Source organism: uncultured Allobosea sp. (genome assembly GCF_945956895.1).
Taxonomy (GTDB): domain Bacteria; phylum Pseudomonadota; class Alphaproteobacteria; order Rhizobiales; family Beijerinckiaceae; genus Allobosea.
Genome location: NZ_CAMFJF010000005.1, coordinates 1 through 111,941 on the forward strand (window position 1 = coordinate 1; position 111,941 = coordinate 111,941).

106 protein-coding genes, 1 tRNA gene and 1 other RNA gene (1 of these 108 running past the window's edge) are annotated in these 111,941 nt (G+C 66.8%); 72 read left to right on the top strand and 36 right to left on the bottom strand.

The window, feature by feature from the left end:
* From Q0Q02_RS04625 to murB, 5 genes are all read left to right on the top strand, one after another.
* Positions 1–827 (top strand): putative peptidoglycan glycosyltransferase FtsW (locus tag Q0Q02_RS04625; RefSeq protein ID WP_293807348.1); only part of this gene is annotated, 827 nt, incomplete at its 5' end.
* A 4-nt stretch (positions 828–831) separates the two neighbouring features.
* Positions 832–1,935, top strand: coding sequence for an undecaprenyldiphospho-muramoylpentapeptide beta-N-acetylglucosaminyltransferase (murG, locus tag Q0Q02_RS04630; RefSeq protein ID WP_293807350.1), 1,104 nt, complete (start codon positions 832–834; stop codon positions 1,933–1,935).
* 15 nt (positions 1,936–1,950) lie between these two features.
* The gene (gene murC / locus Q0Q02_RS04635) at positions 1,951–3,357 is read left to right on the top strand and encodes a UDP-N-acetylmuramate--L-alanine ligase (RefSeq protein WP_293807352.1); all 1,407 of its coding nucleotides are present in this window, start codon (positions 1,951–1,953) and stop codon (positions 3,355–3,357) included.
* Between the two features lie 154 nt (positions 3,358–3,511).
* Entirely contained in the window at positions 3,512–3,937 is a 426-nt protein-coding gene (locus Q0Q02_RS04640; protein ID WP_293807354.1) for an endonuclease domain-containing protein, read from the top strand.
* 10 nt (positions 3,938–3,947) lie between these two features.
* On the top strand, positions 3,948–4,874 hold the full coding sequence (gene murB, locus Q0Q02_RS04645) for a UDP-N-acetylmuramate dehydrogenase (RefSeq protein ID WP_293807356.1): 927 nt from the start codon (positions 3,948–3,950) through the stop codon (positions 4,872–4,874).
* Here murB and Q0Q02_RS04650 read toward each other — a convergent pair.
* Complete coding sequence (locus tag Q0Q02_RS04650; protein ID WP_293807357.1) at positions 4,849–5,736, bottom strand: EamA family transporter; 888 nt, start codon at positions 5,734–5,736, stop codon at positions 4,849–4,851. The two genes, murB and Q0Q02_RS04650, sit on opposite strands and share 26 nt — an antisense overlap.
* A gap of 118 nt (positions 5,737–5,854) precedes the next feature.
* Here Q0Q02_RS04650 and Q0Q02_RS04655 point away from each other — a divergent pair, with 118 nt between their 5' ends.
* The 8 genes from Q0Q02_RS04655 to recN all read left to right on the top strand — a co-directional run bounded on the left by Q0Q02_RS04655 (position 5,855) and on the right by recN (position 16,042).
* Positions 5,855–6,352, top strand: coding sequence for a MarR family transcriptional regulator (locus Q0Q02_RS04655; protein WP_293807359.1), 498 nt, complete (start codon positions 5,855–5,857; stop codon positions 6,350–6,352).
* Between the two features lie 289 nt (positions 6,353–6,641).
* Positions 6,642–7,556: a D-alanine--D-alanine ligase gene (locus Q0Q02_RS04660; protein WP_265060244.1), complete on the top strand. Its 915-nt coding sequence runs from the start codon at positions 6,642–6,644 to the stop codon at positions 7,554–7,556.
* 5 nt (positions 7,557–7,561) lie between these two features.
* A complete protein-coding gene (locus Q0Q02_RS04665) occupies positions 7,562–8,521 on the top strand; it encodes a cell division protein FtsQ/DivIB (RefSeq protein ID WP_293807362.1) in 960 nt (319 codons plus the stop codon).
* 32 nt (positions 8,522–8,553) lie between these two features.
* Positions 8,554–9,849: a cell division protein FtsA gene (gene ftsA / locus Q0Q02_RS04670; RefSeq protein ID WP_293807549.1), complete on the top strand. Its 1,296-nt coding sequence runs from the start codon at positions 8,554–8,556 to the stop codon at positions 9,847–9,849.
* Between the two features lie 126 nt (positions 9,850–9,975).
* Complete coding sequence (gene ftsZ / locus Q0Q02_RS04675; protein ID WP_293807364.1) at positions 9,976–11,682, top strand: cell division protein FtsZ; 1,707 nt, start codon at positions 9,976–9,978, stop codon at positions 11,680–11,682.
* Positions 11,683–11,984: 302 nt separating this feature from the next.
* Positions 11,985–12,932, top strand: coding sequence for a UDP-3-O-acyl-N-acetylglucosamine deacetylase (gene lpxC / locus Q0Q02_RS04680; protein WP_293807366.1), 948 nt, complete (start codon positions 11,985–11,987; stop codon positions 12,930–12,932).
* Positions 12,933–13,424: 492 nt separating this feature from the next.
* Positions 13,425–14,288: an outer membrane protein assembly factor BamD gene (locus tag Q0Q02_RS04685; protein WP_293807550.1), complete on the top strand. Its 864-nt coding sequence runs from the start codon at positions 13,425–13,427 to the stop codon at positions 14,286–14,288.
* Positions 14,289–14,359: 71 nt separating this feature from the next.
* Positions 14,360–16,042: a DNA repair protein RecN gene (recN, locus tag Q0Q02_RS04690; RefSeq protein ID WP_293807368.1), complete on the top strand. Its 1,683-nt coding sequence runs from the start codon at positions 14,360–14,362 to the stop codon at positions 16,040–16,042.
* A 5-nt stretch (positions 16,043–16,047) separates the two neighbouring features.
* Here the strand turns inward: recN and Q0Q02_RS04695 are convergent, their stop codons facing one another.
* Entirely contained in the window at positions 16,048–16,869 is an 822-nt protein-coding gene (locus Q0Q02_RS04695; RefSeq protein WP_293807369.1) for an MBL fold metallo-hydrolase, read from the bottom strand.
* 438 nt (positions 16,870–17,307) lie between these two features.
* Here Q0Q02_RS04695 and Q0Q02_RS04700 point away from each other — a divergent pair, with 438 nt between their 5' ends.
* Positions 17,308–19,341: a DEAD/DEAH box helicase gene (locus Q0Q02_RS04700; protein WP_293807370.1), complete on the top strand. Its 2,034-nt coding sequence runs from the start codon at positions 17,308–17,310 to the stop codon at positions 19,339–19,341.
* Positions 19,342–19,808: 467 nt separating this feature from the next.
* On the opposite strand, the gene Q0Q02_RS04705 is transcribed toward Q0Q02_RS04700, so the two are convergent.
* Positions 19,809–20,600 carry a DUF2189 domain-containing protein gene (locus Q0Q02_RS04705; protein WP_293807371.1) on the bottom strand — a complete coding sequence of 264 codons (792 nt, stop codon included), beginning with the start codon at positions 20,598–20,600 and terminating at the stop codon, positions 19,809–19,811.
* A gap of 241 nt (positions 20,601–20,841) precedes the next feature.
* Here Q0Q02_RS04705 and ligA point away from each other — a divergent pair, with 241 nt between their 5' ends.
* Complete coding sequence (gene ligA, locus Q0Q02_RS04710) at positions 20,842–23,022, top strand: NAD-dependent DNA ligase LigA (RefSeq protein WP_293807373.1); 2,181 nt, start codon at positions 20,842–20,844, stop codon at positions 23,020–23,022.
* 43 nt (positions 23,023–23,065) lie between these two features.
* Here the strand turns inward: ligA and Q0Q02_RS04715 are convergent, their stop codons facing one another.
* The 5 genes from Q0Q02_RS04715 to Q0Q02_RS04735 form a co-directional block, all read right to left on the bottom strand.
* The gene (locus Q0Q02_RS04715; protein ID WP_293807375.1) at positions 23,066–24,571 is read right to left on the bottom strand and encodes a tripartite tricarboxylate transporter permease; all 1,506 of its coding nucleotides are present in this window, start codon (positions 24,569–24,571) and stop codon (positions 23,066–23,068) included.
* A 13-nt stretch (positions 24,572–24,584) separates the two neighbouring features.
* Positions 24,585–25,076 carry a tripartite tricarboxylate transporter TctB family protein gene (locus Q0Q02_RS04720; RefSeq protein ID WP_293807377.1) on the bottom strand — a complete coding sequence of 164 codons (492 nt, stop codon included), beginning with the start codon at positions 25,074–25,076 and terminating at the stop codon, positions 24,585–24,587.
* Between the two features lie 100 nt (positions 25,077–25,176).
* Positions 25,177–26,172, bottom strand: coding sequence for a tripartite tricarboxylate transporter substrate binding protein (locus tag Q0Q02_RS04725; RefSeq protein WP_293807379.1), 996 nt, complete (start codon positions 26,170–26,172; stop codon positions 25,177–25,179).
* 128 nt (positions 26,173–26,300) lie between these two features.
* Positions 26,301–27,620: a serine protease gene (locus Q0Q02_RS04730; RefSeq protein ID WP_293807381.1), complete on the bottom strand. Its 1,320-nt coding sequence runs from the start codon at positions 27,618–27,620 to the stop codon at positions 26,301–26,303.
* 299 nt (positions 27,621–27,919) lie between these two features.
* Positions 27,920–28,894, bottom strand: coding sequence for an AraC family transcriptional regulator (locus Q0Q02_RS04735; RefSeq protein WP_293807383.1), 975 nt, complete (start codon positions 28,892–28,894; stop codon positions 27,920–27,922).
* 95 nt (positions 28,895–28,989) lie between these two features.
* On the opposite strand from Q0Q02_RS04735, the gene Q0Q02_RS04740 reads away from it, so the two are divergent.
* From Q0Q02_RS04740 to Q0Q02_RS04755, 4 genes are all read left to right on the top strand, one after another.
* Positions 28,990–30,234, top strand: a complete 1,245-nt coding sequence (locus Q0Q02_RS04740; RefSeq protein WP_293807385.1) for an MFS transporter — start codon at positions 28,990–28,992, stop codon at positions 30,232–30,234.
* Positions 30,235–30,464: 230 nt separating this feature from the next.
* On the top strand, positions 30,465–31,328 hold the full coding sequence (locus Q0Q02_RS04745) for an AraC family transcriptional regulator (protein ID WP_293807386.1): 864 nt from the start codon (positions 30,465–30,467) through the stop codon (positions 31,326–31,328).
* Positions 31,329–31,357: 29 nt separating this feature from the next.
* On the top strand, positions 31,358–32,071 hold the full coding sequence (locus tag Q0Q02_RS04750) for an AzlC family ABC transporter permease (RefSeq protein ID WP_293807388.1): 714 nt from the start codon (positions 31,358–31,360) through the stop codon (positions 32,069–32,071).
* Positions 32,068–32,367 (top strand): AzlD family protein, encoded by a 300-nt coding sequence (locus tag Q0Q02_RS04755; RefSeq protein WP_061966795.1) that lies wholly within the window; start codon positions 32,068–32,070, stop codon positions 32,365–32,367. Before Q0Q02_RS04750 ends, Q0Q02_RS04755 begins: the two co-directional genes overlap by 4 nt.
* Before the next feature lie 251 nt (positions 32,368–32,618).
* Here Q0Q02_RS04755 and Q0Q02_RS04760 read toward each other — a convergent pair whose 3' ends face one another.
* Positions 32,619–34,454, bottom strand: coding sequence for an aminopeptidase P family protein (locus Q0Q02_RS04760; protein ID WP_293807392.1), 1,836 nt, complete (start codon positions 34,452–34,454; stop codon positions 32,619–32,621).
* 442 nt (positions 34,455–34,896) lie between these two features.
* On the opposite strand from Q0Q02_RS04760, the gene Q0Q02_RS04765 reads away from it, so the two are divergent.
* Positions 34,897–35,139 carry a hypothetical protein gene (locus Q0Q02_RS04765; protein ID WP_293807394.1) on the top strand — a complete coding sequence of 81 codons (243 nt, stop codon included), beginning with the start codon at positions 34,897–34,899 and terminating at the stop codon, positions 35,137–35,139.
* A gap of 56 nt (positions 35,140–35,195) precedes the next feature.
* Positions 35,196–35,324 carry a hypothetical protein gene (locus tag Q0Q02_RS04770; RefSeq protein WP_293807396.1) on the top strand — a complete coding sequence of 43 codons (129 nt, stop codon included), beginning with the start codon at positions 35,196–35,198 and terminating at the stop codon, positions 35,322–35,324.
* Positions 35,325–35,368: 44 nt separating this feature from the next.
* On the opposite strand, the gene Q0Q02_RS04775 is transcribed toward Q0Q02_RS04770, so the two are convergent.
* Positions 35,369–36,316: a 50S ribosomal protein L11 methyltransferase gene (locus Q0Q02_RS04775; protein ID WP_293807397.1), complete on the bottom strand. Its 948-nt coding sequence runs from the start codon at positions 36,314–36,316 to the stop codon at positions 35,369–35,371.
* 98 nt (positions 36,317–36,414) lie between these two features.
* Between Q0Q02_RS04775 and Q0Q02_RS04780 the strand changes: the two genes are divergently transcribed.
* A complete protein-coding gene (locus Q0Q02_RS04780; RefSeq protein ID WP_293807398.1) occupies positions 36,415–37,188 on the top strand; it encodes a GGDEF domain-containing protein in 774 nt (257 codons plus the stop codon).
* Between the two features lie 56 nt (positions 37,189–37,244).
* On the opposite strand, the gene Q0Q02_RS04785 is transcribed toward Q0Q02_RS04780, so the two are convergent.
* The 4 genes from Q0Q02_RS04785 to Q0Q02_RS04800 form a co-directional block, all read right to left on the bottom strand.
* Entirely contained in the window at positions 37,245–37,667 is a 423-nt protein-coding gene (locus tag Q0Q02_RS04785; protein ID WP_293807400.1) for a GNAT family N-acetyltransferase, read from the bottom strand.
* Between the two features lie 17 nt (positions 37,668–37,684).
* Positions 37,685–37,981, bottom strand: a complete 297-nt coding sequence (locus tag Q0Q02_RS04790) for a type II toxin-antitoxin system HicB family antitoxin (RefSeq protein ID WP_293807402.1) — start codon at positions 37,979–37,981, stop codon at positions 37,685–37,687.
* 12 nt (positions 37,982–37,993) lie between these two features.
* Positions 37,994–38,188, bottom strand: a complete 195-nt coding sequence (locus Q0Q02_RS04795) for a type II toxin-antitoxin system HicA family toxin (RefSeq protein ID WP_293807403.1) — start codon at positions 38,186–38,188, stop codon at positions 37,994–37,996.
* A gap of 257 nt (positions 38,189–38,445) precedes the next feature.
* The gene (locus Q0Q02_RS04800; RefSeq protein ID WP_293807405.1) at positions 38,446–40,827 is read right to left on the bottom strand and encodes a UvrD-helicase domain-containing protein; all 2,382 of its coding nucleotides are present in this window, start codon (positions 40,825–40,827) and stop codon (positions 38,446–38,448) included.
* 227 nt (positions 40,828–41,054) lie between these two features.
* On the opposite strand from Q0Q02_RS04800, the gene Q0Q02_RS04805 reads away from it, so the two are divergent.
* Positions 41,055–42,704 carry an acyl-CoA dehydrogenase family protein gene (locus tag Q0Q02_RS04805; RefSeq protein ID WP_293807407.1) on the top strand — a complete coding sequence of 550 codons (1,650 nt, stop codon included), beginning with the start codon at positions 41,055–41,057 and terminating at the stop codon, positions 42,702–42,704.
* Between the two features lie 198 nt (positions 42,705–42,902).
* Here the strand turns inward: Q0Q02_RS04805 and msrB are convergent, their stop codons facing one another.
* Positions 42,903–43,334, bottom strand: coding sequence for a peptide-methionine (R)-S-oxide reductase MsrB (gene msrB / locus Q0Q02_RS04810; protein ID WP_293807551.1), 432 nt, complete (start codon positions 43,332–43,334; stop codon positions 42,903–42,905).
* 226 nt (positions 43,335–43,560) lie between these two features.
* Here msrB and Q0Q02_RS04815 point away from each other — a divergent pair, with 226 nt between their 5' ends.
* Genes Q0Q02_RS04815 through Q0Q02_RS04825 form a run of 3 tightly spaced genes read left to right on the top strand, consistent with a single transcriptional unit; the run spans position 43,561 to position 46,289 of the window.
* Positions 43,561–44,784, top strand: a complete 1,224-nt coding sequence (locus Q0Q02_RS04815; protein WP_293807409.1) for a DUF3419 family protein — start codon at positions 43,561–43,563, stop codon at positions 44,782–44,784.
* A gap of 38 nt (positions 44,785–44,822) precedes the next feature.
* Positions 44,823–45,458, top strand: a complete 636-nt coding sequence (locus Q0Q02_RS04820; protein ID WP_293807552.1) for a class I SAM-dependent methyltransferase — start codon at positions 44,823–44,825, stop codon at positions 45,456–45,458.
* A 33-nt stretch (positions 45,459–45,491) separates the two neighbouring features.
* Positions 45,492–46,289 carry a potassium channel family protein gene (locus Q0Q02_RS04825; protein WP_293807553.1) on the top strand — a complete coding sequence of 266 codons (798 nt, stop codon included), beginning with the start codon at positions 45,492–45,494 and terminating at the stop codon, positions 46,287–46,289.
* Positions 46,290–46,301: 12 nt separating this feature from the next.
* On the opposite strand, the gene Q0Q02_RS04830 is transcribed toward Q0Q02_RS04825, so the two are convergent.
* Entirely contained in the window at positions 46,302–46,874 is a 573-nt protein-coding gene (locus tag Q0Q02_RS04830) for a thioesterase family protein (protein WP_293807411.1), read from the bottom strand.
* 202 nt (positions 46,875–47,076) lie between these two features.
* Between Q0Q02_RS04830 and Q0Q02_RS04835 the strand changes: the two genes are divergently transcribed.
* The 3 genes from Q0Q02_RS04835 to Q0Q02_RS04845 all read left to right on the top strand — a co-directional run bounded on the left by Q0Q02_RS04835 (position 47,077) and on the right by Q0Q02_RS04845 (position 52,414).
* Complete coding sequence (locus Q0Q02_RS04835; protein WP_293807413.1) at positions 47,077–48,516, top strand: FAD-linked oxidase C-terminal domain-containing protein; 1,440 nt, start codon at positions 47,077–47,079, stop codon at positions 48,514–48,516.
* Positions 48,517–48,594: 78 nt separating this feature from the next.
* Positions 48,595–48,816 carry a hypothetical protein gene (locus tag Q0Q02_RS04840; RefSeq protein ID WP_293807415.1) on the top strand — a complete coding sequence of 74 codons (222 nt, stop codon included), beginning with the start codon at positions 48,595–48,597 and terminating at the stop codon, positions 48,814–48,816.
* Positions 48,809–52,414, top strand: a complete 3,606-nt coding sequence (locus Q0Q02_RS04845) for an AsmA family protein (RefSeq protein WP_293807417.1) — start codon at positions 48,809–48,811, stop codon at positions 52,412–52,414. Before Q0Q02_RS04840 ends, Q0Q02_RS04845 begins: the two co-directional genes overlap by 8 nt.
* Positions 52,415–52,518: 104 nt before the next feature.
* Here the strand turns inward: Q0Q02_RS04845 and Q0Q02_RS04850 are convergent, their stop codons facing one another.
* The 6 genes from Q0Q02_RS04850 to Q0Q02_RS04875 form a co-directional block, all read right to left on the bottom strand.
* Positions 52,519–52,743, bottom strand: coding sequence for a ribbon-helix-helix domain-containing protein (locus Q0Q02_RS04850; RefSeq protein WP_293807419.1), 225 nt, complete (start codon positions 52,741–52,743; stop codon positions 52,519–52,521).
* Complete coding sequence (locus tag Q0Q02_RS04855) at positions 52,740–52,934, bottom strand: DUF4169 family protein (protein WP_293807421.1); 195 nt, start codon at positions 52,932–52,934, stop codon at positions 52,740–52,742. Before Q0Q02_RS04855 ends, Q0Q02_RS04850 begins: the two co-directional genes overlap by 4 nt.
* Positions 52,935–52,948: 14 nt before the next feature.
* Positions 52,949–54,343, bottom strand: coding sequence for a class II fumarate hydratase (fumC, locus tag Q0Q02_RS04860; protein WP_293807422.1), 1,395 nt, complete (start codon positions 54,341–54,343; stop codon positions 52,949–52,951).
* Positions 54,344–54,354: 11 nt separating this feature from the next.
* On the bottom strand, positions 54,355–54,930 hold the full coding sequence (locus tag Q0Q02_RS04865; protein ID WP_293807423.1) for a ClpXP protease specificity-enhancing factor SspB: 576 nt from the start codon (positions 54,928–54,930) through the stop codon (positions 54,355–54,357).
* A gap of 62 nt (positions 54,931–54,992) precedes the next feature.
* Positions 54,993–55,347: a transfer-messenger RNA gene (ssrA, locus tag Q0Q02_RS04870) on the bottom strand.
* Between the two features lie 38 nt (positions 55,348–55,385).
* A complete protein-coding gene (locus tag Q0Q02_RS04875) occupies positions 55,386–55,649 on the bottom strand; it encodes a hypothetical protein (RefSeq protein WP_293807425.1) in 264 nt (87 codons plus the stop codon).
* A gap of 214 nt (positions 55,650–55,863) precedes the next feature.
* Between Q0Q02_RS04875 and Q0Q02_RS04880 the strand changes: the two genes are divergently transcribed.
* The 9 genes from Q0Q02_RS04880 (at position 55,864) to Q0Q02_RS04920 (ending at position 63,143) form a co-directional block, all read left to right on the top strand.
* Positions 55,864–56,658, top strand: coding sequence for a thymidylate synthase (locus tag Q0Q02_RS04880; RefSeq protein ID WP_293807427.1), 795 nt, complete (start codon positions 55,864–55,866; stop codon positions 56,656–56,658).
* Positions 56,655–57,308: a CPBP family intramembrane metalloprotease gene (locus Q0Q02_RS04885; protein ID WP_293807429.1), complete on the top strand. Its 654-nt coding sequence runs from the start codon at positions 56,655–56,657 to the stop codon at positions 57,306–57,308. Before Q0Q02_RS04880 ends, Q0Q02_RS04885 begins: the two co-directional genes overlap by 4 nt.
* Positions 57,305–57,787 carry a GNAT family N-acetyltransferase gene (locus Q0Q02_RS04890; protein WP_293807431.1) on the top strand — a complete coding sequence of 161 codons (483 nt, stop codon included), beginning with the start codon at positions 57,305–57,307 and terminating at the stop codon, positions 57,785–57,787. Before Q0Q02_RS04885 ends, Q0Q02_RS04890 begins: the two co-directional genes overlap by 4 nt.
* 3 nt (positions 57,788–57,790) lie before the next feature.
* Positions 57,791–58,306, top strand: coding sequence for a dihydrofolate reductase (locus Q0Q02_RS04895; protein ID WP_293807433.1), 516 nt, complete (start codon positions 57,791–57,793; stop codon positions 58,304–58,306).
* A 285-nt stretch (positions 58,307–58,591) separates the two neighbouring features.
* Complete coding sequence (gene hflK / locus Q0Q02_RS04900) at positions 58,592–59,749, top strand: FtsH protease activity modulator HflK (RefSeq protein WP_293807435.1); 1,158 nt, start codon at positions 58,592–58,594, stop codon at positions 59,747–59,749.
* Entirely contained in the window at positions 59,746–60,681 is a 936-nt protein-coding gene (hflC, locus tag Q0Q02_RS04905; protein ID WP_293807437.1) for a protease modulator HflC, read from the top strand. The genes hflK and hflC overlap by 4 nt, the downstream gene beginning before the upstream one ends.
* Before the next feature lie 18 nt (positions 60,682–60,699).
* Positions 60,700–60,888, top strand: coding sequence for a DUF2065 domain-containing protein (locus Q0Q02_RS04910; protein ID WP_293807438.1), 189 nt, complete (start codon positions 60,700–60,702; stop codon positions 60,886–60,888).
* Between the two features lie 163 nt (positions 60,889–61,051).
* Complete coding sequence (locus tag Q0Q02_RS04915) at positions 61,052–62,569, top strand: DegQ family serine endoprotease (RefSeq protein WP_293807440.1); 1,518 nt, start codon at positions 61,052–61,054, stop codon at positions 62,567–62,569.
* A 232-nt stretch (positions 62,570–62,801) separates the two neighbouring features.
* The gene (locus tag Q0Q02_RS04920) at positions 62,802–63,143 is read left to right on the top strand and encodes a DHCW motif cupin fold protein (RefSeq protein ID WP_293807442.1); all 342 of its coding nucleotides are present in this window, start codon (positions 62,802–62,804) and stop codon (positions 63,141–63,143) included.
* 84 nt (positions 63,144–63,227) lie between these two features.
* Here Q0Q02_RS04920 and serB read toward each other — a convergent pair whose 3' ends face one another.
* On the bottom strand, positions 63,228–64,115 hold the full coding sequence (gene serB, locus Q0Q02_RS04925) for a phosphoserine phosphatase SerB (RefSeq protein ID WP_293807444.1): 888 nt from the start codon (positions 64,113–64,115) through the stop codon (positions 63,228–63,230).
* Positions 64,116–64,127: 12 nt separating this feature from the next.
* On the opposite strand from serB, the gene miaA reads away from it, so the two are divergent.
* The gene (miaA, locus tag Q0Q02_RS04930; protein ID WP_293807554.1) at positions 64,128–65,054 is read left to right on the top strand and encodes a tRNA (adenosine(37)-N6)-dimethylallyltransferase MiaA; all 927 of its coding nucleotides are present in this window, start codon (positions 64,128–64,130) and stop codon (positions 65,052–65,054) included.
* A gap of 163 nt (positions 65,055–65,217) precedes the next feature.
* Here the strand turns inward: miaA and Q0Q02_RS04935 are convergent, their stop codons facing one another.
* Positions 65,218–66,681 (bottom strand): GGDEF domain-containing protein, encoded by a 1,464-nt coding sequence (locus Q0Q02_RS04935; RefSeq protein ID WP_293807445.1) that lies wholly within the window; start codon positions 66,679–66,681, stop codon positions 65,218–65,220.
* A 335-nt stretch (positions 66,682–67,016) separates the two neighbouring features.
* Between Q0Q02_RS04935 and Q0Q02_RS04940 the strand changes: the two genes are divergently transcribed.
* From Q0Q02_RS04940 to Q0Q02_RS04970, 7 genes are all read left to right on the top strand, one after another.
* Entirely contained in the window at positions 67,017–68,780 is a 1,764-nt protein-coding gene (locus Q0Q02_RS04940) for an acetolactate synthase 3 large subunit (RefSeq protein ID WP_293807447.1), read from the top strand.
* 158 nt (positions 68,781–68,938) lie between these two features.
* Positions 68,939–69,649 (top strand): aspartate/glutamate racemase family protein, encoded by a 711-nt coding sequence (locus Q0Q02_RS04945; RefSeq protein WP_293807449.1) that lies wholly within the window; start codon positions 68,939–68,941, stop codon positions 69,647–69,649.
* Positions 69,646–70,329: a glutathione S-transferase family protein gene (locus tag Q0Q02_RS04950; protein WP_293807451.1), complete on the top strand. Its 684-nt coding sequence runs from the start codon at positions 69,646–69,648 to the stop codon at positions 70,327–70,329. Before Q0Q02_RS04945 ends, Q0Q02_RS04950 begins: the two co-directional genes overlap by 4 nt.
* Before the next feature lie 51 nt (positions 70,330–70,380).
* Positions 70,381–70,923 carry an acetolactate synthase small subunit gene (ilvN, locus tag Q0Q02_RS04955; protein WP_113586768.1) on the top strand — a complete coding sequence of 181 codons (543 nt, stop codon included), beginning with the start codon at positions 70,381–70,383 and terminating at the stop codon, positions 70,921–70,923.
* A 2-nt stretch (positions 70,924–70,925) separates the two neighbouring features.
* Positions 70,926–71,153, top strand: coding sequence for a hypothetical protein (locus Q0Q02_RS04960; protein WP_293807454.1), 228 nt, complete (start codon positions 70,926–70,928; stop codon positions 71,151–71,153).
* Positions 71,154–71,225: 72 nt separating this feature from the next.
* Positions 71,226–71,972 carry an AraC family transcriptional regulator gene (locus Q0Q02_RS04965; RefSeq protein WP_293807456.1) on the top strand — a complete coding sequence of 249 codons (747 nt, stop codon included), beginning with the start codon at positions 71,226–71,228 and terminating at the stop codon, positions 71,970–71,972.
* A 109-nt stretch (positions 71,973–72,081) separates the two neighbouring features.
* Positions 72,082–72,804: a haloacid dehalogenase type II gene (locus tag Q0Q02_RS04970; protein WP_293807458.1), complete on the top strand. Its 723-nt coding sequence runs from the start codon at positions 72,082–72,084 to the stop codon at positions 72,802–72,804.
* Between the two features lie 31 nt (positions 72,805–72,835).
* Here the strand turns inward: Q0Q02_RS04970 and Q0Q02_RS04975 are convergent, their stop codons facing one another.
* Positions 72,836–73,381, bottom strand: coding sequence for a DUF924 family protein (locus Q0Q02_RS04975; RefSeq protein ID WP_293807459.1), 546 nt, complete (start codon positions 73,379–73,381; stop codon positions 72,836–72,838).
* A gap of 142 nt (positions 73,382–73,523) precedes the next feature.
* Here Q0Q02_RS04975 and Q0Q02_RS04980 point away from each other — a divergent pair, with 142 nt between their 5' ends.
* Positions 73,524–74,189: a TetR/AcrR family transcriptional regulator C-terminal domain-containing protein gene (locus tag Q0Q02_RS04980; protein WP_293807461.1), complete on the top strand. Its 666-nt coding sequence runs from the start codon at positions 73,524–73,526 to the stop codon at positions 74,187–74,189.
* 14 nt (positions 74,190–74,203) lie between these two features.
* Positions 74,204–75,223, top strand: coding sequence for a ketol-acid reductoisomerase (ilvC, locus tag Q0Q02_RS04985; protein ID WP_293807463.1), 1,020 nt, complete (start codon positions 74,204–74,206; stop codon positions 75,221–75,223).
* A 495-nt stretch (positions 75,224–75,718) separates the two neighbouring features.
* Here ilvC and Q0Q02_RS04990 read toward each other — a convergent pair whose 3' ends face one another.
* On the bottom strand, positions 75,719–76,105 hold the full coding sequence (locus tag Q0Q02_RS04990; RefSeq protein ID WP_293807465.1) for a helix-hairpin-helix domain-containing protein: 387 nt from the start codon (positions 76,103–76,105) through the stop codon (positions 75,719–75,721).
* 213 nt (positions 76,106–76,318) lie between these two features.
* On the bottom strand, positions 76,319–76,843 hold the full coding sequence (locus Q0Q02_RS04995) for a DedA family protein (protein ID WP_293807467.1): 525 nt from the start codon (positions 76,841–76,843) through the stop codon (positions 76,319–76,321).
* A gap of 186 nt (positions 76,844–77,029) precedes the next feature.
* Here Q0Q02_RS04995 and Q0Q02_RS05000 point away from each other — a divergent pair, with 186 nt between their 5' ends.
* Together Q0Q02_RS05000 and Q0Q02_RS05005 are read left to right on the top strand one after the other, a co-directional pair.
* Positions 77,030–77,908, top strand: coding sequence for an ABC transporter ATP-binding protein (locus tag Q0Q02_RS05000; protein WP_293807469.1), 879 nt, complete (start codon positions 77,030–77,032; stop codon positions 77,906–77,908).
* The gene (locus Q0Q02_RS05005; RefSeq protein ID WP_293807471.1) at positions 77,905–78,696 is read left to right on the top strand and encodes an ABC transporter permease; all 792 of its coding nucleotides are present in this window, start codon (positions 77,905–77,907) and stop codon (positions 78,694–78,696) included. The genes Q0Q02_RS05000 and Q0Q02_RS05005 overlap by 4 nt, the downstream gene beginning before the upstream one ends.
* A gap of 25 nt (positions 78,697–78,721) precedes the next feature.
* On the opposite strand, the gene Q0Q02_RS05010 is transcribed toward Q0Q02_RS05005, so the two are convergent.
* A complete protein-coding gene (locus Q0Q02_RS05010; RefSeq protein WP_293807472.1) occupies positions 78,722–79,471 on the bottom strand; it encodes a hypothetical protein in 750 nt (249 codons plus the stop codon).
* Between the two features lie 171 nt (positions 79,472–79,642).
* Between Q0Q02_RS05010 and Q0Q02_RS05015 the strand changes: the two genes are divergently transcribed.
* The 9 genes from Q0Q02_RS05015 (at position 79,643) to Q0Q02_RS05055 (ending at position 89,671) form a co-directional block, all read left to right on the top strand.
* Positions 79,643–80,671, top strand: a complete 1,029-nt coding sequence (locus Q0Q02_RS05015; RefSeq protein ID WP_293807473.1) for an ABC transporter substrate-binding protein — start codon at positions 79,643–79,645, stop codon at positions 80,669–80,671.
* A gap of 129 nt (positions 80,672–80,800) precedes the next feature.
* Positions 80,801–81,208, top strand: coding sequence for a nuclear transport factor 2 family protein (locus Q0Q02_RS05020; protein ID WP_293807474.1), 408 nt, complete (start codon positions 80,801–80,803; stop codon positions 81,206–81,208).
* 257 nt (positions 81,209–81,465) lie between these two features.
* Positions 81,466–82,314, top strand: coding sequence for a pyridoxal kinase PdxY (pdxY, locus tag Q0Q02_RS05025; RefSeq protein WP_293807475.1), 849 nt, complete (start codon positions 81,466–81,468; stop codon positions 82,312–82,314).
* A gap of 10 nt (positions 82,315–82,324) precedes the next feature.
* A complete protein-coding gene (locus Q0Q02_RS05030) occupies positions 82,325–83,440 on the top strand; it encodes an endonuclease (RefSeq protein ID WP_293807476.1) in 1,116 nt (371 codons plus the stop codon).
* Positions 83,441–83,444: 4 nt separating this feature from the next.
* On the top strand, positions 83,445–84,344 hold the full coding sequence (locus tag Q0Q02_RS05035) for a PhzF family phenazine biosynthesis protein (protein WP_293807477.1): 900 nt from the start codon (positions 83,445–83,447) through the stop codon (positions 84,342–84,344).
* Positions 84,341–85,063, top strand: a complete 723-nt coding sequence (locus Q0Q02_RS05040) for an NUDIX hydrolase (RefSeq protein WP_293807478.1) — start codon at positions 84,341–84,343, stop codon at positions 85,061–85,063. The genes Q0Q02_RS05035 and Q0Q02_RS05040 overlap by 4 nt, the downstream gene beginning before the upstream one ends.
* 27 nt (positions 85,064–85,090) lie before the next feature.
* The gene (locus Q0Q02_RS05045) at positions 85,091–87,193 is read left to right on the top strand and encodes a M3 family metallopeptidase (protein WP_367275018.1); all 2,103 of its coding nucleotides are present in this window, start codon (positions 85,091–85,093) and stop codon (positions 87,191–87,193) included.
* 402 nt (positions 87,194–87,595) lie between these two features.
* Positions 87,596–87,847: a helix-turn-helix transcriptional regulator gene (locus Q0Q02_RS05050; RefSeq protein ID WP_293807479.1), complete on the top strand. Its 252-nt coding sequence runs from the start codon at positions 87,596–87,598 to the stop codon at positions 87,845–87,847.
* An 87-nt stretch (positions 87,848–87,934) separates the two neighbouring features.
* Positions 87,935–89,671, top strand: coding sequence for a SulP family inorganic anion transporter (locus Q0Q02_RS05055; RefSeq protein WP_293807480.1), 1,737 nt, complete (start codon positions 87,935–87,937; stop codon positions 89,669–89,671).
* On the opposite strand, the gene Q0Q02_RS05060 is transcribed toward Q0Q02_RS05055, so the two are convergent.
* The gene (locus Q0Q02_RS05060; RefSeq protein WP_293807481.1) at positions 89,659–89,991 is read right to left on the bottom strand and encodes a hypothetical protein; all 333 of its coding nucleotides are present in this window, start codon (positions 89,989–89,991) and stop codon (positions 89,659–89,661) included. The two genes, Q0Q02_RS05055 and Q0Q02_RS05060, sit on opposite strands and share 13 nt — an antisense overlap.
* A 69-nt stretch (positions 89,992–90,060) precedes the next feature.
* Complete coding sequence (locus Q0Q02_RS05065; RefSeq protein WP_293807482.1) at positions 90,061–90,702, bottom strand: YoaK family protein; 642 nt, start codon at positions 90,700–90,702, stop codon at positions 90,061–90,063.
* Positions 90,703–91,119: 417 nt separating this feature from the next.
* Here Q0Q02_RS05065 and Q0Q02_RS05070 point away from each other — a divergent pair, with 417 nt between their 5' ends.
* From Q0Q02_RS05070 to Q0Q02_RS05090, 5 genes are all read left to right on the top strand, one after another.
* Positions 91,120–92,697: a 2-isopropylmalate synthase gene (locus Q0Q02_RS05070; protein WP_293807483.1), complete on the top strand. Its 1,578-nt coding sequence runs from the start codon at positions 91,120–91,122 to the stop codon at positions 92,695–92,697.
* Positions 92,698–93,020: 323 nt separating this feature from the next.
* The gene (locus Q0Q02_RS05075; RefSeq protein WP_293807484.1) at positions 93,021–94,292 is read left to right on the top strand and encodes a solute carrier family 23 protein; all 1,272 of its coding nucleotides are present in this window, start codon (positions 93,021–93,023) and stop codon (positions 94,290–94,292) included.
* A gap of 139 nt (positions 94,293–94,431) precedes the next feature.
* A tRNA-Lys gene (locus Q0Q02_RS05080) sits at positions 94,432–94,507 on the top strand.
* 113 nt (positions 94,508–94,620) lie between these two features.
* Positions 94,621–95,079, top strand: coding sequence for an MgtC/SapB family protein (locus Q0Q02_RS05085; protein WP_293807485.1), 459 nt, complete (start codon positions 94,621–94,623; stop codon positions 95,077–95,079).
* 74 nt (positions 95,080–95,153) lie between these two features.
* On the top strand, positions 95,154–95,411 hold the full coding sequence (locus Q0Q02_RS05090; protein ID WP_293807486.1) for a hypothetical protein: 258 nt from the start codon (positions 95,154–95,156) through the stop codon (positions 95,409–95,411).
* Between the two features lie 6 nt (positions 95,412–95,417).
* Here Q0Q02_RS05090 and Q0Q02_RS05095 read toward each other — a convergent pair whose 3' ends face one another.
* Positions 95,418–96,806 carry a M20 family metallopeptidase gene (locus Q0Q02_RS05095; protein WP_293807487.1) on the bottom strand — a complete coding sequence of 463 codons (1,389 nt, stop codon included), beginning with the start codon at positions 96,804–96,806 and terminating at the stop codon, positions 95,418–95,420.
* 239 nt (positions 96,807–97,045) lie between these two features.
* Between Q0Q02_RS05095 and Q0Q02_RS05100 the strand changes: the two genes are divergently transcribed.
* Positions 97,046–98,449, top strand: a complete 1,404-nt coding sequence (locus Q0Q02_RS05100) for an SNF2-related protein (protein ID WP_293807488.1) — start codon at positions 97,046–97,048, stop codon at positions 98,447–98,449.
* Positions 98,450–98,599: 150 nt separating this feature from the next.
* Here the strand turns inward: Q0Q02_RS05100 and Q0Q02_RS05105 are convergent, their stop codons facing one another.
* The 3 genes from Q0Q02_RS05105 to uraH form a co-directional block, all read right to left on the bottom strand.
* Positions 98,600–98,758, bottom strand: a complete 159-nt coding sequence (locus Q0Q02_RS05105; RefSeq protein WP_293807489.1) for a hypothetical protein — start codon at positions 98,756–98,758, stop codon at positions 98,600–98,602.
* Between the two features lie 172 nt (positions 98,759–98,930).
* Positions 98,931–100,355: an allantoinase PuuE gene (gene puuE, locus Q0Q02_RS05110; protein WP_293807490.1), complete on the bottom strand. Its 1,425-nt coding sequence runs from the start codon at positions 100,353–100,355 to the stop codon at positions 98,931–98,933.
* 3 nt (positions 100,356–100,358) lie between these two features.
* A complete protein-coding gene (gene uraH / locus Q0Q02_RS05115; protein ID WP_293807491.1) occupies positions 100,359–100,712 on the bottom strand; it encodes a hydroxyisourate hydrolase in 354 nt (117 codons plus the stop codon).
* 227 nt (positions 100,713–100,939) lie between these two features.
* On the opposite strand from uraH, the gene Q0Q02_RS05120 reads away from it, so the two are divergent.
* Both Q0Q02_RS05120 and Q0Q02_RS05125 read left to right on the top strand, forming a co-directional pair.
* Positions 100,940–102,175 (top strand): urate hydroxylase PuuD, encoded by a 1,236-nt coding sequence (locus Q0Q02_RS05120; RefSeq protein WP_293807492.1) that lies wholly within the window; start codon positions 100,940–100,942, stop codon positions 102,173–102,175.
* A 411-nt stretch (positions 102,176–102,586) separates the two neighbouring features.
* Positions 102,587–105,082 (top strand): hypothetical protein, encoded by a 2,496-nt coding sequence (locus tag Q0Q02_RS05125; protein ID WP_293807493.1) that lies wholly within the window; start codon positions 102,587–102,589, stop codon positions 105,080–105,082.
* Positions 105,083–105,218: 136 nt separating this feature from the next.
* Here Q0Q02_RS05125 and Q0Q02_RS05130 read toward each other — a convergent pair whose 3' ends face one another.
* Positions 105,219–106,280, bottom strand: a complete 1,062-nt coding sequence (locus Q0Q02_RS05130; protein WP_293807494.1) for an NAD(P)/FAD-dependent oxidoreductase — start codon at positions 106,278–106,280, stop codon at positions 105,219–105,221.
* 158 nt (positions 106,281–106,438) lie between these two features.
* On the bottom strand, positions 106,439–106,867 hold the full coding sequence (locus Q0Q02_RS05135) for a heme-binding protein (RefSeq protein ID WP_293807495.1): 429 nt from the start codon (positions 106,865–106,867) through the stop codon (positions 106,439–106,441).
* A gap of 179 nt (positions 106,868–107,046) precedes the next feature.
* Here Q0Q02_RS05135 and lysM point away from each other — a divergent pair, with 179 nt between their 5' ends.
* From lysM to Q0Q02_RS05160, 5 genes are all read left to right on the top strand, one after another.
* Complete coding sequence (lysM, locus tag Q0Q02_RS05140; RefSeq protein WP_199091732.1) at positions 107,047–107,487, top strand: peptidoglycan-binding protein LysM; 441 nt, start codon at positions 107,047–107,049, stop codon at positions 107,485–107,487.
* 147 nt (positions 107,488–107,634) lie between these two features.
* Positions 107,635–107,952: a rhodanese-like domain-containing protein gene (locus Q0Q02_RS05145; protein WP_293807496.1), complete on the top strand. Its 318-nt coding sequence runs from the start codon at positions 107,635–107,637 to the stop codon at positions 107,950–107,952.
* Positions 107,953–108,001: 49 nt separating this feature from the next.
* Positions 108,002–108,961 carry a YiiG family protein gene (locus Q0Q02_RS05150; protein WP_293807497.1) on the top strand — a complete coding sequence of 320 codons (960 nt, stop codon included), beginning with the start codon at positions 108,002–108,004 and terminating at the stop codon, positions 108,959–108,961.
* A 236-nt stretch (positions 108,962–109,197) separates the two neighbouring features.
* Positions 109,198–111,507: a xanthine dehydrogenase family protein molybdopterin-binding subunit gene (locus Q0Q02_RS05155; protein WP_293807498.1), complete on the top strand. Its 2,310-nt coding sequence runs from the start codon at positions 109,198–109,200 to the stop codon at positions 111,505–111,507.
* 132 nt (positions 111,508–111,639) lie between these two features.
* Positions 111,640–111,941, top strand: partial view of a cytochrome c gene (locus tag Q0Q02_RS05160; protein WP_293807499.1) — the 5' portion only. It continues 130 nt past the right edge of the window; the window shows 302 of its 432 coding nt (coding positions 1–302); it begins with the start codon at positions 111,640–111,642; its stop codon lies off the right edge, out of view.

The window sequence follows — 111,941 nt, forward strand, 5'->3', positions numbered from 1 at the left end:
ATTTCGGCGTCGAGGTGAAGGGCGCGCGGCGCTGGCTGACGCTCGGGCCGCTCGGGTCCGTCCAGCCGTCCGAATTCCTCAAGCCCGCCTTCGTGGTGATGGCGGCCTGGGCCTTCGCCGAGGGCACGCGCCGGCCTGACCTACCGGGTACGATCCTGGCGCTACTCCTGCTGCCCTTCACCATCGTGCCGCTCGTCCTCCAGCCCGATTTCGGGCAGACCATGCTGGTCAGCCTCGTCTGGGCCGGGCTTTTCTTCGTCGCCGGCCTGCACTGGTTCTGGGTGATCGGGTTAGGGGGCATCGGCGCCGTCGGCATCGTCGTCGCCTATGAGTTCGTGCCGCACGTCCGCGCCCGTATCGAGCGCTTCATGGACAAGGGCTCGGGCGATTCCTTCCAGGTCGACACGGCGCTGGAGAGCTTCGCGCAGGGCGGGTGGCTCGGCAAAGGCCCAGGCGAGGGCACGGTGAAGCGCATCCTGCCCGACGCCCATACCGATTTCATCTTCGCGGTCACGGCGGAGGAATTCGGCATCGTGGTCTGCATGCTACTAGTCGCGCTTTTCGCGGTGATCGTGATTAGAGCCTTGTTCGTGGCGCAGAAGGCGGAGGACCCGTTCATCCGCCTCGCCGTCACCGGCCTTGCCCTGCTCTTCGGCATCCAGGCGGCGATCAACATGATGGTCAACCTGCACATGATGCCGGCCAAGGGCATGACGCTGCCCTTCATCTCCTATGGCGGCTCCTCGCTGCTTTCGCTCGCGGTCGGCACCGGCTTCCTGCTGGCGCTGACGCGGCGGCGCCCGCGCGCCGTCGATTTCGGGCGCTGATCCGATGGCCACGAACAAGCTGATCATGCTGGCGGCCGGGGGAACCGGCGGCCATCTCTTCCCGGCGGAAGCGCTGAGCCACGCGCTGCACGCCAAGGGCATGCGCGTCGTGCTGATGACCGATACGCGCGCCGCCGAGTTCGCCGGCAGTTTCCCGGCCGAGGCGGTGCATGCCGTGCCGGCCGCGACGCCGTCCGGCCGCTCGCCATTGCAGAAGGCGGCAGCGCTCTTCCACATCGCCAAAGGCACGTTCGCGGCGCGGCGGATCATCCGGCAGGTGAAGCCGGACGTGGTCGTCGGCTTCGGTGGCTATCCGACGGTGCCGCCTGTGCTCGGCGCCTCGCTCGCAGGCGTGCGAACGCTGATCCACGAGCAGAACGCGGTGATCGGCCGCGCCAACCGTTTCCTCGCCGGCCGGGCCGACGTGATCGCGACCGGCTTCGCAGAGGTCAGCGGACTCACCGAGGCGCAGCAGGCCAAGTGCCGGCATGTCGGCAACCCCGTGCGCCCGGCCGTGATCGAGGCGGCCGGCCGCGACTATGACTGGCCGGGCGCGGGCAAGATCAGGCTCCTCGTCTTCGGCGGCAGCCAGGGTGCGCGCATCATGGCCGATATCGTGCCGCCGGCGGTCCAGCTCCTCACCGATGCCGAGCGGGCGCGCCTGACCATCGTCCAGCAGGCGCGCGCCGAGGATGACGAGCGCGTGCGCGGCATCTACGAGACGCTCGGCGTCCAGGCGACGATCGCGCCCTTCTTCAAGGACCTGCCGGCGCAGATGGCGGCGGCGCAGCTCGTCATCGCCCGTTCCGGCGCCTCGACCGTGGCGGAGCTCACCGTGATCGGCCGGCCGGCGCTGCTGGTGCCGCTGCCGGGCTCGCTCGACCAGGATCAGGCGGCGAACGCGGCCTTCCTCGAAGGGGTGGGCGGCGCGACCTGCATCCTCCAGCCGGACTTCACGCCGCGCCATCTTGCTGCCGAATTGTCCAAGCTGATCGCGCAGCCAGCGCACTTGACGACGATGGCGGCAAACGCGAAGAGCGCCGGCATCCCCGACGCCGCCGAACGCCTTGCCGATCTCGTGATCGCCACGGCCCGTACTACGAACTGACAGGATTCCAGGACCATGAAGCTGCCGCCGAAGCTCGGCTCCATCCATTTCGTCGGCATTGGCGGCATCGGCATGTCCGGCATCGCCGAGGTCCTGCACAATCTCGGCTACAAGGTGCAGGGCTCGGACGCCTCTGACGGCGCCAATGTGAAGCGCCTCGCCGACAAGGGCATCACCACCTTCGTCGGCCACAAGGCCGAGAATCTCGGCGAGGCCGAGGTCGTCGTGGTCTCGACCGCGATCAAGCGCGACAATCCGGAGCTGCTCGCTGCTCGCGAGAAGCGCCTGCCGGTCGTGCGCCGCGCCGAGATGCTGGCTGAGCTGATGCGCCTGAAGAGCTGCGTCGCCATCGCCGGCACCCATGGCAAGACGACCACGACCTCGCTGGTCGCGACCCTGCTCGAGAAGGGCGGGCTCGACCCGACCGTGATCAATGGCGGCATCATCAACGCCTACGGCACCAATGCCCGCATGGGCGAAAGCGACTGGATGGTGGTCGAGGCCGACGAGTCCGACGGCACCTTCCTGAAATTGCCAGCCGACGTCGCGATCGTCACCAATATCGACCCCGAGCATCTCGACCATTTCGGCACCTTCGACGCGATCAAGGCGGCCTTCCGCTCCTTCGTCGAGAACCTGCCGTTCTACGGCTTCGCGGTGATGTGCATCGACCATCCGACCGTGCAGGGGCTGGTCGGCCAGATCACCGACCGCCGCGTCGTCACCTATGGCGAGAACCCGCAGGCCGATTTCCGCCTGATCGACATCGATCTCTCGGGCGGGCAGGCCAAGTTCACGCTGCTGATCCGCGACCGCAAGACCGGCCGCGACGAGGTGATCCGCGATCTCGTGATGCCGATGCCGGGCCATCACAACGCGCTGAACGCCACGGCGGCGATCGCGGTCGCCTATGATCTCGGTATCCCGGTCGAGCGCATCCGCGAGGCGCTGGCCGGCTTCGGCGGGGTCAAGCGCCGCTTCACCAAGACCGGCGAGTGGAACGGCGCGCTGATCTTCGACGATTACGGCCATCACCCGGTCGAGATTGCCGCCGTGCTCAAGGCGGCCCGCGCCTCGACCAGGAACAAGGTGATCGCGATCGTCCAGCCGCATCGCTACACCCGCCTGTCGAGCCTGTTCGACGATTTCGCCGCATGCTTCAACGATGCCGACACGGTGATCGTGGCCGATACTTATGCCGCCGGCGAGGCGCCGATCGCCGGTGCCGACCGCGATTCGCTGGTCGCCGGCATCAAGGCGCGCGGCCATCGCCATGCGCTCCCGTTGGAGAGCCCCGACAAGCTCGCCGGGATGGTGGCGGAGCTGGCGGGACCGGGCGATTATGTCGTCTGCCTCGGCGCCGGCAACATCACGCAATGGGCCTATGCGCTGCCGAGTGAGCTCGCCGCGCTGAAGGGATAGGTTTGTTTCCTTCTCCCCTCGGGGGAGAAGGTGGCCCGGCGAAGCCGGGTCGGATGAGGGAAGATCGGGTGAGACGCAGCCAAGGCTGCCCTCATCCGTCTGCTTCGCAGCCACCTTCCCCCCGAGGGAGAAGGTTCGCCTCTGGATGAAAGGCATGGCCCTGCATCGCAAGAACTCATCCCGCACCCGCGATTTTGCCCGCGGCCAGCGCGAGGAGCCTACACGGGCTGAAGCTCTGCTCTGGCAAGCCGTTCGCAATCGCCGCTTCGCAGGGTTGAAATTCAAGCGCCAGATGGCGATTGGGCCCTTCATCGCTGATTTCTGCTGCTTCGAGCACAAGCTCATCGTCGAACTCGACGGCGAGCCGCATCAGACTCTCGAAGCGCGTACCAGAGACGCTACCCGCACAGCTTTCCTGAAAGGGGAAGGCTATCGGGTCTTGCGCTTTCCCAATGAGCGCGTGCTAGGAAATCTCGAATTCGTCCTGCGCGAGATCGCAAGTGTTCTCGGTCTCGCCGGGCTTCCCTCATCCGACCCGGCTTCGCCGGGCCACCTTCTCCCCCGAGGGGAGAAGGAGTAAGCGCCGAGCCATGCCCTTCGCAGACCTCTCCTCCGACATCCGCGCCTCGGCTCCCGACCTGCGGGGCCGGCTTCTCGCCAATCAGGAGCTTTCGGGCCTGACCTGGTTCCGCGTCGGCGGCCCAGCGCAGATCCTGTTCACGCCGGCCGATGACGAGGACCTCGCCTATCTGCTCTCGAAGCTGCCGGAAGATGTCCCGGTCACGGTGATCGGCCTCGGCTCCAACCTGATCGTGCGCGATGGCGGCATTCCCGGCGTCGTGATCCGGCTCGGCGGCAAGGCTTTCGGCGAGATCGCGCTGGAGAGCGGCGACCGCCTGCGTGCCGGCACGGCCGTGCCGGACGTGAAGGTCGCCCGCGCGGCGGCGGATGCCTCGCTCGACGGGCTTGCCTTCTATCGCGGCATTCCCGGCTCGATCGGCGGGGCGCTGCGCATGAATGCCGGCGCCCATGGCGGCGAGACCACCGACGTGCTGGTTTCCGCGCGCGGCGTCACCCGCAAGGGCGAGATCGTGACGCTCTCCCATGCCGACATGGGCTTCACCTATCGCAACAGCGCGGCCACGACCCGCGACATCATCTTCACCTCCGCCTTGTTCCAGGGACGGCCGGGCGATCAGGCGGTGATCCAGGCCGAGATGGACCGGGTGACGCAGGCGCGCGAGGCAGCCCAGCCGATCAAGGAGCGCACCGGCGGCTCGACCTTCAAGAACCCCGAAGGCGGCAAGGCCTGGAAGCTGATCGATGCCGCCGGCTGCCGTGGCCTGCGCGTCGGCGGGGCGCAGGTCTCCGAGATGCATTGCAACTTCCTGATCAACACAGGCGGCGCGACGGCCGCCGATGTCGAGGGGCTCGGCGAGGAGGTTCGCCGCCGGGTCAAGGAGACTTCCGGCTTCGAGCTCCAGTGGGAGATCAAGCGGCTCGGGGTTGCGGCGTAGCCGGTACGGCCGAGGCGCGGCGGCGCGACAGGATCATCCCGACGATCGTCGAGCCGAGCACGATCGCGATGCCCAGGAATTGCAGAGGGCTCAGCCATTCGCCCAGCAGCAGGGCGCCCAGGATCGTCGCCACGGTCGGGCTGAGCAGCCCGAGGAAGGCGACGCCGGCGCCGAGCGTCGTGATGCCCCTGATCCAGAGCCAGTAGGTCAGGGCCGTGCCGATCAGCACGAGATAGGTCAGTCCGATGCCGTTCGGAGCGCTCGGTATCGGCGGCGCGCCTTCGACGATCAGGGCGACCGGCAGCAGGATCAGGCCGCCGAGCGTGAGCTGCCAGGCCGCGATGGCGAGCGGCGAACCCATCTTGCCCCAACGCTCGATCAAGACGGTGCCGGTCGCCATCGAGGCGGCACTCAGGAGGCCGGCGATGATGCCGAGGGCATCGGGCTTGGCATGCGGATCGAGCACCAGCAGGGCGACGCCGACGAGCCCGGTGAGCGCTGCCACGATCTGCCCGCGGCCCGGACGCCGGCCGAGCAGGGGCCAGGCGAGCAGGCCGACGATCAGGGGCTGGGTCGAGCCGACGGTAGCGGCGAGGCCACCGGGCAGGCGCGCGGCGCTGACGAAGAGCAGAGCGAAGAAGATGCCGATATTGGCGAGGCCGAGCGCCGCCAGCGGCAGGAGCTTGTCGCGCGGCGGCAGGCCGGGGCCGAGCGCCATCAGCAGCAATCCGGCGGGCAGGGCCCTGAGCGCGCCGACGAGCAGCGGATGATCCACCGGCAGCGTCTGGGTGAAGATGATGTAGGTCGTGCCCCAGATGCAGGGCACGAGGATCGTGGTCAGCAAGGTCCTGTTCAGCGGCATTTCGGCCTCCGATCGCGCGTCGCGCTTGGCTCGTGGCAGCGCGGTTGTTAGTTTGATTTGATATCAGATAATTCGACATCAAACTATCTTACGTCAAATTACTTGGCAAGGAGCCGAAATGAGTCAGGAGCGAGCCGGCGTTCAGGGCGGGCCGATGGATTCGATCCTGGCGCAGTGGCGGCGGGAACGGCCGGACCTTGATACCAGCGTCATGGGAGTCTGCGGCGATCTCTGGCGGGCGGCGGACAGGGTGCGCGATGGGGTCTCCGCCAATCTCGCCGGCGACGAACTCGATCTCGCCGGTTTCGACGTGCTGCTGACGCTCCGGCGACAGGGCCGGGGCAGGGCACTCTCTCCGTCCGAGTTGGCCCAGGACATGATGATTTCGACCTCGGCGATGACCAATCGGCTCGACCGGTTGCAGAAGCGCGGGCTGATCGAGCGGCAGGCCGACCCGGCGGATCGCCGGGCCTTGCGGATCGTACTGACCGAGGCTGGCTTCGCGCTGGCGGACCGAATCGTCGTCAGCCATGTCGCGACCGAGGAGCGGCTGGTGAGCGCGCTTTCGGCGGAGGAGCGGGCGGAGCTACAGCGCCTGCTCGCCAAGATCGGCTAGCGGCTGCTGATTCTCTGGAGAAACACCGCGGTCATCCCGGGCTTGACCCGGGATCCAGGCCGGAGCGCTGCTCATCGAGGTTCAGGCATGGATCCCGGCTCGTCGCTGTGCTCCGGCCGGGATGACGCGCGTTTGCTTGAAAACGCAATGCGCTCGGACCCGCTGCGGATGGGTTCGCAGAGCTTCGCATCAAAACGCCGTCGCCTCTCCTTAACGCCGTGTTCGTCATGGTTAACTCCCCGTTAACCAAGTTTAACGAGGTTGGACGCATCGCAGGAGCGAAGCGTCGATGACCAGACATGTTGCAGTGCTGATGGGCGGCTGGTCCGTCGAGCGTGAGGTCAGCCTCAACAGCGGCGCGGCCTGCGCGCGGGCGCTGGAAAGCGTCGGCTACCGCGTCACCCGCGTCGACGTGCAGCGCGACATCGCCGAGGTGCTGGCGAAGCTGAAGCCCGATGTCGCGTTCAACGCCCTGCATGGCCGCTTCGGCGAGGACGGCACGATCCAGGGCGTGCTGGAGATCCTGCGCATTCCCTACAGCCATTCCGGCGTGCTGGCCTCGGCGCTCGCCATTCGCAAGGACCGGGCGAAGACTGTGGTGAAGGCCGCCGGCGTGCCGGTCGCCCACGGTGTCAACGTCTCGCGATTCGCGGCCGCGAAGAAGCATGTGCTGCCGCCGCCTTACGTGCTCAAGCCGATCGACGAGGGTTCCTCCGTCGGCGTCGTGATCGTGAAGAAGGGCAGGGAGCATCCGCCGCAGGAAATCGCCCGGCCGGACTGGCCTTGCGGCGAGATGCTGCTGGCCGAAACCTTCATCGCAGGGCGCGAATTGACCTGCGCCGTGATGGGCGACCGCAGCCTCGGTGTGACCGAAATACAAGCCGCAACCGGTGAGTTTTACGACTACGACGCGAAGTACGCGAAAGGCGGCTCGATCCACATCTGTCCGGCTCAAATTTTACCGAAAATTTACCAGCAGATCGAAGAGTGTGCGTTAACGGCGCATCAAGCAATCGGATGCCGGGGCGTCAGCCGATCTGACTTCCGTTACCACGACGAGAGCGACACGCTCGTCTGGCTGGAGGTCAATACGCAGCCCGGGATGACCGAGACCAGCCTGGTGCCCGAGTTGGCTGCCCATGCGGGCCTGGATTTCGGTGAGCTCGTCAAATGGATGGTGGAGGACGCCTCCCTCGATCGGTGAAAGCGATGTCGGCGAAACCCGTTGCCATGCCCCGATATGCGCCCGCCCGGCCGCTCTCCCGGCTCCCGGTCGCGCACGCCCCCCAGTTGCTGGTGGGTGAGCAGCGACAGGGCCGCTGGATGCGCCGCTCGCGCCGCAGCGCGATCGCGGTGCCGCTGGCGCAGCGCCTGCCGCAGAGCCTCGGCACCTGGCTGGCGCTGGGCTTCCTCACGCTCAGCCTTGGCAGCGGCTTCGTGCTCGGCGGCCACTGGCAGACCATGCAGGACAATTACGGCGAGCCGCGCCACATGTTCGCGCGGGCGCTCGGCTTTGGCATCGACCGCGTCACCATTTCCGGCCTCTCGGGACTGTCCGAGCAGGAGGTCCTGGTCGCGGCCGGCATCGATTCGAAGACCTCGCTGGTGTTCTTCGACGCCGACGAGGCCCGCAAGCAGCTCGAGGCGACGCCGCTGATTCGCGAGGCGGCCGTCCGCAAGCTCTATCCGGGCGAGGTCTCGATCGCGCTGACCGAGCGCGAGCCCTACGCGCTCTGGCAGGTGAAGGGCGAACTCTTCGTGATCGCGGCCGATGGCACGGTGATCGACAAGATGGACGATGGCCGCTTCGCCTATCTGCCGCTGGTCGTCGGCAAGGACGCCAACAACCGCGCCGCCGAATATCTGGCGATCCGCACCAAGGCCGGCGCCTTCGCCCAGCATATCCGCGCAGCGACCCTGGTCTCCGGGCGTCGCTGGAACCTGAAACTCGACAACGGCATGGATGTGCGCTTGCCCGAGACCAAGCCGGAAGCCGCGGTGCAGCGCCTCGTGTCGCTGGAGAGCGATTATCGCATCCTCGAGAAGGATGTGCTGGCCATCGACCTGCGCCAGCACGATCGCGTTGTGATGCGGCTCTCGGAGGAGGCGGCCGCAGCCCGCGCCGACCAGCTCAAGAGCAAGGCCAAGAAGAAGGGAGGCGAGGCGTGAACCACGTTACCTCCCAGGGTTTGACCCCACGCATGCGTCCGCTGTCGTCGCGCAAGAGCGCGACCTTGTCGATTCTCGACATCGGCACCAGCAAGGTCGTCTGCCTGATCGCCGAGTTGAGCCCGGCCGAGAGCAACGAGCGGCTGCGTGGGCGCACCCATGTCGCCCGCATCATCGGCATCGGCCACCAGCGCTCGCTCGGCCTGAAGGGCGGCGCGATCGTCGATCTCGAAAGCGCCGAGCGCGCCATCCGCGCGGCGGTCGACGCGGCCGAGCGCATGGCCAAGGTCGAGGTCCAGTCGGTCATCGTCAACCTGACCGGCGGGCGCATCGGCTCGCAGCATTACGCCGCCAGCGTCGACCTGCGCTCCGGCTCCGTCGGCGATGCCGATGTGAAGCGCGTGCTCGCGACCGCCGCGACCCATGCGTTGCGCCCGGGCAAGGCGGTGCTCCATGCCCTGCCGACCGGCTATGCGCTGGACGGCGTGCCGGGCGTGCTCGATCCGCGCGGGCTGATCGGCGGCAAGCTTTCGGTCGACATGCATGTCGTCGCCAGCGAGGCGGCGGCGGCGCGCAACGTCATGCTCGCGGTCGAGCGCTGCCATCTCGAAGTCGAGGCGGTGGTGGCGACCCCCTATGCCTCCGGTCTCTCGGTCCTCGTCGACGACGAATCGGAGATGGGCGTCGTCCTCGTCGATCTCGGCGGCGGCTCGACCTCGCTCGGCGTGTTCTCGGGCGGGCATCTCGTCCATGCCGACGCCATCGCGGTCGGCGGCAACCACATCACCATGGACGTGGCGCGCGGCCTCTCGACCCGCGTCTCGGCGGCCGAGCGGCTGAAGACGCTGCACGGCTCCTGCATCTCCAGCGCTTCCGACGAGCGCGACATGATCGCGGTGCCGCAGGTCGACGACGACGAGCGCGACATGCCGAACCATCTCGCCAAGTCGCACCTGGTGCGGATCATCAAGCCGCGCGTCGAGGAGATCCTCGAACTGGTGCGCGACCGGCTGAACAATGCCGGCTTCTCGGCCCAGGCCGGGCGGCGCGTCGTCCTCACCGGCGGCGCCTGCCAGCTCACCGGCCTGCCGGAAGTGGCGCGGCGCATCCTCGGCGGCCAGGTCCGTACCGGCCGGCCGCTTGGGATCAAGGGCCTGCCGGAAGCGGGCAAGGGCCCGGCCTTCGCGGCGGCGGTCGGCCTGCTGGTCTATCCGCAGGTCGCCCATGTCGAGCATTTCGAGCCGCGCGCCGCCGGCGCGCGCTACTTCGCAACCGGGACGGACGGCTACTTCTCGCGTGTCGGGCGGTGGCTGAAGGACAGTTTCTGATCATGGCGCGAGCCAGGATCGAGAATTGAGTGAGTAGGGTTCGTCCTGAGGGCGAGCCACGGCGTCAAACGTAGCAATCGGGACGGCTCCCGCCAGGCGCCGGACAAGGGATCAAAAGAGGCAACCATGGCGATGAATCTGCAAGCCCCGGACATCCGGGAACTGAAGCCCCGGATCACGGTGTTCGGCGTCGGTGGCGCCGGTGGCAATGCGGTCAACAACATGATCGAGGCCGGCCTCGACGGCGTCGATTTCGTCGTCGCCAATACCGACGCGCAGGCTCTGGCCCTCTCGCGCGCCTCCCGCATCGTGCAGATGGGCCTGCAGGTCACCGAGGGCCTCGGCGCCGGCTCGCAGCCGGAAGTCGGGCGCGCGGCGGCCGAAGAGGTCATCGACGAGATCCGTGATCATCTGGCGGGCGCCCACATGGTGTTCATCACCGCCGGCATGGGCGGCGGCACCGGCACCGGCGCTGCTCCCGCGATCGCCCGCGTCGCCCGCGACATGGGCATCCTGACCGTCGGCGTCGTCACCAAGCCGTTCCAGTTCGAGGGCCAGCGCCGCATGCGCATGGCGGAGGCCGGCATCGGCGAGCTGAACGAGGCGGTCGACACCCTGATCGTCATCCCGAACCAGAACCTGTTCCGCGTCGCCAACGAGACCACCGGCTTCGCCGATGCCTTCGGCATGGCCGACCAGGTGCTCTACTCGGGCGTCGCCTGCATCACCGACCTGATGGTCCGTCCCGGCCTGATCAACCTCGACTTCGCCGACGTGCGCGCCGTGATGCGCGGCATGGGCAAGGCGATGATGGGCACCGGCGAGGCGCAGGGCGAGAAGCGCGCGCTGACCGCGGCCCAGGCCGCGATCAACAACCCGCTGCTCGACGACGTCTCGATGAAGGGCGCGCGCGGCCTGCTGATCTCGATCACCGGCGGGCGCGACATGAAGCTCTATGAGGTCGACGAGGCCGCCACCCGCATCCGCGAGGAGGTCGACTCCGAGGCCAACATCATCGTCGGCGCGACCTTCGACGAATCGCTGGAAGGCACCGTGCGCGTCTCCGTCGTCGCGACCGGCATCGACAAGCCGATCTCCTCGCAGATGGAGAGCGACGATACCGAGGCCCGCATCGCCCAGGTCGCCGAGCGCCTGAAGGCCGAGGCCCGCCTGCGCAGCAACGCCGCCGTCGCCGCTGCCCGCCCGGTCGCGCCGCCGGCGCCGGTGATCGAGACGGCCCGCGTCGCCCCCGCGCCGATGCCGGAACCGGCTCCGGTCGCCCAGGTCGCGCAGGATATCCGCATCGAGCCGGTACAGCCGCGCCCGGTGATGGTCGCCCCTCCGGCGCCTGAGCCCGTCCATCATGCCGAGCCGACCCTGCATTTCGACGAGAGCTTCATCCCGCCGATGCCGGAACGCGCCGTCGTTCGTCCGACCCGCATGCCGCGTGTCGAGGACCTGCCGGCTCCGGGCCAGGTCCAGCTCAACGCCCATCGTGGCGCCCAGCCCGCGCCGCAGCCGCCGAGCGCCGTCGAGCAGAAGCGCATGTCGCTGATGCAGCGCCTCGCTTCGGTCGGCTTCGGCGGCCGCAAGGACGAGGAGGCCGAGATGGCTCCGGCCCCGGCCCCCGTCCGCCAGATGCCGCAGGCCCCGATGCCGCAGGCGGCTGCGCCGAGCGCTGCCCATGCCGAATACATGCGCCGCCCGGCGCCGCAGCCGGCCTCGCGCCCGGCGCAGGGCCAGCTCGACCCGCATGGCCGCGCTCAGCCTGCTCGCTCCAGCGAGGAAGACCATCTCGAGATTCCCGCCTTCCTCCGCCGCCAGGCGAACTGACGGGACCCAAGCCTCTCACGGCTCTGTAACAAGACCCGCCGCGGTGCCTCCGCGGCGGGTTTTTCGTCGTTAGAAAATCTTTATCTTTCAGCGCTTTATATGATCCGATCCACCTGGGCGGCGCTGTAACACAGCGAAAGAAAGCGTGATTTTGAGAGGCGGCTTCAAAAGCTTATCTTGCGGCGCATCAGAACGACAGCGTCGCCGGGTCTGCTCCGGCGCCGGCCTTGGATAGACATCGTGGTCCTGCCCCCGCTACGGCGGAAGAGAGGCTAGCCCGATGATCAGGATTGGATGACGGAATGAGCTTCGATCGGCAGACGACCTTGCGGGCAGCGGTGACCCTGACCGGAATCGGCGTCCATTCCGGAGCTCCCGCCAGCATCTGCCTCAAGCCTTCCAGCGCCAATTCCGGCGTCGTCTTCCTGCGGACGGGCATCGAGGGCATGCCGCCCCAGCTCATCCACGCCAAGCACACCAAGGTCAGCGCCACCGAGCTCTGCACCGTCATCGGCGACCGCGGACCGGCCTCGGTCTCGACGGTCGAGCACCTGATGTCGGCATGCGCCGGTCTGGGCCTGGACAACGTGCTGGTCGAGATCGACGGGCCGGAAATGCCGATCATGGATGGCAGCGCCCGTGAGTTCGTCGCCGCCATCGAGGCGACCGGCCTGACCATGCTCGCCGCGCCGCGCCGCTATCTCAAGATTCTCCAGCCGGTCCGCATCGAGCAGGGCCGCGCCTTTGCCGAGCTGGCTCCGGCCGAGCATGGCTTCCGCCTCGATGTCGAGATCGATTTCGACAGCGTGGTGATCGGCCGCCAGCGCAAGATCTTCGATCTCGACGCCCAGGCCTACGCCAGCGAGATCTCGAAGGCCCGCACCTTCGGCTTCATGCGCGATGTCGAGCAGCTCTGGAAGGCGGGTTTCGCCCAGGGCGCCTCGCTCGAGAACACCGTCGCAGTGGGTGACGACAAGGTCATCAATCCCGAGGGGCTGCGCTATGGCGACGAGTTCGTGCGCCACAAGGTGCTCGACGCGATCGGCGACCTCGCGCTCGCCGGCTATCCGATCATCGGCGAGTTCCGTTCCTATTGCGGCGGCCACCGTATGAATGTCCGCATTCTCGAGGCGCTGTTCGCCGATCGCGCGAATTTCGCGGTCATCGAGTCCCAGCCGGTCTTCGCGGCGCCGCGCGCCGTGCAGATGGCTGCCGCTGCCCCGGCCGCCTTCGCGCCTGATCTGCACTAAGAGCCCGGTTGGAGGTTAAAGCCCTCATCCTGAGGAGCCGCGAAGCGGCGTCTCGAAGGATGCTCCAGATGGTTCCGGAGCCTCGGTGAACATCCTTCGAGACGCCATTTCTAACGAAATGGCTCCTCAGGATGAGGGCTCACGGTATTCTTAAGCAGTCTCCAAGCGCGGCGAGACGCGGCTTCGCCTTCCAATCGCCGGTTTTTTGTCCCAGATGCCGCAGCGATGCGGAATCACGTCATAACCGATTTTCGGCAGTGGCGCGGGGGAAGCGTCTGGGGTAAGGCATGCTTCCCGGAGGCTGGATCGTCATGCGTCCTACCAGACGCAAAGTGGCGATCCGGCTCTTGGTTTCAGCATCGGATTGCCTCGAAAAGTGGCTTCCACTTTTCGGTCCGATGCTTGAGGGACGATCGAAAGAGGACGGACGACGTGAGCGTGACGCGGCAAGGCCTTCCGGCAATCCATCGCGGTCTTTCGCCGCGCAGGGGCATCGCCCTTGCGTTGGGCGCCGCCATGCTGCTTGGCGGCTGCGATACCCTGTCGTCGCTCAATCCCTTCGACAAGCCCGAGGTCTACAAGCCGGACCTGACGCCGCCGACGCCGGCCGACAAGCTCTACAACGAAGGTCTTGCCCGCCTGCAGAACGGCGATAGCGAGGGCGCCTCGAAGAGGTTCGAGGATATCGACAAGACCGCGCCGTTCTCGCCCTATGCCCGCAAGGGCCTGCTGATGACGGCCTATACCAATTTCCAGGCCTCGAAATGGGAAGAGGCGATCACCGCCTCGAAGCGCTTCATCGCGCAGAACCCGGCTAGCCCCGACGCCGCCTACGCGCAGTACATTCTGGCGATGTCCTATTATAACCAGATCCCGGACGCGACCCGCGACCAGGAGCGGACAGGCCAGGCGATCCAGGCCATGGAGCATCTCATCGTCACCTATCCGAAGTCGGAATATGTGGTCGATACCCGCGAGAAGCTCCTGGTGGCCAAGGATCAGCTCGCCAGCAAGGAAATGAATGTCGGGCGCTACTATCTGGAGAAGCGCAACTACACCGGCGCCGTGAACCGCTTCCGCGAAGTCATCATCAAGTACCAGACCACCCGCCATGTCGAGGAGGCGCTGATGCGCCTGACCGAGGTCTATATGGCGATGGGCATCACCAACGAGGCGCAGACGGCGGCCGCCGTGCTCGGGCACAACTTCCCCGACAGCCCGTGGTACAAGGACGCCTATGCGCTGCTGCAGAGCGGTGGCCTGGAGCCACGCGAGGATCGTGGCTCCTATATCAGCCGCGCCTTCCAGGGGTTCTCGCGCACGGTCGGCGGCATCATCGGGATCGGCAGTCTCTGACGCGGAAGGACGCCCCTCGCATGATGGGCCACGGGCGATCCTGCCAATTTCGACGACGGGGCTGAGCGCCGATGCTGGCGCAGCTCTCGATTCGCGACATCGTCCTGATCGACAGGCTCGATCTCGGCTTCCATGAGGGGCTGAGCGTGCTCACCGGCGAGACCGGCGCGGGCAAGTCGATCCTGCTCGACGGTTTCGCGCTGGCGCTCGGCGGGCGCGGCGACGGCTCGCTCGTGCGCCATGGCGAGGCTCAAGGCCAGGTCAGCGCCGTGTTCGACCTGCCGATGACCCATCCCGCCCGCAAGCTCGCGCAGGCGCAGGAAATCGACACCGATGGCGATCTCATCCTGCGCCGCGTGCAATATGCCGATGGCCGTACCCGCGCCTTCATCAACGACCAGCCGGTCTCGGTGCAGATCCTGCGCATGGTCGGCGCCGCGATCGTCGAGATCCACGGCCAGCATGACGACCGCGCCCTGACCGATCCGGCGCAGCACCGCACGATCCTCGACGGTTTCGGCGGGCTGGAAGCGCAGGCCGAAGCTGTCGCCGGCGCGAGCGAGACGTTGAAGCGGGCGCGGCAGGCCCTGCAATCGCAGCGACTGCGCGTGGAAGCCGCGCGCAAGGAGGCGGATTTCCTGCGCCATGCCGTGGAGGAGCTCGGCAAGCTCGCGCCGCGGGTGGGTGAGGAGGACGCGCTTGCCGCAACCCGCCAGGGCATGATGCAGGCGGAGAAGGTCGCGCGCGATCTGAGCGAAGCCTATGAGGCCGTCGGCGGCCAATCCTCCGCCGTGCCGACGCTCGCCGCCGTACTGCGCCGGCTGGAGCGCCGGGCAAGTCAGGCCCCGGAGCTGGTCGATCCCTCGATCGCGGCGCTCAACACTGCAATCGTCGCGCTGGAAGAGGCAGGCGAGGCGCTGGCCGCCGCAATGCGCGCGGCCGAATATGATCCGCGGGAGCAGGAGCGCATCGAGGAGCGTCTGTTCGCGCTCAGGGCCGCCGGGCGCAAATACGATGTGCCGGTCGATGGCTTGTCAGTCCTGGCGGCGACGATGGCGAGCGATCTTGCCGCGTTGGACGAGAGCGAATCCTCGCTCTCCCGACTCGAAAAGGAATTGAACGAGGCCGAGGCTGCCTTCGTTGGATTGGCGCAGGCCCTGTCGCAGGCTCGCCAGGCGGCTGCGGCGCGGCTCGATGCGGCCGTGAAGGCCGAGTTGCCGCCGCTCAAGCTTGAGCGGGCGCGCTTCATCACACGGATCGATAGCGACGAGAACGCACGCGGGCCGGAAGGCTTCGACAAGGTCGAATTCTGGGTCGAGACCAACCCCGGTACCCGGCCGGGGCCGATGATGAAGGTCGCGTCCGGCGGCGAGCTCTCGCGCTTCATGCTGGCGCTCAAGGTCGTTCTGGCCGAGCGCGGCTCGGCACCGACCCTGGTCTTCGACGAGATCGATACCGGCGTCGGCGGCGCGGTGGCCGATGCGATCGGCGAACGGCTGGCGCGGCTCGCGGGCCAGGTTCAGGTGATTTCGGTCACTCATGCGCCGCAGGTCGCGGCCAAGGCCGGGCAGCATTTCCTGATCGCCAAATCGGCGGGGGAGGGCGAGGCCTCGCGCACCGTGACGCGGGTCACGGCGCTCGAGGATCAGGCGCGGCGCGAGGAGATCGCGCGGATGCTGGCCGGTGCCTCGATCACCGAGGAGGCGCGCGCTGCGGCCGGGCGTCTGCTGCAGGCGGCGGGCCTGCGCGGCTGAAGGCCTCAGGACGGCTGCAATTCGTAGCCTGCGCCTTTCTTGAGTACGCGCCTGAAACCCTCGACATGGCCGCCCGAGACGAGCCAGTTCTCATGCGCGGCGCGTTCCAGGATGCCGCGGCGGGAAGCCAGCGCGGTCGCGGCGTCGAAATCGTAGACGAAGCCGATATCGGGGTCGGAAGCCTGGAGATCGGAGAGATGCAGCGCATCGCCCCAGAGCAGCAGGCTCTCGTCCTTGCCCTCGATCAGGTAGCCGCTATGGCCGAAGGTATGGCCGGGCAGAGAGATCAACGAGATGCCGGGCCGCGCCTCGCCAGCCGGGACGGCGCGGACGCGGCCGGCATAGTGTTTCTTCAGCGTTGCGGTGATGGCGAAGGCGCCCTGTTTCTTCTCCGGCACCCGTGCGCGGTTGGCTTCGTCGCCATAGAACCCGAAATCGGCCTCGGGCACGATGATCTCGGCATTCGGGAAAAAGGGCTTGTCGCCGTCGAACAGGCCGAGCGCGTGGTCGCCATGGAGATGCGTGATCAGGACATGGGTGACATCCTTCGGCGCGATGCCCGCGGCTGCCATGGCGGCGGGCGCATGGCCCATCGCCGTGCCCCAGGACGGGCCGGTGCCGGCATCGATCAACGTGATCCCGTCCGGCCCCTTCAGGGCGAAGCAGTTCACGGTGATGCTGATCTTCGGCTTACCCCAGCGCGCGACCGCCTCGTCGCGAGCGGCCTCGCCATCGGCGTGGATGAGGACATCGAGAGGCGCCTCGAAGACGCCGTCATGCAGGACCTGGATCTCGTAGGCGCCGATGCGGCGGGAATGCTGGACCATGGCCGTTCTCCGCTTCGGCATCAGCCGTCATTGCGAGGAGCAAAGCGACGAAGCAATCCAGGGAGGACAGGGTGAGACGTTGAGCCCGGTCCTCCCTGGATTGCTTCGCTGCGCTCGCAATGACGGTTAGCGGCGTCGCCGGGCTGGTGGCAAGGCGCGTCCGGCCCGGCTCAGCCCTGCGCGGGGCGCGGGAATGCCGCATTTCCTTTTGTATCGCTTTGCTTTATGAGCTGCCGTCATCCGATGGTGCAGCTGCCCGTTAGATCGCCATGCGTCCTCCCGGACGCCGGGGGAGCGATCTGATTATTTGTTTTGGCATCGGATTTTCCGAAAAGTGAATTCCACTTTTCGGTCCGATTATCTAGTGCCGCCTGAACCCATCGCCCACGCTTCGCGCCGTTCCTTCATCTTACGCCGCAACCTTTAGGCCCATATCGCATGTCCTTTTCTCTCACGAGCCCGCCGCTCGCGCGCGCGCTCGCCGATCGCAATTATTCCGACCCGACGCCGGTGCAGAGCGCCGTCCTCGAAGACGCCGCTCGCGGGCGCGACCTCTTGGTCTCCTCGCAGACCGGCTCCGGCAAGACCATCGCCTACGGACTGGCCATCGGCGAGACCTTGCTGGGCACCGCCGAGAAGCTCGGCCCCGCGGCTGAGCCGCTGGCGCTGATCATCGCGCCGACGCGCGAACTCGCCTTGCAGGTGCAGCGCGAACTCGCCTGGCTCTATGCCCAGACTGGCGCGCGGGTGATCTCCTGCGTCGGCGGCATGGACCCGCGCCGCGAGGCGATGCTGCTCGACGAGGGCGCGCATATCGTCGTCGGCACGCCCGGCCGGCTGCGCGATCATATCGAGCGCCGCCGCCTGGACGTCTCCGCGCTCAAGGCGGTCGTCCTCGACGAGGCCGACGAGATGCTCGATCTCGGCTTCCGTGACGATCTCGAATTCATCCTGAAGACGGCCCCCGAGAGCCGCCGCAGCCTGCTGTTCTCCGCGACCTTCCCGAAGGCGATCGTCCAGCTCGCGCAGAGCTACCAGCGCGACGCTCTGCGCATCGAGGTGGAAGCGACCCGGCGCGGCCATGCCGATATCGCCTACAAGGCCGTGCGGGTCTTCCCGAAGGAGGCCGAGCTCGCGGTCGTCAACCTGCTGCGCTTCCATGATGCGCCGGTGGCGCTGGTCTTCTGCAACACCCGCAACGCCGTGCGCCATCTCGAGGCGATCCTGCTGGAGCGCGGCTTCACCTCCGTCGCGCTCTCGGGCGAACTCGGCCAGAACGAACGCAACGCCGCACTCCAGGCGCTACGCGATGGCCGGGCGCGGGTCTGCGTCGCGACCGACGTTGCCGCACGCGGCATCGATCTGCCGGGGCTCGACCTCGTCATCCACGCGGAACTGCCGAACGATTCCGAGGTGATGCAGCATCGCTCGGGCCGCACCGGCCGCGCCGGCAACAAGGGCACGAGCGTGCTGTTGGTGCCGCAGTCGCGCCGGCGCAAGGCCGAGCGCCTGCTGATGGAAGCCAAGGTCGAGGCCGAGTGGATCGGCCCGCCGACGGAGGAGGAGATCCGGGTCCTCGACCAGGAGCGCCTGCTCTCCGATCCGCTGCTCAACGGCGATGGGGCCGAGGACGATGCCGGCATGATCGATGCCCTCATGGCCGGGCGCGAGGCGCGCGATATCGCCGCCGCATTGGTGCGACTCTATCGCGCCCGTTTGCCGGCGGCGGAAGAGGTCGGCGATCCCGGTTTCGGCCGCGACGAGCGCCGCCCGGTCCGGACGAACGAAGACTATGCCGCCAAGCGCCGTCCGTTCGGCGCGGGACGTGACGAGGGCGAGGATGGCGAGCGTCCGCGCAAGCCCGCCGGGCCGCGTGGCGACACCGTCTGGTTCCGTCTCGATATCGGCCGCAAGCAGGGCGCCGATCCGCGCCAGCTTCTGCCGATGCTGTGCCGCCGCGGGCGGATCACGCGCGACGAGGTTGGAGCGATCCGCATCTTCGACCGCGAGACCAAGGTCGAGATCGATGCCGATGTCGCCGAGCGCTTCTACGAGTCGGTCCGTATCCCGGATCGCGACAAGATCGTGATCGAGCCGACGACCGAGGCCGAGCGCCGCCCTGCGAAGTCCTTCTCCGATAAGGCCGAGCGTCCGGCTGCGCCGCGCCGGAGCTGGGGCGACGACCAGGCTGCCGAGGGCAGGCCGCAGCGGCCGCGCTTCCAGCCGAGGGACGGCGAGCCGCGGAGCGACGAGCGCAAGCCGTATCGCGCCGACAGCAGGTCGCCGCGCGACGACGCGCGCCCGCCACGCCGCGACGATGGCAAGCCCGGCGGTGGCGGGTTCAAGAAGCCGTATGAGGGGAAGGGTAAGCCCTTCACCGGCAAGCCTTTCGCAGGCAAGCCCGAAGGTGGGCGCCCGGCCGGCGGCAAGCCCTTCGGCAAGGGCAAGCCGCGCGGCGGCCCGCGCGGCTGAGCTTCAGCCTTTACATAAACGCGCCGTCATCCCGGACGAGCTGCAAAGCAGCGCAGATCCGGGATCTATCGTAGGGCTCTGCGCTCTGGGATGGATCCCGGGCTTGGCCCGGGATGACGGCGCTATTTCTTTGAAGATCGGTGCGCCTCAAGTCGTTGCCCGTGGGGACGCTTTCCCATTCCAATCCTTAGCGTAGGCCGAGGAAGGACAGAATGGCGAGGACGACGACGACGAGGCCGACGAGATAGATGATGTTGTTCATGAAAAGCCCCCTGACGGAATGGAGCCTCGCGGCTCGATCTGGCAGGGGGGGAACCCGGTTTACGGCTTAAAGGTTCCCGCTGGGGCTTTGGAGATGAGGCCGGCGTCATGCTCGGGCTTGACCCGAGCATCTCGGAAAGCAGCGCCTTTCGGCATGATATTCTCGGGTCGAGGCTGCACCCCACCCGAGAATGACGGTTGTGCTCTCAGCCGACGACCTTGCGGTAGAGATGCCAGGTGGCATGGCCGAGCACCGGCATGACCACGACCAGGCCGACCAGTACCGGCAGGCAGCCGAGCACCAGCAATCCGGTCACCATCAGGCCCCAATACATCATCACGCGCGGATTCGCCTCGACGGCGGCGATCGAGGTGCGGATCGCTGTCGGCGCATCGACATGCCGGTCGATGATCAGCGGGAAAGACACCACCGAGATCGAGAAGGCGAGGATCGCCAGCAACAGCCCGACCGCGTTGCCGATCACCATCATGATCCAGCCATCGGCGGTGGTGAACAACGCCCGCAGGAAATCGGTGGTCGAGACATCGGCCGGCAGGCCGAGGATGCCGCGATAGAGGAACCACGCGATGAAGAGCCAGGCGAGGAAAAGCCCGGTCAGCATGCCGCCGAGCAGGATGATCTGCTTGATCGAGGGCGAGCGGAGCACCTCGAAAGCGTGGACCCAGGACGAATCCAAGCCTTTCTCGCGCCGGCGGCTGACCTCGTAAAGCCCGATCGCGGCGAAGGGGCCGATCAGCGCGAAACCGCTGAGCAGCGGGAAGAGCAGGGGGAAGATGTTGTAGCTCACGGTGAGCTGTGCCAGCAGGATGCCGGCGATGGGATAGATCACGGCGATGAACACAAGATGGCTCGGCTGCGCCAGAAAGTCTTCCCAGCCGCGTCGCAGCGCCTCGGTCAGGTCGTGCGTGGTGATGGTCCTGACGCGCGGCTGCGAGATCGAAACAATGTCATGGACGGTGCCGTCGAGATTGGCCATGGCGTAACTCCCGGTTCCGGCCCGGTTCGCCAGCAGCTGTCGACATGAACCTTGGCGTCAACAGCCTGCGGCGTCGAGCTTCCAATTCTCAGCCCCGAAACTATACGCGCGAACGCCGGATTTGTCGCAGGCTTTCGCGCGGATGTGAGCGGCCTGCGAGGCATGGCCCTCGTCCTGAGCCGCAGCCGAAGCGTCGGTTCCTGCCCTTCCTCGTCATGACCATCTCGCCTAATGCTGTGCCATGAGCGACGCTGAAGATTCCGCCCCCTCCGAAACGCCGATCGCCGCGCTGACGCCGCGCAAGGCGAAGGCCGAGCACAAACTGCTCGCGGCCGAGGTGCAGGCTGCGAACGACGCCTATTTCCAGGACGATCAGCCGATCATGGACGACGCGGCCTATGACGCGAAGCGTCGCCGGCTCGTCGCGTTGGAAGAGGCCTTTCCCGCGCTGAAGCAGGAGAGCGATGTCAGCGCCAAGGTCGGCGCCAGGCCTTCCGGCAAGTTCGCCAAGATCCGGCATCGCGTGCCGATGCTCTCGCTCGACAATGCCTTCTCGGACGAGGCTGTCGCCGAGTTCGCGGCCCGCGTCTATCGCTTCCTCGGACGGAAGGAGGAGGAGGGCGGTATCGCCTTCACGGCCGAGCCCAAGATCGACGGGCTCTCGCTCTCGCTGCGCTACGAGAAGGGCGAATTGGTCGCGGCCGCGACGCGTGGCGATGGCGAGGAGGGCGAGGATGTCACGCTCAACGCCCGCACGATCTCCGAAATCCCCGGGCGGCTTGCCGGGCCGGATGTGCCTGAGATCGCCGAGGTGCGCGGCGAGGTTTATCTCGGCCATGCCGATTTCGCCGGGATCAACGAGCGCCAGCGCGAGAAGGGGCTGCCGGAATTCGCCAATCCGCGCAATGCTGCGGCGGGCTCGCTGCGCCAGCTCGATGTCAGCGTCACCGCCGCGCGGCCGCTGCGTTTCTTCGCTTATGCCTGGGGCGAGATGCCGGTGCTGCCGGCGCCGACGCAGTTTGGCGTCGTCGAGGCGTTCAGGCGCTGGGGCTTCCGCACCAATCCGTTGATGAAGCGCTGCGAGAGCGTGGCGGAATTGATTGCGCAGTACCGCCTGATCGAGAGCCAGCGCGCCACGCTCGGCTACGATATCGACGGCGTGGTCTACAAGGTCGACGATCTCGCGCTGCAGGCCCGGCTTGGCTTCGTCTCGCGGGCGCCGCGCTGGGCGATCGCGCACAAGTTTCCGGCCGAGCTGGCGACGACCGTGCTGGAGGCGATCGACATCCAGGTCGGGCGCACGGGCGCGCTTTCGCCGGTGGCGCGATTGAAGCCGGTCACGGTCGGCGGCGTCGTCGTGACCAATGCGACGCTGCATAACGAGGACTATATCCGCGGCTTCGATTCCAAGGGGCTACCGATCCGCGACGGCACCGATATCCGCATCGGCGACACCGTCACGGTGAAGCGGGCGGGCGACGTTATTCCGCGCGTCGAGGCGGTCGATCTCGCCAAGCGGCCGGCAGATTCGAAGCCCTACGAGTTCCCGACGCTGTGCCCGGCCTGCGGCAGCCATGCGACGCGCGAACTTAATCCGCGCAGCGGCAAGGAAGATGCCATACGCCGTTGCACCGGCGGGCTAATCTGCCCGGCGCAGACGGTCGAGCGGCTCAAGCATTTCGTCTCGCGCGACGCGCTGGATATCGACGGGCTCGGCGACAAGCAGATCGAGTTCTTCCACAGCGATCCGGAGCTTCCCGTGAGGGAACCGGCCGATATCTTCACGCTCGCCAAGCGCGATGCGGCGAACCTCAAGAAGCTCAAGGACAAGGAAGGCTTCGGCGCCGTCAGCGCCAGGAAGCTGTTCGATGCAATCGAGGACCGGCGCAGCCCGCCGCTCAACCGCTTCATCTTCGGGCTGGGCATCCGCCATATCGGCGAGACCACGGCGCGCCTGCTGGCGCGGCATTATGGTTCGTTCGAGGCGCTCAGGGCTGCCGGTATCGCTGCGGCCGACGAGGCCTCGCCCGAGCGGCAGGAACTCGACGCCATCGACAGCGTCGGGCCGACCGTGGTCGAGGCTCTCATCGCGTTTTTCGGCGAGCCGCATAATGAGGAACTGCTCGACCGCTTGCTGGTGCAGGTCTCGCCGCAGCCATTGGAGGCGGTTGCCGCAGCCAGCCCCGTCGCCGGCAAGATCGTGGTCTTCACCGGCGCGCTGGAGCGGATGACCCGCGATGAGGCCAAGGCGATGGCCGAGCGGCTCGGCGCCAAGGTCGCAGGCTCGGTCTCGTCGAAGACGGATCTGCTCGTGGCCGGGCCGGGCGCCGGCTCCAAGCTCAAGGATGCGGCCAAGCACGGCGTCGAGGTGATCGACGAGGCCGGCTGGTTCGACCTCGTCGGGGCGGGTGCTGCGGGATGAGCGCTTGTTCCGGGCCGTGATTTTCGGCCCGGAACCCATCTTTCTATGCGGCGGCCACCCGGCCGCGCCCCCTGAGCCAGTCGCGCGTCCAGGAGAAAACCGGCCAGAGCAGCGCCGCGAAGGTCATCGCCGCCAGCACGGATGAGACCGGCCGGTCGAAGAAGGGCAGCACGGAGCCGTCCGACTTGATCAGCGAGGTCACGAAGTTCTGTTCCACCATCGTGCCCATGACGATGCCGAGCACCATCGCCGCGACCGGATAGCCGTTCTTCTCCATCACGAAGCCGAACAGACCGAAGAAGGCGACGCACCAGACCGCGAACAGGTTGTTGCCCGCCGTCGCGAAGGCGCCGACCGCGCAGAAGATCATGATCACCGGCATCACCGCCGAACGCGGCGCGCCGACGACCTTGCTCGCCAGCCGGATCATGATGATGCCGAAGGGGATCATGATGATGTTGCCGAGGATGAAGATGATATAGAGCGCGTACATGCTCTCGGCCTGGCTGGTGAACAGCGTCGGCCCGGGGTTTAGCCCCTTCATGTAGAGCACGCCGATGGCGATGGCGGTGATCGTGTCGCCGGGGATGCCGAAGAGCAGCGCCGGCACCCAGCCCGAGGCGAGCGAGGCGTTGTTGGAGGCGCCGGCCTCGATCAGACCTTCCGGATGGCCGGTGCCGAATTTCTCGGGCGTCTTCGAGAAGCGCTTGGCCATGGCGTAGCTGACCCAGGCCGCCATGTCGGCGCCGGCGCCCGGCAGCACGCCGATGATGATGCCGACGATGTTCCCGCGCGTCTGCTGCTTCGGATATTCCTTGGTGAGCTTCCACTGCCCCTTAAGGATCGAACCGAGCTTGCGGTTCTCGATCTTCGGCGGATCCTTCTCGGTCAGCGAGCGCATCACCTCGGCCAGCGCGAAGACGCCGACCAGTGCCGGGATCACCTCGATGCCGCCCAGGAGATCGGTCGAGCCGAAGGTGAAGCGCGGCACGCCGCCGGGGTTGTCGATGCCGATGCAGGTGATCAGCAGGCCGAGCAGCATCGCCGCGATCGCCTTGATCGGCGAGGAGCGCGCCACCAGCGTCGAGCACATCAGGCCGAGCATGGCGAGCCAGAAATTCTCGTAGGTCGAGAAGGACAGGGCCATCTCGGCCAGAAGCGGCGCGATCAGCATCAGCGAGAGCGTGCCGGCGATGCCGCCCAGCGCCGAGAACCACAGGCAGATGCCGAGCGCCGTCTCCGCCTGGCCCTTGCGCGTCATCGCATAGGCTTCGTCAGTATAGGCGGCGGAGGCCGGCGTGCCGGGGATGCGCAGCAGGCAGCCCGGAATGTCGCCGGAGAAGATCGCCATGGCGGAGGCCGTGATGATCGTCGCGATCGCCGCGATCGGCGAGAGATAGAAGGTGACCGGCACCAGAAGCGCCGTCGCCATCGTGGCGGAGAGGCCGGGCAGCGCGCCGACCGTCAGCCCGTAGAAGGCGGAGGCGACGACCGCGATCATCACATCGAATTGAAAGACGAGCCCGAAGGCCTTGATGACGGTATCCATCGTCAGGCCTCGCTCACCAGGGGAAGGGCAGGATGCCGCCGGGCAGCGGCACGCGCAGCAGCTTCAGGAAGATCAGGTTGATCATGAAGGGCGCGATGATCGCGAGCGGTACCGCAAGCTTCGGCTTCGCTCCGAAGGCGAGACTGCAAAGCAGCACCATGATCGCGGTCGTCGGCAGAAAGCCGAGCGGCTCCGAGGCCAGCGCGTAGAAGGCAAGCAAAGCTGGCGGCAGCAGGGCCAGCCAGTTGCGCCAGGCCGGCACCGGCACGAGCTCCTCCGGCGTCGCGTGACTGACCACGTCAGCCTCGGCGACCTCCTCGAAATGCCGGCCGATTCCGAAGACGATCAGGCTGCCGCAGATCACGAGCCCGGCACCGACAACCATCGGAAAGGCGGAGGGGCCGACCTGCTGACCCGGTACGGGCGGCAATTTCGAGCCGTAGAAGAAGGCGACGGCTCCAAGCGCGGCGATGGCGGAGCCGGAAATACGATCTGACAACAACATGCTGGAGCGTCTCGCAACTCGCGCTTTCAGGCATTTGCACGGAACCACGCGGTCATCCCGGGTCTCCCTTCGGTCGCCCGGGACGACTTGCGCGTGTAGCTTAGCCCTTGGCGAGCCCCGCCGCCTTCATGGCGGAGGCCATGGAGGCATCGCTTGCGGCCATGAAGGAGGCGAAGCCCGGCCCATCCGCGAACTTCATGCCGAAGCCGCGGGCGTTCATGAAGTCCTGGTAGTCCTTCGAGTCGAAGGCCTTCTTCAGTGCCGCCGTCAGCTTCGCTGCGATCTCGGGCGGCAGGTTCTTCGGTGCACCGATGCCGCGCCAGGCGCCGATCGAGTAGTTGATGCCCAGCGTCTCGTTGAGCGTCGGCACGTCCTTGAATTGCGGGTTGCGCGCGCTCGCCATGATCGCCAGCGATTTGGCCTTGCCCGCATCGATCATCGCGCGCGCTTCCGGCACCGAGCAGGTGACGATATCGATGCCGCCGGCCGCCAGATCCTGCATGCCGGGCGCGGCGCCGTTCGATGGCACCCAGGCGACATGATCCGGCTTCAGGCCCATGGCGACGAGCCAGCCGATCAGGGCGAGGTGCCAGATGCCGCCCTGGCCGGTCCCGGAGGCCTTGAGCTTGCCGGGAGGGGCGGCCTTGATCGCGTCGGCCAGCGCCTTGATGTCCTTGTAGGGACCCGACGCCGAGACCTGCACGCCCGGCGGATCCTCGTTCATCAGCGCGAGCGAGGTATAGCTCGTCGATTTCAGGTCGGTCAGGCCCTGATGGTGCATCATGGCGATCTCGACCGTCAGCATGCCGATATTGTAGCCGTCTGCCGCCGCCGTCGCGATAGCCGAATGGCCGACGACGCCGGAGCCGCCGGTGCGGTTCACGACATTGACCGGCTGGCCGAGGTCCTTCTCCAGAAGCTGGGCGACGATGCGCGCGGTCGCGTCCGTGCCGCCGCCGGCACCCCAGGGGCAGACCAGCGTGATCGGCCGTGACGGATAATTCGCCTGCGCGATGGCAGGTGCCGCGATCAAGCTCGCCGCGCCGGTCGCAGCCGCGCCCTTGAGCACAGTTCGCCTGTCGATGAAATCGGTCATTCCCCAGTTCCTCCGCTAAATCGATTTAGTGTCCGGGCGCTCCTCGCCCGCGACGGGGCTCCCTTGATGTGACAGGCGTTATCTGAGCCGATCGCGCGGCCAGTGACAACCTCTCATTTTGGTCGATGCTACAGTCCGCAGACGATGGGCTGGACCGCGCCGGAAACCCGTTCGACCACCGCGCCGGTGCTGAGTTCCTGGCTTGCCACAGCCGGCGGCAATGACACGCCGGCCTTGCCGAGCACAGCCTGAATCGCGGCCGCATCCGCGAAGGCATAGCTGCGCTGCGGTGCAACGCCGGCGATCAGGATCTTGTCGGAGGGGTTGTCGGTGACGATGCCGACGAGCCGGCCTTGTCGGTCGAAGGCTGGCGCACCTGCCTGTCCCGGCTGGAGCGGCGCGCTGAGCGCTGGCTTGCCACCGGCCTGCGCGCCCTGTCCGGGCAGTGCCAAGGCGGACCGCTTGCCGGCATCGTTCCCATAGGCGACCAGCACCAGCGCTTCGGAAGTGCCCGCCGCCTCGCTACGCAGGCCCGGCGGCTTCGCGGCACCGTTGCCTTCCAGGTCGAGCAGCACGAGCGCGCTGGCGTCGTCCTTGAGGCGCAGTTTGGCGTTGCGGGTGCCGACGCGCAAGGTTCGGCAGCCATCCACCGCGGCAGACGCGCTCAGCGCCACCCGCTCGTTGAGGGCGAGTGCCACGCCGTAGCGCTCATTGCTGCGGGCGGCAGGTGCCAACAGCGACGGCAATCCCGCGGAGGTGCCGGCAGCGGTGCCGGCGATGGCCGAAGGCTGGGCCGGAACCGGCCCGGTCGGGAAGGGCTCGAAGCTCGCGGCGATCGCAATGACCAGCTTGTCGACGGTCGGCGCCAGCGCCTTGTCATAGCCGATCGAGAAGCCGCGCAGGCCCTGTGGCCCGGCCGAAAGCCGGCGATAGAACCGCCCGGTCGGCGTTTCGCCGGTGACGACGAAGAAATCCGGTCGCAGCAGCTTGTAGGTGATCTTGCGCGGGCTGTTCGGGTTCACGGTGATCGCCTTCTCGAAGATCGCCGCCAGATCATCGCCGCCCGGCGGCGTGGTCGAGGTGTCGAGCGTCACTTTCTCGTCGGCGCTCTGCCAGCGGCTGCCGCCGGAGGGCGTCACGTCGCGCTTCGGCAGGAGCTTCTGGGGAATGCCGATCTGCACGCCGGTCTTGTCGTCGGCCAGCAGCTTGAACCCGGCCGCGTCGCGCGCCGACTGCGCCGCCTTGGCGAGCGCCGCCCGCTCGGCCGGCGGGAGCAGGCCGTCGGCCGGACCGCGCGCGCCCTTGAAGGCATTGATGGCGCGGAAGGTCAGCGGCCCATAGGAGCCAGAGACTGCGCCGTTGAACTGCCCGGCCCAGATCAGGTCGTTCTGGATCGCCTTGCGCTCGGCCTCGGGCAGGGCCTCGAAACCGGCTTGTGCTGCCGCCATCTGCTGCGAAGGGCCGGCTGTGGGGGCGGGCGCCTGTGCAAGGGCAAGTGCCGGTGCCAGCACTGCGAACGCAAGGGCGACGCTGCAAACCAGTGCGTTTCGTAAAGGGAGGAGGGGGGCGCGGGGCATCAATCTCGTCCTCGAGGGCGGGCGAAGCAACCGCATTGAGCGATAGAACGCGCCACACCGCAACCGCGTCGAAGCGCATTCCGAACTCGCAGGCCACCTTGCCATCGTTCCGGGCAGGATGCGAATGCTCGCACAAGAGCGGGCATGGCGGCTCCCGGATCGGCCGCCGGCTACTCCGCCGCTTCCGCCGCAGGCGTGAACATCGCGGCCGGCGGCGCTTCGCCTGCGGTCCGCACCTGGCTCGGCGCCAGGCCGGTGATGCGCTTGAAGGCGCGGCTGAAAGAGGCTTCCGATTCGTAGCCGAGGCGCTGCGCCACCACCGCGATCCGCAACTTGTCGCGGGCGAGCCATTGCCGGGCCTGATGCATCCGGACCTGCGCGACATAGCGGGCGGGCGTCTCGCCAACGACCTCGGCGAAGCGCTCCGCGAAGCCGGAGCGCGAGGCGCCCATCAGCTCGGCGAGGCTTTCCACCGTCCAGTCCGTCTCGGGATGGGCGTGGATCGCCGCCAGCACCTTGCCGATGGTCGGGCAGCGGGCCGCAGCGACCCAGCCCTTGGCTGCGCCGCAGCCGCGTTCGACCCAGGCGCGGATGATCGCGGCGGCCAGCACATCGGCGAGGCGGGCGAGGATGCCGCCGGCCCCGACCCGGTCCAGCATGACCTCGCGGCCCATCGCCTCCAGCAGATGCGGGACCCCCGGCTCGTCGGCGATGAAATCGCTCATCCGCATCAGGTCGGGCATCAGGCGCAGCAGCGGGTGATCGAGATCGACATTGAAGGTCATGCGGCCGGTGAAGAGCAGCATATGCGCGCCCGTGCCGCCGCCCTCGACATCGAAGATGTTGCCATAGGCCTCCAGCACTCGGCACTCGCAGGGCGGCGAGGCGACGACATCAGGCGAGCTTGCCAGGACATGGCCGCCGCCGCGCGGCAGCAGCACGGCGTCGCCATCGGCAAGTTCCAGCCACTCGCCGGCCGGCGTCTTCAGCCAGCAACCGCCGCGCGAGATGAAATGGAAATAGGCCTGATGGGTTGGTGGGAAGGCGACGCCCCAGGGCGCGGCCAGTTGGCAGCGGCTGTAATCGACGCCGTCGAGCCTCAGGCCCCGCAGCATCTCGGTCAGGTGGTCGGCGGAAGCGGCCATGGCAATCTTGGACGAACGATCATGAGATGCGGATGATATAGCATGGAAACTCCATGAGGCCACGCCCATCTTCCGGCAACCTCATGGAGAACCCCATGTCAGATTCCCTGTCTGCCACTACCCTTGAATTCGACGACAGCGCCGAGGAGGCCCGCGACAAGCCGGCCTGGGCTGCCGTCACGTCCCTGACCTTCGGCGTCTTCGGCCTCGTCACGGCCGAATTCCTGCCAGCGAGCCTGTTGACCCCGATGGCGGCCGATGTCGGCGTCTCCGTCGGCGCCGCCGGGCAGGCCGTGACCGCGACCGCGGTCGTCGGTGCTGTTGCCGGTCTCGCCGCCGCTATCGTGACGCGCGGTATCGACCGACGCGTCGTGATCTGGTCGCTGACCGGCCTGCTGATCGTTTCCAGCGTCATCGCCGCTGTCGCCACCAACCTTGCGACCCTGCTTTTCGCTCGCGTCCTGCTCGGCATCGGACTCGGCGCCTTCTGGTCGATGGTGGCGGCGACCGCGATGCGGCTCGTGCCGCCGAGCGCCTTGCCCCAGGCGATGTCGCTGATCTTCGCCGGCGTCTCCCTCGCCACGGTCAGCGCCGCGCCGATCGGGGCCTATCTCGGCAACGTGATGGGCTGGCGCTTCGTATTCTGGCTCTCGGCGCTGGTCGGCGTCGTGGCGCTCCTCATCCAGATCGCGGTGCTGCCGCGTCTGCCGGCGCGCGGTTCGCCCGATATCCGCACGCTGTTCCGGCTGCTCGGCCAGCCCAGCATCGCCCTCGTGCTTGCCGGCATCGTCGTGGTGATCTCCGGCCATTTCGCAGGCTTCACCTATGTGCGCCCGTTCCTGGAGCAGATCCCCAAGCTGTCGGTCGAGGCGATCTCGCTCGTCCTGCTGGCCTATGGCGTCGGCGGCTTCTTCGGCAATTTCGCGGGCGGGGCGATCACCGCGCGCAGCGCCAAGGCCTCGGTGATCTTCGGCGCCTTCCTGATCGCGCTGGTGGGCGTGAGCCTGCTCTTCGTCGGCGCGTCGCCGATCGCCTCGGCCATCGCGGTCGGGCTCTGGGGCTTCGCCTTCGGTGCATTGCCGGTCGGCTTCCAGACCTGGCTGGTGCGCGTCGCGCCGGAAGAGGAGGCCGAATCGGCTGGTGGGCTGATCGTCGCCGCCTTCCAGATCGCGATTGCGAGCGGCGCCGTCTTCGGCGGCCTGCTGGTCGATGGCTTCGGGACGCTCGGCGTGATCGCTTATGCCACGGTCGCGGCGCTGGTCGGCGGGGCGGGCGTGCTGCTGTTGGGTTCCAGGAGCCCGGAGCGGGTTGGCGCAGGCGCCGCTGCGCACGCCCTCTGAGGCAATGTGAGCCCTCATCCTGAGGAGCCGCGAAGCGGCGTCTCGAAGGATGCTTCAGGAGGTTCCGGAGATAGCTGGAGCGCCCTTCGAGACGGCCCTTCGGGCCTCCTCAGGACGAGGGCTGTTGACAATCAAGCCGGTCTTCCAGTGACCAAGCAGATCGGGCGCGTGATGCGCCCGATCACTTTTCTTCAAGACAGCATTGCGGCGAGAGGGTTTATGCTCGCGCCATGGAAGCAGTCACGCAGAGCGAAACGCTATGCCTCGAACCGCTCGTCGCCGGCGAGCGGGCGAAGCTGTTTCCGGCCGAGCGCTTTGACGGGCTGGACTGCCTCGCCGCCACCTTCCGCCGCCATGCCTATGCGCCGCACCGGCACGAAAGCTATGTGATCGGCACGATCGTGGCGGGCTGCGAGACCTTTCGGGTGCGCGGCGGTCGACATTACGCGCGGCCGAACCAGATCACCTTCGTCAATCCGCTGGAGACCCATGACGGCGAGCCTTATGGGCCGGGTTACAGCTACCGCATGACCTATCCCGAGATCGGGCTTATCCGGGAGGTTGCGGCGTCCCTCAGCGGACGGGACGTGCCCGGCACGCCGTTCTTTCTTGAGCCGCTGGTCGAGGATGCCGAAGGCGCCGCGCTCTTCGCCGAGGCTCATCGCGCCATCGAGGCCGGCGACGACCTGCTTGCGGGGGAGGAGATGCTGCTGCGCTTCTATGCACGCTGCCTGGCCCGCCATGCCGATCTCGCGGTTCGCAGCGTCGGAGCGGAGGGCGGCCCGGTCGCCAAGGCCCGCGAATTGTTCGAGGCGCGCTATGACGAGGACCTGTCCCTCGCCGATCTCGCACGCCTGACCGGCCTGCCGCGGCATCATCTGATCCGCGCCTTCCGGCAGGAGACCGGGCTGACGCCGCATGCCTACCTCATCGATGTCAGGGTCCGGCGGGCACGCGAACGGCTGCGGCGCGGCGATATGCCGGGCGATGTCGCCGCCGCGACCGGTTTCTGCGACCAGCCGCATCTGACACGCGCGTTCAAGGCCCGCTTCGGCGTGACGCCCGGCGCCTTCCGCGCGGCGCATGCCGGCTGAACGACAAGCTTCAAGAGAACCAAAACTCCATGTCCACGATGCGTGACGACATCAGGCGCGGCCTGAACGATATCTGGCCGGCCGCCGTGGCCGCGGCGCCGATCGGCCTGCTCTTCGGCGCGGTCGCGGCCAGCAAGGGGCTCTCGCCCCTCGAGGTCTTCCTGATGAGCATCATGGTCTTCGCCGGCGGCGCGCAGTTCGCTGCGATCGAGCTCTGGGCGAGCCCGGCGCCGGTCGCTGCGCTGGTCTTCTCGACGCTGCTCATCAATGCGCGCCATGTGCTGATGGGCGCCTCGCTCGCGCCCAAGCTTCAGGGTTTCAGCCGCTGGCAGAAATTCCTCGGCCTCTACTACATGGCCGACGAAAACTGGGCGCTGGCCGAGAAGCGCGCCCGCACGCATCGTCTGACGCCGGCCTACTGGTTCGCGATGGTTGTGCCCTTCGTCGCCGGCTGGCTGATCAACTCGACGCTCGGCGCTGTGATCGGCGCCGTGCTCGGCGATCCCAAACGGCTCGGCGCCGATTTCGCCTTCACGGCGCTGTTCATCGCGCTCGTCGCCGCCTTCTGGAAGGGACGGGTTACGTTCTGGACGGTGGCCGCCGCCGGCATCGCCTCGGCCGTGACCTATCGGCTGGCCGGGCCGCCCTGGCATGTCGCGGCGGGGGCGCTCTGCGGATTGCTGGCGGCGTGGCTTGCGGCCGGCGCCGAAGAGCGGCCGGTGACCGAGGAGGCCAAGGCGTGAGCGTCGATCCGATCAATCTCCTCGCCTTCCTCGGCATGGCGATCGTGACTTATTTCACGCGTGTCGCCGGGCTGGCATTGGCCGGGCGGCTCAGCCTCTCGCCACGGGCGCAGGCCGCCTTCGACGCGATCCCGCCCGCCGTGCTGATTGCGGTGATCGCGCCGAGCGCGCTCGCGACCGGCTGGGCCGAGACGGCGGCGGCAGCGATCACGGCGCTCGCCGCGACGCGGCTGCCGCTGCTGGGTGTGGTCGCGGTCGGGGTTGTTGCGGTGGTCGGGTTCAGGATGGTGATGTGAGCAGGGTCCTTCTCCCCTTGCGGGAGAAGGTGCCGGCAGGCGGATGAGGGGTCGCGCTGCCCTTTTCGTCATTGCGAGGAGCGGAGCGACGAAGCAATCCAGGGGCCGCTGAACTCTACGTCCCCCTGGATTGCTTCGCTGCGCTCGCAATGACGGCAGAGGTCGCGCGACCCCTCATCCGTCTCGGCCTCGCCGAGCCACCTTCTCCCGCAAGGGGAGAAGGGAAGCCTCGCCGGAGAACGACGGGGCAATCACAACGCCCGGCAGGCCGCTTCCAGCCAGGCCTTCGCCTCGCCCTCGACCTGCGGCGAGAGCTTTTCCCAAACCTTGGCGTGGTAAGCGTCGATCCAGGCGATCTCGCCGGCATCGAGCATGCTTTTCTCGATCAGAGCGCGCTCATAGGGGCACCAGGTGATCGTCTCGAAGCCGTAGATCGTCCGCTCGGCGCCGGGGATCTGGCGTTCCTCGACGACGATCAGGTTCTCGATGCGGATGCCGTATTCGCCCTGCTTGTAGTAGCCGGGCTCGTTGGAGAGGATCATGCCCGGTTCCAGCGGCGTGGTGCCGAGCTTGGAGAGCCGCTGCGGCCCCTCATGCACCGAGAGATAGCTGCCGACGCCGTGGCCGGTACCGTGGTCGAAATCGAAGCCGCCTTGCCAGAGCGGTAGCCGGGCGAAGGCGTCGAGCTGCGCGCCCGAGGTGCCTTTGACGAAGACCAGCCGCGAGATCGCGAGATGGCCTTTGAGCACGCGGGTATAGCGATCGCGCATCTCGGCTGTCGATGTGCCGATCACCATGGTGCGGGTGATGTCGGTGGTGCCGTCCTCGTACTGGCCGCCTGAATCGACCAGGAAGATGCCGGGCTCCAGCTTGCGGTTGCTCGCCTCGCTGACGCGGTAATGCGGCAGCGCCGCATTGGGGCCGGCGCCGGCGATGGTGGTGAAGGAGACGTCCTTGAGCAGGCCGGTCTTCAAACGCTCGGCTTCGAGTGCCGCAACCGCATCGATCTCGGTCAGGCCACCCTTCGGCGCCTCGCGCGCCAGCCAGGAGAGGTAGCGCACCATGACGGCTCCGTCGCGCAGATGCGCGTTGCGGGCGCCGTCAAGCTCGGCCGCGTTCTTGCGCGCCTTCATCAGCGCGATCGGGTCCGTGCCGGCATCGGGCGTGCCGCCGGCCTCGCGGATCAGGGTCGCGAGCGCCGAGGCTGCGGTCGTAGCGTCGAGCCGGACCTTGGCCTTGGCAGCGCCAAGCTTCGCGATCTGCCGGTCGAGTTCCGCGGGAGGCGCGATCTCGCCAACAGCGCCGATCGCATCGCCGGCCTCGTTGGTGATCTTTTCCGGCGCGAGAAAGACGGTCGGCCGGCCCTCGCGCGGAACGATGGAATAGCCGAGCGGCAGCGGCGTGTGCTCGACATCGCCGCCGCGGATGTTGAAGACCCAGGCCAGCGCATGGGGATCGGAAATGACGAGCGCGTCGACCTTGGCCTCGGCAAGCGCCTTCTGGATGCGGGCGAGCTTCGAGACGCTGCCCTCGCCGGCGAAGGCGGCGGGATGCGCCTTGACCGGCGCCGTCGGTGGTGCCGGGCGGTCGCTCCAGAGCGCATCGATCGGGTTGGCCTTGACGGCAATGAGGCTGCCGCCAGCCGCGGCCGCAGCCTTTTCGAGGCGGGCGAGGCCATCGACCGTATGCAGCCAGGGATCGTAGCCGAGCTTGCCCCCAGTCGGCAGGTTCTGCTCGACCCAGCGTTCCAGCGGGGTCTCCTCCATGCGGATGGGCGTGACAACCTTCGTGTCGGTCTGCTCGGCCGACTGGATGGTGTAGCGGCCGTCGACGATCAGCGCGGCCTTGTCGGCCAGCACCACGGCATTGCCGGCCGAACCGGTGAAACCGGTCAGCCAGGCGAGGCGGGCCATATGGGCGGGGACATATTCGCCTTGATGCTCGTCGGCGCGCGGGACGACGAAGCCGTCGAGCCCTTGTGCGGCGAGCGCCTTGCGCAAGGCGGCGACGCGGCCGGCAACCAGCTTAGGGTCGCTCGGTTCGGAAAAGGACTGAAAACGGCAGGTCGGCAGGGTCGAATCGGTCATGGCGGGGTCCGGCTTGGTATCGCTCTCGATCCGGCTTAGCCGTCATTGCGAGCGCAGCGAAGCAATCCAGAAGACGTAGAGCTCAGCGGCTCCTGGATTGCTTCGTCGCTTCGCTCCTCGCAATGACGGGTGGGTATTCGGTCGGATCGAAAACGAGTCTGGTGCGTGCCATCGTCGCCTCGCACCGGCGAAAGCGCCAGCGCAAATCCGTCGGTTTGGAGATGCCCGTTCGGTGGGACCGGACTGCCTGCCGGGATCGCATTATGCCGTCTGGTTATGCAATTTACGCAAACATTAACGGATATGGACGGATCGCATGCGTTTTGCGCATATCTCGCATATGCGAACATGTCTTCTCGCATATGCGAAACAGTTCCACCTTAGTCGCATAAGAGAACGAGGAAGCGACCGGGACTGTCCTTCGTTTTTCGGAGATGGACCCATGACCTATGTGTTGAATAATGCCGACGTGCTGCCCGTGCCGGTCGAGGCCGGTGCCAAGACCCGCGCCGACAAGCCGGGCCTGATGCAGCGCTTCTATGCCGCGCTCGTCACGAGCCGCGCGCGTTCGGCCGCTCGCGAACTGCGCGCCCGCAACCTCCTCGTCAACGAGGCCGAGATCGTGCTGGGCGGGTACCCGTCCGCGACGCTGTCGAGCGACGTCGCCCTGCCTTTCAGCCGCTGAATTCACGCCGCTGCGGCCTTGAGCCACGCGGCCGACAGCCTTCAAGGATCGCCACCATGATCGCCATCATCAAGCACGTCTACGAACGGATCGCGGATGCCGCGAAGTTCACCGCCGCCGTCTGGCACGATGCCCGCAGCCTGCAGGCGGATGCCGAGAAGAAGTACGGCTATATCGGCTTCTGAGCCGAACGCGTAACGGCCTCGCGCTTCAGCTGAAGCGCCGGAGGTCAGGCAAGGCGGCGCGGCCTCGGGGCTGCGCCGCCTTTTTTCATGACCAGCGTCGCCCAGCCTTCGCGCAGCGAATGGCTGGCAAGATAGACGCCCTGGTGCCGGTAGGCCGAGACGACGCCAGCAACGTCCATCGCCAGCAGGCCGGACAGGATCAGCGTGCCGTCGGAGGACAGCACGCGCGCGATCGAGGGGGCGAGCCGCTTCAGCGGGCCGGCCAGGATATTCGCGAAGACGAAATCGAAATGGCCGGGGCGCCAGGCCTTGGCATGGCGCAGGCCGGGCGCGACATAGAGATCGAGCGCGTTCGGCGCATGGTTGAGCCGGGCGTTATGGGCGGAGACCTCTACGGCGACCGCGTCGATATCGCCGGCGACCACCTTGCGCTTGATCTGCTTGGCGAGCGCCAGCCCCAGAATGCCGGTGCCCGTGCCGATATCGATGCCGCGGCGCGGGCGGCGCTTCTTCAATTCGGCATCGAGCGCGAGCAGGCAGCCGGCGGTGGTGCCGTGATGGCCGGTGCCGAAGGCGAGCGCCGCCTCGATCTCGATGGCGACATCGTTGGTGCGGACGACGTGCCGGTCATGTGCGCCATGGACGAGGACGCGGCCGGCGCGGACGGGTTTGAGGCCATCCAGGCTGTTCGCGACCCAGTCCTTGGTGTTCACCGTGGTGAAAGGCGTGTTGTCCACGAGCTCGCCGACGATGGGGCGCAGCAGGTCGCGCACCGCTTCCTCGTCGGGCGGGTTGGCGAAATAGATCTCGACCTTCCACGGGATGTTCATCGAGAGCGTGGTGATGCCGTCCTCGACCTCGAAGGCGGAGATCGCCGTCTCGGTCGGGTCGAAGATCTCGCCGAGCAATTCGGTGAGAGCCCGGGCCTGTTCGCCCGAGGTGGAGAGTTCGAGGACGGTCGCGACCGTCGCTGGCAGGAGGCCTTCGCGCATGCGGTGGCCTTAGCAGGCGGACCCGCCGCTGTCATCGGAAATGGCCGGAGCCGGCGCTGCTAAACCCTGCGTTCAGCATTCCCTGCTACCCGCAGGCCATGACGGCCTCGACGCGCTCGATCATCCTGAAGGCAAGCCTCGCGACAGCGCTGTCGATCGCGGCCTCGCTTGGCCTGGCGCTGACAGTCGTGCCTATGCTCGGTGGGGTCGTGGACGGCAATGCCTGGCTGATGTCCATTCTCTGCCCGCTGTTGATCGCCTGGCCGGCCAGCGCCTGGCAGTTCCGGCAGGCGCAGCGCCTGAAGGATGCGCATGGCGAGATCGCGCGGCTGCATGGCGAATTGTCGATGGCGCATGCAGCCTTGCTGGAAAGGGCGCGCCGCGACGGCCTGACCGCGCTGCTGAACCGTGAAAGTTTCCTCGCCGATCTGAAGCAGGCGACGGTCGCTGGCGGCGAAGGAACGCTGCTCTTCATCGATGCGGATCACTTCAAGCAGGTCAATGATCGCTTCGGCCATCCGGTCGGCGACGATGCCCTGCGGAGACTGGCGCGGGCGATCGCGGGTGCCGTGGGCGAGGGCGGCCTGTCCGGCCGGCTGGGCGGCGAGGAATTCGCTGTCTATCTCCCGCGAACAGTGCTGACGGAGGCTCAGGCCGTCGCAAAGCAGATTCTCGATGCGGTTCGGCGTCTCCGGATCGAGGCACCTGGCGGCGAGCGGGCCAGCTTGACGGTGAGCATCGGTGCCGCCGGCTGGAACGGCCGCACGACGCTCGAGCAACTGATCGCCGAGGCCGACGCACAGCTCTATCGCGCGAAGGCGCAAGGCCGGAATCGCGCGGTCTGCGCGATGAACATGGCCGCTGTGGCCTGAGCGGGCACGCCGAGCACACGGCCCTGCGAAATGCGCGGTGAGAGAAGCGAGCCCGCCTACAGATTCTTGGTCAGGTAGACGCGGGTCGCGCCCGGCGGCTTCGGGGCGATCTCGCCAAAAACCTGCCAGCCGAGCTTCTTATAGAACTCGGGCGCCTGGAAGCTGATGGTGAAGAGCACGGCCTTGCTGCAGCCGCGCCGGCGCCCTTCCTCCTCGGCCATGGCGAGGATTTGGCTGCCGATGCCGGTGCCGCGCAGGCTTTTCGGCAGGTAGACGGTGTCGATGAAGAGCAGACCGAGCGAGGTCCGCCCCGCAAGCCCGCCGATCGGCTTCCCCGTCTCGGGATCGCTGATGCGGATTTGCAATTCCTGACGATCGTGCCGGCCAATGGCGGCGTCGTTGTAGTCCTTCAGGCCTTCGCCGAGCAGCTTGCGAAAGGTGTCGTCTTCGGCGTCGGTGAGGGTGATCTCGGGAGGCATGGTCGTTTTAAGGCAGTTCACTCGGCGGCGATACGGGTCGGTGTCTGATTGAACGGAATGGCCATCAGGATGGCGTCCCTGGACGATTCGACAAAGTCCGGATCGGTTCGCAACTCGTCGATCGAGCGCGGCTCGGGGAAATCGGAAGCTGTGTCTTCGATCCAGTGCTCCGCCGCAAATGCGAGGACTTCCTGCGCCTGAGCGAACGCCTCTTCCAGCGTATCGCCAGCCGTGAACACGCCCTTCACATCCGGAAAGAACACGCCGTAGCAGGATGTCTCGTCCTTATGGACGACTGCAATGTAGTGTCGCATGGCGACGTCCGTTCAATCTCGATCCCAGCCGGCATCCTTATATATCGCATGGACGGTTCCGATTGGAATGTCCCGCTTCGGATGGGGCACGATCACCATGCGTTTCGTCGCTTCGTGCACGAACTTCTGATGCGAGCCGCGCGTGCTCTTCAACACGAAGCCGTCGCGCTTCAAGCGGCGAATGATGTCGGCGCTGTTGGTGAGCATGGTCTCGTTCGCCTGTTTTGCGCAGCGAAAACATGCCAAATCTTGCTTATGAATTCTATATGATAGTTTTCATCAGAAATGATGCAGGTTGTCAGATGTGAGTGTGAAATGTCTCATATCTGAGCTGTCAATCGTCATATTCGATGTGAACTTTCACGTGGGGCGTGATGCAAGCTCATATCTGAGTTGCGGGTGATCATATCTGGTGTGAAACTTCACACCGATCGCAATTCAAGTTCATATCTAAGTTGGCAGGGTTAGCCGGCCTTCTGCACGAAGCTATCCAACACCATCTTCCGCCCGGCCTTGTCGAAATCGACCGTCAGCTTGTTGCCGTCGACGCTCGCCACCGATCCCGGGCCGAACTTGACGTGGAAGACGCGGGCGCCTTCGCCATAGGCGGACTCACCCGATGATTTCGCCGTCAGCTCGCCCTCGATCAGCAGCGGGCCGCGCTGGCGTGACGAGCCGCCGAAATTGCCCTGGCCGAAGCCGCGGCCGCTCTCGGAGAAGCCGCTGCCGCCGCCGCTGTTCTTCGCCCGGTTCTCCTGCGCGCGCTGCCAGCCCGGCGTGTTGTAGGTCGAGCCGAAGCTCTCCATTCGGTCGAAACGCGAGGCGCCGTAGCCGCCCTGCGAATAGCTGGTCGGGGCCTGCTCGACCTCGACATGCTCCTCCGGCAATTCGTCGATGAAGCGGGAGGGCAAGCTGGTTTGCCAGAGGCCGTGGATGCGCCGGTTCGAGGCGAAATAGAGCTTCAGCTTCTTGCGGGCGCGGGTGAGGCCGACATGGGCGAGGCGGCGCTCCTCTTCCAGACCGGCGCGACCGCTCTCGTCGAGCGCGCGCTGGTTCGGAAACAGGCCTTCCTCCCAGCCGGGCAGGAAGACCGTGTCGAATTCCAGCCCCTTGGCGGCGTGCAGCGTCATGATCGAGACGCGCGCCTCGGCCTCGCCATCGGCGACGTCCATCACCAGCGAGACGTGCTCGAGGAAGGCCGGCAGGTCGGGGAACTCGTCGAGCGAGCGGACGAGTTCCTTGAGGTTTTCGAGGCGCCCGGCGGCATCGGCCGAGCGGTCCTTCTTCCACATCTCGGTGTAGCCGGATTCCTCCAGCACCAGCTCGGCGAGCTCACCCTGCGGCATATGCTCGGCGCGGGCGGACCAGCGGCCGAAGGCCTCGACCAATTCGCGCAGCGCCGTGCGGGCCTTGGGCTTCAATTCGTCGCTCTCGACCGCGGCGCGGGCCGACTGCATCAGCGAGAAGCCGGTGGCGCGGGCGTGATTGTGCAGGAGTTGGACGGTCGCGTCGCCGAGGCCGCGCTTGGGGACGTTGACGATGCGCTCGAAGGCGAGATCATCGGTCTGCGAGACCACGCAGCGCAGATAGGCGAGCGCATCGCGGATTTCGGCGCGCTCGTAGAAGCGCGGGCCGCCGATGACGCGATAGGGCACGCCGGCCTGGACGAAGCGCTCCTCGATCTCGCGCATCTGGGCGGAGATGCGGACGAGGACCGCGACCTCGGCGAGGTTGTATTTCTTGGCCTGCATCGCCTCGATCTCGTCGGAGATCAGGCGCGCTTCCTCCTGGCTGTCCCAGGCGCCGGTGATGGTGACCTTCTCGCCGAGCGCATCCTCGGTGCGGAGCGTCTTGCCGAGGCGGCCCTCGTTGCGGGCGATCAGCTTGGAGGCGGTCGCGAGGATATGGCCGGTCGAGCGGTAGTTGCGCTCCAGCCGGATCACGGTCGCGCCGGGAAAATCGTGCTCGAAGCGCAGGATGTTGTCGACCTCGGCGCCGCGCCAGCCATAGATCGACTGGTCGTCGTCGCCGACGCAGCAGATGTTGCGGCGTCCTTGGGCGAGGAGGCGCAGCCAGAGATACTGCGCCGTGTTGGTGTCCTGATACTCGTCGACGAGGATGTAGCGGAAGCGGTCGTGATAGGTCTGGAGCACGTCCGGATAGTCGCGGAACAGCGTCAGGCAATGCAGCAGCAGGTCGCCGAAATCGACGGCGTTCAGCGCTTTCAGGCGCTCCTGATAGGCGGCGTAGAGCTTGCCGCCCTTGCCGTTGGCGAAGACGGCGGCCTCGCCATGGGGCACGTCCTTGGGCGCCAGCCCGCGATTCTTCCAGCTATCGATGAAGCCCGCCAGCATGCGGCCGGGCCAGCGCTTCTCGTCGATGCCCTCGGCCTGGATCACCTGCTTCATCAGGCGGATCTGGTCGTCGGTGTCGAGGATGGTGAAGTCGCTGCGCAGGTCGAGCAATTCGGCATGGCGGCGCAGCAGCTTGGCCGAGATCGAATGGAATGTGCCGAGCCAGGGCATGCCCTCGGCGACCGGGCCGACGAGATGGGCGACGCGCTCCTTCATCTCACGCGCCGCCTTGTTGGTGAAGGTCACGGCGAGGATCTGGGATGGGTAGGCGCGGCTGGTCGAGATCAGATGGCCGATGCGGGTGGTCAGCACGCGGGTCTTGCCGGTGCCGGCGCCGGCGAGCACCAGAACCGGGCCGTCCGTCGCCTCGACCGCCTGGCGCTGTTCCGGGTTCAATCCCGCGAGATAGCCGGCCGCCGGCTGCGCGGCTGCGCGCGCGGCGAGGCCGCCGGGGCGGGGCGAGGGAGCGGAAAAGGGGTCTGCGTCGGACAAGGGGGCGCGCTGCTCGTGCGTGATTCGTTCTGGTGGCAATATAGGGTGACAGGAGCCGAATTGCGCCCCCTTCTCGGAAAGCTTGATGGTGTCATCCCGGGCGTAGCGAAGCGTAGACCCGGGATCCATGCCTGAGCCTTTCCGGTTGGGTTCCCGAATGGATCCCGGATCGGCGCCGCTTCGCGGCTTGTCCGGGATGACGTCGGAGAAGGATCGGAGGATTGGCAATGGCGGATCATGCAACCCGGCCCGACTGGGAAGTCACCAACCAGGTTCCGGTGCTGGCTGATTACGATGCCTTCGCCGCCGATCCGGTACTTCCTGGCATCATCTTGGCCTTCGGGGCCGATTGGGCGTGCGAGCGGTTGCACGAGGCCGGGCGCACGGTCGGTTCGGCGCAGGTGCAGGAACTGGCCTATCTCGCCAACCGCTACACACCGGAGCTGAAGGCCTTTGATCGTTTCGGCAACCGCATCGACGAGATCGCCTTTCATCCAGCCTGGCACGAATTGATGAGGCTCGCCATCGGGCAGGAGACGCATGCGCTCGCCTGGAACCGGCCGGAGCCCGGCGCGCAGGTGGCCCGCGCCGCCTTGCAATATCTCTGGTACGGAGCAGAGAGCGGTATCTGCTGCCCGATCAGCATGACCTATGCCGCCGTGCCCGTGCTGAAGCAGGATGCTGCGCTCTGGGAGCGTTGGGGCGGTCTCGTCACCTCGAACCGCTACGATCCACGGCAGGGGCCGGCGCATCTCAAGACAGGCGCCACCGTCGGCACGGCGATGACGGAGACGCAAGGTGGCTCGGATCTGCGCCAGACCCAGACCTATGCCGAGGACAACCGCGACGGCACCTTCTCGCTGCATGGCCGGAAGTGGTTCTTCTCGGTGCCGCATTCCGACGTCTTCCTGACGCTGGCGCGGACGGGCGAGGGCATTTCCTGCTTCGTCGTGCCCGGCTGGCTGCCGGATGGATCGCGCAACGGCGTCGCGATCCAGCGCTTGAAGGACAAGGTCGGCAATCGCTCGAATGCCTCGTCCGAGGTCGAGTTCACGGGCGCGATCGGCCATCTCATCGGCGAGCCGGGCCGGGGCATCCGCACCGGCTTGTCGATGAACCATAATTCGCGGCTCGATATCGCGGCGGCCTCCTCCGGGCTGATGCGGATGGCGGTGTCGCTCGCCGCGCATCACGCGCAGCATCGTCGCGCCTTCCAGAAGTCGTTGATCGACCAGCCGATCATGCAGAACGTATTGGCCGATCTCGCCATCGAGGCGGAGGCTGCCGCCTGGCTTGCTTTCCGGCTGTTCGCGGCGCTCGATCGGCAGGAGGCGTCCGAAAGCGAGCGGCTGTTGGCGCGGGTGGGTGCGCCGATCGCGAAATACTGGATCACGCGGCGCGCACCGGCCGTCGTGACCGAGGCGCTGGAATGCCATGGCGGCAACGGCTTCATCGAGGAGAATCCGATGGCGCGGCTTTATCATGAGGCGCCGCTCAACGCGATCTGGGAAGGCTCGGGCAATGTCATCTGCCTGGACGTGCTGCGCTCGCTGGCGCGCGAGGAGGGGGCGGTCGACGTGTTGCGGGCGGAGCTGATGGCCGCTGCGGGCGTGGACCGGCGCTACGATGCGGCACTGAAGCGACTGGAGGGCGAATTGCCGGAGATGATGCGTAACGAGGGGCAGGCAAGGCGGCTGACCGAGCAACTGGCGCTGATGCTGCAGGGTTCGCTGCTGCTGCGCTTCGCGCCGGCTGCCGTGGTGGATGCTTTCATCGCGACGCGGCTGGGGGGGAGCTGGTCGGGGCAGTTCGGCGATCTGCCGCCGGCGGTGGATGCCGCGGCGCTGGCGCGACGGGCGGTGCCGGCTGTGAGTTAGGCGTTGTTAGCGCGGGGAACCCTCTCCCGGAGGGAGAGGGCAGGGTGAGGGGTAGGCCGCTCACCGCGTTTGCTGTGAGATGGTCGCAGCGCGCGGTGAGGTTGTCGCTTCGCTGGTCCAGGGGCCGACACCTCACCCCTGCCCCTCTCCTTACAGGAGAGGGGTTTCCCGCGCCCTCTTGGGTAGGCAGGAATGGGATCAAGCCGCTTTCGGCTCGAAAGTCATCGCCTCGCCGTTGATGCAGTAGCGCAGGCCGGTGGGCGGCGGGCCGTCCGGGAAGACGTGGCCGAGATGGCCACCGCAATTGGCGCAGTGGACCTCGACGCGGTGCATGCCGTAGCTGCGGTCCTCGGTGGTGCCGACCGAGCCCTCCAGCGGCTGGTCGAAGCTCGGCCAGCCGGTGCCGCTTTCGAACTTCTTGCCCGACTTGAACAGCTTCTGATCGCAGCCGGCGCAGGAGAAGGTGCCGGCGCGCTTCTCGTAGTTCAGCGCGCAGGAGCCGGCCCGTTCGGTGCCGTGCCCGCGCAGGATGCGGTACTGCTCCGGCGTCAGGCGCGCGCGCCATTCGGTGTCCGTGAGCTGGAAGGGGAAGGTTTCGTCCTGCTTCTTGGGCTCGCCGAACATGCTCATCAGACCCATTGCGATCTCCTTCCGGACGGGGCGCCTCATCGGCTTTCGTGCCGCCAATATGGCGTCTCCTGCGCTGGATTTCAGCCCCATTGACCAAGGGCCGTTTCACGATGCCGTGGCAAACGCGGCTGCATCGTCACCGGACCGTCACGCGACTCCTCTAGCAGCCCGGCCACCCGCACAGGGAGGAAAACCGGTGACGCAAACGGCACGCGCGGCCCGCCGCATGACGAGCTCCGGCCTGGGACAGGCCGTCCGGCGCAGCAAGACATTGTCGAAAGCCGGTATGCTGGAATGGCTGTTTGCCCGTGCCTTCTCGGGGCTGGTCTATCCGCAGATCTGGGAAGATCCGGTCGTCGACATGGCGGCGCTTCAACTCAAGGTCGACGACCACGTCGTCGCGATCGCGTCCGGCTCCTGCAATATCCTCTCCTATCTGACGGCGGCGCCGATTCGGGTCAGCGCGGTCGATCTCAATGCCACGCATATCGCGCTCGGCCGGCTCAAGCTCGCGGCGCTGGCGCGGATGGAGAAGCAAGAGGATTTCCTGCGCTTCTTCGGCCGGGCGAACGAACGGGCCAATGTCGCGCTCTACGATCGCGAGATCGCTCCGCATCTCGATGCCGTCTCGCGCGGTTACTGGGAGGGGCGGGGGCTGAACGGGCGGCGCCGGATCAATCTCTTCGCCAAGGGGTTCCATCGCTACGGCCTGCTCGGCCGCTTCATCGGTACCGGCCATGTGCTGGCGCGGCTGCTTGGCGGCAACCCCACGGCGATGCTCGCGGCGCGCGATAGGGCCGAGCAGCGGGCGCTCTACGACAAGCACCTCGCGCCGGTCTTCGAGCGCAAGCTGGTGCGCTGGCTCGTGCGCCAGCCCGCCTCGCTCTACGGGCTCGGCATCCCGCCGGCGCAGTACAAGGCGCTCGCCGCCGATGGCGAGGACGGCATTCTTGGCGCGCTGAAGCTCCGGCTCGAGCGGCTGGCCTGTGATTTCGACCTCAGGGACAATTACTTCGCCCAGCAGGCTTTCGGCCGACGCTATGGCGAGGGGCCGGATGCGGCCTTCCCGCCCTATCTCCAGCCGCAGCATTTCGCGGCGGTGAAGGACCGCGCTCCGAAGGTTTCCTATCGTCAGAGCGCGGTCACGGCGTTCCTGGAGGATCAGCCGGCCGAGAGTTGCGACGCTTATGTGCTGCTCGACGCGCAGGACTGGATGAACGACGCCGATCTCACGGCCTTGTGGTCGCAGATTACGCGGACGGCCCGGTCGGGCGCCCGGGTGATCTTCCGCACGGCGGCCGACGAGCGCCTGCTGCCGGGCCGGGTGCCGGCTGCGCTCCTCGATCAATGGCATTACGAGGAGGAGAAAAGCCGCGAACTCTGCCGGCAGGATCGCTCGGCGATCTATGGCGGCTTCCACCTCTATGTGCTGAAGGGGCAGGCGCGGTGAGTGCCGCCGAGGTGCCGGCCGGATCGGCCGCCGGGTTGATGGACCGGATCTACCGGCACCAGCGCCATATCTACGACGCGAGCCGGAAGTTCTACCTGCTCGGCCGTGACCAGCTCATCGACGGATTGCAGCCGCCGAAGGGCGGGAGCGTGCTGGAGATCGGCTGCGGCACCGGGCGCAACCTGATCCGGATCGCCCAGCGCTATCCGGACTGCGCCTGCTACGGGCTCGACGTCTCCAGTGCGATGCTGGCGACGGCGCAGGGCTCGGTCGTGAAGGCGGGGCTTGAGCAGCGGATCGGGCTCGCGCAGGCTGATGCCACCGGCTTCGACCCCCAAGAGCTGTTCGGCCGCGCCGGTTTCGACCGGATCGTGATCTCCTATGCCTTATCGATGATCCCACCCTGGCAGGACGTCGTCGCCGAGGCGCTGCGCCGGCTTAACTCCGGCGGCTCGCTGCATATCGTCGATTTCGGCGATCAGGCCGGCTTGCCGGCGCCGTTCAAGGCCATGCTGCTGCGCTGGCTCGCGCTGTTCCATGTCACGCCGCGTGAGGATTTGCCTGAGATCGTGCATGCCACGGCCGAAGCGGCCGGGGCCGATTGCCGGATCGGCGCGCCTTATCGCGGCTATGCGGTCCATGCGGTGGCGACGCGGCGCCCGGACCCGGCGTAGCGGCCTGCCGACGGAGCGCCTATGCTGGCGGCGATGGATGCCGCCGACGCCCCGCCCGATCAGAGCCGCTTCGAAACCCTGCGGAGCCGCTTGCGCCAGCTCTATCACGGCCGCTCGCCGTCAGCGCTACGCTTCCAGGCGGTGACGACGGTCATCGACCTCCTGATCATCGCCTTCTTCATCCTGACGCCCTTGCTCAGGGAGAACGCGGCCTTCCTCTGGATCGATTATTCCGTCGCGGTGATCATGGTCGCCGAGATCAGCGCGCGCCTGCTCGCCTCGACCAACATCTTCCGGCTGCTGCGCCAGCCGACCATGCTGCTCGACCTCTTTATCCTGCTGACGCTGCTCATGCCGCAATGGCTGGAGAATTTCGGCTTCCTGCGCATCCTCAGGCTGTGGTCGCTGTCGCGCAAGGGCATCGTCTGGGCGCCGTTTCGCGAAACCCGCTTGCGCGAATGGGAGAGCGTCGTTCTCGCGCTGAGCAATATCGCGACCTTCCTCTTCGTGGTGACCGGTTTCGTCTACACCTTCTTCTTCCGGCACGAGGGCGGCTTGGAGAGCTACGTCCAGGCGCTCTATTTCACCGTCGCGACGGTGACGACGACCGGCTTCGGCGACGTGACCTTGCCGGGCGTCGCCGGCAAGCTGACCTCGATCGTGGTGATGATCGTCGGGATCACGCTGTTCGTGCGGCTGGCGCAGGCGCTGTTCCGCCCGAACAAGGTGCTGTTCCCATGCCCCGAATGCGCCTTGCAGCGCCATGAGCCGGATGCGGTCTACTGCAAGGCCTGCGGGCACAAGCTCAAGATTCCCGACGATGATCCCTGAGGCAACCGGCCTTCAGTGCCGGGTTTCGGTCGCCGTCTCGGTCTCGCGCTCGTCGGGGGCTTCGTCGACCCGGATCGCCGATTTCCTGGGCATGCCGATGATGCGGCCGATCGTGGCGGGCACCGGCATCATGCTGTGGGCTGCCTTCATCAGGGCGATGTTGGCGAGGATGTCGGCCGGGAAGGGCGTGACCTTGCGATGGACCATGTCGACATGCAGCGACAGGTTCTCGCTGGTCGCTGCGAGCCAGCCCTCGTTGGCGTGCCGCATCTCCAGATAATAGTGCAGGCGCTTGTCGTCGAAGGCGATGAGCTGCGCGGTGACGCGGACGAGATCGCCCTCGGTCAATTCGCGCTTGTAGAGGATGTGGCACTCCGCCGTGAACGTGGAGGCATGGCGGGTCTCGACATAGTCGCGGGTGAGACCCACCAGCGAGAAGACCTCGTCAACGGCGCGGTCGAACAGTACATGGTAATAGGCCATGTTGAGATGGCCGTTATAGTCGATCCATTGCGGCTCCACCCGCATCGCCGATGAGACGAAGGGCGCGAAGAACAGCGCCGGGGCGCGCGTATCGTGTTTCATGTTCGCCTCCCTGACAGGCGCCTCGTTCAAGGGCCGGCGGCATTATTGCCGCTGCCCATTTCGTCGTCGCATGATCTAGTATGCATCGCTCGCAAGCGGCGTCAGCATCTTGGTCCGGCCAGTATGGCAGGACCATGTCGAAGCGTAACCAATTGCGAAACCGATCAGTTCCAAGTCTAAGCGCCAGAACCGGATGTTGACAATGAGCCTGCCTGCCGCCGCCTCTCATGACAGCCCTGTCCCGGCCGCTGTGCTGCCGCCCTCGCCGGAAGCGATCGCTGCGGTGACGCAGGCGCTGGCCGCAAGCTTCGGCAACCGGCTGGTGACCAGTCTCGCCGTGCGCCAGCAGCACGGCCATACGCTGACCTGGATCCCGAACCAGCCGCCGGATGCGGTGGTGTTTCCGCAGAGCACCGAAGAGGTCTCCGGGATCGTCAAGCTTTGCGCGGCGCATGGCGTGCCCGTCATCGCCTTCGGCACCGGCACCTCGCTGGAAGGGCATGTCAATGCGGCCTTCGGCGGCGTCTGCATCGACATGTCGCAGATGAAGCGGATCATCGCGGTTCATGCCGAGGATCTCGACGTCGTCGTCGAGGCCGGCGTCACCCGCAAGGAGCTCAACGAGCATCTGCGCGACCAGGGCCTGATGTTTCCGATCGATCCCGGCGCCGACGCCTCGATCGGCGGCATGGCGGCGACACGCGCTTCCGGCACCAATGCCGTCCGCTACGGCACGATGAAGGACAACGTGCTGGCGTTGACCGCGGTGATGGCCGACGGCTCGATCGTCAGGACCTCGACGCGGGCTCGCAAGACCTCGGCCGGCTACGATCTGACCCGCCTTCTGGTCGGCTCGGAAGGCACGCTCGGCATCATCACCGAGGTGACGCTGAAGCTGCACGGCATCCCGGAGGCGATCGCCGCCGGCGTCTGCCCATTCCCCTCGGTGAAGGCGGCCTGTGACGCGACGATCCTGACGATCCAGACCGGCCTGCCGGTCGCGCGCATCGAATTGCTCGACGATGTGATGATCCGCGGCGTCAACCTGCATGCCAAGCTCGGCCTGGCCGAGACGACGATGCTCTTCGTCGAGTTCCACGGCACGGAAGCCGGGGTGAAGGAGCAGTCCGAGCGCTTCGGCGAGATCGCGGCGGAGTTCGGCGGCGGCCCGTTCGATTGGGCGACCAAGGCGGAGGACCGCTCGAAGCTCTGGCAGGCGCGCCATGACGCCTATTGGGCGGCGAAGGCGCTGCGGCCCGGCTTCGAATCGGTCGCGACCGATGTCTGCGTGCCGATCTCGCGGCTAGCCGAATGCGTCGAGGAGACCAAGCGCGATATCGAGGCCTCCGGCCTGATCGCGCCGATCGCCGGCCATGTCGGCGACGGCAATTTCCATACGCAGCCGCTGGTCGATCTCGCCGACAAGGCCGAGGTCGAGCGGGCGCAGGCCTTCATCGACCGGCTGGTGAAGCGAGCGCTCGCCATGGGCGGCACCTGCACCGGCGAGCACGGCGTCGGCCAGAAGAAGATGAAGTATCTCGAGCAGGAGCACGGGGCCGAGGCGCTCGCAGTGATGCGCGTGCTGAAGCGCTCTCTCGATCCGCGCAACATCCTCAATCCCGGGAAAATCGTCGCCCTGTGACGCCGTTGCGGCTTGCGCTGCCTGTCGGGTTCGCGGAAATGTCGTGATCTCGCCGCTACTTGCGGGCAGGATGGCATAATGGCTCTGGCGCTGGCCGCCCTCGCGATGAAACTGACCCGTCATCCCGGACAAGCCGCCTTTGGCGGCGCCGATCCGGAAGCCATCAAGGGGCGCCGCGCTCTACGATGGATTCCGGGGCAAGCCCGGAATGACGGCATGGTTCGGTCGCAAGGTCGGGACGGGCCGGGAGGAAATGCCGTTCCATCATGGCGACAGGGGCAGGCAGCGGAATTTGCGTGAGAGTCTGACAGTTCTGGCCGGCCTGCTGGTGCTGACGCTGCTGGCGGCCCTGATCGGCCCCGGCTTCGTCGACTGGCGCAGCTACCGGCCGCAGATCGAGGCACGGCTGAGCGAGGCGCTGGGCGTCGAGACGCAGATCGGCGGCGGAATCGGCCTGCGGTTGCTGCCGTCGCCGCGCATCGCGCTGGACGACGTGCGGATCGGGCCAGGCGACGGATCGGCGAGCTCCGTCAAGGCGGAGCACGCGACCGTGGAGCTGGCGCTGGCGGCGCTGGCGCGCGGCGAATTCCGCTTCTCGGAAGCACGCCTCGATGGTGCGGCGGTTTCCCTCTCGCTGGACGAGGCCGGCTTGATCCGCCTGCCCGAGCGCAGCGGCAACGGCATTCCGGCCGAAGCGCGGCTCGACCGGCTGACGATCAGCCGCTCCGCCGTGATCTGGCGCGAGGCAGGCAAGCCGGCCGTCACGCTGTCGCCGATCGCCGCTGAGATGTCGGCGGTCAGCCTCGCCGGTCCCTGGCGCTTCGAGGGTGAGGTCGCCGGTGCTTCGCTGCGCGTCACCACCGGCGAGGTGGAGGCCGATGGCAGGCTGCGGACGAAGGCCTATCTCACCGGCGAGGATCTGCAACTCGGTTTCGACGGGGCTCTGGTTCTCCCGAAGGGAGCCGAGGGCGTCGGTGCCGAACTCGACGGCGCCTTCAATCTCTCGCCGGGTGGTGCGGTCGCACTGAACGGGCGGGTCAAGGGCGGCAGCCGCCAGCTCGACCTCTCCGGCCTCACGCTCGATCTCGCGGGCGGCGCGGCGCGGCTGGAAGGCGAGGGGCAGTATCTGCCCGGCACCGGCAAGGGCTCGCTGGCATTGCGCGCGCGCCGGCTCGATGCCGATGCGCTGACGACGGCGCTGGCCGAGCGGCAGGGGTTCGAGCGCGCCTTGCAGGGCCTGCCCGGCGCCTTCGATGTCAGCCTCGACCTCGACCAATTGATCTGGCGTGGCGAGGATTTTTCGACGTTCGCCCTGCGCGGACACCTGCATGACGGAGGCCTGAGTGAGGCCTCGGCTTCCGTGCGTGTGGCCGGCGCGCTGCTGGGAGCGAGCGGGAACCTCGATGCCGAGGGCGCTTCGGGCCGGCTCAATCTCAAGGCTGACGATGCGCGCCGTGTCGGACTGGTGCTGTCGCGGGCCGGGCTCGACCCGGCACTGGCCGACTTCATCGCGCGGCTAGGACGGGTCGATGCCGATATCGTCGGCGCCTGGACGGGCACCGGCGGCCGGTTCCAGCGCCTGCTCGTGGCAGGTTCATCGGGTCTGCGCCTCGATGCCTCTGGCGAGATCGCGCCGAACCGCATCGCCGCGAAGGCGGCGGTGAACGGGCTCTCACTTGATACGCTTCCACCTGGGAACAGCCTCTCCGGCTTGCTCCGGCAGCGCGACGTGGCGCTGGAACTCGCGCTCACCAATCTGCGCTTCCGCAACGCGCCGCCGGGTTCGGCCAATCTCGACCTCCGACGCGAAGGCGATGTCTGGCGCCTGAGCCGGCTTTCTGTGGATGGCTTCGGCGGCGTCGCGGTGACCGGTGCCGGCGCATTGCTGGCGGAGGGCGGCGAGATTTCCGGCCGGGTGCGGGCGCCGCGTTTCGAGACGCTGACGGCGCTGGCCGGGCCGTTGCTGCCGGAGACGGCCGTTCAAGCGCTCCAGCGCGTCGGCGAAGGGCTCGCACGGCTCGATACCGGCTTCCGTCTGACGCGCGCAGCTTCCGGCGAGACCAGCCTGTCGGCGGAAGGCACGGCCGCTGCGGGCAGGCTCAAGCTCGACGGCAGGCTCGACCGGGCCGGCAACTGGAGCCGGGCGGCGTTGGGCTTCGAACTCAACGACCGGCGCCAGGTTTTCGCGGCGCTGGGGCTGCCAGTACCGCAGCAGGGCGGGGCCGGGCGGCTCAATCTCGAACTGGGCGGTGGCAAGGCGACCGGCTCGCTCGCAGGGCCGGGGCTGTCCGTTGTCGTCGAGGATGGCGGGCAAGGGCCTCGGCTGACCCTTCAAGCGGATGGACCGGGGCAGATTCTTGCCGAGGGACCCGCGCGCTTGCTGCCGGACGGCGTGATCGATGCGTCCGCACGGCTTGGTATCGCAGAGGAAGCGATCCGGCTCGACGACATCACGGCCCATCTCGGCGGCGTGGCGGTGAACGGTTCGCTGCTCCTGCCACGCGAGGGGCGTTCGTCGGGACGTATCGCGGTTCCCGCCGCCGATCTGCGCCCGCTGATGAGCGCAGTGCTGGGGCAGGTGGCGGCAACGCCGAATGCGCTCTGGTCCACGGCGCGTTTCGGGCGTGTGGCGGGCTTCCCTGATTTCGACATCGCGGTGGAGGCCGGGACGCTCGTTGCCTTCGAAGGCGGGACGATCCGTAATGCGAGTTTCGCCCTGCGCTCGGACCAGGACGGGCTCAGGATCGACGATATCCGCGGCAGCTATGGCGGCGGGCAGGTCGCCGGGCGGCTCAGCCTGCGGCGCGACGGCGGGCTGGCCCAGCTCAACGGTCGGCTCAGCCTGATGGCGATCGATCTCGGCGAATTCACCAAGGGGGCCGTCGGCGGCAAGGCTTCCGGGCAGATCGAGTTCGGCGGCTCGGGTGAGACGCCGGCGCGATTGGTGGCGGGCCTGAGCGGCGCTGGCAGTCTAGCGCTTACCGGCACGCGCCTCTCACGCTTCGATCCCAATGCCTATGCGCGGATCATCGCCGGCACCGGCGAGGATGCCTCCGAAAGCGACGCATCGCGCCTGCAAGATCGCCTGAGCGAAGCGCTCGACAAGGATGCCTGGGCGCTTGGCGATGTCACGCTGCCCTTTACGCTGGCTGGCGGCTTGATCCGGCTGCAGCCCTTCGCCTTCGAGCGCAACGGCCTGCGTGCCGAGGCGAGCGGCATCCTCGACCTGCGCGCGCTCACCGCCGACCTCAGGCTCGGCCTGAAGCCGCTGGGCGCCCTGCCGAAGGGCTGGCCGGGTGACGCGCCGCAGATCGGCATCGCCTGGCGCGGGCCCTTGTCCAATCTCCGGCGCGAGAGCGATGTCAGCGCGCTGTCGAATACGGTGGCGGCGCGGGCCTTGGCGCGCGAGATCGAGCGGGTCGAGGCCTTCGAAGCCGATGCGCGCGAGCGGGCCATGTATTCAAGGCGCCTGCGTGCCGAGCGCGAGATGCGCGAGAACGAGCGCAAGCTAGGCGAATTCCTCAAGGCGCAGGAAGAGGCCCGTATCGCGGAAGAGAAGCGCCAGGAAGATTTGCGACGCATCGAGGAGCAGCGTCGCCTGGCCGAGGAAAAGCGCGCCGAGGAGTTGCGGCGTGTGGAGCAGGCGCGAGCGGAACTGGAAGCACGCCGACGGGCGGAAGCCGAGGAGCGCGCCCGTGCAGCAGCCGAGCGGGCGGCTGCACAATCGTCCGCGCCGCAGGCTCAACCTCAACCGCAACCGGGTCCGCTGGTCCTGCCGGGAGCGCCGCTCAGCAGCTCGCCGGAAGGGGCGGTGCAGCCGCCGACGGGTGGCGTCGCGCCGCTGCCGCCGATGCAGCTTCAGCCCGGCACGCCGCAGCGCAGCGCGCCATTGCGCTGAGAACTTGATTCAAGTGCTTCGCGATTTGATTCCGGGCTTCGATTGAAGGCTTTGATATCGTGAGCTTATTTGTCTCACGATAGAGGCCTGGTTTCCCGGGGCTGTCAGATGTGGCCGGCCAACTTCCGGTAATGCGCCAGCGCATGGAGCCGCAGCGCGGAAGAAAGATTGAGCTCGCCCCGGCCGGCATCGACCTCGGCGACGAGGGCGGCGATCGGGCGGTCCTCGCTCGCCGCGATTTCCTTCAGCGCTTCCCAGAAGGGCGCTTCCAGCGAGATGCTGGTGCGGTGGCCGGCGATGCTGAGCGAGCGCTTGCGCTCCGGCTTCATGCCGGCTCCGGCTCGTCGCGGTCGAGCTTGTGCCCGTCGACATGGCGGGCCGCCTTGTCGCGCTCGGCTTCGGTCAGCTTGCGCTCGGCCTTGGTCCGGCCGAAGGCAATGCGGTTCTGCGCGGCCGTCTTCTCGGCCTGCGCCCGCGCCTTCTGCTTGCGGACCTGACGGAGGTTGACGATCTCGGCCACCGGCGAGCGCTCCGTCAGTGCGGACCGAGCATCAGCTCGGGCTTGACCGTGGCGTCGAAGACTTTTGGATCGACGCCGGCCTTGAGCGCTTCCTCGCGCAGCGTCGTGCCGTTGTGATGGGCGGCCTTGGCGATGCTGGCAGCCTTGTCGTAGCCGATTGCGGGGGCCAGTGCCGTCACCAGCATCAGCGAGCGCGACAGCAATTCCTTGAGCTGCGCTTCGTTGGCCTCGATGCCCTCGACGCAGTTGACGCGGAAGCTCTCGGCCGCGTCGGCCAGAAGCCGCACGGACTGGAGGAAAGCCGCGGCGATCACCGGCTTGAAGACGTTGAGCTCGAAATGCCCCTGGGAGGCGGCAAAGCCCACCGTCGCCTGGTTGCCATGGACCTGGGTCGCGACCATGGTCAGCGCCTCGGCCTGGGTCGGGTTGACCTTGCCCGGCATGATCGAGGAGCCTGGCTCGTTCTCCGGCAGGCTGATCTCGCCCAGCCCCGAGCGCGGACCGGAGCCCATCAGGCGGATGTCGTTGGCGATCTTGAACAGGTCGGAGGCCAGCGCGGCGAGCGCGCCATGGGCGGCTGCGAGCGCGCCGTGGCTTGCCAGCGCCTCGAACTTGTTGTCGGCGCTGCGGAAGGGCAGGCCGGTCAGGGTTGCGACTTCCCTGGCGAAGAGGGCGGCGAAATCGGGATGGGCGTTGAGCCCGGTGCCGACGGCGGTGCCACCCTGGGCCAGCGCATAGAGCCCGCCCAGCGCCGCCTCGATCCGGCCGATGCCGAGATGGAGCTGCATCGCATAGCCCGAGAATTCCTGGCCGAGCGTGACCGGGGTCGCGTCCTGGAGATGGGTGCGGCCGATCTTGACGAGATGCTTGAAGGCCTCGGCCTTGGCGTTCAGAGCCCTTTCGAGGCCGCGCAGGGCCGGCAGCAGGCGCCGGGTGATCTCCAGCACGGCCGCGATATGCATCGCGGTGGGGAAGGAATCGTTCGAGGACTGGCCGCGATTGACGTGGTCGTTGGGATGGACCGGGCTCTTGGCGCCGAGCCCCGCGCCGAGCAGCTCATTGGCGCGGTTCGCCAGGACCTCGTTGGCGTTCATGTTGGACTGGGTGCCGGAGCCGGTCTGCCAGATCACCAGCGGGAAATGCCCGTCGAACTTGCCGGCGAGCGCCTCGTCCGCCGCGCGCGCGACCGCGCCGGCAACGCGCTGGTCGAGCAGGCCGAGCTTCGCGTTGACATGGGCGGCGGCCTTCTTGACCAGCACCAGCGCATGGACCAGCGGCAGCGGCATGCGCTCGCTCTCGCCGCCGATGCGGAAATTCTCGAGGGACCGCTGTGTCTGTGCGCCCCAGTATCGATCCGCTGGCACCGCGATCGGGCCGAAGGAATCGGTTTCGGTGCGCGTTTCGGTCATGGTGTCCGTCGTCAGGGCTTCTTGCGGAAGGAATCGAGGCTGACCACCTCGGCACCGCCCCGACTGTCATCGCCTTCCGCGGCGGGCTCGGCCTTCGCCGGCGCCGCGGCAGTCTCGGCTGCGGGCGCCTTGCCCTTGGCGGCCGGAATGGCAGTCGGCACGAGCTTGGCCGGTGCGGGCGGAGCCTCGGCGGGTTCGGCTTCCTGCGCGGAAGCGGCATCTTCGGCCTGGTCCTGCGCCTCGAATTTCAGGCCGAACTGGACGGAGGGGTCGAAGAAGGTCGAGATCGCGTCGAAAGGCACAAGCAGCCGCTCCGGCACGCCGGAGAAGGACAGGCCGACCTCGAAGGAATGCTCGCCGACACTCAGGTCCCAGAACTGATGCTGCAGGACGATCGTCATCTCGTCGGGATGCTTCTCGCGCAGGCGCTGCGACAGACGCACGCCCGGCGCCCCGGTCCGGAACGTCACGTAGAAATGGTGCTCGCCCGGCAGCCCGTCGCGCGCGGCCTCCGTCAGGATCTTGCGGACCACGCCCTTCAGCGCGTCCTGCACCATCAGATCGTAACGAAGAACATCCTTGGACATCGAGACGTGATTTCCGCTTGTTGCGTTCCGGCGGGAACAGCCGGCAGGCCGTCAGAAAAAGAAGTGGAGGCTTCTGTTGCCAGGCGCCTCCGAGCCCCGCCTTACGCGGCTAAACGCAAGGGCTTTGGTTTGGGAACCAGCACCGCTTACGCGGCGACGGCAACCCGAGCATTGTTGTCGTTGGCAACTATGCTTTGGCCCGATAACGGCGGAACCATGCCGAGCAAAAGGATAACCTTTACACCCTCGTCGATCCTATTTCGCCCCCGCCAAAACCCTGCATCATCAGGGCTTTGGTGGAGGCGCCGGGTACCGCCCCCGGGTCCGAAAGGCTTATTTCGAGATCCGTTTATCGCCATAGCCGTTCTTGCGAGCGGCACCTGGAATATAGGGAAGGCCGTGGCGTTGGGAAAGGGTTCTCGCGCTTTTTCAGGAAAGAGCGTGGGATAGTTGCCTCAGTCGAGAATGCGTCCATTTCTGATGTCGATGTCGAGGCTCATCTCGTCGTCCTCGGCGGTGCGGCCGGCAATCTCCCAGCGATCGCCGGCGCGGATGATCACCTCGACATGGACGAGGCCGGCGCTCCAGGCGATGTCGCGGGCCTGCCGTTCCGAGATCGTCGCGCTGGCGAGCGTCTCCTCGCCATGGGCGGCGAGCGCGACCAGGGCGTTGAAGGCGAGCGCGGCCAGCAGGCGGCGCGAGGGGGGCAGGACCGGCATATCGGCTATTCCACGAATCAAGGGCGCGATGAGCGGCGCCGATTGAGGCGGGTTTGCGGACAGGAAGGGCTCACAAGCCGTCGCATTTGCGTGAGGCGGCAGGCTCCCGCCATCGACTGTCAGGGCCTGCGGCAAAGGCTGGGGATGCCTGCCTGCCGGGCGGGGCCAAGCGGGTTTCGAGCCGCTATAGTCGCGCGCCTTCCAGAGAGTCGCCATGCGCCAGTATCACGACCTGCTCCAACGCGTCCTGACCGAGGGCGTCCGCAAGGATGACCGCACCGGCACCGGCACGCTCGCCGTTTTCGGCCACCAGATGCGCTTCGACCTGTCGGAAGGCTTTCCCCTGGTCACGACCAAGAAGCTGCACCTGAAATCGATCATCCATGAGCTGATCTGGTTCCTGCGCGGCGACACCAATGTGCGCTACCTCCGGGATAACGGCGTCACGATCTGGGACGAATGGGCCGATGCGAACGGCGATCTCGGGCCGGTCTACGGCCGGCAATGGCGCTCCTGGGCGGCGCCTGACGGGCAGGTGATCGACCAGATCGCCTGGCTGGTGAACGAGATTCGCCGCAACCCGGATTCGCGCCGGCTGATCGTCTCGGCCTGGAACCCGGCAGATATCCCGAAGATGGCGCTGGCGCCCTGCCACTGCCTGTTCCAGTTCTTCGTCGCCAACGGGAAGCTGTCCTGCCAGCTCTACCAGCGATCGGCGGACGTCTTCCTCGGCGTGCCCTTCAACATCGCGAGCTATGCGCTGCTGACCCATATGGTGGCGCAGGTGACCGGCCTCGGCGTCGGCGATTTCGTGCATTCCTTCGGCGATACTCACCTCTATGTGAACCATCTCGACCAGACGCGGCTGCAGCTTTCGCGCGAGCCGCGGGCGCTGCCGAAGCTCGCGCTCAATCCGGCGGTGACGCGGCTGGAGGATTTCCAGTTCGCGGACGTCACGATCACCGATTACGACCCGCATCCCGGCATCAAGGCTCCGATCGCAGTATGAGTGGCCGCGACAGCGTGATCGCGGCCGGGCAGGTCCTGCTTGCCGTTGCGTGCGGCTATGTCGGGGTCGCCGTCGCTTCCTCGCTGTCATCGGTGTCGCGGGGGCGCGAGCCGAGCTTCGACGGCCGGGAAACGGCTTTCTTTCTTAGCCTCGGCCTCGCGACGCTGCTGCTGGCCTCGGTTTCGAGCGAGTCGATTCGCCGGGCGCTTGCGCTGTCATGGCCTTCCGAGCGACGGATTACCGTCCGGTTCGCTCTGGCGCTTATTGGCATCTTCGTGATCGAGGCCGCCGTCCTGTTCTCAGGCGTCCTGGGATCGCTCGACGACTTCAGGGCGATGTCGAACTCGGAGCGCAGCCTGCTGGGCCTCGCCAACGCCGTCGTGTTGGCACCTGTGGTCGAGGAGGCGCTGTTCCGCGGTCTTTTGTTCACGCGCCTGCGCCGCCACTACGCCGCGTTGCCGACGCTTGCCATCGTGACCATCGCCTTCTGCCTCCTGCATCTCGAGAACGGGCTGCTTCATGTCGTATCCGTTTTGCCGGCGGGCGCCTTCCTGGGGCTCGCCCGTGAATTCTCCGGCGGAATCGGATTGCCGATCCTGCTCCATGCCTGCATGAACCTCGCCGTCGTCATCGTGGGACTTGCCTTATGACCCTCTCCATCCGCTCCGCCCGTCCCGGCGAGGCCGGGCTTGTGCTCGGCTTCATCCGCGAGCTCGCCGAATACGAGAAGCTGCTGCATGAGGTCGTCGCGACCGAGGCCGAGATCGAGGCGGCGCTGTTCGAGGAAAATCCGAAGGCGTTTTGCGATATCGCCGAATGGGATGGCGAGCCGGTCGGCTTCGCTGTGTGGTTCTACACCTATTCGACCTTCTCGGGCCGGCACGGCATCTGGCTGGAAGACCTCTTCGTGCGGCCGGACCAGCGCGGGCGCGGCATCGGCAAGGCGCTGATCGCGGGGCTGGCGCGGCGCTGTGTCGCGGAGAAGCTGCCGCGGCTCGCCTGGTGGGTGCTGAACTGGAACGAACCCTCGCGCGTCTTCTATCGGGCGCTCGGTGCCAACGCGCAGGACGAATGGACCGTGAAGCGGCTGGAGGGCGAGGCGCTCGCCAAGCTCGGCGCGGAAGGTTGAGCCATGGAGAAGCGTCCGATCGTGTTGATCGCGGCCGTCGCCGAGAATGGCGTGATCGGCGACGACAATCGGCTGATCTGGCGGTTGAAGAGCGATCTCAAGCATTTCCGCGGTCTGACGCTCGGGCGGCCGGTGCTGATGGGGCGCAAGACCTTCCTGTCGATCGGAAAGCCCCTTCCGGGGCGCGAGATCGTCGTGCTGACGCGCGATACCGGCTTCGCGGCCGAAGGGGTGAGCGTCGCCCATTCGCTTGATGAGGGGCTGGAGCTCGGGCAGCGGCTCGCCGCAGCCAGCGGGGCGGATTCCGTCGTGGTCGCGGGGGGGGCGGAGATCTACCGCCAGGCACTGCCGCTGACGGACCGGCTGGAGCTGACCATCGTCCATGCCAAGCCATCAGGCGATGCGCTCTTTCCCGATTGGGAGCGCGATGCCTTCGAGGTCGGGGCTAGGGATCATCACCCCGCCGATGCCGAGAACGAGCATCCTTATACCTTCGTCACCTACAGCAGGCGCGGCTGATCGCCGCTTTTCGGGGGGCGTCATTGCGAGGAGCGGAGCGACGAAGCAATCCAGGGGACTGGGTCCAAGCCTTCGACCCGGTCCCCTGGATTGCTTCGCTATGCTCGCAATGACGGAGTGGGCGCGGCTGATCGCCGCTTTCCATTCACGATGAATGGCTTGCGCCGTTGACGAATCCATGGCCCATGACCAAGTCAGCCCAGCGTCTTCAGCCGAAGGCGCTGACAAGCGGCCGTCTTTCGCCTATGGCTCGGCCTCGATAGAACGAAAGGGAACGGCTCGAGAATGCCTTGGAGCAATCAGAGCGGCGGTGGCAGCGGCGGGGGAGGTCCCTGGGGTCAGCGCGGAGGCAATGGCGGCGGCCCCTGGGGCGGCGGTTCAGGCGGAGGCAATGGCAATCCGCCCGATCTCGAGGAAATCCTGCGGCGCAGCCAGGACCGGCTCAAGAACCTGATGCCGGGTGGCAATATCGGCGGGCGCGGGCTCGTCCTCGGCGCCCTGGCCTTGATTCTGATCTGGCTCGGCTCCGGCATCTATTTCGTGCGGCCCAACGAGGTCGGCCTCAACGTCGTCTTCGGCCGCTTCGCCGGCAAGACCGGCGAGGGCATGAACTGGAACTGGCCCTATCCGGTCGGCAGCGTGATCAAGCCGCAGGTGACCAACGTCATCACCACCGAGGTCGGCTTCCGGACGATCGAATCGGTCCGCACCTCGCGCCAGACCGACGTCATCGAAGAGAGCCTGATGCTCACCGGCGACGAGAACATCGTCGACATCGATTTCATCGTGCAGTGGCAGATCGACCCGGCCGCGCCCGAGGACTACGTCTTCAACATCCAGGATCCCGCCGGCACGGTGAAGGCCGTGGCCGAAAGCGCGATGCGCGAAATCATCGGCCGCCGCAATATCCAGCCGGTGCTGACGACCGATCGCGGCACGATCGAGACCGAGGTCCGCCATCTGATGCAGGAGACGCTCAACGGCTACAATGCCGGCGTGCGGATCAGCCTCGTCCAGCTGCAGAAGGTCGACCCGCCGCAGCAGGTCATCGACGCCTTCCGCGACGTCCAGGCAGCCCGCGCCGACCAGGAGCGGCTGCGCAACGAGGCGCAGACCTACGCCAACCGCGTCGTGCCCGAAGCACGCGGCCGCGCCGCGCAGCTGACCCAGGCGGCCGAAGCCTTCAAGGAGCAGACCGTCGCCGAGGCGCGTGGTCAGGCCAGCCGCTTCAACGCGGTCTACGAGCAGTACAAGAAGGCTCCGGGCGTGACGCGCGAGCGTCTCTTCCTGGAGACGATGGAACGCATAATGGGCGGTACGGACAAGATCATCCTCGACAACCCGGCGGGCGGGCAGGGCGTGGTGCCCTATCTGCCGCTCGACCAGCTCAATGCCGGCCGACAGGCCCCGGGCTCCCGCCAGCAGGGAGGGGCCATCCGATGAACGGCTCCTTCCTTCGCGGGGCGCTGCTGGTCGTCGTCGCCGCCGTCGCGGTCGTGCTCTACGCCTGCACCTTCGTGGTCTCGCAGACGCAGTCCGCGATCGTGCTCAAGTTCGGCGCCGTGCGCGCGGTCAAGACCGCACCCGGCCTCTACCTGAAGTGGTTCGCGCCGATCGAGACGGTGACACTGCTCGACAACCGCATCCTCGATCTTGACCTGCCGGCCCAGGAAATCATCGCCTCGGACCAGAAGCGTCTCGTCGTCGATGCCTTCACGCGCTACCGGATCTCGGATCCGCTGCGCTTCTACCAGGCGGTCAACAATGTCCCGCGGGCGAACTCGCAGCTCGCCTCGATCGTGAACGGCAACGTTCGCTCGGTGCTGGCGGAGGCCACCTTCACGGCGATGGTGCGCACGGACCGCACGCGGCTGATGAACCGCATTCGCGACGACGTGAACCGCGAGGCGGCCCGCTTCGGCATGACCGTGGTCGACGTCCGGCTGCGGCGCGTCGACCTGCCGGCGGCGAACTCGGCGGCAGTGTTCCAGCGCATGCAGACCGAACGGCAGCGCGAGGCGGCGGAAGCGCGCGCCCTCGGCGGCCAGCAGGCGCAGGAAATCCGCGCCCGGGCCGACAGGGACTCGACCGTGATCGTGGCCGAAGCGCAGCAGCACGCCGACGAGATCCGCGGCGCGGGCGAGGCGGAGCGCAACAAGGTCTTCGCCGAAGTCTTCGGCAAGGATCCGGAGTTCTTCTCCTTCTACCGGTCGATGCAGGCCTATGAGGCCAGCATCAAGCCGGGGGATACGCGAATGGTCCTGACGCCGGATTCGCCGTTCTTCCGTTTCTTCAACGGCCCTAACGCACAGCGTCAGGACGGCCAGGCTGCGGCTCCCGCGGCGCCTGCCACGCCTGCGCCGGCCCGGCCCTGATCATGGCGAGCGACGCGGATGCTTGATTTCGTCGCGGCGCTCGGCCTGGTCTTCGCTATCGAGGGCATTCTCTTCGCCGCGATCCCGCATCTGGCGAAGGATGCCCTCCGTAGCGCAGCGGAAACCCCGCCGGACCGAATGCGGCTCATCGGCCTCGGCTCGGCTGTCCTGGGCGTAGTCCTGGTCTGGGTCGCGCGCGGGGGCTGAAGAATCGACGGGCAGGCACATGATCGTGTTCGATGACATGATCGTGCGTCGCCCTTCCGCCGTATTTTGGAGTTCAATCATCGGGCACGTCCGCTTGCCTTGCGGCACCGGGCGTGCATGCCTTTCATCGATCGGCCTGCATTTTTCCGACATGAGGACCCCTATGGCATCGAACACCCTTTCCGCAGTCCGGCCTGTCCGCATCGCTCTGGCTGCCGGCGTCGCCGGTCTCGCGCTGTTGGCCTCGCCGGTGCTTGCGCCGGGGCATGCGCAGGCCAATACGCCGCTCCTCCAGGGGCAGACCTCGCTTGCCGATCTCGTCGAGAAGGTCATGCCGGCGGTGGTCAACATCTCGGCGGTCACCACCAACGACACGAAGGGCCGCAATCTGCCGCAACTGCCGCAGCTCGGCCCCGACACGCCTTTCGGCGACCTGTTCGAGGAATTCTTCAACCGTCGCAACCAGCAGGGCGAGCGCCAGGCGCCGCAGCAGCGCCGCTCGCAATCGGCCGGTTCCGGCTTCGTGGTCGATCCCTCTGGGATCGTGGTCACCAACAACCACGTCATCGGCGACGCCAACGAGATCACGGTGATCTTCAATGACGGCCTGCGGCTCAAGGCCGAGGTCATCGGCAAGGACAGCAAGGTCGACCTCGCCGTGCTGCGCGTGAAGCACGACAAGCCTCTGCCGGCGGTCAAGTTCGGCGATTCCGACAAGATGCGGATCGGCGACCCCGTGATGGCGATCGGCAACCCGTTCGGCCTCGGCGGCTCGGTCTCCTCGGGCATCGTCTCGGCCCGCAACCGCGACATCAGCCAGGGGCCGTACGACACCTATATCCAGACCGACGCCGCCATCAACAAGGGCAATTCGGGCGGCCCGCTGTTCAACATGGCTGGTGAGGTCATCGGCATCAACACGGCGATCCTGTCGCCGACGGGTGGCTCGGTCGGCATCGGCTTCGCCGTGCCCTCGACGCTGGCGACCAACATCGTCGACCAGCTCAAGGAGTTCGGCGAGACCCGGCGCGGCTGGCTCGGCGTGCGCATCCAGACCGTCGACGACGCCACGGCCGAGGCGCTGGGCCTGGGGACAGCGCGCGGCGCGCTCGTCGCCGGCATCGACGAGAAGGGCCCGGCCAAGCCGGCCGGCCTCGAAACCGGCGACGTGATCGTCAAGTTCGACGGCAAGGACGTGAAGGATTCGCGCGACCTGCCGCGCATCGTCGCGGCGACGCCGGTCGGCAAGGACGTGCCGATCCTCGTGATCCGCAAGGGCAAGGAAGAAACCAAGACGGTCAAGCTCGGCCGCCTCGAGGATGGCGAGAAGGTCCAGACGGCCTCGGCGAACAAGCCGACGGCCGAGCCGGCCAAGCCCGCCGTGACGACCGCGCTGGGCCTCGAGTTCTCGCCGCAGACGGACGAACTCAAGAAGCGTTACACGATCAAGGACGGCCTCAAGGGCGTGGTCATCACCAAGGTCGACGCCAATTCGAACGCCGCCGACAAGCGCATCCTCGTCGGCGAGCTGATCGTCGAGGTCGGCCAGGAGCCGGTCAACGCGCCGCAGGATGTGACCAAGCGGCTGGACGCGCTCAAGAAGGAAGGCAAGAAGTCGGCCCTCCTGCTCATCTCGAACGGCCAGGGCGAGGTCCGCTTCGTCGCGGTGTCGATGAACTGAGACTGGCGGTATCCAAAGAATATGAAGGGCGGTCCGGTCGGCCGCCCTTTTTCTTTTCGTCATTGCGAGGAGCGAAGCGACGAAGCAATCCAGGGGGCCGGGTTGGACGTCTCACCCAGTCCCCCTGGATTGCTTCGCTACGCTCGCAATGACGGTTCTGCCGGATGAGAAACCGGACTAGATACGAGGCGAGGCGCCGCGTCCGAGCAGGCGGGCGCTGGGAGAGACCGAGATGAAGATCAGCGAGATTCCCTTCGTTACCACCGACTGGACGACGATCCCCGTGGAGCGCCATGCCGGCGACAGCGGCGAGGCGACCTGGCGCGTCCAGTATTTCGGCCCGGAGGACAACCGCATCCGGGTGCGGATGGTCGAGTATTCGCCGGGCTATGTCGCCGACCACTGGTGCTCGAAGGGGCACATCATCCTGTGCCTCGAAGGCGAGATGGAAACCACGCTTGCGGACGGGCGCGTGCTGCCCCTCAAGGCCGGCATGAGCTATCAGGTCGCCGACAATGCCGAGGCGCATCGCTCCGCGACCAAGACCGGCGCGAAGCTCTTCATCGTCGATTGAAGCGCGGCCTATCAAACCTAAACGCGGGTCATCCCGGATATTCGCTTCGCTCCGTCCGGGATGACAGGTATTTCGAGCGCTGGATCAGCCGCGGACGATCTCGCTGCCCGTGTAGCCCTGGGCATAGAGCAGGGCGGTGAGATCGGCATGGTCGAGCCGGGCATCGGCCGCCGCCGCCACCGTCGGCTTGGCACGGAAGGCTGCACCCAGACCCGCCTCGCCGAGCATGGCGAGATCGTTGGCGCCGTCGCCGACGGCCAAGGTCTGCGCGGGCGCGAGCTTGAAGCGGGCGCGCAATTCGATGAGCGCATCCAGCTTGGCCTGCTTGCCGAGGATCGGATCGGCGACCTCGCCGTTCAGGATGCCGTCGCTGGCGATCAGCGTGTTCGAGCGGTGCTCGTCGAAGCCGATGGTCTGGCCGATCGGCCCGGTGAAGACGGTGAAGCCGCCCGAGACGAGAGCCGTATAGCCGCTATTCGCCCGCATCGTCTGGACCAGTTCGCGACCACCCGGCGTCAGGGTGATGCGGTCACGGATGATCTCGCCGACGACGGAGAGGGGCACGCCCTTCAGCAGGGCGACGCGCTCGCGCAGCGCCGGTTCGAAATCGATCTCGCCGCGCATGGCGCGTTCGGTGATCGCGGCGACATGCTCCTTCAACCCGACGACGGCGGCGAGCTCGTCGATGCATTCCTGGCCGATCATCGTCGAATCCATGTCGGCGAGGAACAGCGCCTTGCGGCGGGTCGCTGCCGGCTGGACGATGACATCGATCGCGGCGCCGTCCAGAGCGGTCCGGATATCGGCTTCGAGCTTGCGCGCGTCGGCCGCTTCCGCGAAGAGGTCGGCTGCGATTTCGCCGTCGAGCACGGCTGTGCCGGTAGTGCCCGGCACAGCGCGGCCAAGGCGGGCGAGAAGGGTTTCGCCGACGAGCGCCTGGCCGTGGGCGGATACGAGTGTGGCGACGAGCATGTGAGGGACCGGGTGAAGGCGGAAGGGCAATTCGGCGCGGTGCTCATCGCAGGTCCGACCGCGAGCGGCAAGTCCGCGCTGGCGATCGAGATCGCGCGTCGCACCGGCGGGACCGTCGTCAACGCGGATTCCATGCAGGTCTATGCCGATCTGCGCGTTCTCTCGGCGAGGCCGAGCGAAGCGGAGGAGGCGATGGTGCCGCACCGCCTCTACGGCCACGTTGATGGCGCCGTGAACTATTCGGCGATGCGCTATGCCGCCGATGTGACGGAGTTGCTCGCCGATCTGCGTGCAAAAGGCTCGCTGCCGATCCTGGTCGGGGGCACGGGGCTCTATTTCAAGGCTGTCACCGAAGGTTTCTCGGCGATGCCACCGGTGCCGGAGGCGGTGCGGGCCGCCTTCCGCACCCATGCCGATGGGCGCGAGACGGCGGCGCTCCATGGCGAGCTCGCGGCTTGTGATCCCGCCATGGCGGAGCGATTGCGGCCAAGCGACCGGATGCGGATCATGCGGGCATTGGAGGTCTTCCGGGCGACGGGGCGTTCGTTGGCGAGTTTCCAGGGCGAGCGCGAGCCGGGACCTCTGGGTCAGGTGCCGACGCTGCGCCTCTTCGTGCATCCCGAACGCGAGGCCATCAGGGAGCGGATCGACCGGCGCTTCGAGACGATGATGGGGGAGGGTGCGCTGGATGAGGTCGCGCGGTTGAAGCGACGCGGGCTCGATCCCTTGCTGCCGATCATGCGCGCCCATGGCGTGCCTGGCTTGATCGCCCATCTCGACGGCGCGATCACGCTGGACGAGGCGATCCGGCGCGGCCAGGCCGATACGCGCGCCTATGCCAAACGGCAGGTGACGTGGTTCCGCCACCAGATGGAAGGGTGGGAAGCGGTCGCTCCGGAGGCCGCGCTGGAGGCGGCCATCCGACACCTCGGCTGCTGACGGCTGGTTTGGATAGTCCTCAAGCCCTCATCCTGAGGAGGCCCGTAGGGCCGTCTCGAAGGATGATCCAGAAGGCTCCCGAACCATCTGGAGCATCCTTCGAGACGCCGCTCATGCGGCTCCTCAGGATGAGGGCTTGCATTTGCGAATGGGTTGCTGACGTTCAGGCCGCCGCGGCGACGGGGGCGGGATCGGCGAGGCCGAGGCGGTTGCGGCCTTCGTTCTTGGCGCGATAGAGCGCCTGGTCGGCACGGGCGGTCAGCGATGCCAGCGTTTCGCTGGGTTGGCGGGCGGCGATGCCGAGGCTTGCGGTCACCCTGAGCGCCAGGGTTTCGGACACCGGCATCGAGCGGGTGAGCAGGGCGCCCTGGATCTGACGGGCACTGGCCGCGGCGGAGGCGAGGTCGCTGCCTTGCAGCAGGATGCCGAATTCCTCGCCGCCGAAGCGGCCGACCAGATTGCGCTCGTTGCGGAACTGCCCGAGCAGGAGGTCGGCGAAGGCACGGATCACCGCATCGCCGGCCGGGTGGCCATAGGTGTCGTTGACCTGCTTGAAGTGATCGAGATCGACGATGATCAGGGCGAGCTCGGTGCCGGCGGCTTCGCTCGCGGCGATGGCGGCATTGGCCTTTTCGGTAAAGGAGCGGCGGTTGAGCAGCGCCGTGAGCGGATCGGTCTCCGCGAGGCGGCGCAATTCGTTCTCCCGCTCCTCGCGCAGGCCGATCTCCTCGGAGAGGGCGCGGCGGGTGGCGCGCTCGCGCCCGATCTCGAGCGCCAGGGTGGCGGCGCGCATTTGCAGGGTCTGATTGGCGACCGTCAGGTCGGTGATATCCGTCAGCGTCAGCAAGAGTCCGTCGCCGAGCGGTGCGATCGCGACCCTGAGCCAGGTCGTCGCGCCATTATGCGTGAACGAGGCTTCGAGCATGTCGGGGCGCTGCAGGTCGATGGCATAGAGGCAGCGGCGCCAGATCGAGGGTTCGTGCAGGAAGGGCAGGGTCTCGCGTCCATCGGTGTCGAGCAGATTGACGTCCGGACGGCCGCTCAGCTCGGCGGCGCGCTGGTTGGCGGTGACGACGACGGCCTGCTCGATCCGGTTGGCGGCGTCGCGGATGAAGCGCAGCGCGACGATGCCGCTGGGGGAGCTTTCAAGCACGGCATTGAGCAGGTCCTCGCGGAACTGCAGCGGCCGGCTGAAGGCGACGATGAAGCGGCGGCCGTCCCGCGTGACCGTCGGCAGCACCAGGCGTTCCCACAAGGCGACGCGCACCGCCTGGGTCGAGCGGTGCACGGTGTAGAGCGGGCGGTCCTGCGCCAGGGCCTGGTCGAAGCTGTCGATCGTGAAGCGGGCGACGCGCTCGCGCATGCCCGAGAGGCGTTGCCCGAGGCGGGTGGCTCCGGAGTAGCGCACGATTTCGCGGCCGAAATGCAACCAGCGGTAATCGCCGTCTCCGGTCGGCTCGAGGATCATCAGGTCGTCGCCGAAATCCGGTAGCAGCGTGGCGGCGAGCGCCTCATAGGCGACGGCCTCGTTCTCGTTGCGATGAAGCACGAAGCGGCGCAGGATCTGCGCGATTTCCGGTGCGTGCGCGCGCGCCGCGATATTCTCGGAGTGGACCTCGTAATACATAGCCGTCCCGGTTCGAGCGTGCTTACGTTAGGGCCGACGGATTGAGAAAGTGTTCCCTAAAGGCACGACATTTTCAGGAGCGGGCGGCCGGTGGCTCTTTAGGGGCTCTTAGCCATGTTAACGCTTGACCGGCTGCACGCCCTCCGTTAGCGTTCGGCAACTTTCGCCAAGGATCATGAGCGCGATGCGCAAGCTTATTCTCGTAGAGGTGCGCTGGTAGGGGCCGGTTTAACAACCGGGCGTCCCCGACGCCAGCGCACGCCCAGGCCCCTCCGAGGGCCTTTTTTATTGCCCGCATTCCAGACAGACCAGAAGACCAGCCGCAGGAGAGCGTAATGAGCGAGATGATGACCGGCGCCGAGATGGTCGTCCGCGCGCTTCAGGATCAGGGTGTCGAGCACCTGTTCGGTTATCCGGGCGGCGCCGTACTCCCGATCTACGACGCCATTTTCCAGCAGGACAAGGTCAAGCACGTCCTCGTCCGCCACGAGCAGGGCGCCGTCCATGCCGCCGAGGGCTATGCCCGGTCCGGCCCTGGCAAGGTCGGCTGCGTGCTCGTCACCTCCGGCCCCGGCGCGACCAATGCCGTCACCGGCCTGACCGATGCGCTGCTCGACTCGATCCCGCTGGTCGTCATCACCGGGCAAGTCCCGACGCATCTGATCGGCTCCGACGCCTTCCAGGAATGCGATACGGTCGGCATCACCCGCTCCTGCACCAAGCACAACTATCTGGTGAAGAGCATCCACGACCTGCCGCGCATCCTGCACGAGGCGTTCTACGTCGCAGCGAACGGCCGCCCGGGCCCGGTCGTGATCGACATCCCCAAGGATATCCAGTTCGCCTCCGGCTCCTATACCCGGCCGCGTGACAACCAGCACAAGACCTACCGCCCGGTGGTCAAGGGCGACCTGAACAAGATCAAGGCCGCGGTTGAGCTGATCGCAAGCGCGAAGCGGCCGGTCTTCTATACGGGTGGCGGCGTGATCAATTCCGGCCCGCATGCCTCGGCGCTGCTGCGCGAACTGGCGCGGCTGACGGGCTTCCCGGTCACCTCGACGCTGATGGGGCTCGGCGCCTTCCCGGCCGCTGACAAGCAGTGGCTCGGCATGCTGGGCATGCACGGCACCTACGAAGCAAACCTCGCGATGCATGACTGCGACGTCATGATCAATATCGGCGCGCGCTTCGACGACCGCATCACCGGGCGCATTGACGGCTTCTCGCCGCGCTCGAAGAAGATCCATATCGACATCGACCCGTCCTCGATCAACAAGACGGTCAAGGTCGATATCGGCATCGTCGGCGACTGCGCCCATGTGCTCGAGGACATGGTCCGGATCTGGCGCGAGACCGGCGCCCAGGTCGACAAGACCGCGCTCGCCGCCTGGTGGACGCAGATCGATGGCTGGCGCAGCCGCAAGAGCCTCGCCTACAAGCGCTCGGACACGATCATCAAGCCGCAATATGCGCTGGAGCGCCTCCATGCGCTGACGAAGGACCGCGATACCTACATCACGACCGAGGTCGGCCAGCATCAGATGTGGGCCGCGCAGTACCTGCATTTCCAGGAGCCCAATCGCTGGATGACTTCGGGCGGCCTCGGCACGATGGGCTACGGCCTGCCGGCGGCGATCGGCGTGCAGATGAAGCACCCCAAGGCCCTCGTCATCGACGTCGCCGGCGAGGCCTCGATCCTGATGAACATGCAGGAAATGTCGACGGCGGTGCAGTACCGGCTGCCGGTGAAGATCTTCATCCTCAACAACGAGTACATGGGCATGGTGCGCCAGTGGCAGGAACTGCTGCATGGCGGGCGCTATTCGGAGAGCTATTCGCAGTCCCTGCCGGATTTCGTGAAGCTGGCCGAGGCCTATGGCGGCCACGGCATCCGCTGCGACGACCCGGCCAAGCTCGACGCCGCGATCATGGAGATGATCGAGACGCCCGGCCCGGTGATCTTCGACTGCCTCGTCGCCAAGGAAGAGAACTGCTTCCCGATGATCCCGTCGGGCAAGGCGCATAACGAGATGATCCTGCCCGATTTCGAAGGCGATACCGGCCAGATCATCGACGCCAAAGGCAAGCAGCTCGTCTGAGCCCGTCCAGACTCCCTCAGCCCTCATCCTGAGGAGCCGCATAGCGGCGTCTCGAAGGATGCTCCAGTGGGTGGGGAGGGATCTGGATCATCCTTCGAGACGCGGGCTTTGCCCGCTCCTCAGGATGAGGGCTGAGGGTACGATTGAAGGAAAGCACCATGGCCACCATCGGTTTGATCGGCGGGATGAGCTGGGAGTCGACCGCGGTCTATTACCGGCTCCTCAACGAGGGCGTGCGCGCGCGTTCGGGTGGGCTGCATTCGGCCGACGTGCTGCTGCATTCGGTCGATTTCGCAGGGATCGCGGAGATGCAGGCGAAGGGCGACTGGGCCGCGGCCGGCGCGGCGCTAGCCGCAAGCGCGCGTCGCCTCGAACAGGGCGGTGCTTCCTGCCTCGTGCTCTGCACCAACACCATGCACAAGGTCGCCGATCAGATCATCGCCGCGACCAAGCTGCCATTCCTGCATCTCGCCGACGTGACGGCACGGGCGGTGCTGGCGTCCTCGTCGCGCCGGCCGCTCTTGCTGGCGACGCGTTTCACCATGGAACAGGGTTTCTATCGCGACCGGCTCAGGGCCTTCGGTGTCGAGGTGCTGGTGCCGCCCCCCGAGGAGCGCGACGACGTCCATCGCATCATCTACGAGGAATTGTGCCGGGGGCGGATCGAGCCGGCCTCGCGCGAGCGCTACCGCGCCATCGTCGCACGCGCCGCGAAGGAAGAGGGCGCCGATGGCGTTATCCTCGGCTGCACCGAGATCGGCCTCTTGCTGTCGCAGGGCGATGTTTCCGTGCCAGTGTTCGACACAACAGCTCTGCATGTCCAGGCGGCGCTCGATTTCGTCGACGAGTGGGAGGTCGCCGCGGCATGAAGCTTCTGATCGGCAACAAATGCTACTCGTCCTGGTCGCTCCGGGCCTGGCTGCTGATGCGCGCGACCGGGATCGCCTTCACCGAACAGCTCGTGCTGCTCGACGAGCCCGGCTTCAAGGAGGCGATCTTCGCGGTTGCGCCCGGCAGCGGCGGCACCGTGCCGACGCTGGTCGACGGCGAGATCGCCGTCTGGGAGACGCTGGCGATCTGCGAATACCTGCATGACACGCAGCCTGAGGCCGGCATCTGGCCGCGCGACAAGGCTGCCCGCGCCCATGCGCGCGCCATCTCCAGCGAGATGCATGCCGGCTTCACCGCGCTGCGCGGGGCCTGCCCGATGAATCTCGGCAAGCGTTTCGCCGCGCGAGATCGCGGCCCCGGCGTCGCCCGTGATGTCGAGCGATTGACTGGGCTGTGGCGGCGCGCGCGCGAGCGCTTCGGTGCCGGCGGGCCCTTCCTCTATGGCGCCTTCTCGGCGGCGGACGCGATGTATGCGCCGGTCGTCACGCGGCTCGACACCTACGGCATCGTCGTCGATCCGGTCTCGCGGGATTACATGCAGGCGGTGCTCGCGCTGCCCGCCTATCGCGAGTGGCTTGCCGCCGCGCTGGTGGAGCCCTGGATCGTAGCGCAGGACGAGGTCGACGAACCCGTGCTCGTCAATCTCCGCAACAGCTGATCATTCCATTCCGACAGATTTCATCCGCTCCAACCGCCTCACAGGTCCGCCATGTCGAAGCCCGCTACCCATTACCCGAATGCTCCCAAGGCCCAGCCGACCGCGCGCCACACCCTGGCGGTGATCGTCGACAACGAACCGGGCGTTCTTGCCCGCATCGCCGGGCTGTTCTCGGGCCGGGGCTACAATATCGAGAGCCTCACCGTCTCCGAGACCGAGCATGAGAAGCATCTCTCGCGCATCACGGTGGTGACCTCCGGCACGGCCAATGTCATCGACCAGATCAAGGCGCATCTCGACCGGCTGGTGCCGGTGCATCGCGTCGTCGACCTGACCGAGCAGGGCGAGGCGATCGAACGCGAGCTCGCCCTGATCAAGGTGGTCGGCAAGGGCGATCATCGTGTCGAGGCGATGCGCCTCGCCTCGGCCTTCGGCGCGCGCGTGCTCGATGCCTCGCTGACCTCCTTCGTCTTCGAACTGACCGGTGCGACCGAGGAGATCGAGCGCTTCATCAAGACGATGACGGCGGTGGGGCTGACCGAGGTCTCGCGCACCGGCATCGCCGCGATGAGCCGCGGGCCGGAATCGATGTGACCATGGCACTGACGCCGGACCAGCTGAGCCAGATCGCCATGTTCCTGGGCATCGTCGGGTTCGGCTGTTTCGCCTGGCCGATCGCGATGCGCCTGTCAGGGAGAGGGCAGGCCGAGCCGCTCGGCAGCGGCAAGAGCCTGCGTTCGCCGCTGTGGTGGGCCGGCTTCCTGTTGACCATCGCGGCGATCTTCCTCCAGCGCATCGCGAGCCAGCAGGTCGCGGGCGGCTGACGCAGCGCCGGAAACATGCCGTCTTGCTTCGCAAGAAATGCGCGCGCATGACTTGGCGAGGAGGGACGCCTGATGTCGATCCAGCTCGAGGTTCGCAGCTATCGCGGCGGCGATCGGCATCATCACGAGTTCAGCCAGATTCTGCTGCCGATGCAGGGCGCCATGCGGCTGGATGTCGAGGGGCGCCGGGGCGTCGTCTCCCATAACTGCGTCGCGCTGATCCCGCAGTACTGCGAGCACGGTTTCGAGCCGAGCAGCGATTGCAGCATGCTCATCCTCGACGTCGACATGGCGGGCCTGGGCAGCGAGGCGCAGCCGGCATTGCTCAACAGCCGGGAGCCCTCGCTCCTGCCGATCGCGCCCTGGCTGTGGCGCATGTTCCGCCAGCTCGGCACGGAGGTCGAAACCGGAGCCTGTCCGACGGGAGCCGCTGCGCGCATGGCGATGACGGCGCTGCATCTGGTCGAGCCGGGCGAGCGGCCGCAGCCCTGGTCGCGCGCCGAACGGCGCGTACTGGACGTTGCGGAGGCGGGGCAGGGCGCGGGTGTCGCGCAGATGGCCCGGATGGCCGGGCTCGGGCAGAGCCAGTTCCATGCCCTGTTCCGGGCGACCATGGGCCGCTCGCCGAAGCAATTGCAGCTCCAGCGCCTGTTCGAGCGTGCGGCGGAGAGATTGGCCACGACGTCCGCGCCGGTTTCGGAGATTGCCTACGATCTCGGCTACCAGAACGCGGCATCCTTCAACCGGCAGTTCAAGCGGCGTTTCGGCCTGACGCCGAGCGAGTTCCGCGCCGCGAACCGCAGGTCGGGAAGGTCCTGAACCCGGCATCGCAGTTTCGGCCAAGCCGTCCGGAGCTTCGCCTCATCACGGCCGTGCCGGCGCTTGCTAGCTTGGGCGCTCGCGATGACCGTTTGCGGAGAGCCCGGCGATGAAGCTGACCGATTTCAAAGTCCTGACATTCGATTGCTATGGCACCCTGATCGACTGGGAAACCGGCATCTGGAACGCCCTGCAACCGCTCCTGAGCGCCGGCGGAATCGCATTGGAGCGCGAGGACGCGCTCGCCCGTTTCGCCCGCTATGAGAGCGAACAGGAGGAGGTGACGCCCTCCCTGCGCTACCCGACGCTGCTGGCTGCGGTGCATGCGCGCTTCGCGCGGGATCTCGGCCTGCGCATCCATGCCGATCTCAACGAGCGCTTCGGCGCCTCGGTGCCGGACTGGCCGGCCTTTCCCGATTCAGCCGAGGCGCTGGTCTATCTCAAACGGCACTACAAGCTCGTGATCCTGTCCAATGTCGACCGTCAGAGCTTCGCCGCCAGCAACCGGAAGCTCGGTGTGACCTTCGACGGCATCCACACCGCCGAGGATATCGGTTCGTACAAGCCCGACCCGCGCAACTTTGCCTTCTTGCTGGAGCATCTGCAGGCCGATCTCGGGCTCGCTGCGCATCAGGTGCTGCATACCGCGCAGAGCCTGTTCCACGACCATGTGCCGGCGCAGAAGGCCGGGCTGGCGCGAGCCTGGATCGACCGGCGCTTCGACAAGGCCGGCAGCGGCGCGACGCAGGTGCCCGAGAAGCGGCCGAGCGTGGATTTCCACTTCAAGAGCCTGGCCGAGATGGCGCAGGCACATCGCGAGGCCACTGCCTGACGGGCAGGGGTGGCCCTTCGGCGGCGGCGTTTCAGCCGCTGAAGCCGCCTTCGTCGAGGAAAGCCTGCTCCGGCGCCGTAGTCTCGCGCCCGAGCACCGGGTTGCGATGCGGGAAGCGGCCGAAATCGCGGATGATGTCGCGGTGGATCTCGGCGTACTTCACGCCGTCGGCATCATCGGCGGCGGCGCAGAGCGCGATGCAGCGCTCCTGATCCTCCAGTCCTTCGGAATGCATGAAGGGCATGTAGAAGAAGCGCTTTTCCGGCGGCTGATAGGCTTCGTCGAACCCCCTGGCGATCGCGCGTTCGGCGACTTCAACCGCTTGCGCATCTGTGGCGAAGGCGCGGGGGCTGCCGCGAAACATGTTGCGCGGGAACTGGTCGAGCAGGATCAGCAGCGCATAGACGCCTTCAGGGGTTTCCTCCCAATCGACGAGCTTTCCGGCCGCCGCGGCCTCATGGACAGGGAAGAAGTGCCGGCTGATCTCCGCGTCGAAGGCGTCGTCCTTGGCGAACCATTTCTCTGGGCCGGCCTCGCGCCAGAAGCTGACGACGGCATTGGCGCTGGGCAGGGTCATGAATGGCTCCGTTCCTCGAAATCCGATGGCTCAGAGATAATTCTTCCGCGGCCATCCGCCAGTCGCGAATAACGCTTGCGGGCCGCCGATGGGTGCGATAGATGCCTGAACCGTAACGTACGGTACTGGATTCCTTCCGCTCATGACGCAGGTTCAGGCAGAGACGCAAGGCGAGGCGCTGACAGCGCGCCAGCAGGCCGTGCTCGATGCCGTGCTGAGCCTGATGGTCGAGAAGGGCAGCGGGCTCACCATGACCGCCGTCGCGCGACGCGCGAGCTGCTCCAAGGAGACGCTCTACAAGTGGTTCGGCGATCGCGACGGTTTGCTCACCGCGACCGTGCAGTGGCAGGCCTCGAAGGTGAGGGCGGGCAATTACGACCGGCAGAACCTCGATGCCGGCACCTTGCGTGAGAGCCTGAAGGGTTTCGCCGCGAACTGGCTGGAGGTGATCACCTCGCCGACCTCGATCGCGCTCAACCGCATCGGCATCAATCAGGCGGCCTCGCGCGACGGGAATCTCGGCTCGATCGTGCTGGCCAACGGCCGCTTCGCCATCGGCGAGCGCCTTAAACCCGTGCTCGACGCCGGGCGCGAGGCGGGTTTGCTCGCCTTCGATGATACCGAGACGGCCTTCCGCACCCTCTTCGGCCTCGCCGGCCGCGACGTCCAGATCCGGCTCCTGCTCGGCGACACGCTGACGTTGAGCCGGGCCGAGATCGCCACTGACGCCGAGCGGGCGACCGAGCAGTTTCTCACCCTCTACGGCACGGGGCTGATCGCCTCGGGCCGGGACAAGACCAACGCGTGACAAAGGAGACACCCATGCGCGTTTATTACGATCGTGATGCCGACATCAACCTGATCAAGGGCAAGAAGGTCTGCATCGTCGGCTACGGCTCGCAGGGCCATGCGCATGCGCTCAACCTGCGCGATTCCGGCGTCAAGGAGATCATCATCGCGCTCAAGGCCGGCTCGGCCACGCGCAAGAAGGCCGAAGAGGCCGGCTTCAAGGTGATGACCCCGTCGGAGGCCGCCAAGGTCTCGGACATCATGATGATGCTGACCCCGGACGAGCTGCAGGGCGACATCTATCGCGACGAACTGCACGCCAACATGAAGGAAGGCGCCGCCCTCCTGTTCGCGCACGGCCTCAACGTCCATTTCAACCTGATCGAGCCGCGCAAGGACCTCGACGTGCTGATGGTCGCCCCGAAGGGCCCCGGCCACACCGTCCGCTCCGAGTATCAGCGCGGCGGCGGCGTGCCGACCCTGATCGCGATCCACCAGGACGCGACCGGCAACGCCCATGACCTCGGCCTCTCCTACGCCTCGGCCAATGGCGGCGGCCGCGCCGGCATCATCGAGACCACCTTCAAGGAAGAGTGCGAGACCGATCTCTTCGGCGAGCAGGTCGTGCTCTGCGGCGGCCTGGTCGAGCTGATCAAGGCCGGCTACGAGACGCTGACCGAGGCCGGCTACGCCCCCGAGATGGCCTATTTCGAATGCCTCCACGAGGTGAAGCTGATCGTGGACCTGATCTACGAAGGCGGCATCGCCAACATGAACTACTCGATCTCGAACACCGCCGAATACGGCGAGTACGTCACCGGCCCGCGGATCATCACGCCCGAGACCAAGGCCGAGATGAAGCGCGTCCTCAACGACATCCAGTCGGGCAAGTTCACCCGCGACTGGATGCTCGAGAACAAGGTCAACCAGACCTCGTTCAAGGCGACCCGCGCCCGCTACGCCGCCCATCCGATCGAGGAAGTCGGCGCCAAGCTCCGCGACATGATGCCGTGGATCAAGGCCAAGGCGCTCGTCGACAAGTCGAAGAACTGAGCTCTCCCAAGTCCCGTCATGCTCGGGCTTGACCCGAGCATCTCAGGATGGAGGGGCGTTCTTCCCGGTTGGAAATTCTCGGGTCGCGGCTGTGCCGCGCCCGAGAATGACGGGACGGAAAGCGGCTTTCCAGATTGGCCCAAGGCATTCCGGAAACAATTCCGGGGTGTTCGATCAGGCGCTGATATCAAGCGATATTGCTGTTTGCGGGCGGTGGTCGAGAGGCTGCCGCCCGCATTCTTTTCGCGGCGCGGTCAGGAACAGTCCTGGGGCGGAGGCGTTCTTCTTGCGGTGCGTACCCACTACAGGGGAGGCAGTGATGGAACTCTTGCGCATTCTTGAAACGCCGGTGGCGATCCGCGTCGTGATGGCGCTGTCGCTGGCGATGATGCTGGCGGTGATCCTCGGCCTTGCCTGATCCAACCGCTTCGAAAGACCCGAAACGACGAAGCCTCCGGCGCTTGGCGCCGGAGGCTTTTCTACGGGTGTGACCGGTCAGAAGGTGATCTTGTCCTTGATCTCGGCCTCGACATTCGAGGGCAGCGTGCCGCGTTTCACGAGATCGGCGAAATCCTTGAACTTCGCCTTGCCACGCTCCTCGATGATCTTCTTGGAACGGGCCTCGCCGATGCCCTTCAGCGTATCGAGTTCGGCGGCGGTCGCGGTGTTGATGTTGATCTTCTTGGCCTGGGCTGCGGCCGGCTGGGCGGCCGGGGTCGCGGGCTTCGCCGCGGGGGCTGCCTGCGCTGCCGGGGCGGCAGGGGCCGTGACGGGCGCGGCTGGCTTGGCGGCGGCGGGAGCCTGCGTCGCCGTCTGCGCGAAGGCCTGGCCGCCCATGGCGGCAAGCGCGACGAGGGGGAGCAGGAAGCGTGACATCGTCATGACTGGGACCTCACTTAAGTCGGCCCGGAAACGTCGCATCCGTCGGGGGCCGGGTCCCGCCGCCGGACGATGCTGGCGGCGTGGGGCCGTTCAGCGTGTCGCGCCGGGCTTCACCGTTGGGGTGTGCCGCGATGCGACGACGCGAATAGGCGCCTTTCGGTTTGAACGCTTTCCGAATGGCGCGTTCACCGGGCAGTCAGGTTTCGAGAACGTTCAGCGCGCGAGGAATTCGCTGAGACGCCCGATGCCATAGAGCAGGCCGAAGCCCCAGGCGAAGGAGGCCAGCCAGTTGGCAAGCTGGAACTGCCAGGAGGGCATGGCCACGATGCCGGCGACGATCGCGATGACGGCTCGCAGCGGCCCGAAGAAATGGCCGATCAGGATGCTGGCGATGCCCCATTTCTCGAAGAAGGCGTGGCCGCGATCGAGCAGTTGCGGGTTCTTGGTGAAGGGCCAGTGGTCATGAACACGCGGCCCGAGATGGATGCCGGCGATGTACGACACCCAGAAGCCGCTGCCGGCACCGAGTGAGGCTGCGAGCGCGAGCGGGACGAGATTGAGCCCTGAAGCGCCCGCGACGGCGCCGAAGGTGGTGAAGAACACCGTGGCCGGGACCAGCCAGGACAGAATCGCGACGCATTCGGCGAAGGCGACCGCAAAGACGATCGGGATCGCCCATTGCTGATTGGCCTGCATGAACGCGACGAGCGCCTTCATGGCTTGTTCGAGTTCGGCCATGGCGTTCGGCTCGGCTCCTGCGGGGTCGGGTCGGTCCCGCCATATGGCCGTGTCCATCAGGCGATGCAAGCGACGGGTCGCCGTAGGCGGCGCGTTGCCTTCCCCGAACGATCGCCTATTAATTCCGGCAACGCGGAAAAGCTGACGGCCGGCGCTAGGCCTGCGCCTGATGGGGAAACGGATTTCATGGGGTTGCAGGATAACCCGCACCAGGGTGCGGGAGCAGGGCTGGCGCCGTCGGGTGATCCGGCGGTGGCGTTGGGCGGCGTCGACATCACCTTTCATCTCGCCGATGGCGGCCGCTACCAGGCCGTCAAGGGCATCGACCTCAAGGTCCATCCCGGCGAATTTGTCTCGATCGTCGGGCCGACCGGCTGCGGCAAATCCACGCTGCTGAATGCGGCGGCTGGGCTGCTCGCGCCCTCGGCCGGCTCGGTCGGCATCTTCGGCAAGCCGCTCTCGGGGCTGAACCGGCGTGCGGGCTATCTCTTCCAGCAGGACGCCTTGATGCCGTGGAAGACGGCGCTGGAGAACGTCAAGGTCGCGCTGGAGCCGATGGGCGTGCCCGAGCGCGAGGCCGACCAGCGGGCGCGAGACTGGCTCGGCCGTGTGGGCCTGCGAACCTTCGTCGACCGCTACCCGCACATGCTCTCCGGCGGGCAGCGCAAGCGCGTCAGCCTTGCGCAGATGCTGATTCGCAATCCCGAGATCCTGCTGATGGACGAGCCCTTCGGGCCGCTCGACGCGCAGACCCGGCAGATCATGGGCAACCTCCTGCTCGACCTCTGGTCGCGCGACCGCAAGGCGCTGATGTTCGTGACCCATGACCTCGAGGAGGCGATCGCGCTCTCCGACCGGGTCGTGGTCATGTCGGCCGGGCCGGCGGCGGGGATCGTCGCCGATTACAAGGTCGATCTGCCGCGCCCGCGCGACATCGCCGATATCCGGCTGGAGAAGGCCTTCCACGAGATCCATCGCGATATCTGGGCTTCGCTGCGCGTCGAGGTGCAGAAAGCCTATGCGATGGGCGAGGGGCGTGAACTCGTCGGGGGAGACGCGTCATGAAGCGGATGAAGCTGCTCTCGCTCCAGATCCTGGTGATGGTCGTCTTTCTGCTGATCTGGCATGTCGCGACGACGACCAGCCTTTTCGGCGACGTGAAGACGATCCAGTTCTTCTTCTCGACGCCATCAGCGGTGCTGGCGCGCACCTTCAAGCAACTGACCAGCGCCGATATCTACTGGCATCTCGGCATCACGCTGACCGAGACGGTGCTCGCTTTCGTCATCGGTTCGCTCGCGGGCATCCTGTTCGGCTTCGCCTTCGCCCGGCGCGAGCTGCTTTCGGCGGTGTTCGACCCCTATATCAAGGCGGCGAACGCCCTGCCACGCGTCGTGCTGGCGCCGATCTTCGCGCTCTGGTTCGGCTTAGGGATCTGGTCGAAAGTCGCGCTCGGCTTCACGCTGGTCTTCTTCATCGTGTTCTTCAACGTCTATCAGGGTGTGCGCGAGGTCTCGCCGACGATCCTCGCCAATGCCCGCATGCTCGGCATGAACGAGCGCCAGCTCTTCAAGCATGTCTATTGGCCCTCGGCATTGACCTGGATGTTCTCCAGCCTGCACACCTCGGTGGGCTTCGCGCTGGTGGGTGCGGTGGTCGGCGAATATCTCGGCTCCTCGGCGGGGCTCGGCTACAAGATCCACGAGGCCGAGAGCGTCTTCGACGTCACCGGCGTGTTCTCAGGCATGCTGATCCTGGCGATCTTCGTCATCGCCATCGACTCGCTGGTGACGCTGGTCGAGAAGCGGCTGCTGGTCTGGCGGCCCGGGCAGAGCTCGACGACGGTCGCCTGATGCGAGTGGAAGCGGGGCGCGCCATCTACCGGCGCATCTCGATCAGGGTTCTCTGCAGAGGAGCGGGCGAGATCTGGATCGGCCCCTCGAAGGGGCTGTCCATATCGACGATCAGGTAGATCGCTCCGCCGATAAGGGCTGCCGCCGCGACGAAGCCGGTCACGACCACGGCGTTCCGCGGTGCCCGGAAGCCGAAGGTCGCGAAGATCAGGACCAGCCAGGCAATGAGCATGAGCACGAGCGGCCGCGGAATCGACCCCTCGGCCTGCTCGACCAGACTCCAGCGCAAGGCCAGCACCTTCCGGTACTGCTCGCGAATATCGTTCCAGATCTGGAGCTGGGGAGCGGTGGTCGGTGCGAGGGCGCGCAGTGCCGTTCCGATGTCCTCGAGCAACCGTTCGGACGTCTTGTCGGAAAGCTCCCCATTCGTCGTCCATTGGCCGTTTGCTGCGCGTTCAGCGTACAGCAGGAGCTTTCCGCGCGTTTCGGCGGCCTCGGGCCCGTAGAGCAGCAGCATCCGGTCGAGAAGGATCAGATCGGAGGCATAGGTGTGCACGTCGCGATTGATCGCATCGAACCTGCCCTTGGCGGATGTGATCATCAATCCGAGCACGAGAGACGTCATGACGACGAAGATGTTGGCGATGAGGCGCACGGTCGCCTGCGTGTCATCCTGCCGCTGATGTTCCGGAAGTCGTTGATACGAGAACAGAGCGCCGAGCGAGGCCGTGGCCAGGCACAGAAACACGAAAACGGCGATGCGCACTTCGTTCACGGCCGGCCCTCGTCTTGCTGTTGCAGCAGGTAGGCATGCGCATAAACGCCGGACGGCACCGTCTTGCCGGCTGGCTCGGGATCATTGCTCCCGCGGCTCAATCTAGCCTATGTTCGGCGCAAATGCGCGCCCGTCAGAAGCGCCAGCAGGATCCAAACCGGAGGAATTTTCATGCTCTTGTCCCGCCGCGGCGCGCTGGCTGCGCTCGCCCTTTCGACCGCGCTCGGCGCAGCGTCACAGGCACTCGCGCAGAACGCCGAGAAGCCGAAGCTCACGCTCGGCGTCGGCGGCAAGCAGCTTCTCTATTACCTCCCGCTCACGGTCGCGGAGAAGAAGGGCTTCTTCAAGGAGCAGGGGCTCGACGTCGAGATCAACGATTTCGGCGGCGGCGCGAAATCGCTCCAGGCGCTGGTCGGTGGTTCGGTCGACGTCGTGACGGGCGCCTATGAGCACACCATCCGCATGCAGGCGAAGGGCCAGGACATCCGCGCCGTGATCGAGCTCGGGCGCTTCCCGGCCATCACCATCGCCGTGCGCAAGGACCTCGCCGACAAGGTGAAGTCGGCGGCGGACTTCAAGGGGCTCAAGATCGGCGTGACGGCGCCCGGTTCCTCGACGGCGTTGACGGCGCAATACGCCATGGTCAAGGCGGGCCTGAAGGCGACTGATGCCGCGATCATCGGCGTCGGTGCCGGCGCGAGCGCAGTCGCTGCGATCAAGCAGAAGCAGGTCGATGTGATCTCGCATCTCGATCCCGTCACCTCGAAGCTCGAGGCCGATGGCGATATCGTCTCGCTGATCGACACCCGCACGGAGGCCGGCACCAAGGCCCTGTTCGGCGGCTCCAACCCGGCGGCGGTGCTCTATCTCAAGAACGACTTCGCCGAGAAGAACCCGGTTACGACCCAGAAGCTGGTCAACGCCTTGATGAAGTCGCTGAAATGGCTGGAGACGGCGAAGCCCGAGGATGTCGCGGATCTCGTGCCGGAAGAATACCTGCTCGGCGACAAGCCGCTCTACATCCGCGCGGTCAAGAACTCGCAGGAGGCCTATTCGCGCACCGGCATTTCGACGCCTGACGGCATGAAGAGCATGTACGACTCGCTCAAGCTGCTCGATCCCGAACTGACCAACTCGAATGTCGATCTGTCGAAGACCTTCATCGACAGCTTCGCCAAGAAGGCCGCTTCCGGCTCCTGAACCAGCCTTCCGCCCCCCTCGATGACAGCGCCGCTCAGAAGCGGCGCTGTTTTCATTTGCGGGGGCGGTCCGGCTGGACTCGCGATCGCAGCGGCGCGAGAGTGCTTCCCTGACGCAAGGAGAGGCGACATGACCGAACGCGCCGCCGTCGAAACCCTGATCCGCGATGCCTATGCCGCCCGTTACCGCGGCGATCTCGATGCCTTGATGGAGTACCTGCACCCCGACTGCAGCTACCGGCTTGCGGGTGGGCCGCAGGCGGCCGAGGTCTTCGTGCAGCCGGAGGGGCACGCCGCCGTCCGCGCGCAGATGGCGGGGCTGATCGCGACCTATGTCTTCAGCAATGTCGAGGAGCTGGCGCTGACGGTCGATGGCGACAGGGCGACGCTGCACTGGCGTGCCGATGTCGAATGCAAGCCGACCGGCCGGACCGAATCCTTCGAGATCATGGACATCTTCACCATTGCCGACGGCAAGGTGAAGAGCCTCGTCCAGTTCACGGACACGGCTGGCGTGGCGCGGCTGTCGAGCCCTTAGAAGCGACGGATTCCTCCATGGAAATGCGGGTTATCCCGGATGGAGCGAGGCGGAGATCCGGGATTCGTGCCTGAACCTCGGTCGGCAAAGCTCCGGCATGGATACCGGGGCAAGCCAAGGATGACGGCGTGTGACGGTGGAGGATCCAAGGGCTCCAGCGCCCGTGCTGATCGCAGCCATCACCGCTTTCGGTTGGCCTGCGGCGCGGTAGCCGCTAGTTTCGCCGCGTCGTTTCGTTGAAAGCCGGCCTGCCACCCATGAACATTCTCTCGATCCAGTCCCATGTCGCCTATGGCCATGTGGGCAACGCTTCCGCGACCTTCCCGATGCAGCGGCTCGGCGTCGATGTCTGGCCGGTCCATACGGTGCAGTTCTCGAACCACACGGGCTATGGCAGCTGGAAGGGCCGCGTCTTCGACGGCGGCATGATCGACGAGGTGATGGACGGCATCGCCGAACGCGGCGTGCTCGCGCAATGCGACGGGGTGATCTCCGGCTATATGGGTTCGGCCGATATCGGCCATGCCATCCTCTCGGCGGTGGAACGGGTGCGCGCGGCCAATCCCAAGGCGATCTACTGCTGCGATCCGGTGATCGGCGATGTCGGTCGCGGCGTCTTCGTGCGGCCGGGCATCCCGGAATTCATGCGCGAGCAGGCCGTGCCGGCCGCCGATATCGTGACGCCCAACCAGTTCGAGCTGGAATTGCTGACCGATGTCGAGATCAAGACCATCGCCGACGCGCATCGCGCGATCGAGGCTTTGCGCGACGCCGGCCCGAAGGTCGTGATGGTGACCTCGCTCGTGACCGAGGAGACGCCGGGCGACTCGATCGACCTGATGGCCGCGGATGCCACGGGCAGCTGGCGGGTGCGCACGCCCAAGCTCGATGTCAGCGTCAACGGCGCGGGCGATGCGATCGCGGCCCTGTTCCTCACGCATTACCTGCGCGAGGAATCGGCGGCGGCAGCGCTGTCGAAGGCGGCGTCCTCGATCTACGGGCTCCTGAAGCGGACGAAGGAAGTGGGTTCCCGCGAGATCCTCACGGTCGCGGCGCAGGACGAGTTCGTCACGCCCTCGCGGGTCTTCGAGCCGCAGGCGATCTGAGCGCATCACGATGAAGCTGCGCGTCGGCACCTTCAATGTCGAGAACCTGCTGACGCGCCATCGCTTCGAGCCGGGCGGGCGCGCCGAGACGGCCGCTGCGATGTCGCTGTTCCATTTCCCGCGCGCCGACGAGCGCGACGCGGTGGAGCGCTCGCTCGCGGTCGCGCTGGAAGATGACAAGCGCCAGATGACGGCGCTCGCCATCGCCGAGGCCGGGGCCGACCTCTGGATGCTGCAGGAGGTCGACTCGCTCGCCAGCCTGCAGGCTTTCTTCGCGAATTACGTCCACCGCATCGCCGACCATCGCTACGGCCATTTCACGCTGCTGGACGGCAATGACCGCCGCAACATCGATATCGGCTTCGCGGCGCGGCGCGACCTGTTCGGACCGGGGCAGGTCACGGTGCGCTCGCACAAGGACCTGACCTTTGCGCAGGCCGGCGTGCATGACCGCGAGCTCGCCATGCTCGGCATCGGGCCGCATGGCAAGATCTTCGCGCGTGACTGCCTGGAGGTGGAGCTGACGCTCGGCGGGCGGCGGCTCAGCCTGTTCGGGTGCCATTTCAAGTCGATGAACAATGGCCGCGAGGACGGACGGACAGAGACACTGCCGGTGCGCCGGGCCGAGGCGCGCGCTGTGCGCTGGCTGATCCAGCAGCGCTTCGGCGGCGGCTGGCGCGAGACCAATTGGATCGTGCTGGGCGATCTCAACGGCTACCGCTACGGCCTCGGGCCACAGGCGGAGATCGTCGACGAGGGTGACAGCGGCATTGAGCCGCTGCTGGACAATTTCGCCGTCGATCCGATGCAGACGCTGCCGGTGCATGAGCGCTGGACGCATTTCCGGCGCTACTGGTCTGACACCCAGGAGAAGCTGGTCGACAGCCATATGCCGCTCGACTGCATCCTGCTCTCGCCTTCGCTCGCGGCGGCCAATCCAAAGCCTGCCATGCAGATGATCCGGCGCGGTCTGCCTTACCGCGTGCCGCTCGATCCGCGTGAGCCGGACCGTTCGATGGCGCGTTTGGCGACCTGCAACGATCGCTATCCGCGCGTCGGCTGGGACCGGCCGAAGGCCTCCGACCATTGCCCGCTCACGATCGATCTCGAAATCCCGGAAGGGTGACCTGATGAAACGCCGCTTCGTCACGCTCGATGTCTTCACCACGCGTCGCCATGCCGGCAATCCGCTGGCGGTGGTGCTCCAGTCGGAGGGGCTGGATACCGAGGCGATGCAGGCCATCGCCCGGGAATTCAACCTGTCCGAGACGGTCTTCATTGCGCCGCCGGAGAGGCCGGAGCACCGTGCCTCCGTCCGCATCTTCACGCCGGGCGGGGAATTGCCTTTCGCCGGCCATCCGACGGTCGGTACGGCGGTCTGGCTTGCGCTCACCGACGAGGCCGAGGGACGGCCCGCCGACATGCTGGTGCTGGAGGAGAAGATCGGGCTGGTCTCCTGCGCCGTCGCGGTCAAGGGCAGCCATGCCGGCCACGCCACCTTCACCCTGCCGCGCCTGCCGGAGCCGCTTGAGCAGCCGGTTGCGGATGCGCAACTGGCGGAGGCGCTCGGGCTCGACCCGGCCGATATCGGCTTCGACGCACATCGGCCGAGCGCCTTCTCGGCGGGTGTCGCCTATACGATGGTGCCTGTCGCGAGCCGCGAGGCTGTCGCCAAGGCGCGGGTCGTGGGCGCCTTCGAGCGGGTGATGGCCGCGACCCCGAACGGCAACGCCTTCGTCTATTGCCGCGAGACAGCCGAAGTTGGGCACAACTACCACGCCCGCATGTTCTGGCCGGGCGCAGGCGTCGCCGAGGACCCGGCGACGGGCTCGGCGGTCGCGGCCTTTGCCGGCGCGATCATGGCCTATGACAGGCCGGAGGACGGTGACCACCGCCTCGTCATCGAGCAGGGCTACGAGATGGGCCGGCCGTCGCAGATCACGCTGGAATTGAGCGTGCGCGACGGCGAGCTGGTCTCGGCGCGGATCGGAGGCTCGGCCGTGGTGGTCAGCGAAGGCGTGCTGTTGTGAGCGTTGGTGTCGAGAACGGGACGATCGTCCGGCTGTCGCGGGTCGATGCTACGGTCGAGCCCTATGACTGGGCTTTTGCCCGCGAGAATGCCAAGGAGATCGCCGCGCATTGGGCTGACATCAGCGCGAACAAGCCTGCGATGTTCAACGGTCGCGTCATGTTGCAGCATCGTGCAGCGATCCGCGAAGGCGTGTTCGAGGCCGGCTATTTCGAGACGGATTACGCCGCCTTCATGACCTGGCGCGATGCCGGCTATCCCGGCCCCGCCATTCGCAACGGCTTCGCCATGGCGGCGCTTCGGGCCAGTGACGGCGCCTTTCTCTGTGGGAAGATGGGCGACCATACCGCCAATGCCGGCAAGGTCTATTTCGCCGCCGGCACGCCCGACCGCGACGATGCCCGGCCCGACGGCACGCTCGACCTCGCCGGCAGCGTCACCCGCGAGCTCGGCGAGGAGACGGGCTTGCGTATCGAGGAGCTTCGGGTGGGCGAAGGCTGGACGGCGCTGATCGAGCAGGGTCGCATCGCCTTCATGCGCGAGGTTCGCATCGATCTGGCGGCGGATGAAGCGCGGGCGCTGATGCTGGAGCGGATGAAGAACCTCGAAGAGGAGGAGCTTTCCGACATCGTTGTCGTGCGCGATCTCGCCGAGACGGAAAAGCATGACATGCCGCCCTTCATGCGCCGCTATCTCGCACATATCTTCGACGGCAAGTGATCCTGCCTGTTCCGCGAAAGTGACCCGATGAGCTCTGCCGAGACCAGCTATCCGGAAGCCAATTATCCGGAAGCCTTGCCGCTGCCGGCCGAAAATCCCTTCGCTACGCGCTGGGAGACGCCGTTCCGCCTGCCGCCCTTCGCCGCGATCAAGCCCGAGCATATCCGCCCGGCCTTCGATGCCGCGCTCGCCAAGCACAAGGACGAGATTGCGGCGATCGTCTCTGAGAAGGCAGAGCCGGATTTCGCCAACACGGTCGAGGCGCTGGAGCGGGCAGGGCGCGCGCTCAGCCGCGTCGGCGGCGTGTTCTACAATCTCACCGGCGCCGATACGAACGAGGCGCTGCAGGCGATCGAGCGCGAGATGTCGCCGATCACCTCGCGGCACTGGTCGGCGATCATGATGGACGAGGGGCTTTTCGCCCGCGTCGATGCCGTCAATGCCAGGCGCGATGCGCTCGGGTTGAACCCGGAGCAGGCGCGCCTGCTGGAGCGGAGCTACAAGGGCTTCATCCGCTCGGGTGCGAAGTTGAACGCCGAGGACAAGAAGCGCCTTGCCGCGATCAACGAGCGGCTGGCGGGGCTGGGCACGCAGTTCAGCCAGAACGTGCTGAAGGACGAATCCTCCTACGCGCTCTTCATCGCGGACGAGGCTGGGCTCGCCGGCCTGCCGGACTTCGTGAAGGCGGCGATGGCGCGTGCGGCGGCCGATCGCGGCAAGCCCGGCCAGCATGCGGTGACGCTGTCGCGCTCGATCATCGAGCCCTTCCTGACCTTCTCGACCCGGCGCGACCTGCGCGAGGAAGCCTTCATCGTCTGGAGCAAGCGCGGCGAGAATGGCGGCGAGAGCGACAACCGCGCCATCGTCGCCGAGATGGTGAAGCTGCGTGCCGAGAAGGCGAAGCTCCTGGGCTATCCGACCTTCGCGCATTTCAAGCTCGATGATGCCATGGCCAAGACGCCGGAGCATGTGCGCGGGCTTTTGGAGCTGGTCTGGAAGCCGGCCAAGGCCCGAGCTGCGCGCGAGGCCGTCGATCTCGCGGCTCTCGCGCAAAGCGAGGGCGAGAACGGCCAGATCCGTCCCTGGGACTGGCGCCATTATGCCGAGAGAGTCCGGCAGAAGACCTATGCGCTCGATGAGGCCGTGCTGAAGCAATATCTCCAGCTCGACCGCGTCCGGCAGGCGGCCTTCGACGTTGCCGGCAAGCTGTTCGGGCTATCCTTCGCGGAGCGGCCGGAGCTTCAGGGCTATCACCCCGACGTGCGCATCTTCGAGGTGACGGAGACCGCGAGCGGGCGCCATATCGGCCTGTTCGTCGGCGACTACTTCGCCCGTGCCTCGAAGCGGTCCGGCGCCTGGATGAGCGCCTTCCGCGGCCAGCGCAAGCTCGACGGCGAGACCCGGCCGATCATCGTCAATGTCTGCAACTTCGCGAAACCAGCGGAAGGCAAGCCCGCGCTGCTTTCGCTCGATGATGCGCGCACGCTGTTCCACGAGTTCGGCCATGCGCTGCACGGGCTGCTTTCGGATGTGACCTATGGCTCGCTCGCTGGAACGTCGGTCGCACGCGATTTCGTCGAACTGCCCTCGCAGCTCTATGAGCACTGGTTCCTGACGCGCGAGGTGATGCGCGAGTATTGCCACCACGCGGAGACGGGCGAGCCGATCCCCGAGGCGCTGATCGAGAAGATCGAGAAGGCCCAGACCTTCAACCAGGGCTTCGCCACGGTGGAGTACACCTCCTCGGCGCTGGTCGACCTCGCCTTCCACTCGCTGGAGGCGCCTGCCGAGGTCGATCCGCTCGCCTTCGAGGCGGCGGAGCTCCAGCGTCTCGGCATGCCCGCCGAGATCACCATGCGCCACCGCACCCCGCATTTCACCCATGTCTTCTCGGGCGACGGCTATTCTGCCGGCTATTACAGCTATCTCTGGTCCGAGGTGATGGATGCCGATGCCTTCAACGCCTTCACGGAGACGGGCGATGTATTCTCGCCCGCAGTCGCGGAGAAGCTGAAGCGCTACATCTATTCGGCCGGCGACACGCGCGATGCAGCGGAGGCCTATACGCTGTTCCGGGGACGCCTGCCGACGCCGGATGCGCTGCTGGAGAAGCGCGGGCTGGCGGCGTAGGGGCCTGCATGTGTGAGGGCGGCTGCGGCGGCGCCAGTTGCTTTTATGCTTGGACAGCGCGGTGAACCCTCTCCCATAGGGAGAGGGCAGGGTGAGGGGATGGCCGCCAGCCGAGTTTGCTGCGAGGTCGTCGCTGCGCCGCGGTGAGGCCGGGTTCGACTGGTCAAACGGCCTTTACCTCGCTCCTGCCCCTCTCGCCGATCTCGGGCCTGCCCGAGATCGGTACTTTGAGTGTCGAAATCGGCAACATCGCCTTTGATGCAGGAGAGGGGGCCGCGCGCTTCTTGCGGCGAAAGCTTCGTCCTTCAGCATTCCCTCTTCAGCCCGCAAAGCTGATGTCGTGGACGTCAGTCTAGATGCGCGATATATTCAAGCCGAGATTTCAGCGATGCGGGCCAGCTGATGATGACCGCTGCGCAGATGCGAGCTGCCCGGGCGATGCTCGGGATCGACCAGCGCCAGCTCGCCGAGATGGCGGGGGTCTCCGTGCCGACGATCCAGCGCATGGAGCGCAGCAGCGGCACGGTGCGCGGCATGATCGAATCGCTCACCCGCGTCGTCGAAGCGCTCGACCGCGCCGGCATCGTGCTGATCGGCGAGAATGCGACCAGTAGTGTCGGCGGGCGCGGCGTCCGCCTCAAGGCTCCTCCCTGATCGCCTGCCGGAACCCGTTGCGACAGGGCGGCGCCGACCGCGACCCGGCCGACGACCCCGCTCCGAGTGGCACAGGAAAGGGTCGTCATGGCCGCCACGAGCATCAAGCCCAGCTTCGTTGAACTCTACACCCCCAAGCTGCTGACCGTCCTGCGCGAAGGCTATGGCCTGAGCCATCTCAGAGCCGATGCGATCTCCGGGCTGACGGTCGCCATCGTCGCGCTGCCGCTTTCAATGGCCATCGCCATCGCCTCGGGCGTCACGCCGGATCGAGGCCTATACACCTCGATCATCGGTGGCTTCATCGTCTCGGCGTTCGGCGGCAGCCGCTTCCAGATCGGTGGTCCGGCCGGCGCTTTCATCGTGCTGGTTGCAGCTTGCGTGGCGCAGCACGGGGTGGACGGGCTCCTGCTCGCGACCTTCCTCTCCGGTCTGATGCTGGCGGCGGTCGGCCTGCTCGGCCTCGGCACCTTCATCAAATACATTCCCTATCCGGTCACGGTCGGATTCACGGCGGGCATCGCCGCCATCATCTTCGCCAGCCAGATCAAGGACCTGCTGGGCCTCTCCCTTGCGCATGAGCCGGGAGCTTTACTGCCGAAGCTCGAGGCGCTCGCGGGCGCGCTGCCGAGCGCGAACCCGGCCGCGATCATCGTCACCGCCGTCACCATCGGCCATATCCTGCTGCTGCGCCACCTGCGCCCGCATTGGCCGGCCTTCATCATCGCCGTTGCCGTCGCTGCTGCAGGGGCAGCCATCGTTGGGCTGCCGGTCGAGACCATCGGAACGCGCTTCGGCGGCATCCCGCAGACGCTGCCGCTGCCCCACCTGCCGGCGATCTCCTGGGAGAAGGTCGTGGCGGTGCTGCCGAACGCGCTCTCCTTCACGCTGCTCGGCTGCATCGAGAGCCTGCTCTCGGCTGTGGTGGCCGATTCGATGACCGGCCGACGACACCGCTCCAATTGTGAACTGGTGGCACAAGGGCTCGCGAACATGGCCTCGCCGTTGTTCGGCGGCATCTGCGTCACCGGCAATATCGCGCGGACCGCCACCAATGTCCGCTCCGGCGCGCGCGGACCGGTCTCAGGCATGCTACATTCGGTCTTCCTGCTGCTGTTCATGATGGTTGCAGCACCGCTCGCCTCCTACATCCCGCTCGCGGCGCTGGCGGGGGTGCTGGCGGTGGTGGCCTGGAACATGGCCGAGAAGCACGAATTCGCGACGCTGATCCGTGCCTCGCGGGGCGATGCCGTCGTGCTGCTGGTGACATTCCTGCTGGTGATCTTCGTCGATCTGAGCACCGGCATCGTCGCTGGCTTCGTCGTCAGCTCACTGCTTTTCCTGCATCGCATGGCGCAGTCGGTCGCCGTGGAAGATGGCGTGCCGATGATCGACGAGGATCGCGCCGACACGGCCGATGGCAACGGGCGCAAGCCCTATGATGCCGCGCCGGCGACCGATCCCGATGTGGTGGTGGTGCGGATCTCGGGCGCTTTCTTCTTCGGTGCCTCGGCGGCAGTGGGGGCGGCGCTCGACCGGATCGGCGAGGCGCCCAAGACCTATGTCGTCGATCTTTCGGCCGTCTCCCTGCTCGACTCGACCGGTGCGGCGACGCTCGACGGCTTCGTGCGCAAGGCCAATCGGCGCGGCGCCGTCGTTCAGATCGCCGGGGCCAGGAGGGCGGTGCGCCGCACGCTTCTCATCCATGGCATCAGGCGGCCGCGGGTGCGTTTCGCCTCGTCGGTGAGCGAAGCCGTTGCGGCCGGGCACGCAAGAGCAGCAAGTGTCGATCTGGCGGAAGCGCCAGGATCTCAACCCGGATAGCCGAACCTGGCCTTGGTCGCGCGGATCTGGCCGATCGCGCCGGCTTCGTTGCCGGCCGCGCAGGTGGTGCGGGCGCGCGCGATCTCGCTGCTGACGCGGTCGTGGACGCCTTTCGTCGTGTGGCCGGTGGCGACGTCGTTATCGATCACCGCCTGGAACCGCTCGACCTCACCGGAGCAGCCTGTGCCACCCGGCATGTGGAAGGTGCTCGGCGTCACGCCGGGGGCGGCCTGCTCCGGAGCCGGAGCAGGGGGCGGTCCGGCGCTCTGGCAGGCGGCTAGGGCGAAGCTCGCGAGGGCGAGAAGGGGCAGCGCGCGCATCGGTCTCTCCGCTACGATCAGAAGGCCGACCATTGCCGATTCTCGCGGGCCGCGCCAGCGACCTGCGGCTCAGCCGTCGCGCAGGAAGAAGGTCGCGGCGACCGTCATCGCGGCTGCCGCGGCGGCCGCGAGCCAGATGGCCGTCAGGCCGATCCAGCCATGCACGGCCGCGCCGAGAAAGGCGCCGCCCATCAGCCCGAGCCAGAGCAGGAAATGGCGCAGGAAGGCGCGCTTGGGCCCGCCCAGCATGGCGGCGGCGATCCGCTGCCCCATCTTGACCAGCGTGCCCGTCATGTAGGTCAGGCCGATCGTGACCTCGCCGTCGCGCTGGAAGACGGCGTTCTCCGTGCCCATCGCCACCGCAAGCAGGCCGACCGCCGGAAGCGTCGCGCCGCTCGTTTCCAGCAGCGCGGCCAGCGCGAGCAGCATCGTGACCATGCCGAGCACGGCTGGCGCGCGCTGCCGGCCGGCCGCATGGCCGACGAGCGAGCCGAGTACGACACCGCTGACGAAGAGGGCGATGATGCCGCCGGCGAGCGCGGCCCCGCCGGCCCGGCCGCCCGCGAGCTCAATGCCGAGCCGTGTCGTGTTGCCCGTCATGAAGGAGACGAAATAGCCGCCGAGCGTGATGAAGCCGAGCGCGTCGACATAGCCGGCAAGCGCCGAGAAACAGGCCGCGAGCGCGATCTCGCGCCTCTGGTAGCGCATCATGACGAATACGAATCCTGGGTCATCGATCGGTCGCGGAAGCCGGCCGAATCGGCGTTGTCCTATCATAGGTCGCGACGACGCCTGACCGCCCCCCGGCAACTGCATGCGACATATGCTTGCGCTTCGCCCTTTGCTTCGGTTACATCCTGTCCCGTCGATTTGAGGAACGCCTGTGGTTTCGACCGCCCGCCATGACCTGACGAAGGACTGCGCCGCTGCGCAGGTCGTCGGCATGCGCGCTCGCGCTCCCCTCGCACGCGCCCGGTTCTCGCTTCTCGGCCTCCTTCTCCTTAGCTGCCCCTGAGGGCCGGCCGGGCATGCTGCCTGGGCGCTCAGGGGACTGACGAGAACCGCCGACAGAAAACCCAGCGCCCGCCTTTTCCGATCTCGCGGCGCATCGACACCGGAAGCAGAACCATGACCAACCCGACCCAGTCCGGCTCCGCCCAGAATCCTTCGGGCAAAGACCGCGTCCTGATCTTCGACACCACCTTGCGCGATGGCGAGCAGTGCCCCGGCGCCACCATGACCTTCGAGGAGAAGCTGGAGGTCGCGGAGGCCCTCGATACGATGGGCGTCGACATCATCGAAGCCGGTTTCCCGATCGCTTCGGACGGTGATTTCGAGGCCGTGTCCGAGATTGCCCGCCGGAGCAAGCGCGCGACGATCGCCGGTCTCGCCCGCGCCGTCAGCATCGACATCGCCCGGGCCGGCGAAGCCGTGCGCCATGCGGTGAAGCCGCGCATCCATACCTTCGTCTCGACCTCGCCGATCCATCTGGAGCACCAGATGCGCAAGACGCAGGAGGAGGTGCTGGAGATCATCTCCGCCACCGTCAAGCAGGCGCGCAACCTGGTCGAGGATGTCGAATGGTCGGCGATGGACGCGACCCGCACCCCGATCGACTATCTCTGCCGCACGGTCGAAGCGGCGATCAAGGCCGGCGCGACGACGATCAACCTGCCCGATACGGTCGGCTACGCCACGCCGGACGAGTATCGCTTCATGTTCAAGTCGATCCGCGAGCGCGTGCCGAATGCCGACAAGGCGATCTTCTCGGCGCATTGCCATAATGATCTGGGCCTGGCCGTCGCCAATTCGCTGGCGGCGATTGAGGGCGGCGTCCGTCAGGTCGAGTGCACGATCAACGGCATCGGCGAGCGCGCCGGCAATGCCTCGCTGGAAGAGATCGTGATGGCGCTGAAGGTGCGCGGCGACGTCCTGCCTTACGACACCGGCATCGACGCATCGCAGTTGATGCGCGTCTCCAAAGCTGTCTCGAGCGCCTGCTCCTTCCCGGTGCAGTACAACAAGGCGATCGTCGGCCGGAACGCCTTCGCGCATGAAAGTGGTATCCACCAGGACGGTATGCTGAAGAACAACACCACCTACGAGATCATGACGCCGGAATCGGTCGGCGTGACCAAGACCTCGCTGGTGATGGGCAAGCATTCCGGCCGGGCTGCCTTCCGCTCGAAGCTGAAGGAGATGGGTTACGAGCTGGGCGACAACCAGCTCGAGGACGCCTTCACCCGCTTCAAGGCGCTGGCCGACCGCAAGAAGCATGTCTACGACGAGGATATCGAAGCTCTGGTCGACGAGAACATCGCGACCGCCCATGACCGCATCAAGCTGGAATCGCTGACGGTGATCGCCGGCACGCGCGGGCCCCAGCGGGCGACGATGAAGCTGAATGTCGATGGCCGCCTGGTCACCGAGGAGGTCGAGGGCAACGGACCGATCGACGCGATCTTCAACGCGATCAAGGCGATCGTGCCGCATGAGGTGGCGCTGGAGCTCTACGATGTCCATGCCGTGACCGAGGGCACCGATGCCCAGGCCGAGGTGACGGTGCGTCTCGCGCGCGACGGTTCCTCCGTCAGCGGCCGCGGCGCCGATCCGGACACGCTGGTGGCTTCGGCCAAGGCCTATCTCGCCGCGCTCAACAAGCTGATCGCGCGGGGCGGGCGCCTGCACGCACAGGCGGCGGAGTAAGAGGGGAAGGGCGCTCTTGGGGACATGTGTCATCCCGTGCGCGCTGCAGCGTGAACGCTGCTGCGCAGACACGGGACCGCGTGACGATTGGGGCTCCCTTCCTCACGGCCTCCGCAAGGGCGCCTCTTACGGGGCACGGTCCCGTGTCTGCGCAGCGGCATTCCATGCCGCAGCGCGCACGGGATGACAGCGCTGCCCCACACGCTGACCACTCTCGATTCCAGTGGATGACGCCGGCGCTATCTGGCGCCGGCTCGGTTTTTGCTCTCATCTGCACGTCCGGTGCGGTCGCTCCCCCGGCGACCCTGGGGAGCGCGATGCCGATGGGCTATTTTCCGAACTGGACCTTGAAAACCTCCGGCGCCGTGCTGCCGGATGAGCGGCTGCCGACCGGCCAGACCGTGATCGCCGGCCTGCAGCACGTCGTCGCCATGTTCGGCTCGACGGTGCTGGCGCCGGTGCTGATGGGCTTCGACCCGAATGTCGCGATCTTCTTCTCCGGCATCGCGACTCTGCTGTTCTTCGTGATCACGCGCGGCCAATTGCCGAGCTATCTCGGTTCCTCCTTCGCCTTCATCGGCGTCGTCATCGCCGCGACCGGCTATGCCGGCTCCGGCCCCAACCCGAATATCGGCGTGGCGCTCGGCGGCATCATCGCCTGCGGCGCGGTCTATGCCGCGATCGGCCTGATCGTGCAGGGCGTCGGCACCGCCTGGATCGAGAAGCTGCTGCCGCCGGTCGTGACCGGCGCGGTCGTGGCCGCGATCGGCCTCAACCTGACCTCGGTCGCGATCAGCATGATCTCGGCCAGCCCCTATACCAAGTGGATCGCGCTGTTCACGGTCATCGCGGTCGCGCTGGTCGCCGTCTACGGGCGCGGTCTGCCCCAGCGCCTGCCGGTGCTCATCGGCGGCCTCGCGGCCTACATCCTCTATGCGCTGACGGCGTCGAGCTTCGGCGCGCCGACGATCGATTTCGGCAAGATCGGCGCCGCCGCCTGGTTCGGCCTGCCGAAATTCGTGGCGCCGGTCTTCGACATGAAGGCGATCACGCTGATCGTGCCGGTCGCGATCATCCTGGTCGCCGAGAATCTCGGCCATATCAAAGGCATCTCGGTGATGACCGGGCGCAATTTCGACCACCTGATCGGGCGCGGCTTCTTCGCCGATGGTCTCGGCACCATGATCGCCGGCTCGGGCGGCGGCACGGGCGTCACGACCTATGCCGAGAACATGGGCGTGATGGCGGTGACGCGGGTCTATTCGACGCTGGTCTTCGTCGCGGCCGGCGTGATCGCGCTGCTCCTCGGCTTCTCGCCGAAATTCGGCGCGGTGATCGGCACGATCCCCGTTGCGGTGCTCGGCGGCCTCGCGGTCGTGGTCTTCGGCCTGATTGCCGCGACCGCCGGCCGGATCTGGGTCGAGAACAAGGTCGATTTCTCCGAGCCGAAGAACCTGATCACGGTGGCGACCGCGCTGATTCTCGGCGCCGGCGACCTGAAGCTGCCGATCTTCGGCTATGAGCTCGGCGGAATCGGCACCGCGACCTTCGGCGCGATCGTGCTCTACCACCTGCTGAACCGCCGTACGGCCTGATAATCCACAGCACGGCGAAGCCTTTTTCGCCGTGTTTGAAAAATCTGTCACAGATGGGTGGACAGGGGGCGGGGCCTTTGCTACACGCCCCCTGCCTGACGCGGCCAACGCCGCTGACCGGCGACGCTTCGTGGCGTATGGGTGATTAGCTCAGTTGGTAGAGCAGCTGACTCTTAATCAGCGGGTCGTAGGTTCGAGCCCTACATCACCCACCACGACCTTTCCTGAACATCGCTGAATAGATCTCGCCGATGCGAACGGCTCGCGCCTTCGCCGGCTTGAGGGCTGTGCTATCGTCGATGGTGGCGACGGCGGAGCGAGCGGCATCGTGGACGAACTGGAACTGGTGCTGCGGCTTCTGGCCGGCCTTGTGGCTGGCGTCGCAGTCGGCTGGCAGCGGACGCTCCAGCGCAAGAGCGCGGGCCTCAGGACCTTCGGGCTGGTCGGGCTCGGCACCGCTGCGGCGGCGAGCCTGTTCAGCGAGACACTCCATCCCGATGCGGCGAGCCGTGTGGTCCAGGGCGTGCTGACCGGGGTCGGCTTTCTGGGCGCCGGCCTGATCATCCGCCGCGACGGCGACCTGATGCCCCACGGCCTGACCACGGCGGCGGCCATCTGGGTGACCGCAGCGCTCGGCTGCTCCGCAGGCTTGGGCAAATGGTCGGTGACGCTGGCGGCCACGGTTCTGGCGCTCGTGCTGCTGATTCTCGACCATTCGCTGGAAAGTTGGTTGCAGCGCCGCCATCCGCTGCCGAGCGACGAGGGAGCCTCGCGACCGCCGGACTGAGCTGCGGCGCTTCCCTGAGCGGGAGGGAGCCTTTCGGCGGCTCGGGCGTTCCTGTCCGAAAGGACAGGTTTCACATGATGCAATTGGATCAAGGCCTTGCGGCCGCTCCCGGCAATGCACCGGCCATTCCGAATCCGCCGCCCGAGGCGCCACCGCTGATTCCGGGCGAGGTTCCCCCGGCGCCGCCGGTCGAATCGCCGCCGGACGAGGCACCGCAGGGCACCCCGGCCGAACCGCCGCCGGAATTGCCGCTGAATGCGCCGCCGGAGGCTCCTCCGGCGGGGCCGATCGACCTGCCGCCGGGGCGCGATCCGCGCCAGCCACAGGAATAATCCAGCCTAGACCTTCGGAGCGTTGCCTGCGCCGATATCCCAGTAGAGTCCGGCCATGGCGACCAAGCCCTCGCGGGCGATGGCGGTCGGCAGGTGCTCGTCCGGCGCGTGCTGCGAGCAGCCGGGATAGGAATGCGGCACCCAGATCGTGCGCAGCTTCAGGATCTCGGCGAAGATGTCGTTCGGCAGCGAGCCGCCGAGATTGGGCAGCAGCGCCGGCTTCTTGCCGGTGCTCTCCGCGATCGAATCGATCGTGAAGCGGACCCAGGCATCGTCGGGGTCGAGCCGCGTCGCGCCGAAGCGCTCGGTGCCCGGCATGATGATCTCGACCATATTGAAGCCGTGGCGGTCGAGATGGCGGCGGAGCGCCGGGGCGACGTCGCGCGGATCGATGCCGACGACGAAGCGCAGCGCAACACGCGCCCAGGCGCTCGGCGGCACGGCATTGACGGGCGTTTCCGGCACGCCGGACTTCATCGCCAGCACGTCGAAGGAACACCAGCCGAAGACCTGCTCGGCGGGAGAGAGGCCGGGCTCGCCCCAGTTCGGATCGATGGTCGGACCGTCCGGGCCGCCGTCGATCTCGCAATCGGCGAGTGCGCGACGCACGCCGTCGGGCAGCTCCTTCGGCACCCATTCATGGATGCGGATCTGGCCGGTGGGCGAGGTGATCGAGGCGATGGCATGGGCGAGCTGGATCGCCGGATCGGAGAGGATGCCGCCCCAGTTGCCGGAATGGTGGCCGCCCTCGCGGGCCTTGATCTGGAGATCGAAGGTGATGACGCCGCGTGCGCCCAAAAACACGGTCGGGCGCTCGGCATTGAGGCGCGGCCCGTCCGAGGCGATCAGGATATCGGCCTTGAGCAGTTCGGCCTCGTCCTCGCAAAGCTCGCGCAGGCCGGGGGAACCGGATTCCTCGCCCATCTCGATCAGATACTTGGCGTTGAAGCCGAGCTTGCCGCGCGTCTCCAGCACGGCGCGTAGGCCGTTGATGTTGATGAGATGTTGGCCCTTGTTGTCGACGACGCCGCGGCCGTACCAGCGGCCGTCACGCTCGACGAGCTTCCAGGGCGAGAGGCCCTCGCTCCACTGCGCGTCGAGGCCGCGGATGACGTCGCCATGACCGTAGCCGAGGATCGTCGGCAGGGCCGGGTCCTCGATGCGCTCGGCATAGAGGAAGGGGCCGCGCGCCTTGGCATGAGTCAGGATGCGACAGGTGAAGCCGAGCGATTCGAGCAGCGGCTGCATCTCCTTGTCGAGATATTCGCCCAGCACGGGAGCACGGTCGGGGTTCTGGCTTTCGGTGGGGATCGCGACGAGCCGGCTGAGATCGGTCTTCATCCGGCCTGAATCGAAATAGTCCTGAGCTTTCGCGATCGCCTGCGCGCGGGTCATGGTCTTGTCGTCTCCCAATAAGTGGCCGGTACAGTGCCGGTGGACGTGAGGTTGCGCCAGTGCCAAGAGAGCCGGGCGCGCCATGCCTTATCCACGGGGCGGGCGTAGTCGTCATTGCGAGGAGCAAAGCGACGAAGCAATCCAGGGGGCCGGGTCGAACAGTTCAGCCCAGCCCTCCTGGATTGCTTCGCTTCGCTCGCAATGACGGCAAACGCAGAGAGATCGGCTTTTATCCGCCCATGACCATGATCCCGCATCCGCACCAGCTCGTTGCGCGCGACGCCATCCTGGAGGCGCGGGGGAAGGGCGCGGCCGGCTTCCTGCTCGGGGACCTCACCGGGCTCGGCAAGACGCTCTCGGCCTGGCTGGCGCTCTCGGCGATGCCGGAGGAGGAGGTTCTGGTGATCTGCCCTAAGGGCGCGATCCCGCAATGGCGGCGGACCATGGCTTTGTCCGGCCTGCCGGCGAAGCGCGTGACGCTGATGAATTTCGAGAAGACGAAATCGCTGCTCGCGCCTGTCGCCGACAGCAAGAAGCGCTCGACGCGGGCGAAGAACAACGAGATCGCCAAGCATGGCCGGCCGAAGCGCGTCTGGCCGCTCGTGGTGATCGACGAGGCGCATCGCATCCGCAATCCGAACTCGCAGCAGGGGCTGGTCTGCCGGCAGATGGCGGAAGCGGCCGAGTTCACGATCCATATGAGCGCGACCGCCGGGCAGTCGCCGCATGAACTGTCTTATCTCGCACCGCTACTGGCGAAGGCCGCCGGTATGCCGACCGCGGACCTCGACGGGTTTCGCGGGCTGATGAAGCGCCTGAAGATCGGTCGTGCCAAGGGCCGCTGGAAAAACTGGAGCTGGGAGCCGAACGAGGTCGATCGCAAGGTGATGGCCGATCTGCTCTATCGCGGGGCGAACGCGATCGGCCTGCGTCGCCGGCCCGAGGAGATCGCCGGCTGGCCGGAGGTACAGCGCGAGCTGGCGCCGGTCGCGCTCGATACCGCCGCCCGCAAGCTCTATGACGCGACCTGGCGTGAGTTCCGCAAGGAATTGGGCCTGGCTGGTGGTTCGACGCGCAAGCCGCAGGGCTGGGCCGCCGATCTGCGCTTCCGCCAGAAGGCCAGCCTGCTGCGCATTCCCGGCACCGCCGACTTTTGTGAGGACCTGCTGGGCAATGATGAGCAGGTCGCGATCTCCGTCGCCTTCCTCGAGACCAGTGCGATGCTCGCCGAGACTTTGCGAGGGCGCGGCTGGCGCACGGCCGAGATCAATGGCGAGCGTTCGGGCACGCAGAATGAGGAAACGCGCATAGCCTTCCAGGCCGGGCAGCTCGATGCGGTGATCTTCACCGTGACCGAGTCGATCTCGCTGCATCGCGGCGAGATGCCGGGTGGCGAGCGCGAGCGGGCGCTCGTCATCCATGACATGCGCCACAGCGCGATCCAGCTCCAGCAGATCGAGGGGCGCTGCCATCGCGACGGCCAGCACGCGACGATCTTCTACGCCTATGCCGAGGACACGGTGGAGGAGGCGATCGCGGGCACGGTGATCCAACGCATGGCGGCGATGGAAGGGCTTGCCGGCGACGATACGCGGATGCTGGAGGCGATCGCCGGGATCGTCGAGGGCCGCGCGGCCGCGTAGACCCTTGCCGACAGGGCGGGGAACCATGCCGTCATCCCGGGCTTGCCCCGGGATCCATCGTCGGGCGCGGCGTTCTATGATGGATCCCGGATCTCCGCTTCGCTACGTCCGGGATGACGCGCGCATATTATGAGAAACTGTGCCGAACTCTCAGTTGCGGGCGCGCTCGCCGAGTTCCTTTGCGCCCTCGACCGATGAGCTGGTGAGGCGGGCAATGCTGTTCCAGGCGTCGCGCGTATAGGCGCCCTGATGCACGACGGCGTCATAGCCGACGACGAGCACGATGATGACCAGAAGCAGTCGGAACACGAAAACTCTCCTTTTCCAGCCGCATTAACGTCGGGGAGGAAGGGGAGGTTCCGGGGAACGCGTCATTCTCGGGCGAAGCGGAGCTTCGACCCGAGAATCTCAGGACGAGAGGGCACTGGTTTCCGAGATGCTCGGGTCAAGCCCGAGCATGACGCGGTTGTTGCAGGAGGCCTCAGGCCGCCGGCAGCAGTTCCTTCAGCCGGAACAGGGCGATCTTCTCGACCTCCGCCAGTGCCGTCGCGGTTTCTTGTTCCGGCGTGTTCTTCAATCGCACATCGAAGGCGGCGAGGATCTGAGCCTTGGTCGCGCCCTTCACCGCCATGATGAAGGGGATGCCGAAGCGAGCCTTGTAGGCCTCGTTCAAGGCGGTGAAGCGGGCGCGCTCGTCGCTGGTCAGGCGGTCGAGCCCGGCACCGGCCTGCTCCTGCGTTGATTCCGGCGTGAGCTCGCCTGCGGCAGCGAGCTTGCCGGCGAGATCGGGATGGGCGGCGAGCAGGGATTTCTGCTGTTCGTCCGAGCCCTTGCGCATCGCCGCGGCCATCGCCGCGTGCAGGCTGTCCGCGGTGTCATGGCTCGCGCCGATGCCGGCGTTGTGGGCGGCCTCTGCGATCCAGGGCGAATGCTCCCAGACGCGGCCGAAGACCTCGGTGAAGAGGGCCTTCGGTAGCTTCGAGGGCACGTAGCCTCCCTGAGGCGGCTGCGTCCTGACCCAGTGGCGGGCGATGTCGAGGCGGGTCGCGACCCAGACCCGGTCATGGCTCTTCACATAGTCGAGGAAGCGGGCGAGCGCGGCGGCGCGGCCCGGCCGGCCGACGAGGCGGCAATGCAGGCCGATCGACAGCATCTTCGGCGTGGCCTCGCCCTCGGCATAGAGCGTGTCGAACGAGTCCTTGAGATAGGTGAAGAACTGCTCGCCGGTATTGAAGCCCTGCGGCGTGGCGAAGCGCATGTCGTTGGCGTCGAGCGTATAGGGCACAGCGAGCTGCGGCCCCTTCGGGCCGTTCAGCCAGTAGGGCAGCTCGTCGGCATAGATGTCGGCCGTGTAGAGGAAGCCGCCTTCCTCCATCGTCAGCGGAATGGTGTTCTCGGAGGTGCGGCCCTGATAGCAGCCGAGCGGGCGTTCGCCGGTGAGTTCGGTCTGAATGCGGATGGCTTCCAGGATATCGGCGCGTTCGCGCTCCTTGGGCGTGTCGCGATAGTCGATCCATTTCAGGCCGTGGGTCGCGATCTCCCAGCCGGCCTCCTGCATCGAGCCGACGATCTCGGGATAGCGGGCGAGCGCGCTGGCGACGGCGAAGACGGTGACCGGCATGTTCCGCTCGGTGAACATCCGCCAGAGCCGCCAATAGCCGGCGCGGGAGCCGTATTCGTAGATCGACTCCATGTTCATGTGGCGCTGGCCCGGCCAGGGCGCGGCGCCGACGATCTCGGAGAGGAAGGCCTCGGAGGCGGCGTCGCCATGGAGGATGCAGTTCTCGCCGCCTTCCTCGTAATTGATCACGAACTGGACGGCGATGCGGGCCTCGCCCGGCCAATGCGGATGCGGAGCCGCGCGGCCATAGCCCTTCATGTCGCGGGGGTAGGGGGTCTGGGTCATGCTCTAGCTGCCGCGATAGGTGGAATAGCTCCAGGGCGAGGCCAGGAGCGGGACATGATAGCGGCCCTCCGGCTCGGCGATGCCGAAACGGATGGGGACGAGATCGAGGAAGGCGGGCTCGGGCAGGGTGGTGCCGAGCCCGCGGAAATAGACGCCGATCGCGAAGGTCAGTTCATAGGTGCCGGGCACCAGAGCTCCGGTCAGAAGCGGGGCGTCGGTGCGGCCATCGCCGTTGGTCACGGTTTCGGCCAACCGTTCGCGCGAGCCGTCGGCCCTCAGCCGGTCCAGCGTCACCGCGATGCCAGCGCCGGGGCGGCCGTTGACCGTGTCGAGCACATGCGTCGAGAGATGTCCCATGCGTTCTCCTGGGGCGCGGATGCCGAACATGCCCCGTTCTTGACGAGTGTAGAGCGCCGGTCGCGCCGGTGAATATTGGCTTTTGCGATAAGATCATGTTCCCGGATGTCAATCGACGCGGGTGCGCGGGGCGATTTCGGCGGCGGCTAAAGCAGGGTAGCGTCGCATTGCCGAAGCCGCATCGTCGGGATTCGGGAAGGCCACCAGTCCTCGCGGAGCACAGCGCCATGCTCGAAGCCTATCTGATGGAATGGGGTAGCATGATGCTACGCTGGCTCCATGTCATCACGGCGATCGCCTGGATCGGCGCCTCGTTCTTCTTCATCCATCTCGACGCCTCGCTGAAGCCGGCCGAGGACATTCCGCCTGGCACAGGCGGGCGCGCCTGGCAGGTGCATGGCGGCGGCTTCTACGAGATGCGGAAGTACATGGTCGCGCCGGCCGTGATGCCGGCCGAGCTGACCTGGCACAAATGGCAGAGCTACTGGACCTGGATCTCCGGCTTCTTCCTGTTGGTCTGGGTCTATTACGCGCAGTCGGAGCTCTACCTGATCGATCCGGCGGTGATGCAGCTCTCAGCCCTAGCGGCGGGCGCCATCGGCATCGCGGCGCTGGTGATCGGCTGGCTCATCTACGACCTGATGTGCAAGTCGCCGCTCGGCAAGCACGACGTTTGGCTGGGGCTCGTTGGCTTCGGCTATGTCGTCGCGGCGAGCTGGGCCTTCGCCAATGTCTTCTCGGGACGCGGCGCGTTGATCCATACCGGTGCGCTGATGGCGACGATCATGACCGCCAATGTCTTCTTCAACATCATGCCCGGCCAGCGGAAGGTGATTGCGGCTTTGGTCGCGGGCGAGACGCCCGATCCGAAATACGGCAAGGCCGCCAAGCAGCGCTCGACGCACAACAACTACATCACCTTGCCGGTGCTGTTCCTGATGCTGTCGAACCATTATCCGGTGACCTATGCCAATTCGACAGTGATCCCGCTGCTGGTGGCGCTGGTGATCGTGGCCGGCGCGCTGATCCGGCATTTCTTCAATATCCGCCATGCCGACCATGCCAAGTCGCCCTGGTGGTGCTGGGCGGTGGCGATCCTGGCGCTGTGGCTTGCCTTCTGGGTGGCAATGTCGTCCTCGCCCGGCGGGCGCGAGCAGCTCGGCCTCAAGGCGAGCGAGTTGGCTAAGCCCATCCTGCCGGCAGGGATGACGCCGCCGCCGACCGAAGTCGCGAATATCGTATCCGGGCGCTGCGCGATGTGCCACGCGCCGGAGCCGTCATGGCCGGGCATCCAGATCGCGCCGAAGGGCGTGCTGCTGCACGAGCCGGAGCAGATCGCCATGCACGCCCGCGCCATCCGCACGCAGGCGGTGATGACCCATGCGATGCCGCCGAACAACCTTTCGGGCATGACCCCGGCTGAGCGGCAGGTGCTGGCGGGCTGGCTCGCGGCGGCGCGCTGAAGCGCTGCGCTGTCCCCTCTCCCCTTGTGGGAGAGGGTTAGGGTGAGGGGTCGCGCGACGTTTCCCGTCATTGCGAGGAGCGAAGCGACGAAGCAATCCAGGGGGCCGGGTCGAACGTCTCACCCAGTCCCCCTCGATTGCTTCGCTACGCTCGCAATCACGATTCGGACCTGAGCGACCCCTCATCCGGCCCTGCGGGCCACCTTCTCCCGCAAGGGGAGAAGGGAAGGGTGGCGGCGTCCTTCACGCCACCCATTTCCGCTTTCTTCAGCTTGTCCCCGGTCTCGTTCACGAGGGCGTGAACACGTTCAGATTCGGTTCAGGTACGCAGCGTCATGGTCCGGCCACTGACAGGGCTGGAGACAGGATCCCAAAGCGGGACCGTTCGTGCCGAGGACCGTGGGGGTCCAGTTGAAACGCGTTGATGCAAGGGGCGCCGGCTACCTGCTGGCGGCCATCGGTTTCGTCGTGGCATGGGGCATCCTGTGCTGGCCCTGGCTTTCGGGGGCGGTGACGATTCCGTTCGACGCCAAGGCGCATTTCCAGGCGCAGGTGCAGTTCCTCGCCAACGCGATCCATACCGGCCAGTCGCCCTTCTGGAACCACAACGTCTTTGCCGGCTCGCCGCAGATCGCCGACCCGCAATCGCTGATCTTCTCGCCCGCGATCCTGCTCGCGCTGATTTCGCCGGAGCCGAGCTTCCGCGAGGTCGACGCCTATGTGCTGGCGCATCTTCTCGCCGGTGGCTTGGCGCTGATCCTGTTCTTCCGTGATCGCGACTGGCATCCCGCAGGCGGGCTGATGGCGGCCCTGGTCTTCGCCTTCGGCGCCTCGGCGGCCTGGCGGGTCCAGCATGTCGGCCAGATCGCCAGCTTCGCCTTCTTCGCCATCGCCTTCTGGCTGACGGCGCGGATGCTGCAGCGTTCGTCCATTCTCTCCGGCGTCTTCGCCGGTCTTGCCGCAGGCATGATGGTGCTGGAGCCGGACCAGGTCGCGCTGCTTGCCGGCTATGTCCTTGTTGCCATGGTGGTGGCGCACTGGATTTCCGGCGGATGGCCGGCCTTCAAGGCGAGCCTGCTGCCGATCACGGCCGCAAGCGTCGTCGGCCTCGCGGTCATCGCCATGCCATTGATCTGGACCTGGCTCTTCGCCGAGGCGACGACGCGGCCCGAGATCGATTTCGCCATCGCCGCGCGCGGCTCGCTCCATCCGATGTCGCTGCTCTCCGCCGTGGTCGGCGATCTCTACGGCGCCAAGGATCCGGCCGTCGAGTTCTGGGGTCCCTATGGCAATGCGCAGGTGCTCTATCTCTCGCAGAACATGGCGCAGATTTATTTCGGCGCGCTGCCGTTCCTGCTGCTGCTGGCGCCCGGCCTGACGCGCGGCTGGCTTTGGGACAAATCAGTTCGCCCGCTGACGCTGATGCTCGCCTTCATGGTGCTGTTTGCGCTCGGTCGCTATACGCCGCTGTTCCACCTGACCTATGAGTACCTGCCCGGCGTGAAGCAGTTCCGCCGGCCGGCCGACGCGACCTTCCTGATCGGCGGTCTGGCGGCGATCCTTTCGGGCTATGTCCTGCACCGTATCCTGACGGCGGAGGCGGGGATCTCCTTCCGTCGCGACCTGCTGATCGGCGCGGGACTGGTTCTCGGGGCCATCGTGCTCGCGCTCGGAATTTCGCGTGACTGGGGCCATCTCGCCGCTGCCTGGAAGCCGGTCGCGATGGCGCTGGTCTGGTTTGCGGTTGCCGGAGCTGCGTTCTTCGCTTTGCAGCGCTGGCGTGGTGCGCTCGGTACCGCGGCTGCCGCGGTTCTGGTCACCGGCGTGGTCGCCGCCGATCTCGGCGTCAACAATGGCCCGAACGAATCCACCGCGCTGTCGCCGCAGATGTACGACGTGCTGGACGCCCGCACGAAGAACGACACCATCGCGCTGCTGAAGCAGTTGACCTCGCAGCCCGAGGGCTCGCCGCGGCGCGACCGCGTCGAATTGCTCGGCATGGGCTTCGAATGGCCGAATGCCGGCATGGTCCACGGCTTCGACCATACGCTGGGCTACAATCCGCTGCGGCTGGAGGACTTTTCGGAGGCCGTCGGCACCGGCGACGGCATCGCTAAGCCGGCCGACCGCAAGTTCACGCCGCTCTTCCCGTCCTATCGCTGCCGGCTCGCGAACCTGCTGGGCCTGCGTTACATCGCCTCGCCGGTTCCGATCGAGCAGGTCGACCATGCCCTGAGCGAGGGCGATCTCCAGCTGATCGCCCGGACCAAGCAGGGCTATGTCTACGAGAACCCGCGGGCGCTGCCGCGCGTGCAGTTCGTCGGCGGCTGGCAGTTCGCCGATTTCGAGAGCATGAAGCTCTCGGGCCGCTGGCCGGAGACGGACCCGACCCAGGCCGTGCTGCTCGACACCGAGCCGCCGGTCGCGATGCCGGAAGGGCCGGTTGCGGCGCAGGCCGACGTCAAGCTCACGCGCTATCGCAATGCCGAGGTCGAGATCGAGGTCACGACCCCCGTCGCCGGCTTCGTCGTGCTCAACGACATCTGGCATCCCTGGTGGAAGGCCGAGCTCGATGGGGTCGAGACCGAGATCCTGCGGGCCAATGTGCTGTTCCGCGCCGTGCAGGTGCCGGCCGGCACGCATAAGGTGCGCTTCAGCTTCCAGCCGCTCTGGGGAGCGATCGCCGAGCTCAAGGCGCGCATCGAGCCGCAGGAGCCGGAGGATACGCTGCCGCCGGCGCCCAAGCTGAGCGGGCCGCAGATCGTCACCGCGCCGGGCGAGATGCCGATGTTGCCGGGGCCTTCCTTGAGCGTGCGCAATTCGCTGGGGCTCGGTCCGAGCCAGATTCAGCCCGCGCGCAACGGCACGGCCGCCGTGCATATTCCCGGCGACCCGATCGCGCATTGAGCGCGGCGAGGGCCGCGGCTTTCAATCAAGCGGCGCGCGGTCCCGTGTCTGCGCAGCAGCATTGCATGCCGCAGCGCGCACGGGATGACAGGCTTCATGACAGCCGCTACCGGGCAATCGCCCGAGAAAGCCTCGCTCAGGCGACGCCGAGCTTCTTCTGCAGGCTGCTGGAGGAGGTCGTGTACTGGAAGGTCAGCCGCTTCTCCGGATAGACATAGCGGTGGACCTTCTGGGCGCAGAGGGCGGCCTCGTGGAAGCCCGATAGGATGAGCTTGAGTTTGCCCGGATAGGTGTTGATGTCGCCGACGGCGAAGATGCCGGGCACGCTGGTCTCGAACTTCTCGGTGTCGACCGGGATCAGGTTCTCGTGGAGGTTCAGGCCCCAGTCGGCGATCGGGCCGAGCTTCATGGTCAGCCCGAAGAAGGGCAGCAGCGTATCGCAGGCGATGTCGAAGGGCTCGTTGTCGGTGCCACGACAGACGACCGCCTCGAGCTTGCCGTTCTCGCCCTTCAGGCCGGTGATCTGGCCGAGCTTCATGTCCATCTTGCCCTCGGCGACGAGGGCCCGCATCTGCTCGACCGAATGGGGGGCGGCGCGGAAATCGTCGCGGCGATGCATCAGTGTGACGCGGTTGGCGATCGGCTGGAGATTCAGCGTCCAGTCGAGGGCGGAATCGCCGCCGCCGACGATCAGGATGTTGCGGCCGCGGAAGGCCTCCATCTTGCGCACGGCATAGAAGACCGAGCCGGCCTCATAGGCCTCGATGCCGGGGATCGGCGGCTTCTTCGGCTGGAAGGAACCGCCGCCGGCCGCGATGATCACGGTCTTGGTGTCGAAGACGGTGCCGGCATCCGTGGTGACGCGGAAGCGCGGGGCATCAGTCGTGCCGGTCGGCTCGACCGCCTCGATCATCTGGTTGAGATGGAAGGTGGGGCCGAACGGCTTGACCTGCTCCAGCAGGTTGTCGACCAGCGCCTGGCCGGTGACCAGCGGGAAGCCGGGGATGTCGTAGATCGGCTTCTCCGGATAGAGCTCCGCGCATTGCCCGCCGACCTTCGGCAGGATGTCGACGAGATGCGCACGGATATCGAGCAGGCCGAGCTCGAAGACGGCGAAGAGGCCGCAGGGCCCTGCGCCGATGATGACGACGTCGGTGGTGATGACTTCGTTTTCGTTGGCAGCAGCCGTGTCGCTCATGTTTCTACCTTCGAGCCGGTCCAAACTGTCCGATTTAACGAACTCGCGCGGAGGACATGAGGCTTCGAAAGCCGGTTGGCAAGTGGAAAGTGTGGAATCAGCGGGGCGACCGGGGGCAGGGGAAGGGCCTTCTCTTTTCTCCGATCGCCGTAGTGGAATCAGGCTCCGGTATCGGCCTTGAGCCCAGCGGCAGCGATGCCGGCACAGGCGGCGGCCTCGTCATTGTCGGAGGTATCGCCGGAGATGCCGACAGCGCCGAGCAGCGCGCCCTCGGGCGAACGGATCAGCACGCCGCCGGGGACAGGCACGAGCGAACCGCCGACAGCATGGGTCGCGGCCTCCACGAAATAGGGCCGGTCCAACGCCATCTTGTGGATCGCGCGCGAGCCGAGGCCGAGCGCCACCGCGCCATGCGCCTTGCCCAGCGCGATCTCGCCACGCTTCAGGCTGGTGCCGTCCTGAGCGGCGAAGGCCTTCTGCGCGCCGCGCGCGTCGAGGAGGGCGATGGCGAGCGGCTTGAAACCGTTGGCCTCGGCATGGCTGAGCGCGGTCTGGAGGATGGTCTGGGCCTGGGCGAGGGTCAGCATGGGGAACTCCGGTTTCTTTCCGGACGTTCTTGCCAGCCGCAGGCCGCGCGGGAAAGGCCGTCCGGGCGGACCTGCGCGGAAAGGGCGGTAGCCGGCAAGCAAAACACCTTTTCCACTGCGACTTGCATAGGGCCGCCCGACAGGGCTTGATAGCGCAGCGACACGAGGAGGTTTACTCAATGGGTCTGTTCAGTTTCATCAAGGATGCCGGCGCCAAGATCTTCGGCGGCTCGGCCAAGGCGGCGACCGCCGACGATCTTCAGAAGGAACTCGCGGGGCACGGCCTGCCTTCCGACGTCAATATCCAGATCGACGGCGACAAGGTGAAGGTGTCCGGCAAGGCCGTTTCGACGGAAGAGGCCGAAAAGATCATCCTCGCGCTCGGCAACACCACGGGCGTGGCGCAGGTCGAATCGGAACTCGCCGTGACCAAGGAGGCTCCGGCCGCCGTATTCTACACGGTGAAGAAGGGCGACACGCTCTGGAAGATCGCCGAGGAGCATTACGGCAAGGGCCAGGGCGCGAAATACACCGAGATCGTCAAGGCCAATACGCCGCCGGTCAAGAATCCCGACCTGATCCAGCCGGGCTGGGTCCTGCGCATTCCGCCGAAGGCCTGAGGCCTTTCCGCGACCGGGCAGCCGCGGCCTCAGGGCTTCGCGGCTGCCTTTTGATTTTTGGCATCCCGAGCCTCGCCGACAGGTGGTGCTTGCGGGACCGCCGCCCTATCTCAACGGCTCGCCTGACCGAGCTGGAGTGGCCTGCCCATGATCGTGAACGACCTCGATATCGATGCCATCAAGACGGGGTTGGGCGACGGCTCCATCCTGCTCGTCGATGTCCGGGAACCGCATGAATTCGCTGCCGGGCATATTCCGGGCTCCGTCTCGCGCCCTCTCTCGCAATTCGATCCCGCCGACCTGCCGAACGAGCCGGGCAAGCGCATCGTGCTATCCTGCGCGGCGGGCGTGCGCTCGCGGCGCGCGCTCGAATTCGCGCAGTCGGCGGGACTCGACATCGACAGCCACTATGCCGGCGGCTTCAAGGACTGGCTGATGCACGGCGAGCCGGTCGCGCAGGATTGAGGCCTTAGGCCTCATGCGCGCCACGCCGCTCATGACTAAGGATAAGATCATGCTGACCCGAGCTTTCTTCCTCGGCGCCGCCTGCGCTACCGCGCTGCTTCTGACCGCTCCCGGGGCCGGCTGGGCGCAAGGCGCGGCAACGGTGCCTGCCGGCAGCGCGAGCAAGGCCGCCGATGACGACCTTCAGGCCGCGATCACCAAGTCGAACGCCTATACCGGGCTGATGAACCGCACGCTGCGGGCGATCCAGTCCTGGGAACGCTATGGCAGCTGGGTCGACATGAAGAAGGGGCCGACCGGCAAGGAGCGCTACATCACCTACGGGCTCTACAGCCTCTATGACGTCAACAGCGAGATCAAGAAGGCCGAGGAGGCGATGGCGCGCGAGCCGAAGCTGCCGGCGATCGACGAGACCATGGGCCGCTATATCAAGGCCTATCAGGAACTGGCGCCGCTGATCACCAGGGCCGAGCGCTATTACGACCGCAAGGACTATCGCGACGACAATCTTGCCGAGGGCCAGAAGCTGCATGCGCTGATGGTGCCGGCGGCCAAGACCTTCCTGGAGGAGCGCTCCAAGCTCGATGCGCTGATGCGCGTCTACAAGCGCGGGCTCGACCAGCGGGAGCTCGCCTCGGTCGAACAGCGCGAGGGCAAGTCCGCCCGCTGGCAGGTGCGCAACATCATGATCAATGCGCGCGCCGTCATGGACCTGATGCCGAGCAACGAGAGCCCGATCGTCGATCTCAAATCCTTCAACGCGGCGATCGCCGATTATGCCGGCGCGGTCCGCGAGATGGATGCGTTCAAGGACAAGGAGCCGAAGGGCGTGCCCTTCATCGAGAGCCAGGCCAGTTCCTGGCTCGGCAAGCTGCGCGATTTCAGCGAGAAGCTTGCCAAGAGCAAGGGCGATGTCCGGCGCGGCGCGGCGAACGACGCCAACTGGATCGTCAACAACTACAACACCATGGTCTCGCTCTCGGAGACGGCCGTCCGCATGTCGCGCTGAGTTCGATGCGTGCGACGCAGTCCTGGCGCGTGGTGTGCCAGGGCTGACGTGGCGCGGTTTATGCTCCAGTCTTTCACGAGAGAATTTCTTGATTGAACGGAATCGTCATTGCGAGCGCAGCGAAGCAATCCAGGGGCGGCAGAGCTCTACGCCCCCTGGATTGCTTCGTCGCTACGCTCCTCGCAATGACGGCTCCGGATTGGAATGCGCCCTAGACCTAACTGAGGATATGCCTCATGCGTCACATGAAATTCGGTTTCGGCCAGCCTGTGCGGCGGGTCGAGGATCAGCGCCTGACGACCGGCACCGGCCGCTATACGGACGACATAGCCCCTGATGGTGCCTTGCACGCCTTCGTGCTGCGCTCCCCTTACGCGCATGCCCGCTTCGCCGTCGCCGATGTCGAGACCGCCCGCAAGATGAAGGGCGTCAAGCTCATCCTGACCGGCGCGGATGTTTCCCAATATGGCGACCTGCCCTGCAAGGGGCATGTGAAGACGATCACCGGCGAGATGTCCAAGTCTCTCCCGGTCCCGGTGCTGCCGACCGACACCGTCCGCCATGTCGGCGAGGCGGTCGCCTTCATCGTCGCGGAGACGCTGGCGCAGGCGCGCGATGCGGCGGAGGCGATCGCAATCGACTGGGACCCGCTGCCGGCCGTGACCGGCATCGCCGAGGCGCTGGACGCCAGCGCGCCGCAGGTCTGGCCCGACCGGAAGCGCAATGTTGCCTTCGAGGCCGAGCAGGGCGACCGCGGGAAGACCGAGAAGGCCTTCGCCAAGGCGGCGCGCACCGTCTCGGTGACCGTCGTCAACAACCGGCTCGCCTCCAACTACATGGAGACGCGCGCCTGCATCGCCGAGTATGACAAGGCCGAGAAGCGCTGGACCCTGACTTTGGGTAGCCAGGGCAGCCACGGCATGCGCGACCTGATCGCGACCTATGTGCTCAAGGTCGATCCCAAGCGCATCCGCGTGGTGACGCCGGATGTCGGCGGCGGCTTCGGCACCAAGATCTTCCTCTATCGCGAATATCCGCTGGCGATGATCGCGGCCGAGAAGCTGAAGCGGCCGGTGCGCTGGGTCGCCGACCGCAACGAGCATTTCCTTGCCGACACGCATGGCCGCGCCAATCTCGCGACGGCGACGATGGCGCTCGACGCCAAGGGCAGGTTCATCGGCCTCAAGGTCGATCTCTCGGCCGAGATGGGCGCCTATCTCTCGCAATATGGGCCCTTCATCCCCTGGGTCGGCACGACGATGACGCCGGGCTGCTACAATATCCCGGCCGTGCATGTCGTCTTCCGAGGCGTGCTGACCCACACCACGCCGGTCGATGCCTATCGCGGCGCGGGCCGGCCCGAAGCGGCCTATCTGATCGAGCGGCTGGTCGATGCCATCGCGCGCGAGACCGGCAAGGCGCCCGACGCGGTGCGTGCGCAGAACTTCGTCAAGCCGTCGGAAATGCCGCACAAGACCCAGACCGGGCCTGTCTACGATTCCGGCGAGTTCGAGGGCCATATGCGCCGCGCCATGGATGTGGCCGACTGGAAGGGCTTCAAGGCTCGCCAGAAGGCCTCCGCCAAGGCCGGCAAGATCCGCGGCATCGGCATGGCCAGCTATATCGAGGCCTGCGGCGGCGGCGGGCCGGAGAGCTCGACCGTGATCCTGGAGAAGGATGGCACCGTCACCGTGCTGATCGGGACGCAGTCGAACGGGCAAGGGCACGAGACCGCCTATTCGCAGCTCGTCTCGCAGCACCTCGACATCCCGATGGACCGCATCCGCGTCGTGCAGGGCGATACCGACCGGGTCGAGACCGGCTCCGGCACCGGCGGCTCGCGCTCGATTCCGGTCGGCGGCGCGGCGCTCGACAAGGCGACGGGGATTCTCACCGACAATCTCAAGCAGCTCGCCTCCGAGAAGCTCGAGGCGGCGGTGGGCGATCTCGAGATCGCCGATGGTTCGGTCAGGATCGTCGGTACCGACAAGTCGCTCGATCTCGCGGCCATCGCGGCGCTGCCGGGCGCGACGCCGGCCATGCTCAAGGTCCATCAGAGCTGGACCCCGCCGGAGGCGACCTATCCGAACGGCACCCATGTCTGCGAGCTGGAGATCGACCCGGGCACCGGTGGCACGGAGATCCTCAACTATGTCGTGGTCGACGATTTCGGCGTGACGCTGAACCCGCTGATGCTGCAGGGCCAGGTCCATGGCGGCTCGGCCCAAGGTATCGGCCAGGCGCTGATGGAGGAGATCCGCTTCGACCCGGACGGGCAGATGCTGACCGCGACCTTCATGGACTATGCCATGCCGCGCGCCGTCGACGTCCCGAACTTCCATTTCGAGACGCGCAATGTCCGTTGCCTGACCAATGCCATCGGCGTGAAGGGGGCGGGCGAAGCGGGTGCGATCGGGGCCTGCCCGGCGGTGATGAATGCGGTGGTCGATGCACTCGACCGGGCCGCCGGTATCAAGGCCATGGACATGCCGGCGACGCCGCTCAAGGTCTTCACGGCGCTGAAGGAGGCTGGTTATCGGCTTTGATGCAAGAACGGGCTTGCGATATCGCAAGCCCGTTCACGCAAAAGCGACTTGGCTTGGCGCGTGATCATCGTTTGATCTGGAAACGTTCAAAACAGCGCCGGATGGCGCGGGCTTGTCTATGAGGGAAACTGAATGATCCGCACTGCTCTCGTTCTTGCCGGCCTCGGGCTAGGCCTTACCGCCGTGATGGCGCAGTCGAACCCGATTGCTGAGCGCCAGCAGACGATGAAGGCAGTCGGCGCCGCGACGCGTGAGGGCGCGGCCATGGCCAAGGGCGATGCCGCTTTCGATGCCACGAAGGCGCAGGCGGTCTTCAAGACCTATGCCGACGCGGCCAAGAAGATGCCGACCCTGTTCCCCGATTCCTCCAAGGCCGGCGGCGAGACCACAGCCGCTCCGAAGATCTGGGAGGATCAGGCCGGGTTTAAGGCCGC

Excerpts from the sequence above, each read along its gene's own strand:
- Q0Q02_RS04655 (WP_293807359.1), top strand. The coding sequence starts at position 5,855 with ATGAGTCAGGAGCGAGCCGGCGTTCAGGGCGGGCCGATGGATTCGATC.
- ilvN (WP_113586768.1), top strand. The coding sequence starts at position 70,381 with ATGTCGAAGCCCGCTACCCATTACCCGAATGCTCCCAAGGCCCAGCCG.
- Q0Q02_RS04715 (WP_293807375.1), bottom strand. The coding sequence starts at position 24,571 with ATGGATACCGTCATCAAGGCCTTCGGGCTCGTCTTTCAATTCGATGTG.
- Q0Q02_RS04970 (WP_293807458.1), top strand. The coding sequence starts at position 72,082 with ATGAAGCTGACCGATTTCAAAGTCCTGACATTCGATTGCTATGGCACC.
- Q0Q02_RS04725 (WP_293807379.1), bottom strand. The coding sequence starts at position 26,172 with ATGACCGATTTCATCGACAGGCGAACTGTGCTCAAGGGCGCGGCTGCG.
- Q0Q02_RS04825 (WP_293807553.1), top strand. The coding sequence starts at position 45,492 with ATGGATGCCGCCGACGCCCCGCCCGATCAGAGCCGCTTCGAAACCCTG.
- ftsZ (WP_293807364.1), top strand. The coding sequence starts at position 9,976 with ATGGCGATGAATCTGCAAGCCCCGGACATCCGGGAACTGAAGCCCCGG.
- Q0Q02_RS04865 (WP_293807423.1), bottom strand. The coding sequence starts at position 54,930 with ATGTCCAAGGATGTTCTTCGTTACGATCTGATGGTGCAGGACGCGCTG.
- ilvC (WP_293807463.1), top strand. The coding sequence starts at position 74,204 with ATGCGCGTTTATTACGATCGTGATGCCGACATCAACCTGATCAAGGGC.
- serB (WP_293807444.1), bottom strand. The coding sequence starts at position 64,115 with ATGCTCGTCGCCACACTCGTATCCGCCCACGGCCAGGCGCTCGTCGGC.
- Q0Q02_RS04840 (WP_293807415.1), top strand. The coding sequence starts at position 48,595 with ATGGCTCTGGCGCTGGCCGCCCTCGCGATGAAACTGACCCGTCATCCC.
- Q0Q02_RS04750 (WP_293807388.1), top strand. The coding sequence starts at position 31,358 with ATGTCCACGATGCGTGACGACATCAGGCGCGGCCTGAACGATATCTGG.
- uraH (WP_293807491.1), bottom strand. The coding sequence starts at position 100,712 with ATGGGACATCTCTCGACGCATGTGCTCGACACGGTCAACGGCCGCCCC.
- Q0Q02_RS04760 (WP_293807392.1), bottom strand. The coding sequence starts at position 34,454 with ATGACCGATTCGACCCTGCCGACCTGCCGTTTTCAGTCCTTTTCCGAA.
- Q0Q02_RS04895 (WP_293807433.1), top strand. The coding sequence starts at position 57,791 with ATGGAGAAGCGTCCGATCGTGTTGATCGCGGCCGTCGCCGAGAATGGC.
- Q0Q02_RS05020 (WP_293807474.1), top strand. The coding sequence starts at position 80,801 with ATGACCGAACGCGCCGCCGTCGAAACCCTGATCCGCGATGCCTATGCC.
- Q0Q02_RS04640 (WP_293807354.1), top strand. The coding sequence starts at position 3,512 with ATGGCCCTGCATCGCAAGAACTCATCCCGCACCCGCGATTTTGCCCGC.
- fumC (WP_293807422.1), bottom strand. The coding sequence starts at position 54,343 with ATGACCGAAACGCGCACCGAAACCGATTCCTTCGGCCCGATCGCGGTG.
- Q0Q02_RS05060 (WP_293807481.1), bottom strand. The coding sequence starts at position 89,991 with ATGCGCGCGCTGCCCCTTCTCGCCCTCGCGAGCTTCGCCCTAGCCGCC.
- Q0Q02_RS04660 (WP_265060244.1), top strand. The coding sequence starts at position 6,642 with ATGACCAGACATGTTGCAGTGCTGATGGGCGGCTGGTCCGTCGAGCGT.
- Q0Q02_RS04780 (WP_293807398.1), top strand. The coding sequence starts at position 36,415 with ATGACGGCCTCGACGCGCTCGATCATCCTGAAGGCAAGCCTCGCGACA.
- recN (WP_293807368.1), top strand. The coding sequence starts at position 14,360 with ATGCTGGCGCAGCTCTCGATTCGCGACATCGTCCTGATCGACAGGCTC.
- ligA (WP_293807373.1), top strand. The coding sequence starts at position 20,842 with ATGAGCGACGCTGAAGATTCCGCCCCCTCCGAAACGCCGATCGCCGCG.
- Q0Q02_RS04820 (WP_293807552.1), top strand. The coding sequence starts at position 44,823 with ATGGACCGGATCTACCGGCACCAGCGCCATATCTACGACGCGAGCCGG.
- hflC (WP_293807437.1), top strand. The coding sequence starts at position 59,746 with ATGAACGGCTCCTTCCTTCGCGGGGCGCTGCTGGTCGTCGTCGCCGCC.
- Q0Q02_RS04705 (WP_293807371.1), bottom strand. The coding sequence starts at position 20,600 with ATGGCCAATCTCGACGGCACCGTCCATGACATTGTTTCGATCTCGCAG.
- Q0Q02_RS04730 (WP_293807381.1), bottom strand. The coding sequence starts at position 27,620 with ATGGCGGCAGCACAAGCCGGTTTCGAGGCCCTGCCCGAGGCCGAGCGC.
- Q0Q02_RS04850 (WP_293807419.1), bottom strand. The coding sequence starts at position 52,743 with ATGAAGCCGGAGCGCAAGCGCTCGCTCAGCATCGCCGGCCACCGCACC.
- Q0Q02_RS04785 (WP_293807400.1), bottom strand. The coding sequence starts at position 37,667 with ATGCCTCCCGAGATCACCCTCACCGACGCCGAAGACGACACCTTTCGC.
- Q0Q02_RS04835 (WP_293807413.1), top strand. The coding sequence starts at position 47,077 with ATGAGCCTGCCTGCCGCCGCCTCTCATGACAGCCCTGTCCCGGCCGCT.
- Q0Q02_RS04960 (WP_293807454.1), top strand. The coding sequence starts at position 70,926 with ATGGCACTGACGCCGGACCAGCTGAGCCAGATCGCCATGTTCCTGGGC.
- Q0Q02_RS05005 (WP_293807471.1), top strand. The coding sequence starts at position 77,905 with ATGAAGCGGATGAAGCTGCTCTCGCTCCAGATCCTGGTGATGGTCGTC.
- Q0Q02_RS05130 (WP_293807494.1), bottom strand. The coding sequence starts at position 106,280 with ATGAGCGACACGGCTGCTGCCAACGAAAACGAAGTCATCACCACCGAC.
- Q0Q02_RS04815 (WP_293807409.1), top strand. The coding sequence starts at position 43,561 with ATGACGAGCTCCGGCCTGGGACAGGCCGTCCGGCGCAGCAAGACATTG.
- Q0Q02_RS04695 (WP_293807369.1), bottom strand. The coding sequence starts at position 16,869 with ATGGTCCAGCATTCCCGCCGCATCGGCGCCTACGAGATCCAGGTCCTG.
- Q0Q02_RS04875 (WP_293807425.1), bottom strand. The coding sequence starts at position 55,649 with ATGCCGGTCCTGCCCCCCTCGCGCCGCCTGCTGGCCGCGCTCGCCTTC.
- Q0Q02_RS04720 (WP_293807377.1), bottom strand. The coding sequence starts at position 25,076 with ATGTTGTTGTCAGATCGTATTTCCGGCTCCGCCATCGCCGCGCTTGGA.
- puuE (WP_293807490.1), bottom strand. The coding sequence starts at position 100,355 with ATGACCCAGACCCCCTACCCCCGCGACATGAAGGGCTATGGCCGCGCG.
- Q0Q02_RS04990 (WP_293807465.1), bottom strand. The coding sequence starts at position 76,105 with ATGACGATGTCACGCTTCCTGCTCCCCCTCGTCGCGCTTGCCGCCATG.
- Q0Q02_RS05100 (WP_293807488.1), top strand. The coding sequence starts at position 97,046 with ATGACCATGATCCCGCATCCGCACCAGCTCGTTGCGCGCGACGCCATC.
- Q0Q02_RS04775 (WP_293807397.1), bottom strand. The coding sequence starts at position 36,316 with ATGCGCGAAGGCCTCCTGCCAGCGACGGTCGCGACCGTCCTCGAACTC.
- Q0Q02_RS04920 (WP_293807442.1), top strand. The coding sequence starts at position 62,802 with ATGAAGATCAGCGAGATTCCCTTCGTTACCACCGACTGGACGACGATC.
- Q0Q02_RS04700 (WP_293807370.1), top strand. The coding sequence starts at position 17,308 with ATGTCCTTTTCTCTCACGAGCCCGCCGCTCGCGCGCGCGCTCGCCGAT.
- Q0Q02_RS04935 (WP_293807445.1), bottom strand. The coding sequence starts at position 66,681 with ATGTATTACGAGGTCCACTCCGAGAATATCGCGGCGCGCGCGCACGCA.
- Q0Q02_RS04945 (WP_293807449.1), top strand. The coding sequence starts at position 68,939 with ATGGCCACCATCGGTTTGATCGGCGGGATGAGCTGGGAGTCGACCGCG.
- Q0Q02_RS05145 (WP_293807496.1), top strand. The coding sequence starts at position 107,635 with ATGATCGTGAACGACCTCGATATCGATGCCATCAAGACGGGGTTGGGC.
- Q0Q02_RS04790 (WP_293807402.1), bottom strand. The coding sequence starts at position 37,981 with ATGCGACACTACATTGCAGTCGTCCATAAGGACGAGACATCCTGCTAC.
- Q0Q02_RS04965 (WP_293807456.1), top strand. The coding sequence starts at position 71,226 with ATGTCGATCCAGCTCGAGGTTCGCAGCTATCGCGGCGGCGATCGGCAT.
- Q0Q02_RS04950 (WP_293807451.1), top strand. The coding sequence starts at position 69,646 with ATGAAGCTTCTGATCGGCAACAAATGCTACTCGTCCTGGTCGCTCCGG.
- Q0Q02_RS04830 (WP_293807411.1), bottom strand. The coding sequence starts at position 46,874 with ATGAAACACGATACGCGCGCCCCGGCGCTGTTCTTCGCGCCCTTCGTC.
- Q0Q02_RS05095 (WP_293807487.1), bottom strand. The coding sequence starts at position 96,806 with ATGACCCGCGCGCAGGCGATCGCGAAAGCTCAGGACTATTTCGATTCA.
- Q0Q02_RS05090 (WP_293807486.1), top strand. The coding sequence starts at position 95,154 with ATGATGCAATTGGATCAAGGCCTTGCGGCCGCTCCCGGCAATGCACCG.
- Q0Q02_RS04735 (WP_293807383.1), bottom strand. The coding sequence starts at position 28,894 with ATGGCCGCTTCCGCCGACCACCTGACCGAGATGCTGCGGGGCCTGAGG.
- Q0Q02_RS04980 (WP_293807461.1), top strand. The coding sequence starts at position 73,524 with ATGACGCAGGTTCAGGCAGAGACGCAAGGCGAGGCGCTGACAGCGCGC.
- murC (WP_293807352.1), top strand. The coding sequence starts at position 1,951 with ATGAAGCTGCCGCCGAAGCTCGGCTCCATCCATTTCGTCGGCATTGGC.
- Q0Q02_RS05070 (WP_293807483.1), top strand. The coding sequence starts at position 91,120 with ATGACCAACCCGACCCAGTCCGGCTCCGCCCAGAATCCTTCGGGCAAA.
- Q0Q02_RS04745 (WP_293807386.1), top strand. The coding sequence starts at position 30,465 with ATGGAAGCAGTCACGCAGAGCGAAACGCTATGCCTCGAACCGCTCGTC.
- Q0Q02_RS04880 (WP_293807427.1), top strand. The coding sequence starts at position 55,864 with ATGCGCCAGTATCACGACCTGCTCCAACGCGTCCTGACCGAGGGCGTC.
- Q0Q02_RS05000 (WP_293807469.1), top strand. The coding sequence starts at position 77,030 with ATGGGGTTGCAGGATAACCCGCACCAGGGTGCGGGAGCAGGGCTGGCG.
- Q0Q02_RS05030 (WP_293807476.1), top strand. The coding sequence starts at position 82,325 with ATGAAGCTGCGCGTCGGCACCTTCAATGTCGAGAACCTGCTGACGCGC.
- Q0Q02_RS04650 (WP_293807357.1), bottom strand. The coding sequence starts at position 5,736 with ATGCCGCTGAACAGGACCTTGCTGACCACGATCCTCGTGCCCTGCATC.
- Q0Q02_RS05055 (WP_293807480.1), top strand. The coding sequence starts at position 87,935 with ATGGCCGCCACGAGCATCAAGCCCAGCTTCGTTGAACTCTACACCCCC.
- lpxC (WP_293807366.1), top strand. The coding sequence starts at position 11,985 with ATGAGCTTCGATCGGCAGACGACCTTGCGGGCAGCGGTGACCCTGACC.
- Q0Q02_RS04915 (WP_293807440.1), top strand. The coding sequence starts at position 61,052 with ATGGCATCGAACACCCTTTCCGCAGTCCGGCCTGTCCGCATCGCTCTG.
- ftsA (WP_293807549.1), top strand. The coding sequence starts at position 8,554 with ATGCGTCCGCTGTCGTCGCGCAAGAGCGCGACCTTGTCGATTCTCGAC.
- Q0Q02_RS05135 (WP_293807495.1), bottom strand. The coding sequence starts at position 106,867 with ATGCTGACCCTCGCCCAGGCCCAGACCATCCTCCAGACCGCGCTCAGC.
- Q0Q02_RS04995 (WP_293807467.1), bottom strand. The coding sequence starts at position 76,843 with ATGGCCGAACTCGAACAAGCCATGAAGGCGCTCGTCGCGTTCATGCAG.
- Q0Q02_RS05035 (WP_293807477.1), top strand. The coding sequence starts at position 83,445 with ATGAAACGCCGCTTCGTCACGCTCGATGTCTTCACCACGCGTCGCCAT.
- murB (WP_293807356.1), top strand. The coding sequence starts at position 3,948 with ATGCCCTTCGCAGACCTCTCCTCCGACATCCGCGCCTCGGCTCCCGAC.
- Q0Q02_RS04795 (WP_293807403.1), bottom strand. The coding sequence starts at position 38,188 with ATGCTCACCAACAGCGCCGACATCATTCGCCGCTTGAAGCGCGACGGC.
- Q0Q02_RS04740 (WP_293807385.1), top strand. The coding sequence starts at position 28,990 with ATGTCAGATTCCCTGTCTGCCACTACCCTTGAATTCGACGACAGCGCC.
- Q0Q02_RS05045 (WP_367275018.1), top strand. The coding sequence starts at position 85,091 with ATGAGCTCTGCCGAGACCAGCTATCCGGAAGCCAATTATCCGGAAGCC.
- Q0Q02_RS05015 (WP_293807473.1), top strand. The coding sequence starts at position 79,643 with ATGCTCTTGTCCCGCCGCGGCGCGCTGGCTGCGCTCGCCCTTTCGACC.
- Q0Q02_RS05155 (WP_293807498.1), top strand. The coding sequence starts at position 109,198 with ATGCGTCACATGAAATTCGGTTTCGGCCAGCCTGTGCGGCGGGTCGAG.
- Q0Q02_RS04940 (WP_293807447.1), top strand. The coding sequence starts at position 67,017 with ATGAGCGAGATGATGACCGGCGCCGAGATGGTCGTCCGCGCGCTTCAG.
- msrB (WP_293807551.1), bottom strand. The coding sequence starts at position 43,334 with ATGAGCATGTTCGGCGAGCCCAAGAAGCAGGACGAAACCTTCCCCTTC.
- Q0Q02_RS05120 (WP_293807492.1), top strand. The coding sequence starts at position 100,940 with ATGCTCGAAGCCTATCTGATGGAATGGGGTAGCATGATGCTACGCTGG.
- Q0Q02_RS05050 (WP_293807479.1), top strand. The coding sequence starts at position 87,596 with ATGATGACCGCTGCGCAGATGCGAGCTGCCCGGGCGATGCTCGGGATC.
- Q0Q02_RS04890 (WP_293807431.1), top strand. The coding sequence starts at position 57,305 with ATGACCCTCTCCATCCGCTCCGCCCGTCCCGGCGAGGCCGGGCTTGTG.
- Q0Q02_RS04665 (WP_293807362.1), top strand. The coding sequence starts at position 7,562 with ATGTCGGCGAAACCCGTTGCCATGCCCCGATATGCGCCCGCCCGGCCG.
- Q0Q02_RS05150 (WP_293807497.1), top strand. The coding sequence starts at position 108,002 with ATGCTGACCCGAGCTTTCTTCCTCGGCGCCGCCTGCGCTACCGCGCTG.
- lysM (WP_199091732.1), top strand. The coding sequence starts at position 107,047 with ATGGGTCTGTTCAGTTTCATCAAGGATGCCGGCGCCAAGATCTTCGGC.
- Q0Q02_RS04885 (WP_293807429.1), top strand. The coding sequence starts at position 56,655 with ATGAGTGGCCGCGACAGCGTGATCGCGGCCGGGCAGGTCCTGCTTGCC.
- Q0Q02_RS04805 (WP_293807407.1), top strand. The coding sequence starts at position 41,055 with ATGGCGGATCATGCAACCCGGCCCGACTGGGAAGTCACCAACCAGGTT.
- Q0Q02_RS05065 (WP_293807482.1), bottom strand. The coding sequence starts at position 90,702 with ATGATGCGCTACCAGAGGCGCGAGATCGCGCTCGCGGCCTGTTTCTCG.
- pdxY (WP_293807475.1), top strand. The coding sequence starts at position 81,466 with ATGAACATTCTCTCGATCCAGTCCCATGTCGCCTATGGCCATGTGGGC.
- hflK (WP_293807435.1), top strand. The coding sequence starts at position 58,592 with ATGCCTTGGAGCAATCAGAGCGGCGGTGGCAGCGGCGGGGGAGGTCCC.
- Q0Q02_RS04765 (WP_293807394.1), top strand. The coding sequence starts at position 34,897 with ATGACCTATGTGTTGAATAATGCCGACGTGCTGCCCGTGCCGGTCGAG.
- Q0Q02_RS05075 (WP_293807484.1), top strand. The coding sequence starts at position 93,021 with ATGGGCTATTTTCCGAACTGGACCTTGAAAACCTCCGGCGCCGTGCTG.
- murG (WP_293807350.1), top strand. The coding sequence starts at position 832 with ATGGCCACGAACAAGCTGATCATGCTGGCGGCCGGGGGAACCGGCGGC.
- Q0Q02_RS04770 (WP_293807396.1), top strand. The coding sequence starts at position 35,196 with ATGATCGCCATCATCAAGCACGTCTACGAACGGATCGCGGATGCCGCG.
- Q0Q02_RS04975 (WP_293807459.1), bottom strand. The coding sequence starts at position 73,381 with ATGACCCTGCCCAGCGCCAATGCCGTCGTCAGCTTCTGGCGCGAGGCC.
- Q0Q02_RS04910 (WP_293807438.1), top strand. The coding sequence starts at position 60,700 with ATGCTTGATTTCGTCGCGGCGCTCGGCCTGGTCTTCGCTATCGAGGGC.